107 protein-coding genes, 2 pseudogenes and 2 riboswitches (1 of these 111 cut by a window edge) are annotated in these 113,314 nt (G+C 73.6%); of the genes and pseudogenes, 35 read left to right on the forward strand and 74 right to left on the reverse strand.

The features are described from left to right. Positions 1 to 61: 61 nt before the first annotated feature. Together AC4H2H_RS07115 and argG are read right to left on the reverse strand one after the other, a co-directional pair. A complete protein-coding gene (locus tag AC4H2H_RS07115; protein WP_494370103.1) occupies positions 62 to 718 on the reverse strand; it encodes a YigZ family protein in 657 nt (218 codons plus the stop codon). 134 nt (positions 719 to 852) lie between these two features. Beyond that, positions 853 to 2,271, reverse strand: coding sequence for an argininosuccinate synthase (argG, locus tag AC4H2H_RS07120; protein WP_494370104.1), 1,419 nt, complete (start codon positions 2,269 to 2,271; stop codon positions 853 to 855). 118 nt (positions 2,272 to 2,389) lie between these two features. On the opposite strand from argG, the gene AC4H2H_RS07125 reads away from it, so the two are divergent. Beyond that, positions 2,390 to 3,121 carry a tyrosine-type recombinase/integrase gene (locus tag AC4H2H_RS07125; RefSeq protein WP_494370105.1) on the forward strand — a complete coding sequence of 244 codons (732 nt, stop codon included), beginning with the start codon at positions 2,390 to 2,392 and terminating at the stop codon, positions 3,119 to 3,121. 158 nt (positions 3,122 to 3,279) lie between these two features. Here AC4H2H_RS07125 and AC4H2H_RS07130 read toward each other — a convergent pair whose 3' ends face one another. From AC4H2H_RS07130 to AC4H2H_RS07140, 3 genes and pseudogenes are all read right to left on the reverse strand, one after another. Then, positions 3,280 to 3,858 carry a Dps family protein gene (locus AC4H2H_RS07130; protein ID WP_494370106.1) on the reverse strand — a complete coding sequence of 193 codons (579 nt, stop codon included), beginning with the start codon at positions 3,856 to 3,858 and terminating at the stop codon, positions 3,280 to 3,282. A 115-nt stretch (positions 3,859 to 3,973) separates the two neighbouring features. Then, a pseudogene (locus AC4H2H_RS07135) lies at positions 3,974 to 4,096 on the reverse strand (NADP oxidoreductase); the annotation flags it as partial. Between the two features lie 93 nt (positions 4,097 to 4,189). Further along, positions 4,190 to 5,356 carry a DUF3866 family protein gene (locus tag AC4H2H_RS07140; protein ID WP_494370107.1) on the reverse strand — a complete coding sequence of 389 codons (1,167 nt, stop codon included), beginning with the start codon at positions 5,354 to 5,356 and terminating at the stop codon, positions 4,190 to 4,192. A gap of 36 nt (positions 5,357 to 5,392) precedes the next feature. On the opposite strand from AC4H2H_RS07140, the gene AC4H2H_RS07145 reads away from it, so the two are divergent. From AC4H2H_RS07145 to AC4H2H_RS07190, 10 genes are all read left to right on the forward strand, one after another. Continuing rightward, positions 5,393 to 6,466, forward strand: coding sequence for a helix-turn-helix transcriptional regulator (locus AC4H2H_RS07145; RefSeq protein ID WP_494370108.1), 1,074 nt, complete (start codon positions 5,393 to 5,395; stop codon positions 6,464 to 6,466). Next, positions 6,459 to 7,424: a helix-turn-helix transcriptional regulator gene (locus tag AC4H2H_RS07150; protein WP_494370109.1), complete on the forward strand. Its 966-nt coding sequence runs from the start codon at positions 6,459 to 6,461 to the stop codon at positions 7,422 to 7,424. The genes AC4H2H_RS07145 and AC4H2H_RS07150 overlap by 8 nt, the downstream gene beginning before the upstream one ends. Positions 7,425 to 7,437: 13 nt before the next feature. Then, positions 7,438 to 7,764, forward strand: a complete 327-nt coding sequence (locus AC4H2H_RS07155) for a hypothetical protein (RefSeq protein WP_494370110.1) — start codon at positions 7,438 to 7,440, stop codon at positions 7,762 to 7,764. 42 nt (positions 7,765 to 7,806) lie between these two features. Then, entirely contained in the window at positions 7,807 to 8,076 is a 270-nt protein-coding gene (gene tatA / locus AC4H2H_RS07160; protein ID WP_494370111.1) for a Sec-independent protein translocase subunit TatA, read from the forward strand. A 36-nt stretch (positions 8,077 to 8,112) separates the two neighbouring features. After that, positions 8,113 to 8,856, forward strand: coding sequence for a twin-arginine translocase subunit TatC (gene tatC / locus AC4H2H_RS07165; protein ID WP_494370239.1), 744 nt, complete (start codon positions 8,113 to 8,115; stop codon positions 8,854 to 8,856). Positions 8,857 to 8,899: 43 nt separating this feature from the next. Beyond that, complete coding sequence (locus AC4H2H_RS07170; protein WP_494370112.1) at positions 8,900 to 9,946, forward strand: diacylglycerol/lipid kinase family protein; 1,047 nt, start codon at positions 8,900 to 8,902, stop codon at positions 9,944 to 9,946. Positions 9,947 to 10,047: 101 nt separating this feature from the next. Next, positions 10,048 to 13,062, forward strand: coding sequence for a DEAD/DEAH box helicase (locus tag AC4H2H_RS07175; protein ID WP_494370113.1), 3,015 nt, complete (start codon positions 10,048 to 10,050; stop codon positions 13,060 to 13,062). A gap of 84 nt (positions 13,063 to 13,146) precedes the next feature. Next, positions 13,147 to 14,787 (forward strand): amidohydrolase, encoded by a 1,641-nt coding sequence (locus tag AC4H2H_RS07180; protein ID WP_494370114.1) that lies wholly within the window; start codon positions 13,147 to 13,149, stop codon positions 14,785 to 14,787. Positions 14,788 to 15,038: 251 nt separating this feature from the next. After that, entirely contained in the window at positions 15,039 to 16,715 is a 1,677-nt protein-coding gene (lnt, locus tag AC4H2H_RS07185; protein WP_494370115.1) for an apolipoprotein N-acyltransferase, read from the forward strand. Continuing rightward, positions 16,712 to 17,518: a polyprenol monophosphomannose synthase gene (locus AC4H2H_RS07190; protein WP_494370116.1), complete on the forward strand. Its 807-nt coding sequence runs from the start codon at positions 16,712 to 16,714 to the stop codon at positions 17,516 to 17,518. The genes lnt and AC4H2H_RS07190 overlap by 4 nt, the downstream gene beginning before the upstream one ends. An 86-nt stretch (positions 17,519 to 17,604) precedes the next feature. Here AC4H2H_RS07190 and AC4H2H_RS07195 read toward each other — a convergent pair whose 3' ends face one another. Beyond that, positions 17,605 to 17,949 carry an RNA polymerase-binding protein RbpA gene (locus AC4H2H_RS07195; RefSeq protein ID WP_021483180.1) on the reverse strand — a complete coding sequence of 115 codons (345 nt, stop codon included), beginning with the start codon at positions 17,947 to 17,949 and terminating at the stop codon, positions 17,605 to 17,607. 363 nt (positions 17,950 to 18,312) lie between these two features. Between AC4H2H_RS07195 and AC4H2H_RS07200 the strand changes: the two genes are divergently transcribed. The 3 genes from AC4H2H_RS07200 (at position 18,313) to AC4H2H_RS07210 (ending at position 21,089) form a co-directional block, all read left to right on the forward strand. Then, positions 18,313 to 19,509, forward strand: a complete 1,197-nt coding sequence (locus tag AC4H2H_RS07200; RefSeq protein WP_494370117.1) for an LLM class flavin-dependent oxidoreductase — start codon at positions 18,313 to 18,315, stop codon at positions 19,507 to 19,509. Positions 19,510 to 19,566: 57 nt separating this feature from the next. Then, entirely contained in the window at positions 19,567 to 20,205 is a 639-nt protein-coding gene (locus AC4H2H_RS07205; RefSeq protein WP_494370118.1) for an FMN reductase, read from the forward strand. Positions 20,206 to 20,360: 155 nt separating this feature from the next. After that, the gene (locus AC4H2H_RS07210) at positions 20,361 to 21,089 is read left to right on the forward strand and encodes a hypothetical protein (RefSeq protein ID WP_494370119.1); all 729 of its coding nucleotides are present in this window, start codon (positions 20,361 to 20,363) and stop codon (positions 21,087 to 21,089) included. Between the two features lie 21 nt (positions 21,090 to 21,110). Here AC4H2H_RS07210 and AC4H2H_RS07215 read toward each other — a convergent pair whose 3' ends face one another. Further along, positions 21,111 to 21,551, reverse strand: a complete 441-nt coding sequence (locus AC4H2H_RS07215) for a pyridoxamine 5'-phosphate oxidase family protein (protein ID WP_494370120.1) — start codon at positions 21,549 to 21,551, stop codon at positions 21,111 to 21,113. Between the two features lie 140 nt (positions 21,552 to 21,691). Here AC4H2H_RS07215 and putP point away from each other — a divergent pair, with 140 nt between their 5' ends. Then, positions 21,692 to 23,191, forward strand: coding sequence for a sodium/proline symporter PutP (gene putP, locus AC4H2H_RS07220; RefSeq protein WP_494370121.1), 1,500 nt, complete (start codon positions 21,692 to 21,694; stop codon positions 23,189 to 23,191). 30 nt (positions 23,192 to 23,221) lie between these two features. Here putP and AC4H2H_RS07225 read toward each other — a convergent pair whose 3' ends face one another. Continuing rightward, positions 23,222 to 24,010 carry a DinB family protein gene (locus AC4H2H_RS07225; RefSeq protein WP_494370122.1) on the reverse strand — a complete coding sequence of 263 codons (789 nt, stop codon included), beginning with the start codon at positions 24,008 to 24,010 and terminating at the stop codon, positions 23,222 to 23,224. A 217-nt stretch (positions 24,011 to 24,227) separates the two neighbouring features. Here AC4H2H_RS07225 and AC4H2H_RS07230 point away from each other — a divergent pair, with 217 nt between their 5' ends. Next, positions 24,228 to 24,752: a putative immunity protein gene (locus tag AC4H2H_RS07230; protein WP_494370123.1), complete on the forward strand. Its 525-nt coding sequence runs from the start codon at positions 24,228 to 24,230 to the stop codon at positions 24,750 to 24,752. An 11-nt stretch (positions 24,753 to 24,763) separates the two neighbouring features. On the opposite strand, the gene AC4H2H_RS07235 is transcribed toward AC4H2H_RS07230, so the two are convergent. From AC4H2H_RS07235 to AC4H2H_RS07245, 3 genes are all read right to left on the reverse strand, one after another. Beyond that, positions 24,764 to 25,186 carry a hypothetical protein gene (locus tag AC4H2H_RS07235; protein ID WP_494370124.1) on the reverse strand — a complete coding sequence of 141 codons (423 nt, stop codon included), beginning with the start codon at positions 25,184 to 25,186 and terminating at the stop codon, positions 24,764 to 24,766. An 87-nt stretch (positions 25,187 to 25,273) separates the two neighbouring features. Further along, positions 25,274 to 25,831, reverse strand: coding sequence for a dihydrofolate reductase family protein (locus tag AC4H2H_RS07240; RefSeq protein ID WP_494370125.1), 558 nt, complete (start codon positions 25,829 to 25,831; stop codon positions 25,274 to 25,276). A gap of 143 nt (positions 25,832 to 25,974) precedes the next feature. Further along, positions 25,975 to 26,874 carry an alpha/beta fold hydrolase gene (locus tag AC4H2H_RS07245; protein ID WP_494370126.1) on the reverse strand — a complete coding sequence of 300 codons (900 nt, stop codon included), beginning with the start codon at positions 26,872 to 26,874 and terminating at the stop codon, positions 25,975 to 25,977. A 148-nt stretch (positions 26,875 to 27,022) separates the two neighbouring features. Between AC4H2H_RS07245 and AC4H2H_RS07250 the strand changes: the two genes are divergently transcribed. Continuing rightward, positions 27,023 to 27,547 (forward strand): CGNR zinc finger domain-containing protein, encoded by a 525-nt coding sequence (locus AC4H2H_RS07250; protein WP_494370127.1) that lies wholly within the window; start codon positions 27,023 to 27,025, stop codon positions 27,545 to 27,547. 141 nt (positions 27,548 to 27,688) lie between these two features. Here AC4H2H_RS07250 and AC4H2H_RS07255 read toward each other — a convergent pair whose 3' ends face one another. Beyond that, positions 27,689 to 28,558 (reverse strand): NAD(P)H-binding protein, encoded by an 870-nt coding sequence (locus tag AC4H2H_RS07255; RefSeq protein ID WP_494370128.1) that lies wholly within the window; start codon positions 28,556 to 28,558, stop codon positions 27,689 to 27,691. 64 nt (positions 28,559 to 28,622) lie between these two features. Beyond that, on the reverse strand, positions 28,623 to 29,642 hold the full coding sequence (locus AC4H2H_RS07260; protein WP_494370129.1) for an AraC family transcriptional regulator: 1,020 nt from the start codon (positions 29,640 to 29,642) through the stop codon (positions 28,623 to 28,625). Positions 29,643 to 29,731: 89 nt separating this feature from the next. Here AC4H2H_RS07260 and AC4H2H_RS07265 point away from each other — a divergent pair, with 89 nt between their 5' ends. Next, entirely contained in the window at positions 29,732 to 30,658 is a 927-nt protein-coding gene (locus AC4H2H_RS07265; protein ID WP_494370130.1) for an NADP-dependent oxidoreductase, read from the forward strand. Positions 30,659 to 31,112: 454 nt separating this feature from the next. Here AC4H2H_RS07265 and AC4H2H_RS07270 read toward each other — a convergent pair whose 3' ends face one another. After that, positions 31,113 to 32,099 carry a helix-turn-helix domain-containing protein gene (locus AC4H2H_RS07270; RefSeq protein ID WP_494370131.1) on the reverse strand — a complete coding sequence of 329 codons (987 nt, stop codon included), beginning with the start codon at positions 32,097 to 32,099 and terminating at the stop codon, positions 31,113 to 31,115. Between the two features lie 107 nt (positions 32,100 to 32,206). Between AC4H2H_RS07270 and AC4H2H_RS07275 the strand changes: the two genes are divergently transcribed. Beyond that, positions 32,207 to 32,686: a DUF1579 family protein gene (locus AC4H2H_RS07275; protein WP_494370132.1), complete on the forward strand. Its 480-nt coding sequence runs from the start codon at positions 32,207 to 32,209 to the stop codon at positions 32,684 to 32,686. A gap of 406 nt (positions 32,687 to 33,092) precedes the next feature. Here AC4H2H_RS07275 and AC4H2H_RS07280 read toward each other — a convergent pair whose 3' ends face one another. The 4 genes from AC4H2H_RS07280 to wrbA form a co-directional block, all read right to left on the reverse strand. Then, positions 33,093 to 33,299, reverse strand: coding sequence for an integrase core domain-containing protein (locus AC4H2H_RS07280; RefSeq protein WP_494370240.1), 207 nt, complete (start codon positions 33,297 to 33,299; stop codon positions 33,093 to 33,095). Positions 33,300 to 34,059: 760 nt separating this feature from the next. Then, the gene (locus tag AC4H2H_RS07285; protein WP_494370133.1) at positions 34,060 to 34,434 is read right to left on the reverse strand and encodes a VOC family protein; all 375 of its coding nucleotides are present in this window, start codon (positions 34,432 to 34,434) and stop codon (positions 34,060 to 34,062) included. A 14-nt stretch (positions 34,435 to 34,448) separates the two neighbouring features. Then, complete coding sequence (locus AC4H2H_RS07290; RefSeq protein WP_494370134.1) at positions 34,449 to 35,885, reverse strand: MFS transporter; 1,437 nt, start codon at positions 35,883 to 35,885, stop codon at positions 34,449 to 34,451. 30 nt (positions 35,886 to 35,915) lie between these two features. Beyond that, a complete protein-coding gene (wrbA, locus tag AC4H2H_RS07295; protein WP_494370135.1) occupies positions 35,916 to 36,548 on the reverse strand; it encodes an NAD(P)H:quinone oxidoreductase in 633 nt (210 codons plus the stop codon). A gap of 83 nt (positions 36,549 to 36,631) precedes the next feature. Here wrbA and AC4H2H_RS07300 point away from each other — a divergent pair, with 83 nt between their 5' ends. The 3 genes and pseudogenes from AC4H2H_RS07300 to AC4H2H_RS07310 all read left to right on the forward strand — a co-directional run. Next, on the forward strand, positions 36,632 to 37,075 hold the full coding sequence (locus AC4H2H_RS07300) for a MarR family winged helix-turn-helix transcriptional regulator (protein ID WP_494370136.1): 444 nt from the start codon (positions 36,632 to 36,634) through the stop codon (positions 37,073 to 37,075). 136 nt (positions 37,076 to 37,211) lie between these two features. Then, entirely contained in the window at positions 37,212 to 37,481 is a 270-nt protein-coding gene (locus AC4H2H_RS07305) for a hypothetical protein (RefSeq protein ID WP_494370137.1), read from the forward strand. A gap of 6 nt (positions 37,482 to 37,487) precedes the next feature. Further along, positions 37,488 to 38,059, forward strand: a pseudogene (locus AC4H2H_RS07310) (transposase family protein); the annotation flags it as partial. A 132-nt stretch (positions 38,060 to 38,191) separates the two neighbouring features. Here AC4H2H_RS07310 and AC4H2H_RS07315 read toward each other — a convergent pair. After that, entirely contained in the window at positions 38,192 to 39,532 is a 1,341-nt protein-coding gene (locus AC4H2H_RS07315) for a TnsA-like heteromeric transposase endonuclease subunit (RefSeq protein ID WP_494370241.1), read from the reverse strand. A gap of 330 nt (positions 39,533 to 39,862) precedes the next feature. Here AC4H2H_RS07315 and AC4H2H_RS07320 point away from each other — a divergent pair, with 330 nt between their 5' ends. The 4 genes from AC4H2H_RS07320 (at position 39,863) to AC4H2H_RS07335 (ending at position 43,725) form a co-directional block, all read left to right on the forward strand. After that, on the forward strand, positions 39,863 to 40,297 hold the full coding sequence (locus AC4H2H_RS07320) for a hypothetical protein (RefSeq protein ID WP_494370138.1): 435 nt from the start codon (positions 39,863 to 39,865) through the stop codon (positions 40,295 to 40,297). An 83-nt stretch (positions 40,298 to 40,380) separates the two neighbouring features. Then, positions 40,381 to 41,085, forward strand: a complete 705-nt coding sequence (locus AC4H2H_RS07325; protein WP_494370139.1) for a histidine phosphatase family protein — start codon at positions 40,381 to 40,383, stop codon at positions 41,083 to 41,085. Positions 41,086 to 41,208: 123 nt separating this feature from the next. Beyond that, a complete protein-coding gene (locus AC4H2H_RS07330) occupies positions 41,209 to 42,264 on the forward strand; it encodes a tyrosine-type recombinase/integrase (protein ID WP_494370140.1) in 1,056 nt (351 codons plus the stop codon). A 207-nt stretch (positions 42,265 to 42,471) separates the two neighbouring features. Then, positions 42,472 to 43,725: a phospholipase D-like domain-containing protein gene (locus tag AC4H2H_RS07335; protein WP_494370141.1), complete on the forward strand. Its 1,254-nt coding sequence runs from the start codon at positions 42,472 to 42,474 to the stop codon at positions 43,723 to 43,725. Between the two features lie 21 nt (positions 43,726 to 43,746). On the opposite strand, the gene AC4H2H_RS07340 is transcribed toward AC4H2H_RS07335, so the two are convergent. The 10 genes from AC4H2H_RS07340 to clsA all read right to left on the reverse strand — a co-directional run bounded on the left by AC4H2H_RS07340 (position 43,747) and on the right by clsA (position 53,843). After that, a complete protein-coding gene (locus AC4H2H_RS07340; protein ID WP_494370142.1) occupies positions 43,747 to 44,595 on the reverse strand; it encodes an MBL fold metallo-hydrolase in 849 nt (282 codons plus the stop codon). Between the two features lie 37 nt (positions 44,596 to 44,632). Next, complete coding sequence (locus AC4H2H_RS07345; protein ID WP_494370143.1) at positions 44,633 to 48,031, reverse strand: pyruvate carboxylase; 3,399 nt, start codon at positions 48,029 to 48,031, stop codon at positions 44,633 to 44,635. A 138-nt stretch (positions 48,032 to 48,169) separates the two neighbouring features. Next, positions 48,170 to 48,760, reverse strand: coding sequence for a MerR family transcriptional regulator (locus tag AC4H2H_RS07350; RefSeq protein WP_494370144.1), 591 nt, complete (start codon positions 48,758 to 48,760; stop codon positions 48,170 to 48,172). 206 nt (positions 48,761 to 48,966) lie between these two features. Continuing rightward, positions 48,967 to 49,440, reverse strand: coding sequence for a bifunctional nuclease family protein (locus tag AC4H2H_RS07355; protein WP_494370242.1), 474 nt, complete (start codon positions 49,438 to 49,440; stop codon positions 48,967 to 48,969). Positions 49,441 to 49,540: 100 nt separating this feature from the next. After that, positions 49,541 to 50,308, reverse strand: a complete 768-nt coding sequence (ftsR, locus tag AC4H2H_RS07360; protein WP_494370145.1) for a transcriptional regulator FtsR — start codon at positions 50,306 to 50,308, stop codon at positions 49,541 to 49,543. Beyond that, a complete protein-coding gene (locus AC4H2H_RS07365; RefSeq protein ID WP_483772957.1) occupies positions 50,305 to 50,787 on the reverse strand; it encodes an FHA domain-containing protein in 483 nt (160 codons plus the stop codon). Before AC4H2H_RS07365 ends, ftsR begins: the two co-directional genes overlap by 4 nt. Positions 50,788 to 50,963: 176 nt before the next feature. After that, positions 50,964 to 51,935 (reverse strand): DUF881 domain-containing protein, encoded by a 972-nt coding sequence (locus AC4H2H_RS07370; protein ID WP_494370146.1) that lies wholly within the window; start codon positions 51,933 to 51,935, stop codon positions 50,964 to 50,966. 2 nt (positions 51,936 to 51,937) lie between these two features. Further along, entirely contained in the window at positions 51,938 to 52,270 is a 333-nt protein-coding gene (locus tag AC4H2H_RS07375) for a small basic family protein (RefSeq protein ID WP_494370147.1), read from the reverse strand. Then, on the reverse strand, positions 52,267 to 53,199 hold the full coding sequence (locus AC4H2H_RS07380; protein WP_494370148.1) for a DUF881 domain-containing protein: 933 nt from the start codon (positions 53,197 to 53,199) through the stop codon (positions 52,267 to 52,269). The genes AC4H2H_RS07375 and AC4H2H_RS07380 overlap by 4 nt, the downstream gene beginning before the upstream one ends. A 44-nt stretch (positions 53,200 to 53,243) precedes the next feature. After that, the gene (clsA, locus tag AC4H2H_RS07385) at positions 53,244 to 53,843 is read right to left on the reverse strand and encodes a cardiolipin synthase ClsA (RefSeq protein ID WP_494370149.1); all 600 of its coding nucleotides are present in this window, start codon (positions 53,841 to 53,843) and stop codon (positions 53,244 to 53,246) included. 400 nt (positions 53,844 to 54,243) lie between these two features. Here clsA and AC4H2H_RS07390 point away from each other — a divergent pair, with 400 nt between their 5' ends. Then, positions 54,244 to 56,145, forward strand: coding sequence for a DEAD/DEAH box helicase (locus tag AC4H2H_RS07390; RefSeq protein WP_494370150.1), 1,902 nt, complete (start codon positions 54,244 to 54,246; stop codon positions 56,143 to 56,145). A 97-nt stretch (positions 56,146 to 56,242) separates the two neighbouring features. Here the strand turns inward: AC4H2H_RS07390 and AC4H2H_RS07395 are convergent, their stop codons facing one another. The 8 genes from AC4H2H_RS07395 to rpe all read right to left on the reverse strand — a co-directional run bounded on the left by AC4H2H_RS07395 (position 56,243) and on the right by rpe (position 62,959). Then, positions 56,243 to 56,737, reverse strand: a complete 495-nt coding sequence (locus AC4H2H_RS07395; RefSeq protein ID WP_494370151.1) for a PH domain-containing protein — start codon at positions 56,735 to 56,737, stop codon at positions 56,243 to 56,245. A gap of 58 nt (positions 56,738 to 56,795) precedes the next feature. Further along, positions 56,796 to 57,650, reverse strand: coding sequence for an ATP phosphoribosyltransferase (gene hisG, locus AC4H2H_RS07400; protein ID WP_494370152.1), 855 nt, complete (start codon positions 57,648 to 57,650; stop codon positions 56,796 to 56,798). A gap of 109 nt (positions 57,651 to 57,759) precedes the next feature. Continuing rightward, positions 57,760 to 58,023 carry a phosphoribosyl-ATP diphosphatase gene (locus tag AC4H2H_RS07405; RefSeq protein WP_024839663.1) on the reverse strand — a complete coding sequence of 88 codons (264 nt, stop codon included), beginning with the start codon at positions 58,021 to 58,023 and terminating at the stop codon, positions 57,760 to 57,762. Positions 58,024 to 58,114: 91 nt separating this feature from the next. Next, entirely contained in the window at positions 58,115 to 58,582 is a 468-nt protein-coding gene (ribH, locus tag AC4H2H_RS07410) for a 6,7-dimethyl-8-ribityllumazine synthase (protein ID WP_494370153.1), read from the reverse strand. Continuing rightward, a complete protein-coding gene (gene ribB / locus AC4H2H_RS07415) occupies positions 58,579 to 59,946 on the reverse strand; it encodes a 3,4-dihydroxy-2-butanone-4-phosphate synthase (protein ID WP_494370243.1) in 1,368 nt (455 codons plus the stop codon). Before ribB ends, ribH begins: the two co-directional genes overlap by 4 nt. Positions 59,947 to 59,996: 50 nt before the next feature. After that, positions 59,997 to 60,611 carry a riboflavin synthase gene (locus AC4H2H_RS07420; RefSeq protein ID WP_494370154.1) on the reverse strand — a complete coding sequence of 205 codons (615 nt, stop codon included), beginning with the start codon at positions 60,609 to 60,611 and terminating at the stop codon, positions 59,997 to 59,999. Next, a complete protein-coding gene (ribD, locus tag AC4H2H_RS07425; protein ID WP_494370155.1) occupies positions 60,611 to 61,756 on the reverse strand; it encodes a bifunctional diaminohydroxyphosphoribosylaminopyrimidine deaminase/5-amino-6-(5-phosphoribosylamino)uracil reductase RibD in 1,146 nt (381 codons plus the stop codon). The genes AC4H2H_RS07420 and ribD overlap by 1 nt, the downstream gene beginning before the upstream one ends. A gap of 159 nt (positions 61,757 to 61,915) precedes the next feature. After that, positions 61,916 to 62,042, reverse strand: a riboswitch (FMN riboswitch). A gap of 248 nt (positions 62,043 to 62,290) precedes the next feature. Beyond that, a complete protein-coding gene (rpe, locus tag AC4H2H_RS07430) occupies positions 62,291 to 62,959 on the reverse strand; it encodes a ribulose-phosphate 3-epimerase (protein ID WP_494370156.1) in 669 nt (222 codons plus the stop codon). Between the two features lie 52 nt (positions 62,960 to 63,011). Here rpe and AC4H2H_RS07435 point away from each other — a divergent pair, with 52 nt between their 5' ends. Further along, positions 63,012 to 63,641: a GNAT family N-acetyltransferase gene (locus tag AC4H2H_RS07435; protein ID WP_494370157.1), complete on the forward strand. Its 630-nt coding sequence runs from the start codon at positions 63,012 to 63,014 to the stop codon at positions 63,639 to 63,641. Between the two features lie 851 nt (positions 63,642 to 64,492). Here AC4H2H_RS07435 and AC4H2H_RS07440 read toward each other — a convergent pair. The 27 genes from AC4H2H_RS07440 to aroC all read right to left on the reverse strand — a co-directional run bounded on the left by AC4H2H_RS07440 (position 64,493) and on the right by aroC (position 92,140). Next, positions 64,493 to 65,764, reverse strand: coding sequence for a type II toxin-antitoxin system HipA family toxin (locus tag AC4H2H_RS07440; protein WP_494370158.1), 1,272 nt, complete (start codon positions 65,762 to 65,764; stop codon positions 64,493 to 64,495). Then, entirely contained in the window at positions 65,761 to 65,988 is a 228-nt protein-coding gene (locus tag AC4H2H_RS07445; protein WP_494370159.1) for a helix-turn-helix transcriptional regulator, read from the reverse strand. Before AC4H2H_RS07445 ends, AC4H2H_RS07440 begins: the two co-directional genes overlap by 4 nt. A gap of 87 nt (positions 65,989 to 66,075) precedes the next feature. Then, positions 66,076 to 67,656, reverse strand: coding sequence for an RsmB/NOP family class I SAM-dependent RNA methyltransferase (locus tag AC4H2H_RS07450; RefSeq protein ID WP_494370160.1), 1,581 nt, complete (start codon positions 67,654 to 67,656; stop codon positions 66,076 to 66,078). After that, entirely contained in the window at positions 67,653 to 68,603 is a 951-nt protein-coding gene (gene fmt / locus AC4H2H_RS07455; RefSeq protein ID WP_494370161.1) for a methionyl-tRNA formyltransferase, read from the reverse strand. Before fmt ends, AC4H2H_RS07450 begins: the two co-directional genes overlap by 4 nt. Before the next feature lie 10 nt (positions 68,604 to 68,613). Then, a complete protein-coding gene (locus tag AC4H2H_RS07460) occupies positions 68,614 to 69,306 on the reverse strand; it encodes an HAD family hydrolase (RefSeq protein ID WP_494370162.1) in 693 nt (230 codons plus the stop codon). Further along, positions 69,303 to 71,645, reverse strand: a complete 2,343-nt coding sequence (locus AC4H2H_RS07465; protein WP_494370163.1) for a primosomal protein N' family DNA-binding protein — start codon at positions 71,643 to 71,645, stop codon at positions 69,303 to 69,305. The genes AC4H2H_RS07460 and AC4H2H_RS07465 overlap by 4 nt, the downstream gene beginning before the upstream one ends. A gap of 87 nt (positions 71,646 to 71,732) precedes the next feature. Continuing rightward, positions 71,733 to 72,941: a methionine adenosyltransferase gene (metK, locus tag AC4H2H_RS07470; protein ID WP_494370164.1), complete on the reverse strand. Its 1,209-nt coding sequence runs from the start codon at positions 72,939 to 72,941 to the stop codon at positions 71,733 to 71,735. 72 nt (positions 72,942 to 73,013) lie between these two features. Then, positions 73,014 to 74,267 carry a bifunctional phosphopantothenoylcysteine decarboxylase/phosphopantothenate--cysteine ligase CoaBC gene (gene coaBC / locus AC4H2H_RS07475; RefSeq protein WP_494370165.1) on the reverse strand — a complete coding sequence of 418 codons (1,254 nt, stop codon included), beginning with the start codon at positions 74,265 to 74,267 and terminating at the stop codon, positions 73,014 to 73,016. Between the two features lie 92 nt (positions 74,268 to 74,359). Then, positions 74,360 to 74,641 carry a DNA-directed RNA polymerase subunit omega gene (rpoZ, locus tag AC4H2H_RS07480; protein WP_494370166.1) on the reverse strand — a complete coding sequence of 94 codons (282 nt, stop codon included), beginning with the start codon at positions 74,639 to 74,641 and terminating at the stop codon, positions 74,360 to 74,362. A gap of 153 nt (positions 74,642 to 74,794) precedes the next feature. After that, positions 74,795 to 75,445: a guanylate kinase gene (gene gmk / locus AC4H2H_RS07485; protein ID WP_494370167.1), complete on the reverse strand. Its 651-nt coding sequence runs from the start codon at positions 75,443 to 75,445 to the stop codon at positions 74,795 to 74,797. Continuing rightward, positions 75,438 to 75,749: an integration host factor, actinobacterial type gene (gene mihF, locus AC4H2H_RS07490; protein WP_494370168.1), complete on the reverse strand. Its 312-nt coding sequence runs from the start codon at positions 75,747 to 75,749 to the stop codon at positions 75,438 to 75,440. Before mihF ends, gmk begins: the two co-directional genes overlap by 8 nt. A 246-nt stretch (positions 75,750 to 75,995) precedes the next feature. Further along, complete coding sequence (locus AC4H2H_RS07495) at positions 75,996 to 76,847, reverse strand: tyrosine-protein phosphatase (protein WP_494370169.1); 852 nt, start codon at positions 76,845 to 76,847, stop codon at positions 75,996 to 75,998. A gap of 103 nt (positions 76,848 to 76,950) precedes the next feature. Further along, positions 76,951 to 77,817 (reverse strand): orotidine-5'-phosphate decarboxylase, encoded by an 867-nt coding sequence (gene pyrF, locus AC4H2H_RS07500; RefSeq protein ID WP_494370170.1) that lies wholly within the window; start codon positions 77,815 to 77,817, stop codon positions 76,951 to 76,953. Beyond that, entirely contained in the window at positions 77,814 to 81,200 is a 3,387-nt protein-coding gene (gene carB, locus AC4H2H_RS07505) for a carbamoyl-phosphate synthase large subunit (protein WP_494370171.1), read from the reverse strand. The genes pyrF and carB overlap by 4 nt, the downstream gene beginning before the upstream one ends. Positions 81,201 to 81,202: 2 nt before the next feature. Next, on the reverse strand, positions 81,203 to 82,438 hold the full coding sequence (gene carA, locus AC4H2H_RS07510; RefSeq protein ID WP_494370172.1) for a glutamine-hydrolyzing carbamoyl-phosphate synthase small subunit: 1,236 nt from the start codon (positions 82,436 to 82,438) through the stop codon (positions 81,203 to 81,205). Beyond that, positions 82,435 to 83,037, reverse strand: a complete 603-nt coding sequence (locus AC4H2H_RS07515) for a PH-like domain-containing protein (protein ID WP_494370173.1) — start codon at positions 83,035 to 83,037, stop codon at positions 82,435 to 82,437. The genes carA and AC4H2H_RS07515 overlap by 4 nt, the downstream gene beginning before the upstream one ends. Next, entirely contained in the window at positions 83,034 to 84,401 is a 1,368-nt protein-coding gene (locus AC4H2H_RS07520; RefSeq protein WP_494370174.1) for a dihydroorotase, read from the reverse strand. The genes AC4H2H_RS07515 and AC4H2H_RS07520 overlap by 4 nt, the downstream gene beginning before the upstream one ends. Further along, a complete protein-coding gene (locus AC4H2H_RS07525; RefSeq protein WP_494370175.1) occupies positions 84,398 to 85,486 on the reverse strand; it encodes an aspartate carbamoyltransferase catalytic subunit in 1,089 nt (362 codons plus the stop codon). The genes AC4H2H_RS07520 and AC4H2H_RS07525 overlap by 4 nt, the downstream gene beginning before the upstream one ends. Beyond that, on the reverse strand, positions 85,483 to 86,160 hold the full coding sequence (gene pyrR / locus AC4H2H_RS07530; protein ID WP_494370176.1) for a bifunctional pyr operon transcriptional regulator/uracil phosphoribosyltransferase PyrR: 678 nt from the start codon (positions 86,158 to 86,160) through the stop codon (positions 85,483 to 85,485). Before pyrR ends, AC4H2H_RS07525 begins: the two co-directional genes overlap by 4 nt. Positions 86,161 to 86,338: 178 nt before the next feature. Further along, the gene (gene nusB, locus AC4H2H_RS07535) at positions 86,339 to 86,758 is read right to left on the reverse strand and encodes a transcription antitermination factor NusB (RefSeq protein WP_494370177.1); all 420 of its coding nucleotides are present in this window, start codon (positions 86,756 to 86,758) and stop codon (positions 86,339 to 86,341) included. 18 nt (positions 86,759 to 86,776) lie between these two features. Next, on the reverse strand, positions 86,777 to 87,340 hold the full coding sequence (gene efp / locus AC4H2H_RS07540; RefSeq protein ID WP_494370178.1) for an elongation factor P: 564 nt from the start codon (positions 87,338 to 87,340) through the stop codon (positions 86,777 to 86,779). A 111-nt stretch (positions 87,341 to 87,451) separates the two neighbouring features. Beyond that, the gene (locus tag AC4H2H_RS07545; RefSeq protein WP_494370179.1) at positions 87,452 to 87,946 is read right to left on the reverse strand and encodes a hypothetical protein; all 495 of its coding nucleotides are present in this window, start codon (positions 87,944 to 87,946) and stop codon (positions 87,452 to 87,454) included. Next, positions 87,943 to 88,560: a hypothetical protein gene (locus tag AC4H2H_RS07550; RefSeq protein WP_494370180.1), complete on the reverse strand. Its 618-nt coding sequence runs from the start codon at positions 88,558 to 88,560 to the stop codon at positions 87,943 to 87,945. The genes AC4H2H_RS07545 and AC4H2H_RS07550 overlap by 4 nt, the downstream gene beginning before the upstream one ends. A gap of 83 nt (positions 88,561 to 88,643) precedes the next feature. Beyond that, positions 88,644 to 89,090, reverse strand: coding sequence for a type II 3-dehydroquinate dehydratase (locus AC4H2H_RS07555; protein WP_494370181.1), 447 nt, complete (start codon positions 89,088 to 89,090; stop codon positions 88,644 to 88,646). A 73-nt stretch (positions 89,091 to 89,163) separates the two neighbouring features. After that, a complete protein-coding gene (gene aroB / locus AC4H2H_RS07560) occupies positions 89,164 to 90,330 on the reverse strand; it encodes a 3-dehydroquinate synthase (protein WP_494370182.1) in 1,167 nt (388 codons plus the stop codon). Then, the gene (locus tag AC4H2H_RS07565) at positions 90,327 to 90,923 is read right to left on the reverse strand and encodes a shikimate kinase (RefSeq protein WP_494370183.1); all 597 of its coding nucleotides are present in this window, start codon (positions 90,921 to 90,923) and stop codon (positions 90,327 to 90,329) included. The genes aroB and AC4H2H_RS07565 overlap by 4 nt, the downstream gene beginning before the upstream one ends. After that, positions 90,923 to 92,140, reverse strand: coding sequence for a chorismate synthase (gene aroC / locus AC4H2H_RS07570; protein WP_494370184.1), 1,218 nt, complete (start codon positions 92,138 to 92,140; stop codon positions 90,923 to 90,925). The genes AC4H2H_RS07565 and aroC overlap by 1 nt, the downstream gene beginning before the upstream one ends. 191 nt (positions 92,141 to 92,331) lie before the next feature. On the opposite strand from aroC, the gene AC4H2H_RS07575 reads away from it, so the two are divergent. Further along, positions 92,332 to 93,015, forward strand: coding sequence for a prepilin peptidase (locus AC4H2H_RS07575; protein ID WP_494370185.1), 684 nt, complete (start codon positions 92,332 to 92,334; stop codon positions 93,013 to 93,015). 56 nt (positions 93,016 to 93,071) lie between these two features. Here AC4H2H_RS07575 and AC4H2H_RS07580 read toward each other — a convergent pair whose 3' ends face one another. The 8 genes from AC4H2H_RS07580 to AC4H2H_RS07615 form a co-directional block, all read right to left on the reverse strand. Continuing rightward, positions 93,072 to 93,947 (reverse strand): shikimate dehydrogenase, encoded by an 876-nt coding sequence (locus AC4H2H_RS07580; protein WP_494370186.1) that lies wholly within the window; start codon positions 93,945 to 93,947, stop codon positions 93,072 to 93,074. Beyond that, positions 93,944 to 95,101: an endolytic transglycosylase MltG gene (gene mltG, locus AC4H2H_RS07585; protein WP_494370187.1), complete on the reverse strand. Its 1,158-nt coding sequence runs from the start codon at positions 95,099 to 95,101 to the stop codon at positions 93,944 to 93,946. Before mltG ends, AC4H2H_RS07580 begins: the two co-directional genes overlap by 4 nt. After that, positions 95,098 to 95,634 carry a Holliday junction resolvase RuvX gene (ruvX, locus tag AC4H2H_RS07590; RefSeq protein WP_494370188.1) on the reverse strand — a complete coding sequence of 179 codons (537 nt, stop codon included), beginning with the start codon at positions 95,632 to 95,634 and terminating at the stop codon, positions 95,098 to 95,100. The genes mltG and ruvX overlap by 4 nt, the downstream gene beginning before the upstream one ends. Continuing rightward, positions 95,631 to 98,318: an alanine--tRNA ligase gene (gene alaS, locus AC4H2H_RS07595; protein ID WP_494370189.1), complete on the reverse strand. Its 2,688-nt coding sequence runs from the start codon at positions 98,316 to 98,318 to the stop codon at positions 95,631 to 95,633. The genes ruvX and alaS overlap by 4 nt, the downstream gene beginning before the upstream one ends. 84 nt (positions 98,319 to 98,402) lie before the next feature. Further along, a complete protein-coding gene (locus AC4H2H_RS07600; RefSeq protein ID WP_494370190.1) occupies positions 98,403 to 98,756 on the reverse strand; it encodes a hypothetical protein in 354 nt (117 codons plus the stop codon). Continuing rightward, positions 98,756 to 99,151 carry a DUF948 domain-containing protein gene (locus tag AC4H2H_RS07605; protein ID WP_494370191.1) on the reverse strand — a complete coding sequence of 132 codons (396 nt, stop codon included), beginning with the start codon at positions 99,149 to 99,151 and terminating at the stop codon, positions 98,756 to 98,758. The genes AC4H2H_RS07600 and AC4H2H_RS07605 overlap by 1 nt, the downstream gene beginning before the upstream one ends. A 198-nt stretch (positions 99,152 to 99,349) precedes the next feature. Next, complete coding sequence (gene rpsD, locus AC4H2H_RS07610) at positions 99,350 to 99,976, reverse strand: 30S ribosomal protein S4 (RefSeq protein ID WP_494370192.1); 627 nt, start codon at positions 99,974 to 99,976, stop codon at positions 99,350 to 99,352. Between the two features lie 184 nt (positions 99,977 to 100,160). Continuing rightward, positions 100,161 to 101,573 carry a replication-associated recombination protein A gene (locus tag AC4H2H_RS07615; protein WP_494370193.1) on the reverse strand — a complete coding sequence of 471 codons (1,413 nt, stop codon included), beginning with the start codon at positions 101,571 to 101,573 and terminating at the stop codon, positions 100,161 to 100,163. A gap of 121 nt (positions 101,574 to 101,694) precedes the next feature. Here AC4H2H_RS07615 and AC4H2H_RS07620 point away from each other — a divergent pair, with 121 nt between their 5' ends. After that, positions 101,695 to 103,944 carry an MMPL family transporter gene (locus AC4H2H_RS07620; RefSeq protein WP_494370194.1) on the forward strand — a complete coding sequence of 750 codons (2,250 nt, stop codon included), beginning with the start codon at positions 101,695 to 101,697 and terminating at the stop codon, positions 103,942 to 103,944. A gap of 113 nt (positions 103,945 to 104,057) precedes the next feature. Here AC4H2H_RS07620 and aspS read toward each other — a convergent pair whose 3' ends face one another. Then, positions 104,058 to 105,872, reverse strand: coding sequence for an aspartate--tRNA ligase (aspS, locus tag AC4H2H_RS07625; RefSeq protein ID WP_494370195.1), 1,815 nt, complete (start codon positions 105,870 to 105,872; stop codon positions 104,058 to 104,060). Between the two features lie 213 nt (positions 105,873 to 106,085). Here aspS and AC4H2H_RS07630 point away from each other — a divergent pair, with 213 nt between their 5' ends. Together AC4H2H_RS07630 and AC4H2H_RS07635 are read left to right on the forward strand one after the other, a co-directional pair. Further along, positions 106,086 to 108,032, forward strand: a complete 1,947-nt coding sequence (locus AC4H2H_RS07630) for a sigma-70 family RNA polymerase sigma factor (protein ID WP_494370196.1) — start codon at positions 106,086 to 106,088, stop codon at positions 108,030 to 108,032. 82 nt (positions 108,033 to 108,114) lie between these two features. Then, positions 108,115 to 108,582 carry a PPOX class F420-dependent oxidoreductase gene (locus AC4H2H_RS07635; protein ID WP_494370197.1) on the forward strand — a complete coding sequence of 156 codons (468 nt, stop codon included), beginning with the start codon at positions 108,115 to 108,117 and terminating at the stop codon, positions 108,580 to 108,582. A gap of 91 nt (positions 108,583 to 108,673) precedes the next feature. Here the strand turns inward: AC4H2H_RS07635 and AC4H2H_RS07640 are convergent, their stop codons facing one another. Beyond that, positions 108,674 to 110,311, reverse strand: a complete 1,638-nt coding sequence (locus AC4H2H_RS07640) for an Rv2578c family radical SAM protein (RefSeq protein WP_494370198.1) — start codon at positions 110,309 to 110,311, stop codon at positions 108,674 to 108,676. A 119-nt stretch (positions 110,312 to 110,430) separates the two neighbouring features. Continuing rightward, positions 110,431 to 110,550, forward strand: a riboswitch (TPP riboswitch). 110 nt (positions 110,551 to 110,660) lie between these two features. Here AC4H2H_RS07640 and AC4H2H_RS07645 point away from each other — a divergent pair. The 3 genes in view from AC4H2H_RS07645 to AC4H2H_RS07655 are tightly spaced (each overlapping or abutting the next) and all read left to right on the forward strand, a layout consistent with a single transcriptional unit that may run on beyond the window. Continuing rightward, positions 110,661 to 111,323, forward strand: a complete 663-nt coding sequence (locus AC4H2H_RS07645; RefSeq protein WP_494370199.1) for an ECF transporter S component — start codon at positions 110,661 to 110,663, stop codon at positions 111,321 to 111,323. Further along, entirely contained in the window at positions 111,316 to 113,127 is a 1,812-nt protein-coding gene (locus AC4H2H_RS07650) for an ABC transporter ATP-binding protein (protein ID WP_494370200.1), read from the forward strand. The genes AC4H2H_RS07645 and AC4H2H_RS07650 overlap by 8 nt, the downstream gene beginning before the upstream one ends. Then, a protein-coding gene (locus tag AC4H2H_RS07655) for an energy-coupling factor transporter transmembrane component T family protein (RefSeq protein WP_494370201.1) crosses the window boundary here: on the forward strand, positions 113,124 to 113,314 show its 5' end (the start). It continues 595 nt past the right edge of the window; 191 of the gene's 786 nt are visible here — the first part of the coding sequence; the start codon lies at positions 113,124 to 113,126; its stop codon lies off the right edge, out of view. Before AC4H2H_RS07650 ends, AC4H2H_RS07655 begins: the two co-directional genes overlap by 4 nt.

The following is a 113,314-nucleotide window of genomic DNA, read 5'->3' on the forward strand; positions in this document are numbered from 1 at the left end:
ACATGACCAGGGCTCTACCTCGGCCGACCACGGTTCTACCTCGCGGAGGAGAGGGGCCGGGTTAGGTGGGAAGGTCGACGATGCGGTTGTCGCCGCGTTGTGCGATCAAGGCGCCTGAGGTCGCGGCGGCGAGGTCGGCGTCGAGCCGGTCGAGCTCGGCCGGCGGTACGAGGACGGTGAACGTCGCCTCGGCTCCGTAGGCGACGTCATCGAGGGTGCCGTCGTGCCGGGCGCACCAGTCGGCCAGCACGCCGTGCAGCCGACCGGCGTCGGCGTGCGGGGCGTCGACCGTGACGGCGGTCCGCACGGCGCGGCGCACGAGGCGGGCGACGTCGAGCGCCTCGCTCACCGCGGAGGAGTACGCGCGCACGAGACCGCCGGCGCCGAGGAGCACGCCACCGAAGTAGCGGGTGACGACGGCGACGACGTCCGTGACCTGCCGGTGGCGGAGCACCTCGAGCATGGGGATGCCTGCGGTGCCGGAGGGCTCGCCGTCGTCGGTCGAGCGCTGTTGGTCGGCGTGCGTCCCGACGACGAGGGCGACGCAGTGGTGCCTCGCGTCCCAGTGCTCCTTGCGCACCCGCGCGACGACGGCGTCCGCGTCGGCCACGGACGTGACGGGGGAGAGGTGCGTGAGGAACCGAGACCTCTTGACGACGAGCTCGTGGTCGACCGGCCCGGCGATCGTGCCCCACAGCTCACCGGTCCCCGTGCTCATCCGTCGAGCCTAGTTGTGAGCGGGTCGGACCTTGCTCGTCGCGAGATGGCGATCACCCGCCGAGAGAGCGCCGGGCGACCGTACAGAACCGGGGTTCCGTGCGGTCTGTCGCTCTCTCGGCGGGCGTGTCCCCGTCAGTCCGTGCCGGACTCCATCGCCGCACGGTCGAGCAGCTCTTCGTCGTCGCCCTCCGCCTTGCCGCGTGAGGCGATGATCTCGGCCCCGCCGGCGGGCATCGCACCGATGAGGGCCGCATGGTTCGTCCCGACGATCCCGATGCCGGCGTACTGCTCGAGCTTCGCGCGCGAGTCGGCGATGTCGAGGTTGCGCATCGTGAGCTGGCCGATCCGGTCCATCGGCCCGAACGCGGAGTCCTCGGTGCGCTCCATCGAGAGCTTGTCCGGGTGGTAGCTGAACGCCGGGCCGGTCGTGTCGAGGATCGAGTAGTCCTCGCCCCGCCGCAGGCGCAGCGTCACCTCGCCGGTGACGGCGGTGCTCACCCAGCGCTGGAGCGCCTCGCGGATCATGAGCGCCTGTGGGTCGAGCCAGCGGCCCTCGTACATGAGGCGGCCGAGGCGACGACCCTCCGCGTGGTACTGCGCGATGGTGTCCTCGTTGTGGATCGCGTTGACCAGACGCTCGTACGCCGCGTGCAGCAGCGCCATGCCGGGGGCCTCGTAGATGCCGCGGCTCTTCGCCTCGATGATGCGGTTCTCGATCTGGTCGGACATGCCGAGGCCGTGCCGGCCGCCGATCGCGTTGGCCTCCTGGACCAGGGCGACCGCCGACTCGAACTCCTGCCCGTCGATCGTGACCGGACGGCCCTGGACGAACCCGATCGTCACGTCCTCCGTCGCGATCTCGACTGCGGGGTCCCAGAACCGCACACCCATGATCGGCTCGACGGTCTCGATGCCCGTGTCGAGGTGCTCGAGCGTCTTGGCCTCGTGCGTCGCGCCCCAGATGTTCGCGTCGGTCGAGTAGGCCTTCTCCGTGCTGTCGCGGTAGGGGAGGTCGTGCGCGAGCAGCCACTCCGACATCTCCTTGCGTCCGCCGAGCTCGGCGACGAAGTCGGCGTCGAGCCAGGGCTTGTAGATGCGCAGGTGCGGGTTGGCGAGCAGGCCGTAGCGGTAGAACCGCTCGATGTCGTTGCCCTTGAAGGTCGAGCCGTCGCCCCAGATCTGCACGTCGTCCTCGTGCATGGCGCGGACCAGCAGGGTGCCGGTGACAGCACGGCCCAGGGGAGTGGTGTTGAAGTACGCGCGACCGCCGGAGCGGATGTGGAAGGCGCCGCACGCGAGGGCGGCGAGACCCTCCTCGACCAGGGCGGCACGGCAGTCGACGAGGCGCGCGATCTCGGCGCCGTACGCCGTCGCACGGCCGGGGACCGAGGCGATGTCGGGCTCGTCGTACTGACCGATGTCGGCGGTGTAGGTGCACGGCACGGCACCCTTGTCGCGCATCCAGGCGACGGCGACGGAGGTGTCGAGGCCGCCGGAGAACGCGATGCCGACGCGCTCGCCGACGGGGAGAGAGGTGAGGACCTTGGACATGGAAGAAGTATGCGTCATCGCGCATAGGTATTCAATCCGGCTCGACGATGCCGGGCCAGGTCGGCGCCCGACGGCGTGTCGGGCGCACTAAAAGTGTGCCAAGCGTCAGGATTCCCGCATGAGCACCGCAGCTGCCGCCTCCCTCCCCGACCCGGACGCCGCGCCGTCGGCGCGCTACCCGCGCCCCGCGGTGTCGCTCGGCGAGGCCGAGTGGGTGTGGCGCCTGCTGGCGACGGAGGCGATGGCGGCTGCGGCGAAGCCGGAGACCGTACGGCTCGCCGTCATCGCGGGTCTCACGCGGGCGACCGGGGCCCGCTACGGCGACCTGCTGCGGTGCACGGTCGACGCGATCGACCTCGGCCCGGCGACGGCCAGGGCGGGGGAGGGGAGGGTCGTGCTCACGCACGGCAAGCACCGCACGGTGCGCGAGCACGTGCTGAGCGCGAGCGTCGTCGTCGTGCTGCGGCGCTGGATGGCGGAGCGTGAGGAGCTCGCTGCCGGCCTCGAGGGATCGGTGCCGCGCGCACTCCTGCTCACGGTGCACCATACGCACGACAACGGCGTCACGGTCTCCAGCGGGCTGCCCATCACCCGGCAGGGCCTGGTCCTGTCGTGGCGGCGGTTCGTGCACCGCACCAACGCGCGCTACGGGGGAGTCCGGTCTCCGTTGCCCACGAGGTTCGAGCAGGTGCGGCGGGCCTGGGTCGAGGCCTCGGTACCAGCCGGGCCGGAGGGGCGCGCTGCCGGCGGGGGAGCCGTCGGTCCTGGGCTCGGGGACGACGCCGCACGGGACGCGGTCCTTGCCGCTGAGCTCCTCCGACAAGGCCCGACGGACGCCGCCGAGGCATGAGCTGAAGCGGCTGGTTGTCGATCCTTTCGAAATTAAATAGTGTGCCAAGCGCACCGCCGCCCCATCACCACCGCGACACCCTCACCATCAGCCCGGACGCACGGGAGGCCCGACGCGGTGATCGCGTCGGGCCTCCCGGGTGCAGGGGATCGGGCGGGCTACGGCTGCTTGGCGGCCGCGTCCTCGGCCTTCTTCGCCGCGCCGGCCTCGGTGCGGGCGCCGGCGGTGGAGAGGTCCCCGCCGGTCGACTCGAGGTGGGCGCGGACGAACCAGTGGAAGAGCTCGAGCTCGTGCAGGTGCCCGATGAGGAGGTCGTTCGTGACGTCGTCGAGTCCCTCGGTCGCGGTCGCCGCCTCGCGGTGGGCCGTGATGACCCCGACGTAGACCTCGTCGAGCGCGCCGAGGTGCGCGATCGTCGACGCGCGGCCGAGCGAGTAGTCCTCCCAGGTGCGTCCGGCGACCAGCGCGCCCGGTGTGCCCTGGGGCGAGACGCCGAGGGTCGCGATGCGCTCGGCGACCGCGTCGACCATGGCGCGCACGGCGTCGACCTGGGGGTCGATCATCTCGTGGACGGCGATGAAGTGCGGGCCGACGACGTTCCAGTGGATGTGCTTGAGCGTGAGCTGGAGGTCGTTCAGCGCGTGGAGACGCTCCTGGAGGATCCCGGCGATCTTCGCCCCCTCCTCGGGGGTGAGCGACGGGACGGTGTACTTCGGCAGGTTCGGGCGAGCAGCCATGTGGGGCCTCCTCGGGTGAGTGCGCACGCCGCGACGGCGGCGGACGGGGCCGTCGGCCCCGTCCCCGCCATCGTCGTCCGCTCCCGGGGTGTTCGCAGGGCGAGAAGCCCGCCCGTCAGATGGTGCGGGGCGCCCGTGCGAGGTTGGCGCGCAGCTCGTCGGCGTCCTGCGGGACGACGTACGCGGGTCGGTCGCGCTCGACGCGCCAGGACTCGTCGAGCGGGCTGGTGTCGACCGTGCACCGGTGATTCCGAGGGTCGTCAAGGCGGCATCAACGCAGGTGAGAGCGCAGCATTCCCGCTGCCGGCTCCTCGGCGGCGCCAGAGCGGCGTCAGGCGGCGCGCAGACTCTCGGCGTGGACCCCGGCGACCGCGGCCGCGACGAACGCCGCCGGGTCCTGGTCGAGCCCGCGGCCCATCGTGGACAGGCGCACGGGCACGTCGCGCAGCGCTGCGACGAGGTCGGCTCCGGCGGGGACGTCGACGAGGCGGTGGCGGCCGGCGGGAGCGGCGAGCGTCGCGGCCTGCTCGACGACGCGCCGCGTGAGGTCGGCTCCCCACCCCTCCAGGCCCTCGACGTCGGGCGCCGGCACGGGGACGGGGACGTCGCTCGCCGCGAGCGCCACGCGGCCGTAGGCGGTGAGGGAGTGGTGGGAGACGCCGAGGTGGCGGTCGCGGGCGTCGGCGCCGGAGACGCGCAGGGAGGCGATGGGCGTTCCGCCGAGGACGGCGACGGCGTTGAGCGCGTCGCCCGCGGCGACTCCCGAGAACCCCCAGCGGGTGCCGGTACCGAGGTTCCCCGGTCCCTGGGCGACGACGACGAGGTCCGCGCCCGCGACGTGGCGGGCGGCGAGGAGGCCGGTGTGGACGGTGACGGCCTCGAGGTCGCCGCCGAAGGCCTGCCCGACGGTGAGGCAGGTGTCGATCCACCCGGTCTCGCGCAGGGTGGCGACGGTGCGGGAGAAGGTGGCGGGCAGGGCGCCGCCGTCGGTCATGACGTACGCGACGCGCGGGGCGGGGCGGCCCGCGAGCGCCGCGGCGTGCCGGGCGCCGGCGACGACGGCGGGCAGGGCGGAGTGCAGGTCGGCGACGACGACGGGGGTGGCGGCGAGGTCGTCGGCGTCACGCAGGGTGTCGTGGTGGGGGGACTCCTGCTCGTCGACGCCGAGGACGAGGGCCTGGAGGGGGGTGTAGCGGGCCTTGACGAGGTGGCCGGGTCCGGGCGCGGGGTCGGGCGGGAGCGGCGTGCCCGGCAGGGCGGGCCCGACGACGAGGGCGTAGCCGCCGGTGCCGAGGCCGCGGGCGAGCGCGGAGACGTTGAGGAGGAGGGAGTCGTCGGGGGCCGGAGTGCCGACGAGGTCGGTGTACGCGAGGGCGCGCACGGTGTCGTCGGTTGCCGCTCTGCCGGGGAGCGGTTCGTGGAGGCGGACGCGCAGCTCTTGCGCTCCGGGCCAGGCCGCTGCGTGCGACACCACGGTCGCCGTTCGCCAGGTGATCACGCCGCACACCCTATCGACCGTCTAGCGTGGTGCCCGATGTCCGAGTCCCCGCCCCCGCCGTCGTCGTCGTCCGCGACGAACCCTGCGACCCGACTGCTGAACCTCGTGATCGCGCTCGTGAACACGAACGCGTCGATGACGAAGCAGCAGATCCGTACGAGTGTCGCGGGGTACGCCGACGCGCCTTCTCCCGACGCGTTCGAACGGATGTTCGAGCGGGACAAGGACACGTTGCGCGAGCTGGGCATCCCGATCGTCACGGTCGACGCGGGGGGTCACGCGGACGAGGTGGGGTACCGCATCGACCAGGACGCGTACGCGCTGCCGGCGGTGGACCTCACTCCCGCGGAGCTCGGGGTCCTGGCCCTGGCGGCACAGTTCTGGCAGGACAAGACGCTGCGCACTGACATCTCGCGCGCCCTGACGAAGCTGCGGGCCGCGGGCGCGGGGGAGACGGCGATGGACGCGGTGGCGGGGCTGGCACCGCGGGTGCGACCGGTGGGGGACGCGTACGCGACGCTCATCGACGCGATCTCGGCGCGGCGTGCGGTGTCGTTCACGTACCGGGCGGCGAGCACGGGCGAGGTGCGCGCGCGGCGGGTGCAGCCGTGGCGCATCGCGGCGCGGCGGGGTGGCTGGTACCTGGTGGGCTTCGACCTGGATCGCGAGGCGCCGCGGTCGTACCGGCTGAGCCGGGTCGAGGGCAGGGTGCGGGCGTCGGGGCCGCGCGACGCGTTCGCGGTCCCGGAGGACGTCGACGTGGACGCGTTGCTGGGCGCGCGGGGTGCCGGTGGTGTCGCACGCCTGGCGGTGGTGCCCGAGCGTGCGGGGGCGCTGCGGGCCCGTGGCACGGTCGTGGGCTCGGTCCCCGACCGGCGTGCGGGCGACGGCGCGGGTCGGGACGTGCTCGAGGTGCCGTACGACGTGCGGTACGCCCTCGCGGACGAGGTCGTCGGGTACGGCGACGCGGTGCTGGTGCTGGGTCCGCCCGACCTGCGCGACGCCGTCGTGCGGCGGCTGCAGGACGCGGCGGGGCTGCGCTTGACCAGGCAGGGTCCGGCGGGTGCCGCGAGCGCCGGCGGGTCGACGGAGGTGGGGGAGCGTGGCTGAGCGTGCGGACGACCGGCTGGTGCGCCTGCTGGGCATCGTCGCGTATCTCGACGGGGCGGGGCCGGTGCCGGTGGGCGAGCTCGCCCGGCACTTCCGCGTGAGCGAGCGGCAGGTGCTCGACGACGTCGACGCGCTGTGGGTGTCGGGGACGCCGGGGTACTGGCCGGACGACCTCATCGACTTCGACGCGGACTCCATCGAGCGGGGGGTGGTGCGGCTCACCGAGGCACGGGGGATGACGCGTCCCCTGCGGCTGGGCACGCGCGAGGCGGTGGCGCTCGTCGCGGCGCTGCGGGCCATGCGGGAGACGGCGGCGGTGCAGGCGGACCCGGAGCGCGCGAGCGTCGTGGAGTCCGTCCTGCGCAAGCTCACGGACGCGACGGGGGAGGCGGCGGCCGCGCTCGACGTGCGGCTCGCGCCCGAGGGCGACCCGCGCGTGGTCGGGGCGATCACGAGCGCGCTCGTCGCCGGACACCGCCTGCGCATCCGGTACGTGACGGCCGCAGACGAGGAGTCGGAGCGCGAGATCGACCCGGTCACCCTGCACACGCAGGACGAGCACGCGTACCTCCTCGCCTGGTGCCACCGGTCGCGCGGGCGCCGCACGTTCCGCGTCGACCGTATCCTCGCCGCCACGGAGCTAGAGGTGCCGGTCGAGGGGCACGACGTCGACCCGGACGTCGACTTCACGCCCACGGGCGACGCGCCGCTCGCGACCATCACGTTCGCGAGCCCGGCGCGCGCCGTCGCGGAGCAGGTCCCGGTCGAGTCGGTGCGCAACCTGCCCGACGGCGCGTTCGAGGTGCGTCTGCGGGTCACCAACCCGGTGTGGTTGCGTCAACTTCTCACCGAGCGTGCCCGGCACGTGCTGGCCGTGGAGCCGGCGTCGGTCGGCCAGGACGTGCGCGAGGCCGCATCCGCCGCCCTCGCCGCGTACGACGCCCTGCCTCCTGCCTGACTAGGGTGGGCGCATGTGGTTCTGGGTCTGGACGACGCTCGTCGTGGGCACGCTCGTAGGGGCGTTCTTCCTGGCGCGTCACCTGTGGCGGTCGGCGAAGGCGCTGGGGCGTGAGCTCTCGCGCGCGTCCCGGGCGGCGGCGGAGATGAGCGCGCGCGCGGACGAGCTGTCGCGGCAGCTCGCCCAGGCGCAGCCGTCCACCGCGCCGACGCTGTTCGACGACCCCGTGGTGCTGCAGGAGCGGGTCGACGCCCTCCGGGCGGCGAGGGTCGAGCGCCGGGGGGAACGTCGTCGTCGGGACGAGCAGGTGTGGTCCCGCTGGCGCCGCTTCAACGCGTAGACTCGGCCGCGTAGCGCCGTCGCCTCGAGGAGGAGTTAGCCCATGGGCATGCTGAAGCCCTGGCACATCATCGTGCTGGTCGTCGTCATCCTGCTCCTGTTCGGTGCGCGCCGGCTCCCGGACCTCGCGCGCAGCGTCGGGCAGTCGCTGAAGATCTTCAAGAGCGAGGTCAAGGACCTGCGCGACGACGACGACTCGAAGACCACGACGACCGGGGACGCTCCCACCGGGTCCACCACGCCGACCGTGACCGGTTCGTCCGCGACCGGAGGGTCGACGTCGCCCGAACAGGGCGATACCTCGAAGGGATAGTCGGTGTCACGTTCTTCCCGTGACGCCGAGGGGCGGATGCCGCTCCGAGAGCACCTCCTCGAGCTGCGCAAGCGTCTCTTCCTCGCCGCGTGCGGTCTCGTCGTCGGCGCGGCCGTCGGATGGTTCCTCTACGAGCCGCTCCTGGCGGCGCTGCAGGAGCCGCTGAAGACCGCGGCCGAGGAGCAGGGCAAGGTCATCAGCCTGAACTTCTCGGGCCTGGCCACGGCGCTCGACATGAAGGTCAAGGTCTCCCTCTTCCTCGGCGTGATCGTCACGTGCCCGTGGTGGCTCTACCAGCTCTGGGCGTTCATCACTCCCGGCCTGACCCGCCGCGAGCGCCGGTACGCGTTCGCCTTCCTCGGGGCGTCGGTCCCGCTGTTCGTCGGCGGTGCGCTGCTCGCGTGGTGGGTCCTGCCGCACGCCGTCGACATCCTCGCCGGGTTCGTCCCGGACGACGCGACCAACCTCGCCGACGCCCAGGGGTACCTGAGCTTCGTCATGCGACTCGTCCTGGCCTTCGGCATCGCGTTCGTCCTGCCCGTCGTGCTCGTCGCGCTCAACTTCACCGGGATGCTGCGCGCGTCGGCGATGGCGAAGGGGTGGCGCTGGGCGGTGCTCATCGCGTTCGTGTTCGCCGCGGTCATGACCCCGACGCCGGACGCCCTGACGATGATCTTCGTCGCGCTGCCCATCTGCGGCCTGTACTTCGCGGCGCTCGGCATCAGCGTTCTCCACGACCGCCGCGTCGACAAGCGCGACGCTGCCCGGCTCGCCCTGTGACGGACCCGTCCCGTACACGCCCTTCGGGGCGTGGGGGTCGCCCGTGAGCACGGTCGCGCTCGTCGTCAACCCGACCGCCGGTCGGGGGCGGGGACGCCCGGCGGGGGTGCGCACGGCCGACGCGCTCCGTGCCGCCGGGCACGACGTCCTCGACCTGAGCGCGCCCAGCCTGCCGCTCGCGCAGGAGTCTGCCGACGCCGCCGTGCGCGGCACCGGCGGTGCCACGACCCCCGGGGTGGACGCGCTCGTCGTCGTCGGCGGGGACGGCATGGTCCACCTCGGCGTCAACGCCGTCGCGGGGACCGGGGTGCCGCTGGGGATCGTCGCCGTCGGCACGGGCAACGACTTCGCCCACGCGCTCGAGCTCCCCACCGGTCGTGCGGACCGGTGCGTCGCCGCGCTGCTCGCCGCGCTCGACCGGCCCACGGGGGCCGGGTGGACGACGCGCGCGCTGGACGCCGCGCGCGTCACCGGAGACCACCTGCCGGCGCCGCGCTGGTACGCGGGCGTCCTGTCGGCGGGCGTCGACGCGGCCGTCAACGCGCACGCCAACGCCGCGACCTGGCCGCGCGGCCGGTCCCGGTACGCGCGCTCCGCCCTCACCGAGATCACGCGGTACCGCCCCTACGGCTTCCGCGTCACCCTGCGCGGCGTCCCTGACCGCGACGCCCTGCCCGACGTGCTCGCCGGCGCGCCGCTGGTGCACGAGACCACCGCCGACGACGGCGCGGTCGTCTGGGAGTCGCCCGGCGCGCTCGTCTCGGTCGCGAACGGCCCACGCATCGGCGGCGGCATCCGCATCGCCCCCGACGCCGCGCTCGACGACGGCCTGCTCGACGTCATCCTCGCCGGTCCCTTCGGCCGGTGGGGAGCCGCACGCATCTTCCCCGGCATGTACGCGGGCCGGCACCTCGCGAACCCCCGAGTCGGCACCCTGCGTGCCCGGTCGGTGACGATCGCGCCCACCGAGGCCGGCGCGCCACCACCCCACGCGTTCGCCGACGGTGAGCACCTCGGACCCCTCCCGGTCCGCGTCGACGTCGAACCCGGAGCGCTGCGGCTCCTCACCCCACCGCCCGCGAGCGCCTGACCGACACGGGCCACCTCGAGAGCCACGACGCGCCCGCGTCACGGCCGCCGCCCGCCCGTGTCAGACGCCGGGACGCACACCGCGGACCGTAGGCTGGCGGCATGACGGCCGCCGAATCTCCCGCCGCCCGCTACGCCGCGGCACAATCCCGCCAGGCCGCGTCCCGGACCCGCCTCGCGGAGTTCCGCCAGATCCTCGACTTCCCGCTCGACGACTTCCAGGTGCGCTCGTGCGAGGCGCTCGAGGAAGGACGCGGCGTCCTCGTGGCCGCACCCACGGGGGCGGGCAAGACCGTCGTGGGGGAGTTCGCCGTGCACCTCGCGCTCACGGGTGGGCGCAAGGCGTTCTACACGACGCCCATCAAGGCGCTGTCGAACCAGAAGTACGCCGACCTGGTGCGCCGGTACGGTGCGGACCAGGTGGGCCTCCTCACGGGGGACACGACGATCAACGGCGAGGCGCCCGTCGTCGTCATGACCACCGAGGTGCTGCGCAACATGCTCTACGCGGGCTCGCGCACCCTGGAGGGTCTCGCCTTCGTCGTCATGGACGAGGTGCACTACCTCGCGGACCGGTTCCGCGGACCGGTGTGGGAGGAGGTCATCATCCACCTGCCCGACGACGTGCAGCTCGTCTCCCTGTCCGCGACCGTGTCGAACGCGGAGGAGTTCGGGGACTGGCTCGAGATGGTGCGCGGCGACACCACGGTGGTCGTCAGCGAGCGCCGACCGGTGCCGCTGTGGCAGCACGTCCTGGTGGCGTCGGCGAACCCGACCGCGAACCCGACCGCGAACCCGGTCGCGGGCGTGGCGCACGCGGGGGGCGGCCGGGCGTTCGGCGCGGACCTGCTCGACCTGTATGCGGGGCACGTGGACCCGACCGACCCGGGCGTGAACCCGCCCATCAACCCGGACCTGCTCGCCGCGTTCCGCGCGGCGCCCCGCACGGGTGGGTCCGGGCCGGGCGGGCGACGCACCGGCGACCGCGGGTACCGCGGGCGGGGCGGGCGACGCCCGGGTGGTGACCGCGCGGACCGGGCGTTCGGGGTGCGGCGCACCCCCGCCCGGTTCGCGGTGGTCGACGCGCTCGACGCGGACGGCCTGCTGCCCGCGATCTACTTCGTGTTCTCGCGCGCCGGGTGCGAGGGGGCGGTGCAGCAGTGCCTCACGGCGGGGCTGCGGCTGACGTCGCCCGCGGAGGAGGCGGAGATCCGGCGGGTCGCGGAGGAACGCACCGCGACCATCCCCGCCGAGGACCTCGAGGTCCTCGGCTACTGGACGTGGACCGAGTCCCTCGCGCGCGGCATCGCGGCGCACCACGCGGGCATGCTGCCGGTCTTCAAGGAGACGGTCGAGGAGCTGTTCAGCCGCGGGCTCATCAAGGTCGTGTTCGCCACCGAGACGCTCGCGCTCGGCATCAACATGCCGGCCCGCTCCGTCGCCCTGGAGAAGCTCGTCAAGTGGGACGGGACGGCGCACGTCGACGTCACCCCCGGCGAGTACACCCAGCTCACCGGCCGCGCGGGGCGGCGCGGCATCGACGTGGAGGGGCACGCCGTCGTCGTCGACCACGCCGGCCTCGACCCGGTGCACCTCGCGGGCTTGGCGTCCAAGCGCCTGTACCCGCTGCGCTCGAGCTTCCGACCGACGTACAACATGGCGGTGAACCTCGTCGCGCAGGTCGGGCGCGACCGCGCGCGCGAGGTGCTGGAGACGTCGTTCGCGCAGTTCCAGGCCGACCGCGGCGTCGTCGGCCTGGCGAAGCAGGCGCAGGCGCACGCCGAGGCGCTCGACGGGTACGCCCGCGCGATGACGTGCGACCGCGGCGACTTCGCGCAGTACGCCGCCCTGCGGCGCCGCATCGCGGCACGCGAGACGGACCTGTCGCGCGCCGCGAGCCGGTCGCGGCGCGCCGAGGTCGTCGCCGCGTTCGAGCGGCTGCGCCCCGGGGACGTGGTCGAGGTGCCGTCCGGGCGCCGGGCCGGGTACGTCGTCGTGCTGGACCCGGGGGAGGGGGCCGGGTTCGACGGGCCGCGGCCCACGGTCCTCACGCAGGACCGGCAGGTGAAGAAGCTCACGGTGGCGGACGCCCCCGGCGGGATCACCACCGTGGCGAGGGTCAAGATCCCCCAGGCGTTCAACGCCCGCGTGCCCGCCCAGCGGCGCGACCTCGTCGCCAGCCTGCGCAACGCCCTCGGCGCGCTCGACGAGCCGGGGTCGCGCCCGGGCCGCCGCGAGCGCGCACGGTCCGCGGCCGCGGACGACCAGGACCTGTCGCGCCTGCGCGCCCAGCTGCGCGCCCACCCGTGCCACGACTGCCCCGACCGTGAGGACCACGCGCGCTGGGCGGAACGCTGGGCACGGCTGAAGAAGGAGCACGACCAGCTCGTGCGCCGCGTCGAGGGCCGCACGGGCTCCATCGCGCGCGTGTTCGACCGGATCTGCGACGTGCTCGTGACGCTGGGCTACCTCGCGCCCGGCACGCCCGACGACGACCCCACCGCACCCCTCGACGACGCCCTCGACGCGGAGGAACCCCGCGAGGGGCCGGGTGAGGAGACCGCTCCGCCGGCCGCCGGGGCACGGTCCGCCCGCGCGGGCCTGCAGGTCACGCGTGACGGGCAGTGGCTGCGGCGCCTGTACGCGGAGAACGACCTGCTCCTCGCCGAGTGCCTGCGCCGCGGCGTGTGGGACGACCTGGACGCGCCCGCGCTGGCCGCCGTCGTGTCCACGTGCGTGTACGCGGGTCGCCGCGAGGAGCACGGCGAGCCCGACGTCCCCGGCGGCCCGCACGGCAGGCTCGCGAAGGCGATCGAGGCGACCGTGCGCGTGTGGTCCGAGGTGGACGACCTCGAGGACACCCACGACGTCCACGCGACCGCCCAGCTCGACGAGGGCCTCGTCGGCGCCGTGCACCGGTGGGCCGTCGGGCGCAACCTCGACGCCGTCCTGCGCGGTTCCGAGATCGCCGCGGGCGACTTCGTGCGCTGGTGCAAGCAGGTCATCGACGTCCTCGACCAGATCGCCGGCGCCGCGCCCACCCCGGAGCTGCGGCGGACCGCGATCCAGGCGATCGACCGGCTGCGCCGCGGCGTGGTGGCGTACTCCAGCGTCTGAGCGCCCGCCCCGTGACGACCGACACGGGCGTCACCTGCGCCGACGCGTGAACGACCCGCGGTTGTGGCGGTATCGTGAAGGATTGTGGCCTCAACCTTGTACCGCGGCGGCGTGATCCACTCCCAGTCCGACCCGTTCGCCGAAGCGCTCCTCGTCGACGACGGCGTCATCGCGTGGATCGGCGCCGACGACACGGCCGACGGTCTCGCCGCCCGCGCCGACCGCGTCGTCGAGCTCGACGGCGCGCTCGTCGCGCCCGGGTTCGTCGACGCCCACGTCCACCTGTTCGAGGTCGGGCTCGCCCTCGCCGGCGTCGACCTGTCCGCGAGCGCCGGGGTGACGACCCTCGCGGCCGCGCTCGAGGCCGTCGCGAAGGCCGCCGCGGGCGTCGGGGAGGACGACGTCGTGCTGGCCTTCGGGTGGGACGAGCGGGCGTGGCCCGAGGGCCGCCCTCCGACGCGCGACGAGCTCGACGCGGCGACCGGCGGGCGCGCGGTGTACGCGGCGCGCGTCGACGTGCACTCGGCGGTCGTGTCGACGACGCTCGCGCGGCGCTGCGCGCTGCAGGGACGGCCGGGCTGGGACGAGTCCGGGTGGGTGACGGGGGAGGCGCACCACGTGGCGCGCGACGTCGCCCGCGACGTCACGCCCGGGCGGCGCACCGAGCTGTACCGGACGGCGCTGCGCGCGGCGGCGGAGCAGGGCATCGTGTCGGTCCACGAGATGAGCGCCCCGCACATCGACACGCGCGCCGGCCTGCGCGAGCTGCTCGAGCTCACCGGGGACGCGGCGTCAGGGCTGGCGCACGTCGTCGGGTACCGGGGCGAGCTGTGCACCACGGTCGACGACGCGCGCGAGCTGCTCGCAGACGTGCCGGGACTCACGGGCATCGCCGGTGACCTCAACGTCGACGGGTCCATCGGGTCGCGCACCGCGGCGATGCGCCTGCCGTACCAGGACGGTCCCGACCGCACCGACCGCGGCAACCTCTACCTCACCGCGGAGCAGATCGCGAACCACCTGTCGGCGGTCGCCGCGGCGGGCACGCAGGGCGGCTTCCACGTCATCGGGGACCGGGCGATGGACGAGCTCGTCCTCGGGCTCGAGGTCGCGGCGCAGGTGCACGGCACGAGCTCCGTGCGTGCCGCGCGGCACCGCGTCGAGCACGCTCTGCTCGTCGACGCGAACGCGCTCGCGACGCTCCTGCTGTTCGGCGTGAGCCTGAGCATCCAGCCCGGCTTCGACGCCGCGTGGGGCGGGCCGGGCGGCATGTACGCGGCACGCGTCGGCGCGACGCGCGCGCAGGGGCTGAGCCCGTTCGCGGACCTCGCGGGGGCGGGTGTGCCGCTCGCGTTCGGGTCGGACGCCCCGGTGACGCGGCTCGACCCGTGGGCGGCGGTGCTCGCCGCCATGTCGCACGTGGACCCCGACCAGCAGATCTCCGCCCGGGCCGCGTTCCGGGCGCACACGCGCGGCGGGTGGCGCATCGCCGGCCTGGACCACACGGGGGCCGGTCAGCTGCGCGTCGGGGCGCCCGCGCACCTGGCGGTGTGGCAGAGCGAGCACCTGGTGGTGCAGGGCGCGCTGGGGCGCACGACGTCGTCGTGGAGCACCGACGCCCGCGCAGGTCAGCCGCTGCTTCCCGAGCTCGGCCCGGACGCGCCGCGCCCGCGCTGCCTGCAGACGGTGCGGGACGGCGTCGTGCTGTTCGACACGTTCGTGTGAGCGCTACCGCTTGACACCGCGAGGAGCCGGAGTAGGTTCGACAGGGTGTTCCGGCCCCCGCGGCCGCCGGGGGGATCAGCCACCGACGACGATCCTCCGGCATGCTGTGACGGGTACCTGGCCGGGCTCGCGCGCTCAGTAGAAAACGTGCGTCGCTGGTGGCAGCGCGGCACGGGCCGAAGGGCGCGCGAGCCCGCACACCCACTGCTCGGGCCAGCGACGGTCCAGCCCGGTGGCGTAGTCTGCACCCCGTGCACGCGCCAGAGCCCCGGTCCGGTCCAGCACCGCAGCCGGACCCCGGACCCGCGGCCACCGGCGGCCCCCGCCCACCGCGCGTGCTCACACTTCTCCTGGCCGCCGGCGGCGGGCTGCTCACCGACGCTGCCTTCCCCGACCGCGGGTGGTGGCCCGCCGCGTTCGTCGGCGTGGCGGCCCTGTTCTGGGCGCTGCGCCGCGACTCCGCCCGCTGGGGCTTCCTCGTCGGCCTCGTGTGGGGTCTGGCGTTCTTCCTCCCGCACCTCTGGTGGGCGAACTACGCCACCGAGACCGTGCCGTGGGTCGCGCTGTCCGTCATGGAGGCGTGCTTCGTCGCCGTCCTGGGCGCCGCGTGGGTGTGGGCGCGGCGCTGGTCGTGGCTGCGCGAGCGCCCGGCGCGCCAGGCGGTCGCGTTCGCGGTGCTGTTCGTCGGGGTCGAGCAGACGCGCACCGAGGTGCCGTTCGGGGGCTTCCCCTGGGGGCGGCTCGCGTTCTCCCAGGTCGACTCCCCGCTCGGACGCTCCGCGTGGCTCGGGGGCGAGGTGCTCGTGTCCCTGCTGGTGGCGCTGGCCGGGGCACTCCTCGCCGTCGCGGTGCTCGCGCTCGTGCGCCGGCGCGCCGTCGTGCGCGGAGCCGTCGTGCCGCTCGCGGTCGCCGCAGGACTCGTCGCCGCACCTCTCCTCGTGCCGCTCGACGCGGCCGCCCAGTCCGGCACGCTCGCGGTCGGCGCGGTGCAGGGCAACGTCGGCGAACCGGGCCTCGGGTCGTTCGCGAACCGGGCCGAGGTGCTCAACAACCACCTGGAGGGGACCGTCGCGCTCCTCGACCAGGTCGAGCCGGGCGAGCTCGACGTCGTGCTGTGGCCGGAGAACGGCTCCGACCTCGACCCGCAGACGGCGCCCGACGTCGCCCGCGCGATCGACCGCGCGGCGCGCGAGGTGGGCGCCCCGATCCTCGTCGGGGCCCAGGAGTACCCGGACACCGGCGGCCGGTACAACGTGTCGTTGCTGTGGGAGCCGGGGGAGGGCGTCGTCGACCGGTACGCCAAGCAGCACCCCGCGCCGTTCGGCGAGTACATCCCGCTGCGCTCGCTCCTGCGGGTGTTCTCCGACCAGGTCGACCGCGTGAGCATCGACATGATCGCCGGCACGGAGACCGGCGTGATGGACCTCGACGCGGCCCGACTGGGACGTACCGTCCCGCTCGGCGTCGTCATCTGCTTCGAGATCGCCTACGACTCGCTCGTGCGCGACGCCGTCACCGCCGGCGCCGAGGTGCTCGTCGTGCAGACGAACAACGCCTCGTTCGGGTACACCGCCGAGTCGACCCAGCAGCTCGCGATGTCGCGACTGCGCGCGATCTCCGCCGGGCGCGCGACGGTGCAGGTCTCCACGGTCGGGGTGAGCGGCGTGATCGCCCCCGACGGGACGCTCCTGCAGAGCACGGAGCTGTTCACGGCCGACCAGATGATCGCCGACCTGCCGCTGCGCACGAGCCTCACCCCGGCCGTGCGGGCCGGCGTGGTCCCCGGGATCGTCCTCGAGGCCCTGGCGCTCGGTCTCCTCGCCGCCGGGGTCGTGACCGCGGTCCGCGAGCGCCGCGGGTCGCGTGCCGCGCGGCCCGCGTCCGACGTGCAGGTCGCCGCCGGGCCGGCGAGGACCGACGCGCGATGAGCGCAGGCGCCCGGAGGGTGCTGGTCGTCGTGCCCACCTACGACGAGGCGCAGACCCTGCCCGGCACGCTCGCGCGCCTGCGCTCGGCCGTCCCGGACGCGGACGTGCTCGTGGTCGACGACGCGAGCCCCGACGGGACGGGCGACCTCGCGGACGCCGCGGCCGCGACCGACCCGGCCGTGCACGTCCTGCACCGGGCGGGCAAGCAGGGGCTCGGCGCCGCGTACGTCGCGGGGTTCGGCTGGGCGCTCGACGCCGGGTACGACGTCGTCGTGGAGATGGACGCCGACGGGTCCCACCAGCCGGAGCAGCTCCCGCTCCTGCTCGGCGCGCTCGCGGGCACCGCCACACCCGGGGACGGCGGCCCGCAGGGGGCGCCGGACCTCGTCATCGGGTCGCGGTGGGTCCCCGGTGGCGAGGTGGAGAACTGGCCGTGGCACCGCGAGGTGCTCTCGCGCGCCGGGAACGCGTACGTGCGCCTCGCCCTCGGGCTGCGGCTCGGGGACGCGACGGCGGGCTTCCGCGCCTACCGGGCCGGTGCGCTGCGGCGCATCGACCTCGCCAGCGTCGAGTCCCACGGGTACTGCTTCCAGGTCGACATGGCGTGGCGGGTCCAGCGCACGGGCGGGCGCGTCGTCGAGGTGCCGATCACGTTCGTCGAGCGGACCGCGGGCCGGTCGAAGATGAGCCGCGCGATCGTCGTCGAGGCGCTGTGGAAGGTCACGCTCTGGGGTGCCCGACGCCGTGCGGACCAGCTCGCGGGAGCGTTCCGGTCGGTGCTGGGCCGGCGGCGCGCGCCCTGACCTCGCGAGAAGGCCCGGACCCCCTGAGGGGTCCGGGCCTTCTCGGCAGGTCGTGGCGCCGTCGGGCACCCGCGCGAGCGGTCGGCTCAGGCGCTGCGGCGCAGCTTGCCGGCGCGCAGCAGCCCGAGGCGCTCGTCGAGGAGCTCCTCGAGCTCGGAGATCGTGCGGCGCTCGAGCAGCATGTCCCAGTGGGTGCGGGCAGGCTTGCCGGCCTTCGGCTCGGGGCGCTCCGCGTCGCGCAGGAGCGCCTCGGCGCCGCAGCGGCACTCCCACACCGGGGGGACCTCGGCGTCAGTCGAGAACGGCAGGATGATGGTGTGCCCGTTGGGGCAGTCGTAGTGCGCCTGGAAGCGGGGGGCGAAGTCGACGCCCTCGTCCGACTCCATGCTCTTCGCACCGATGCTCATCCCGCGCAGCGAACGGTCGGCCATGGTGTCCTCCTGAGGGGTTCTTCGGGGGTGTGGGCGCGCCCGGTGGGGTGCGGACGGCGGCCCGGTCTACGAGAGGCAACGCCTCGTCGTCGGTCGGTGTTCCGAGGCAGCGTGAAGGTCCGGTGAACGTCGCGGGGCGTGCGACCGATCGGTCCCCCACGGCGTCGAGCCGGTCCGCCACGGCGCGTCGCGGTCCCAGGCTCCCCGGTTTCGGTGCCTCGCGCAACTCGTCACCCACCCCGGGAGGCGTGCGTGCGCACGCTCACACCGTCGTCGAAGGACGGTGGGAACAACAGGGGAGCGTCGCCGGTTGAGGCCCATGTACATGCAAACGCATCTACCTAGAACTCACGGGAGCACACCATGCAGTTCGGCATCTTCACCGTCGGCGACGTCACGACCGACCCTACGACGGGCCGGACCCCCGACGACACGGCGCGCGTGCGCGCGATGCTGACCATCGCCAAGCACGCCGACGAGGCGGGCCTGGACGTCTTCGCCACGGGCGAGCACCACAACCCGCCGTTCGTCCCGTCGTCACCGACCACCATGCTCGGCTACCTCGCCGGTGTGACGAAGAACATCGTCCTGTCGACGTCCACGACGCTCATCACGACGAACGACCCGGTGCGCCTCGCCGAGGAGTACGCGATGCTCCAGGTCATCTCGGACGGGCGCATGGACCTCATGATGGGCCGCGGGAACACCGGCCCGGTGTACCCGTGGTTCGGGCAGGACATCCGCAACGGCATCCCGCTGGCGGTCGAGAACTACGCGCTCCTGCGCCGCCTGTGGACCGAGGACGTCGTGGACTGGGAGGGCAAGTTCCGCACCCCGCTGCAGGGCTTCACCTCCACCCCGCGCCCGCTCGACGGGGTGCCGCCGTTCGTGTGGCACGGGTCGATCCGCAGCCCCGAGATCGCCGAGCAGGCCGCCTACTACGGCGACGGGTTCTTCCACAACAACATCTTCTGGCCCATCAGCCACACGCAGCAGATGGTGCAGTTCTACCGCCAGCGCTGGGAGCACCACGGCCACGGCCCCGCGGACACCGCGATCGTCGGCCTCGGCGGGCAGGTGTTCCTGCGCAAGGACTCCCAGAAGGCGTGGGACGAGTTCCGGCCCTACTTCGACAACGCGCCCGTGTACGGGCACGGTCCGTCGATGGAGGACTTCACCCGCGAGACCCCGCTGACCGTCGGCTCGCCGCAGCAGGTCATCGACCGGTACGCCGCGATGCGCGAGCACGTGGGGGACTACCAGCGTCAGCTCTTCCTCATGGACCACGCCGGCCTGCCCCTCAAGACCGTGCTCGAGCAGATCGACCTCCTCGCGGGCGAGGTCGTGCCCGTGCTGCGCCGCGAGATGGAAGCCGCGCGCCCCGCGCACGTGCCGGCGAACCCGCCGAGCCACGCCGAGCGCGTCGCCGCCGCGAAGGCCGCCGGGACCGAGGGCGCCGCGCACGTCGGCGGCGCCGAGGACCGCTGGACCGGTCGCACCGCCGAGGACGACACGGCTGACCAGCTGCCTGCCCGCAGCGGCGCCGCGTTCGGTCTCTGACCCGACCACACAACGACCACACACCGAGCAGCATCCCGAGCATCGCAGGAGCACCGCATGACCCAGAACACCCCCGCCGCGGACCGTCGCCTCGTCGTGGTCTCCGCGGGCCTGTCCAAGCCGTCGTCGACCCGCCTGCTCGCAGACCGGCTCGCCGAGGCGAGCGTGCGCGAGCTGCAGGGTCTCGGCGTGACCGTCGAGGTCGAGACGGTCGAGCTGCGCGACCACGCGCACGCGGTCGTGGACGCGATGCTCACCGGCTTCCCCACCGGCGAGCTCGCCGGCGTGCTCGAGCGGCTCACCGCCGCCGACGGGATCGTGGTCACGACCCCCCTGTTCACCACCACGTACTCCGGGCTGCTCAAGTCGTTCGTCGACGTCCTCGACAAGGACTCCCTCACGGGCACACCGGTGCTGCTCGGCGCGACCGGCGGCACGGCGCGGCACTCGCTCGCGCTCGAGTACTCGCTGCGGCCCCTGTTCACCTACCTGCGGGCCGACGTCGCCACGACCTCCGTGTTCGCGGCCACCGACGACTGGGCGGCCGGCGAGGCGGACTCGGGCGGTGGGCTGCCCGCCCGCATCGCCCGGGCCGGCCGCGAGCTTGCGGAGAAGGTCGCGCTGCGCAAGAACGCCGGTCCGGCCGACCCGTTCGCCGGCACGCCGGACTTCACGGCGCTCCTCGGCGGGCACTGACAGGCTGCGCGACCGTCCCACCCTGCGCGCCCTGGCCCTGGTGCTCCCGGCCGGGGCGCGCTCCCGCGCCTGACCTGCGTCGTCGTCCCCCACGGGCCTTGCCCGCGAGCGCCGCACCCGGCAGGATCGGGGGACCGACGACGACGGGGAGCAGCATGAGCAGCAGCGCGACCGAGGACCTGACCGCACCGCCTCCCGGTTCCGCCCCCGACACCGTCGCGGTACCCGTCGTGGAGGCCCTCGCGGAGCACGTTCCCGACCCGGACACCCGGACCGCGGCCCCGCCCGCGCGGCGGCCCGTCGGCGTCGTGCGGGCCCCGGAGCCCGCGCCCGACGCCGCACGCTTCGCCGCCGCGCCCCGCTACCCGTCCATGTTCCACGTCGCCGGCGGCCGGCTCGTCTGGGACGGTGCACGACTGCGCCTCGTGCGGGCCGACGGGACGGTCCACGAACCCGTCGGGCGACCCGAGGTGACCGTCACCGGGGACGGGTCCACCGTCGTCGTGACCTGGCGCGACGAGCACCACCCGACCTCCCGTGCGACGCGCGCCGTCCTCCTCGACGGCTCCTCCGCGCGCTTCGCGCGCTTCGCGCGCTCGCTCGCGGCCACCCGCCCCGCCAGCATCGTCGTCGACGACCGGACCGCGCCCTCCCCGCGCGTGCCCCGGCTGCGCCCCGACCGCGCAGGCACCGCCCGGCGCCCGGGAGTGTTCGCCCGCGCGGTGTGGCGCGTCGTCGCCCGCGGCGCCCCCGCCGCGAGCGCCGCGCGCGCCGACGGGGGAGCGGCGCTCGTCGCCCGGCTCGAACGGCTCGCCGTCCTGCACCGCGCCGGAGACCTCACCGACACCGAGTACGCGCGCGCGAAGCAGGCGCTCCTCGGCTGAGGCACGCGATCGCCGCGTGCGTCAGGCCCTGGCGTCGCCCGAGACGTCGCCGACGAGCTCGCGCACCACGGGAGGGTCCGTGCGGAAGTCCCCGTACCTTGCCCAGGCGAGCACGACCCGGACGAGCACGATCTGCTCGCTCGCGAGCGAGGCGGCGAACTCGGGGAACGACGCGAGGTAGGCGGAGGCACACCGTTCGCGGTCCTCGCCCACGGGCAGGTCGGCCACGCCCTCGCACTGCAGCGTCGTGCCGTCGGTCCCGCCGACCACCACCGCCGCGCGGGCGTCACGGCGCACGTTCGCGACCTTGCGCGAGGTCGCACGCGCGTCGAAGACCAGCTCGCCCGCGTCCGTCGCCGTGATCGCGAGGTAGGCCGCCTGCGGGCTCCCGCCCGGGCCCAGGGTCGAGACGACCCCCCACCGCTGCGAACGGACATGGTTGACGAGTACTGCGCGGTCCACACGCCGCACCCTAGCCGGGAGCGCCCGTGGTGCGGGCCCGCGCTCGTCCGTCGGCGCGCTCGTGCTGTCCCTGCGCGGCCCGTCGTCGTCCCGTACGGTGCAAGGACGACTGCAGCCGACGACGCCCGCAGGAGGACATCGTGTCGGACCGGGGATTCCAGCTCGCCGCCATCGCCATCTACCTCCTCGCGATGCTCGCCATCGGGTACTACGCGTACCGCCGCACGCAGAACCTCGATGGCTACATGCTCGCGAACCGGGGCCTGCGCCCCAGCGTGGCCGCCCTGTCCGCCAACGCGTCCGACATGTCCGGCTGGTTGCTGCTCGGCCTGCCCGGCGCGATCTACGCCGCAGGGCTCGTCGAGGCGTGGATCGCGATCGGGCTCATCGTCGGCGCGTGGTTGAACTGGCGGTTCGTCGCCCCGCGCCTGCGCGCCTACTCCGAGATCTCCGAGAACGCCATCACCATCCCGAGCTTCTTCGCCAAGCGGCTCAAGGGCAACGCCCGCCCGCTGCGCATCGCGGCCGCCGTCGTGATCCTCGGGTTCTTCACCTTCTACGTCTCCAGCGGCATGGTCGCCGCCGGCAAGTTCTTCGAGTCCTCCTTCGGGTGGCCCTACCTCACCGGGCTGCTCCTCGTCGCGGCCATCACCCTCGGGTACACCCTCTTCGGCGGGTTCCTCGGCGCCACCCTCACCGACGTCGCGCAGGGCCTGCTCATGCTCGCCGCGCTCGTCGCCGTGCCGATCGTCGCCGTGACCTCGATGGGCGGCATCGGCACCGTCGCCGACCAGGCCCGCGCCGTGAACCCCGACGCGTTCGACCTGTTCTCCGGCATCTCCGACCAGGGCGTCTTCCTCGGCGTCGTGGCCCTCGTCTCGACCGCCGCCTGGGGGCTCGGGTACTTCGGCCAGCCGCACATCATCGTGCGGTTCATGGCCCTGCGCTCACCGGGCGAGGCGACTGTCGCGCGCCGCATCAGCCTCGGCTGGATGATCCTCACCGCCGGCGGCGCGATCGCGACCGCGCTCATCGGGATCGCCTACTTCGCCGGCGACCCCGAGCGCCCGCTCGACGACCCCGAGACCGTCTTCCTGATCCTCAGCCAGATCTTCTTCCACCCGTTCGTCGCCGGCCTCGTCCTCGCCGCCGTCCTCGCCGCGATCATGTCGACCATGTCGAGCCAGCTCGTCGTCTGCTCGTCCGCACTCGTCGAGGACCTCTACAACATCGCCGGACGCCGCTCCACGGAGAAGGTCGAGCTCGTCCTCGGCCGGGTCGGCGTCCTCGTCGTCGCCGTGGTCGCCGTGCTCCTCGCCCTCGACGACGACTCCGCCATCCTCGACCTCGTGGCCTTCGCCTGGGCCGGGTTCGGCGCCGCCTTCGGCCCCATCGTGCTGCTGTCCCTGTACTGGCGCCGGCTCACCGCGACCGGCGCGCTCGCCGGCCTCGCCACCGGGGCCCTCACGGTCGCCGTGTGGGGCAACATCGACGCGCTCAGCGGCGCCATGTACGAGATCGTGCCCGGGTTCCTCCTCAACCTGCTCGTCACCGTCCTCGTCAGCCGCGCCACCGCCCGCCCCGACCCGGAGGTCGACGCCGAGTTCGACGAGATGGAGCGCGAGCTCGCCAAGCCCTGACCCGGCGACGCACGACGGGGAGCGACGCCGCTAGCCCTCCGGGACCGGCCCCGGCCTGCCGTCGACGCCATGACCCGCCTCGATCGCCTCCAGGTCACGCACCGCGAACCGGTGGTGCTCCCACTCCTCCTCGAGGATCACGTGCAGGCACGACAGTGTCGTCTCCGGGTACTCCGGGGACCACGGGTTCCGACGCACGGCCGACAGCTCCTGCGGCGCGACCGACGCCAGGAAGTCACGCACCATCGCGACCCGACCCGCACGGACCTCGAGCACCTCGGCGAACGACGGCGTCCCCGTCACGAACAGCGACAGGTCCAGCCCGTCCTCCGCCGCCTGCGGACCCGCCAGACCGATCGGGTGGAACGGCTGCTCGACCTCGAGCACTGCGCGCCGGAGCCACGTGTCCGTCGCCAGGACCAGGTGCCGCACCGTCTGCGCGAACGACCACTCGCCGTCGACCGAGACGTCCACCGTGCCGGCCGGCATCGCGGCGGCCCGCTCCACCGTCGCAGCCCAGGTCGACTCCAGTGCCGCCCACGCCGCGCGCAACCCCTCCGGATTCGTGGCCCGCCGCAGGGAGCGGCCAGGGAAGCGACGGTCCAGCTCTGCCTCGACGAACCCGGTCACGTCGACACCGTTGACGCGGAAGAACGTGTCGCCGTCCGACAGCCACGGCGCGTCGACGTCCACCGCCTCCACCTGGACCCCGCGCATCACCACCCCGGACAGGTCCGACTCCACGAACCGGGCACCCCGCAGGTCCGCACCGTCGAACGTCGCACCCCGCAGGTCGTCGGAACGCGTGAACCGTGCCATGAGCGACTCCTCTCGTCTGAAGGACCCCGCCGTCCCGACCCGACCCAGGGGAGGGGAGCGGCCGACGACGCGCATACGCCACCGACAGCACGGGCACCGGAGCGCACGGACGACGACGGCACGCTACTCCGCCCCACCGCTACCCCGCCAGGGGTCCGCCGACAACGCACCGCAGTCCGACTTGTCGGCCCGCCGTCGCCCGGGGGAGCATCGGCCCATGCCGATCCTGCCCACCGAACGCGACCCCCGCCTGATCACCGTGCGCCGCGGCGGCACACTCACCGACGAGCGCCACCGCCAGCTCGCCCAGTGGGCCGTCGACTGCACCGAACACGTCCTGCCCCTCTTCGAGCAGGCCCGCCCCGACGACACCCGGCCACGCCACGCCCTCGACGTCGCACGCGCCTGGATTCGCGGGGAGGTCCCCATGAAGACCGCCCACACCACGGCCTTCACCGCGAACGCCGCCGGCCGCGACCAGCCCGCACCCGTCAAGTACGCGGCGCTCGCAGCCGGGCAGGCCGTGGCGGTGGCACCCGTGGCAGCGCACGACCTGGGAGCCGCGGCGTACGCGATCCGGGCCGTGGCGGCCGACGCCGCCGCGCGTGGCGAGGATCCGGAGGCAGCGCGCGTCGCGGAGCGCGACTGGCAGCGCGGACGCATCCCCGCCGAGCTGCGCGAGCTCGTGCTCGACGACCAGCGACTCCGCAGCGCGATCTGCTGGAACGTCTTCGACGACTGAGGTCGGAGCGGTCAGCGCAGGAGGTCGTCGTACGCGACGAGGGGGACCAGGCTGTCAGCGGCCGCGGCCACCCGCTCGTCACCGGCGACCAGGACGTCCGCCTGGAGCGTGGCGACGGCCAGGTACTCCGCGACCTGTGTGTCGTCGTGGTCCAGGTCCCGCGCGATCCGCCACGCCACGGACCGCGAGACCCGGTCCGACAGGAGCCGGACCTTCAGCGTCGCGAGGCCCTCGAGGTGTGCTCGCGCGGTCGTCTCGTCCAGCGCGCCACGGCGCACGTCGCGGTAGAGGATCGACAGCGCGTGGCTGCGCAGGACCGACGGGCCGACGAGCGGCCGTCGCGCGCCGAGGCCCACGTCGTCGGTCACGAGGCGCAGCGCCGTGACCGCGTCGATCGCGCACCGGGTCGTAGGTTCGAGGACGGACGAGGCCATGGGAACAGTAGACACCTCGAGGGACCACGGTCGCAGGACCCGCCGGGCCGGGGGAGTGGCTCGACCCCGGCGGACGACCGGTGCCCCTCAGCCGGCCCGGTACCGCGCGTAGATCAGACCGCTGTCGAAGGCACGCTGCTCGACCAGCTCGAGGTCGAGGCGCACACCGTCCGGGAAGAACCGCGTGCCGCCGCCGACGACGCTCGTCGTGACGAACAGGTGGTACTCGTCCACCAGGCCGGCCGCGATCGCCTGGGCGGCGAGGGTCGGGCCGTCGACGGAGAGGTCGTAGTCGGACTCGTCCTTGAGCCTGCGCACCGCGTCCGGGTCGAACGTTCGCTCGATCCGGGTCCGCTCGCTGGACACCGACTCGAGCGTCGTGGAGTACACGACCTTCTCCGCGCCCTGCCAGTCACGCGCATAGTCGACGATGTGCGGCGGCGCGTCCGGATCCGTGTGCGCGGTCTCCCAGAAGACCATCGTCTCGTACATCCGCCGGCCGTAGAGGAACGTGCGGACGTCCCGGAAGACGTCGCCGATGAAGGTGTGCACCTCCGGCACCTCGGCGCCGGTCCCGAGGTCACCCTCCGCCGCGACCGCGTAGCCGTCGAGCGAGGTGATCATCGAGTAGATCAGGCGTCCCATGGTGTCCCTTTCGCCAAGCATGTCCCTCTGCCGCACGTAGAGACGCCCGCACCGTCCGGAACTCATCGCCCAGGGGACGACGTGCCTCCGACGGACCGATCGCGGACGGCCGGACGAGACCCGCCCGGCCGCCCGCGATCACGTCAGACCAGGGCGCGGCCGAGGAAGTCGCGGACGAGCGCGGCGATCTCCTCGCCGTGGCTCTCGAGCGCGAAGTGGCCCGCGTCGAGCAGGTGCAGCTCGGCGTCGGGCAGGTCACGGGTGAAGGCGCGCGCGCCGTCGGCGCCGAAGATCTCGTCGTGCTCGCCCCAGGTGATCAAGGTCGGGGGACGGTGGGTGCGCAGGTAGTCCTGGAACGCGGGGTAGAGGTCGAGGTTGAACTGGTAGTCCCAGAACAGCTGCAGCTGGACGGCGTCGTTCCCGGGTCGGTCGAGAAGGGCCTGGTCGAGGTTCCAGGTGTCGGGGGAGAGGCGGTCGACCCGGCCGGCAGGCACGCCGTGCGTGTACTGCCACCGCGTCGACTCCGGCGACAGGAGCGTACGGACCTCCGCCTCGTGAGCCGCACGGTCCTTGGCGTGCGCGAACAGCACGTCCCAGAACGGGGTGAAGCCCTCCGTGTAGGCGTTTCCCGACTGGACGACCAGGGCGGTGACCCGGTGCGGGTCACGGAGCGCGATCCGCTGGCCGATCGGCGCACCGTAGTCCTGGAGGTAGAGCGCGAACCGGTCCAGCCCGAGGTGGTCGAGCAGACCCTGCGTGACGCCCGCGAGGTTGTCGAAGGAGTACTCGAAGCTGGTGGCCGGCGGGGCGTCGGAGTACCCGAAGCCCAGGTGGTCGGGCGCGACCAGGTGGAAGGAGTCCGCGAGGTCGACGATCAGCCGGCGGAACATGTGCGACGAGGTCGGGAAGCCGTGCAGCAGCACCAGCGTGGGTGCGGTCGGGTCACCCGCCTCCCGGTAGAACACGGTGTGCCCGTCGATCGTGGCGGTGCGGTGGTGCACCGTACGCACACCCTGCCCGTCGGCGCTCGCGGTCTCGTTCATGGGTATTCCTCCGAGGAGTAGACGGGACGACCATGCGTCACGAACGGCAGGCCGTCGATCTCACCCCCATGACGCACTTGAACGGTGAGAACCTAAGCCGTCTCGATCTCACCTGTCAATCGCTTGACAGGGGTAAGATCGTCGAGTGATGTCACGACCGCTCGTCGGCGAACCGCTGGCCCTGGACCTCGTCAACACCCAGTGGGTGGACCACGGACGTTCGTACGACCTGTTCGACGAACCTGCCCAGATCCAGGCCTGGCTCCACGAGCACGACCTGACCGAGGAGCAGGCCGAGGTCTCCGAGTCGTCGCTGCGCCACACCCGAGCGGTGCTGCGCCGCGCGCTCGAGGACCCCGGCACCCCGGCCGAGAAGGACCTCAACGCCGTCCTGGCGCGCGGCGAGCACCAGCACCGACTACGAGACGGGTTCGTCCACGACGAGGCCCGCACCGACGCCGGCTGGGCCGCCGCCTGGCACGCCGCCCACAACTACCTCGAGCTGCTGCGCCAGGCCCCGACCCGCATCCGGCGCTGCGCGCACCCTGCCTGCGTCCTGTACTTCTTCGACACCTCGCGCAACGGGACCCGCCGGTGGTGCTCGATGGAGGGGTGCGGCAGCCGCGCCAAGGCCGCGCGACACTACCGTCGCAACCGGCCGACCTCGGCCTGATCGAGTAGGGCACAGCCCGGCCCACCGGGGTTCACGTGCGAGTCCCATGCAACGTGCACTACCGACTGGTAGACGTTCGTACGCTTGAGGTGCAAGCTCCTGGGCACTGAGTCGCCCCGACTCCTCGGACCACCCCGGAGCTCAGCGGAAGTCGGCGACGTGATCGGCGGCCCAGGTGCTGAACGACCTGGCCGGCCGGCCCGTGAGGTCCTCCACGGTGGACGTGACGCCGTTCCGGTTGCCGACCATCGCCGCCCAGCCGTCCAGGACGCTGTCCGCCGACTCGGGCGGCCATCCCCACTCGCCGATGATCCGGGCGCGCATCTCGTCCCGGGGAATCTCCTCGTAGCTGACGGGGCGGCCGACTGCATCGCCGATGGCGGCGGCCTGCTCGACGTGCGTGAGGATCTCCGGCCCGGTCAGGACGGGCCTGGCGCCGACCAGCGCGGTTCCCGTCAGCGCGATCACGGCGACCGCAGCGAGGTCGGCCTCGTGCACGAGCGACCGGCTCAGGCCGGCGTACGGCCCGTGCACCACCCCGGAGGCGCGGATCTCCGCCGCCCAGCCGAGCGTGTTGGTCGCCATCCCCCCGGAGCGCAGGAACGTCCACTCCGCACCCGAGTCCTCGACCAGGTGCTCGATCTGGGCGTGCGAGCCGATGATGCCCTCGACCGGTACGTCGCGGTCGTCGGGAACCCCGTCGGCGGACAGGTAGACGATCCTCCGCGCGTGCATCGCCATCCGCGCGACCAGCTCGGGCGCCTGCGCGTCGGCCTGCAGCGTGGGGAAGACGAGGAAGACGGCGTCGACGCCGTTCAGGGCGTCGTCGAGGCTCGTCGGTTCCGACAGGTCACCGGCCACCACCTCGACGTCGTCGGGGAGAACCGCCCTGGCCGGGTCGCGGGTGAGCGCCCGGACGTGGACGCCACCGCGCTCACGCAGCTGGGCGACCACCTGCCTGCCGACGTTCCCGGTCGCGCCGGTCACCAGGATCGTAGGGCTCTCGCGCATGGTCGTCCGCCGTTCTGTCGGGGTGCGCCGCCCCGGTCGGGACGGCAGGCCCCACCCTCGTAGCTCAACCGTGGTTGAGGTCAACGGCTCGCGTCGACGATCCGCCGACGGCGAAAAGCTCCCGTTCGGGCAGCCACGTGCGCGAGGCCCAGGTGCGCTGCCGGTACGCGCCCGGCGCCATCCCCTGGGTGCGTTTGAAAGCGGTCGCGAAGGCGAATTCGGAGGTGTAGCCGACCCGTGTGGCGACGGTCTTCAGCGGCACGTCGGACGAGCGCAGGTGGCGCGCGGCCGTCGTCATCCGCCACCACGTCAGGTAGCGGAGGGGCGGCTGACCGACCAGCGCCGTGAAGCGCCGTGCGAACGACGCCCGGGAGAGCCCCGCCTCGGCGGCGAGCTTCGCCACGGTCCACGGCTCCGCGGGCTCTCGGTGGATGGCGCGCAGGGCGGCGGTGACCGGCCGGTCGTTGAGCGCGGCGGCCCACCCGGTGGTGCCGCCACGTGCCGGTTCTTCCTCGAACCAGATGCGCAGGATGTACAGCAGCAGGGCGTCCAGGAGAGCGGGCACGGCGGCGTCCGTGCCCATCCTCGGGTCGTCGAGCTCGGCGGCGAGAAGCTCCACGGCTGCTCGCAGCTCGCGGTGACCGCCCCGCGGTGCGGACAGGTGGATGCGCTCGGGGAGGTCGAGCAGCAGCGGGTGGGTGCTGCGCGGGTCGAGCTGGTAGGTCCCGCACAGCACCGCCGTGACCGCGCCGTCCTCCCCGGCCCGGTCGACAGCAGAGGAGGTGTAGGGCTCCGACCATCGGGGGTCGTCGGGGCCGCACGCGGGAACGGTCAACGGGGTGCGGGGATCGTCGGCCAGGACGTGCCCGCTGCCGCGGGGAAGGAACACCACGTCTCCCGCGTCCAGCCGGACCGGCTCCGCACCGGGGCGGAGCAACCAGCAGGAGCCTCGCAGGACGGTCTGGAAGCCGGCGGATCCGGGCACGGAGACGAACTCCTGCGCCCACGGCGCGTGCCAGCGCAGGTGCGCCGACCGAGGGCGGCCCGTCCGCGCCACGGCAATCACGTCACTGAGCACGTCCATGCGGCGACCCTACGCGCACCAGACGAACGCGTATGAACCGGGCAGTCAGACACATGGATCGTCTCGTGGCACGCCCGTAGGTTCATGGCATGACGATGAAAGCCGCGAGGGTCCACGAGTTCGGCGACCCGTCCGTGATCCGTGTCGAGGACGTCCCGCAACCCCAGCCCGCCCCGGGCGAAGTCCTGATCGCCGTCGCGGCGACGTCGTTCAATCCCACCGAGGCGGCACTGCGCGCCGGCCTGCTCCAGGGGTTCCTGCCCGTGGAGCTGCCCTACACGCTCGGATGGGACGTCGCGGGCACGGTCGCGCAGCTCGGCGCGGGCGTCCACGGCTTCGCCGTCGGCGACCGCGTGGTCGGGCGCCTCGACCGCGGTGGAGCGGCGGCCGAGTACGTGCGAGCGCCCGTCGCTGAGCTCGCACCGGCACCCGCCACGATCCCTCTCGCGCATGCCGCTGCCCTTCCGCTGGCCGGCCTGACGGCCTGGCAGGCTGTCGCGCACGCGGAGGTGACCGCCGGCCAGCGAGTGCTGGTCGTCGGCGCGGGCGGTGGCGTCGGCGGCTTCGTCACGCAGCTGGCCCACCACGCCGGGGCCCGGGTGATCGTCACCGCCAGCGCCCGCAGCGCGGCGGCGGTACGGCGACACGGCGCCGCCCAGGTGATCGACTACACGTCCGTGCCGGTGGCTGCCGCCCTCAGCGCCCCGGTGGACGTCCTCCTGAACCTCGTTCCCCTGAGCGCGCAGGATGCCGCCGCGCTGGCGTCGTCGGTACGTCCGGGGGGCACGATCGTCTCCGTCACGACGCCGATCGAGCCGCCGGTCGCCGCCGGGGTGACCGCCCGACATGTGGTTGCCCGCAACGACATGGGCGACCTGAGCGCCCTCGTGCAGATGGTCGACGCCGGCAAGGTGCGCGTCGACATCAGCGGGTCACGGCCGCTGGCCGAACTCGCCGAGGTCCATCGCCTCAGCGATGCAGGCCAGATCCGGGGCAAGGTCCTCATCGTTCCCTGAGGCCGGGGGTTGAGCCTGCAGGCAGACGCCGTCACCGCCGCACGCGCGCAACAGGACCCGGATCGTTCGCCAGCCGAACGCTCGCCACGAGGAGAGCGGCGGTGTTCATCTGGTCAGAGGAACGGTGGCTGCTGCCGGCGCGAACGCGGCGCGGGTGGCGGCGTGCGGCGAGCCATTGCACGTTCTCGGTGAGCAGGGGAGTAGGGTTCCGGAGGCTCTGGCATGTCCATCCCACCAGTCGCAGGCCGCCGCCATTGCCTCGAGAACTACCGCGTCGTCACCGACGAGCTCGCCTGGACGGACGTCGATCACGATTGCGGAACCGTCCACGGTGCGCAAGAAGTAGTCGGGCACGTGCCGCCGACGCCAGGCCGATATCTCCAACTCGACGACGAACGGCTGCGAACCGACTCCCAGGACCTCCGGTGCGAACAGCCCCGCACGGCGGCACAGGTCATGTGTCACCTGCAGCAGACCCCTCACCGCAGCTTCGGTCGAGAAGGTGCTGGCCCAGCGGCGTCAGTCGATGCAGGACGGCACCACCGTCGCGGACAGTAGTGATCAGACCAGCGGCCCGCAACGCCGCCGAATGCTCGGACGCCGACGAGACGCTGATTCCGGCGGCACGGCCGAGCGCCGTTGTGGTGTGCCGGCCCGGCTCCGCGAGGTGGCGTAGCACCACGGCCCGGGTACCGCCGAGGAGGCGGTCCAGCGCGGCTGGGCCGGGCTCTGCGAACTGGGGCATCTGGACGGGGTAGACGACGAGGACAGGTCGGCCCGGCTCGACCAGTACGCGCGGGCGGGTACCGGCCAGAGGTGTGGCCAACAGGGCCACTCCTTCACCGGTGCCGGCCAGGTCGGCATCCCACCACGTTTGCACCTCGAGCACGGGCGCCCTCCACTGGATCGCCGGATGCAGCCCGTTCAAGAGCCCGTCCAACCCCGTCATCGTCCACCGCTGCGCCGCGGTGGCTACTTGGCGTCGGTGAGCGGTCACCAGGTCGGGCCAATGCGGCGCGACGACGGCGACGAACCAACTGGTCAGTGCCCGGCCGAGCAAGTCCAGAACCTCCGGTTCCGCGCTGGCGAACCGACGCCGCATCGGTGTTGGGGGCAGGTTGGCGTACGCGGCGGTCACATCGGCACGGATCCGCCGGGCCGGGGTGGCACGGATCGCCTCGATGCCGGCCGCCACCGACTCCAGCCCGTCGAGCGGAGTGAGGAAGTCCGGCAGGCGCCCTTGGACGGGTAGCAGGTGCCGCAACACTGTGGACGTCCCGGTCTGACAGGTCCTCGCGGTCGCGGTGAGCGCTGGTGCCAGTACGGCGGCGGCGGGGCCGTTCAAGGCCTGATACGCCAGCATGGCGATCCCGACCGGGTGCAGCGTGCTGAGGAACCGCACGCGGCAAAGGTCGGCTGGCTCGAGATGAAGGCGGAGCATGGGTCCAGGGTGCCGCTGTTCGGCGTACACCGAAAGGGTTGCGGCCCCACGACCCTACGAACATCGTCATCACCAAGAAGCAGCAATCGAGCGTGAGGACTCAGACGATGACGGAGAACGAAGAGTTCGCAATGCCTACCCCCGACCCGGCCCTGCAGCGGCTCGACTTCCTGGTGGGGAAGTGGAACGCGATCGGCACGATCGCGGAGGGCCCGCTCGGGCCGGGTGGGCACACCCAGGGCATCGAGACCTACGAATGGCTGGAGGGAGGTTTCTTTCTGGTGCACCGTTGGGAGGGGACGATGACCATGGGCGACACGGAGATGACCGACAGCGGCTACGAGCTCTACGACTACGACCCGATCAAGGGACAGTTCCGCACCCACTTCTTCAACAATCTCGGCCCTTACGACGAAGAGGGCAGCAAGTACCACGGCGACTTCGACGGCGACGCCCTGGTAGTGACCGGTCCCGCCCGGATCACCCGCCGCCTCAACGACGACGCCACGGTGACAGTCGACTCCGAGATCGCCGGCCCCGACGGCCAGTACGTGTCCTTTCTCAGCACCAACCTGACCAGGGCTTGAAGACGAGCTCGCCGTTCCTGCGAGACACCGAAAATGACAAGCGCGCGTGGGGGTGGCCGCCTGCTGCGCTGTAGTGAGCTACTTTCGCAATCTGCGCCGGGATCGACCGCCGGCTGGCAGCGGCCGTGCACTGAAGCCAGGGCCTCGCCTGAGCGCCCTTCCGTTCGCGGCGGGCCCTCAACTGGTAGGCGTGCGTGCTCGAGGGGTGCGAGTCGCGAGCGGGGGAGCGATGGGGGTCAAGCCTGCTCGGCGGCGAAGAGGATGTGCGTGCCCCCGTCGGTTGCGCCTGGTTCGGCACAGGCGGCAACTTCGTGGTCGAGGAATCGGGCCCAACGGTCGGGGTCGTCCTCGAGGTCCGCCAGGACGTCGCTGTGAAGCGTGAAGGGCCCCAGGTTCTCTGCCGCTCTCATGCGGGTTGGAACTGCTCGGTGAGAGCAGCGTAGTGGGCGGACTCGAACTCGACGGGAGGGACGTTGCCCAGCGACGAGTGGAGCCTGCGGTTGTTGTACCACTCGACCCAGGCGGCGGTCGCGTACTCGACGTCCGCGATCGTCTTGTAGGGGCCGTCGTGGAACGCTGTCCCCGACTGGGCTGACCTTCGCCGTGCTGTCAGCCGTGTCCATGGGTGCGTATCTACTCCTCAGCCAGCGAACCGGAGCCCGCACAGCGGGCGGCGGACCGCTGGCCCTGGCGGTCCTGTGGGCCGCCCTCCTGACATTGCCCTTCGGCCTGGTGCAGAGCGGCGAACAGTAGCTGCAGCCCCACGCTCTGGCCCTGGGGCTCGTGGTGGCCCTGCTGTCCGCGGCGCTGCCCTACTCCCTCGAGCTGACCGCGCTTCGCCGGCTACCGGCGCGGGTCGTCGGCGTCCTGCAGAGCCTGGAGCCGGTGGCCGCCGGCTGGAGGGCTTCATGCTCCTCAACGAGCAGCTCTCAACGCCGCAGTGGCTGGCCACCGGTCTCATCACGGCGGCATCGGCCGGAGCTGTCACCGTCCACACGAGAGGGCGACACCCAGCACCGCAAGCTCACCTTGGCCAGGGAAGCCCTGAGTAGCGTCCGTTCCGTTGCGATGTTCCTCAGTCCCTACGTCGTGCACCGAACCGGGCCGTAGCACCGCCCGGGGGCATCGGTGGACGAGATGGGTGTAGTCGGTGGCCGCCTCGGTGAGCGACTCCTCGTCGGTGACGAGCTCGCCGTCGAGGTGGGGACCTGGATCGCCGCCCTGTCCTCGGGAAAGCTGGTGAACCAACGTGCGGTCGCAGGATCGAAGGCGACCACGAGTATCGGTCGCGCAGATGCGGAGGCATCTTACGTGGTCGCTGGTGGACAAGCGCTCTGGTGTGCTGGGACCGGTGACCGGCGCGCGGTCGCGCGTCAGAGGTAGGGCCGTGTGATGAGCTCCAGCAAGTGGCCGGAGGGGTCGAGCAGGTAGACGCCGCGGCCGCCGTGCTCTTCGTTGATTTCCGAGGGCTGGGCTAGCTGGGGGTCGGCCCAGTAGCCCTGGCCGTCGCCGACGAGCTTCGCGTGAGCACGGTCGAAGTGCGCGTCGTCGAGCAAGTACGCGTAGTGCTGCGACGCAAACTCGGTCGGCGGAGCCGCGAACTGCAGTAGGACGCCGTCCGCGATCCGTACGTTGACGAACGGACCCCACGACGGGGCCTCGTCGGCGTCGAGCAGGTCGCGATAGAACGCGGCCATCTCGACCGCGTCCGTCGACGCGATGATCGTGTGGTCGAAGCGCGCTGCCATGTTTCTCCTCTGGATCAGTCACTGTCTTGGCCGGGGGTGAGCAGGCTGACCACGGCGATGGCCAGACCGATCCCGGCGGCGATGAGGAAGACCAGGCTGTAGCCGGACGCCAGTGCCTCCGGTGCGGAGCTCGCGCTGAGCTCTGCACCGGTGCGTGAGCTGGCGACGGTCACCAGGGCGGCGAGGGCGATCGCCGACCCCACCTGGTTCGTGGTCGTGGCCAGGCCGCCGACGACGCCGGCGTCGCGCTCAGGAGCGTCCGCGGTCGCGGTGTCCATCAGCGTGGGGAAGACCAGGCCGATGCCCACGGCGATGATCACCGTCGGGCCGAGCACCCCGGCCAGGTAGCCGGTGTGGGCGTCGGCGAGCGAGAACCAGCCGAACCCGCCCACGAAGCAGGCGCTGCCGGCCAGCAGTAGCCGGCGTGCTCCAGCTCGCGGCAGCCATGCCGACGCCCAGCGCGCCATCAGCATGAACATCGCCGCCGCCGGCGTCTGCCCCAGCCCTGCCTCGAGCGCGGAAAACCCGAGCGCGTTCTGCAGGTAGAGCGAGCTGAAATACCACATCGAGATGGCGATGCCGCCGAACATGGCCAGCATGACGTTGCCGATCACGACGGCGCGGATCCGGAACAGCCGGAGCGGCACCATCGGCTGCTCGGCGACCCGTGCTTCCACTGCCACGAACACGACGAGCAGGACCGCGCCGGCAACGATCGGTAGCAGGACGTGGCCTGACGACCAGCCATGATTGGAGATCTGCATGACGCCGTAGATGAGTCCTGCCAGTCCTGCGGTCACGGTGAGGGCCCCGAGGACATCGATCGATTCCCGCCGCCCGGCTCGGTGCGCGGCCAGCTGGGTGAGAGCAAGAGCGACGAGGACAGCACCGATGGGGACGTTGATGAGAAAGATCCATCGCCACGACAGGCCGGTGGTGATCGCGCCCCCGGCCAGAGCACCTGCCATGCCGCCGACGCCTCCGGCGGCCGCCCAGGCGCCGAACGCCTTGGCACGCGCAGTCGGCTCGGTGAAGTTTGTGTTGATCACCGCGAGCGTGGCTGGGGCCATCATGGCGGCTCCGACGCCCTGCGCAACACGCGCGGCCACCAGGATCCCGGCGGTGGCCGCCAGGCCGGCGACCAGGCTGGCGACGGAGAAGACCAGGAGCCCCAGGACGAGGATCCGGCGCGGGCCGAAGAGGTCGGCCGCGCGACCGCTGACCAGCATGAACCCGGCGAAGGTGAGCAGGTAGCCGTTCACGACCCACGCCAGGCTCGTCGGCGTGAAGCCGAGGTCTGCCTGGAGCGCGGGCAGAGCCACGTTGACGATGGACGTATCCAGGATCACCATGAACTGGCAGGCGCACACCAGCGCCACGACCAGCCAGCCGCGCGGCGCAGGGCCTACGACCGCGTCGCCTGAGACGGTGTTTGTCTGCTTGAGTGACATCGTTCCTCCTTGACGATCCGCTCGTGCTGGTCAGTGGGCAGCCGCGGCAGCGGGTTCGCGGGACGCGAGCCGGGTCGCGACCTGGACCAGCCGCCGGCCCTGGTAACGGGCCGCCTCCAGCACCTCTGCGGTGGGCGGACCGCCGTCGGGCCCGAGGGTGTGCGACGTACCGTAGGGGTTGCCGCCGGCAGCGTAGAGCGACGGGTCGGTGTAGCCAGGCGGGACGAGGATCGAGCCCCAGTGGTAGAAGACGTTGTTGAGCGCGAGCAGGGTCGACTCGTGGCCGCCGTGGCGGTTGAACGCCGAGGTGAACGCTGTCACCGGCTTGTCGGTGAAGACACCTCTGCGCCACAGCGACACCGTTGAGTCGATGAACTGCTTGAGCTCGGCGGCCGGTGTCCCGTACCGGGTCGGCGTGCCGAAGGCGTAGGCGTCGGCCCACTCGAGATCGTCATGGGTGGCCACCTGGACCGTGCGGACGGCTTCGTCCAGGTGCGCCCGCCACGCGGGATCGGCGTCGATGGCCTCGTCCGACGCCAGCTCGGCGACCCGGCGCAGTCGGACCTCAGCCTGCGCGTCAGCGGCACCCTCTGCGACTGCTCGGGCCAGCCGGTCGACCGTCCCGGTGGAGCTGTAGTAGATCACGGCGATGTTGACTGACATGCTTCCTCCTGATTTAGTTATTCGCATAACGGTCGGAACGTTATGCGGATAACGATCCGCATGTCAAGGGAGGTCACGTGCCCGTGAAATTCACCGAGGCGCTCCAGCTCAACTCGGCGATCCGTAGCCTGACGCTGCGCCACCGGGCTCGGGCAACGACGTTGCTGGCCGAGTTCGGGCTGTATCCCGGACAGGAGTTCCTGCTCCTCGAGCTGGCGGCGAACGGCCCGCGGATCCAGGCCGCACTCGCCGAGGCGATCGACTGCGAACCACCGAGCGTCACGTCCATGGTTCGCAAGCTCGAAGCCGCCGGCCACGTCGAGCGGCGCCCCTCCGAGCACGACCGGCGCTCCAGCGTGGTCGCGCTCACTGCCGCCGGTGAACGGCTCCTGAGCCGGCTTGAGCCGGTCTGGACCCAGCTGGCCGAGGACACGATCGCCGGGCTGGACATGCCCCTCGACGACATCGTCGGCCTGATCACAGGGCTGGCCGACAACTCCCGGAGGAAGCGCGATCGGTCGTCCTGAAGCCAGCCTCTTCCCGAGGCGGGCGGATGCACCGGCGGACGCCTTGCCAGTACCCTGCAGGCAGTGCCCGGGGCGCATGTGGTTGCACTCGGGGCGGGTGTGTCGAATTGCGGCCGGCGTTCCCTCGGCTTGGGGAGTGCAGGAGGAACTGATCCGGCGGATCGCCGCTGCACGAGACGACGAGCTTCCGGTTTCGCCGCACGACTGGTACCGCGAAACATATAGCGCAGACGCGACGTACGAGGGACTGTTGGACGAGCTGGCTCCAACCCAGCACGAGCGACAGGCGATCTTGCGGAACTTTTTCGAGCCCGATCCTCAGGACGATGATGCAGAGCCTCACGAGCCCGGCCAGGCCCATGCTGCACTTGCACGGCTGGCGAAGTCTGGCCACCTGAGCGTGTGAAGCGCGCAGGCCGAGGTCGATGCCGGGGACCGGCCGGGGGTCAGTAGCGAGGAGCTGGAAGAGATCAGGAAGCTCAAGGCGGAGAACCGGCGCCTGCGTGAGGACGTCGCGATCTTGAAGGCTGCGACGTCTTTCTTCGTGGGGGAGCTCGACCCCCGCAACCGATGATCATGGGCTTCATCGACGCGATGAGGGCCGAGGGCTATGCGGTCGAGTCGACGTGTCGGGTTCTGCGTGAGCAGGGCTGCCAGGTCGCCGCACGGAGCTACCGGGCTTGGCGTGGCGCGCGTGGCCGTGTCGCGCCGCGCACGGTGAGCGACGCACAGGTCGAGGACGCGGTGCGCCAGGCCGCGTGGACGACACGGGTCGGTCCCGACGGGATCGAGCGTCGTGTGCTGGCACCGGAAGGCCTGTACGGGCGCAGGAAGATGACCGCGTGCGTGCGCCGCGGGACCGCGCCGGACGCCTCGCGGGGCGCGGTCGACCGGGCGATGCGGACCCTGGGCCTGGTCGGGGTGCGCCGCGACAAGGGCGTGCGCACGACGATCCCCGCGAAGGACGGGGTGCGGGCCGGTGACCCGACCGACTGCAATGTCCGCTCGATGTGAGGTTTGTCCGTTGGTGTGTCCGGGTGCGCGGGCTGGAGGCTGATGCCGAGCGTTCGGCAGGCATGGCGGAACGCGGTGGAGAGGAACACTTTGCCGTGGTCGTTAGACCACGGTCTCGGGCACGATTACGGGCCGGGCCGCGGCGTTCTCCAGTCGTTCATCAACGCTGCGCATCGCCTGGAACGGCAGCACCGAGTAGGCCATGGAGATCGCCTTCGGCCGGCCGGGCCGCATTGGTTCGGGGGTCATCGCTCTGGCGAGCAGCAGCGCGGCGTCGACAGCCTTGGTCGTCGGCCGCAGGACGGCGGCAGCGATGGTCCTCGTCGCGACGTCGACCATCGCCGTAAGTTCCACACGTCCCACGACACCGTCGGCCAGGACGACGGCGACGTCCAGGGGAGTGGAGTCGATCTCGACGATCTCGCCCGGTCTAGCGGGGTGGATCGCACCGAACTGGCGGTCGGGCTGCTGCGCAAGAGTGCGACGAGTCCGGGCCGATCCGGTGGCGTGACGCCCTTCGGCCATCTTGGTCAGCAGGCGTCGGAAGGTCGCGATGGAGGGCATTGGAACGTTCCCCGGACCGTGTTCGCGGTCGAGCGCGGTGCGAACCTCACGGGCCAACCGGGTCGCGGTCCCGGACGACTGGTGCGTGGTGCGGGCGAGGACGTCCCGCAGTATGTCGACGACCCGCGGATCGACCCGCCCGGTCGTTGAACGCGTCGGGGTGTGACGCCTATCCACCAGCCCGACGAGCCCGTCACGCTCGTAGTCCCGCCGCATTCGCTGCAACGTGCGCAGCGAGATGTCCTCACCGGCGGCCAGGACCTCCTCGTCCTTGGCCTGTTCACGCTGACGCAGCGTCCGCGCCGTGGGGTCGAACTCCGGCCTCGACCGCGAGCCAGCCTCCGCGTCGCACGGGACGCCGTCTTGCTGCAATCTCGGCCGAGCGCAGCGCGGGTGGCGATAACCCGCGAGCCACCGAACGTTCTCGGCTAGCAGGGGAGAGGGACGGCCGAGGCGGCGATACGACCAGCCCACCAGGCTGCACGCTTCCGCCGTGGCCTCGAAGACGAGTTCGTCGTCCCCGACGAGTTCGTCTGGACGGACATCGATCACGATGGCCGATCCGTCGGCCGTGCGCACGAAGTAGTCGGGGACGTGTCGTCGTGGACCAGCCGACGTCTCCAGCTCGATGACGAACGGCTGCGAGCCAACTCCGACAGCCTCCGGTGCGTAGTCGAGGAGCATCAGACGATCGCGCTCGACCCAGGATTCGTACCCAACGTGGGTGCCAGTGGTCGCGCACCACCAGGCGCCCGTGAAGTTGCGCTGCCCCTTGTACTGCACGAGCGTGCGCACCGGCGGCCGCTGCTCGAACGGCCGCGTCCACGCCGTGGCCAGATCTTCAGAAACCTCAGATCCGTCGTCCGCGCGGAACGTCAGGGCGACGCCGAGCCCACACGGAGCGAGCGCCGAGGAGCCGGTGGTGAGCGTGACAGGACGCTACAGGGCAAAGTGGACAAGACCAGCGACGTAACGCGGAGAGCTGCGACAGATGCAGTGATCGGAAACCGCGGATGTAACACCTCGGATGATCGGAAAACCGCAGATGCGTCAGATCGGATGATCGACGTGCCAACTGGAGTGACGCGGGACACTTGCAACTGATGCAGCTTGCACTCTTCGCGCGCCGATAATGCACATTATGTCAGTTTGCGGTCGACGAGGCAGCCGTCGTGCATCACGAGGCGCACGCCGACGCTCCCCTTCGTCATGAGCACGACGACGTACGCGCCGAGTCTCAACACCGCTCACGGGCTCGGCGCCCTCGACCACCGGGGCGCTCACAGAGCCGTCGCGACCGTGAGCGCGTCGGCGCGCGGCGCGCTTTCCACGGCGTCGCCGTTCGAGAGCTTCGTCCCGGACGATCGTCGGCGGCCCCGACGCCTCGTCGCGACGACGCTGGCGACGCTCGGCTGGGTCCCGGTGCTCGCGCTCACGGTCGTCGCGTTCGTCCTGGTGGCCGCCGTGGCCGTCGTCGTGACGGCGTCGGTGTGGGCCTGGCGCTCGGTGTCCCCCACGCAGCCGTGTCCTGCCGGATCGTGCGACGAGGCCGACGGGACGGCCTCGGACGCCGTCCCTGCCCAAGACGCTCCGGCGAGATCCCGGCGGGTGGTGCGCGATCGCACCCTCGGCTACGATTCCTAGAATCGGACATACAGAACAAATCATTGTGTTTAGGTCAACAGCATGGTGAGCAGCATGGAGCGGAACTCGTGCGACCCTTGCTCGTGCCTCAGGACGCCTCCGACCTCCCGCCGCCTCTCCCCGACCGCGTGGGCGCCGCCGAGCGCACCGTGCACGTCGTCACCCATCCCGAGGCGACCCACCACGTGGACCACCTCGTCGGGGGCGACTTCGACTCCGACCTGACGCCGCTCGGCTTTCGGCAGGCGGATCTCCTCGCGGCTGCGCTCCGCGCCCGCCTCCCCCACGACGCCCTGGTCGATGTCGTCACGTCCGACCTGCTGCGCACGCGTCGCACGGCCGACGCGATCGGCCGCGCGCTGGACGTCCTCCCCCGGCTCGAGCCCCGGTTGCGGGAGGCGTCCTACGGTGAGGCGGGCGGACGACCGCAGGCGTGGCTCGACGCGAGGTTCGTCCCGCCGCCCGCCGTCGGCGACCGCCTGCGCCACGACATGGGCGTCGCCGGCGCCGAGACGAGGCTCGACGTCGCGCGGCGCGTGTACGCCGCCATGACGGACCTGCTCGCCCGCCCGGTCGACCACCAGGTGATCGTCACGCACGGGTTCGCCGCGACGTTCGTCGTCGCCGCCTGGATCGGGATGCCGCTCGAAGCGGTAGGGCACGTGGCGTTCGTCGTGCCGTCCGGCAGCATCACGACGCTGCGCGAGGACGGCTACTTCCACAACCGGGGCGTGCTGCGGGTCGGCGACGTCGACCACCTGACCGCGGCGAACGTTCCGCGGACGTGACCCGGCGCCGGCGTCCGCGCAGGTCACGGGATCGGACGGCGCGCGTCCGTGTCGGTGGCGCCCCCTACGCTGGCGACACCCCGGCGCCAAGAGAGCGCACGCCGACCGAGAGGAGCCCCGCGCATGGTCGCCCCGCCCCGCCTCGAGCGGATCACCGTCGCAGAGGCGGCGGACCGCTACCTCGGGTCCGTCGCGGCGCAGACCCTGCGCGGCGTGCTGTCGACGACGACCCGGCGCAGCTACGAGCGCGACGTCCGAGAGTTCGCGCGCCTGGCCGGTCCGGCGCGCGTCCTGGACGACGTGACGGGCGAAGACGTCGACGACGTCCTCCTGCGGTACCAGACGACGCCAGACAGGCGGTACGCGGACGCGACCCGCAAGGTGGGCGGCAAGGGGCGGTCGACGGCGACCGTGAACCGCTTCCGCCAGTCCGTCACACGCTTCTTCTCGCACGCAGCGCGCGAAGGGTGGGTGCAGGCAGACCCGATGCAGTGGGCCGCTCCCCCGGCCCGCCTGCGCGACGGCCTGCGCGTGGCGCGCACGGCGCTGTCGGCGGGTTCGGCGGCGTCGCTGCTCGAGGTGTCCGCCACGACGGCGCCCGACGCGGGTCCCCGCCGCGACCAGGACCTGAAGGTGCGCGACCGGCTCGTCGTCGCGCTCCTGCTCGTCCTCGGTCCGCGCGTGTCCGAGCTCGAGCGCGCCGACCTCGACGACTTCTCCCGCGAGCCCGGACAGACCCGTTGGCGGATCCAGGGCAAGGGCGGGCACGTGCGCACGGTCGCGCTGTCGCCACCGCTCGCCGACGCGCTGGAGAACTATCTGACGCGCCTGCGGCCCGTGCTGCTCGCGCGCCGGCCCGACGACCCGGACGCGCAGCGCGCGCTCCTGCTCTCGTGGCGGGGGCGCCGCATCGACGCGCAGGCCATCCGCGGCCTGCTGCGCCGCTGCGTGGACCGCATGCCGGCCCAGTACCGGCGTGAGGCGACTCCCCACGCGCTGCGGCACACGACCGCGACACTGCTCGCCGCCGACGGGTGGGACGTGAAGGTCGTCGCCGAGCTCCTCGGCCACGCCTCGATCGCCACGACGGGCGTGTACCTCGACCGGATCGAGGGCGAGCTCGCGGCGGCGATCCGGGCGCACCCGCTCAGCGCCGCGCTGCAGCCGGCCGACGGCTGAAGCGGCCCGGCCCCGAGGTGCAGCAGCACGGGCGGAGCACCTCGGTTCGGAGGCAGAGCTGATCGATGCCCAGAGGTCGCGCTGAGGTAGCCCTGAGGGCGCAGCGAGTCCGGCAGGTGCACGGCGCTCCCGCGCTGGTGACTGCCGTCGCCGGGCGCCGCTGACAATTCCGGTAGCGCCGCGCGCCCCGACGGCTACGGTGAGGGCGTGCACCTGCTCTCCCCTGATTCCCTGCGCACGGCACGACGCGTCATCGCGCGCGCCCTCGTGCTCGCCGTCGCGGCCCCCGTGACGGTCGCCGGCGTGCTCGTCACGGCTGACGCGATCCGCAAGCGCCGCAACACCGTCGAGGCGTCGTTCCCCCGCTCCGCCCCGGCACAGGTCGAGGTTGCGGGCACCACGACCACGGTCTTCACGTACGGCGAGGACGTCTTCCGCGAGATGCTCGGCGCGATCCGTGGCGCGCGGCGTCGGATCCTGCTCGAGACGTACATCTGGAAGGGCGACGCGCTGGGCGAGGAGTTCAAGGCGGCGCTGATCGAGGCGAGCGAGCGCGGCGTCGAGGTGCTGGTCGTCTACGACGGGTTCGCGAACCTCGTGGTGCCGCGGGCGTTCTTCGACCTGCCGGCGCCCGTCCAGGTGATCCGGTATCCCGTGTTCCGCCCGGGCATCCTCATGCTCAACGTCCGCAAGTCGGGACGCGACCACCGCAAGATCCTCGTCGTCGACGACGAGACCGCGTTCGTCGGCGGCTACAACATCGGCAGCCTGTACGCGACGCAGTGGCGCGACACGCACGTCCGGCTCGAGGGCCCGAGCGCGTGGGAGCTGCGCAACGCGTTCGTCGATTTCTGGAACGCCAACCGCGCACCCCACCAGACGCTGCTGGCCGACCCCGGCTCCCAGCACTGGGAGCCCCGGCTGCGCGCGGCACGCAACGCGCCCGCGCACCTCGTCTTCCCCATCCGCGGCATCTACCTCGACGCGATCGACCGCGCGAGCTCGCACGTCTACATCACGCAGGCGTACTTCATCCCCGACCGGGAGATCCTCGCCGCGCTCCTCGCGGCAGCCGCTCGCGGTGTCGACGTGCGCGTCCTCGTCCCCGAGCGCTCGAACCACGTCCTCGCCGACTGGCTCTCGCGCGGCCTGTACACGGCGCTGCTCAAGGGCGGCGTGCGCATCCACCTGTACCGGAACGCGATGGTGCACGCCAAGACGGCCACGATCGACGGCGCGTGGACGACGATCGGCACGGCGAACATCGACCGGCTCTCCCTGACCGGCAACTACGAGGTGAACCTGGAGATCACCGACCCGGGGGTCGCCGAGCAGATGGAGAAGGTGTTTGCCGTCGACCTGTCGAACACCCGCGAGCTCACGCTCGCCGAGTGGGAGACGCGTTCCCTCGCGGCCAAGCTCAGCGAGATCGTCCTCACCCCGCTGCGCCCGCTGCTGTAGGGCACGTACGGCCCGACGACGTCACTCGCGGGCCGCATCGGCCACGTCCTCCTCCGGTCGCGGCGCGACGGTCTCGTCGTCCTCGAGCCGGTGCACCTCCGCGAACTCGGGGTGCTCGCACAGGATCTCGGCCGCGACGGCGCTCGCGGCACCGCCCTCGCGGCCGGTGACGTCGATCGACTCACCTACGGCAAGGGGTCGGTACACGTACGTGCCGCCCGTGCGGCGCTCGCCGAGCAGACGGTCGACCGCGCCGTGCCCGACGGCGGACAGCAGGGCGTCGTGGATCGGGACGACGATCGCCGGGTCGACGGCACGGACGAAGTCGATCGTCTCCGCGAGCTTGAGCCACGGCGCCGACACGGGCGCGAGGAGCACGTCGAGGCGGTGCCGCCCGCCCGGCTCGGCGTCTGGGGTGCCGGCGTCGGTGCCGGGCGGCAGGTCGAACGAGTCGCCAGGGTGAAAGACGCTCGCCGACCCGGCCCGCAGGAGGTACGTCACGTTCGCGAGGCGCGGCACGTCCGGATGGATCACGGCGTGCCGGCCCCCGCCGACCACGACCTGCAGCCCGCCCAGGTCGAGCCCGTCCCCCGGTGCGACGACGTGCACGCGCGCACCGCCGTCGGGCAGCGCCGAGCGCAACGACTCCGCGACCGCCTCCGGTGCCCACACGGCGAGCTCCGGGCGAGCCGCCAGGGCGGCACCGAGCGCCCCGGCGTCGACGTGATCGGGGTGCTCGTGCGTGAGCAGCACCGCGTCGGCATCGGCCAGCGCACCGGCCGCGTCGCTGTACGACCCGGGGTCCAGCACGACGACCGTGTCGTCGTGGTGCACCGCCACACACGCGTGACCGTGGAACGTGACCCGCATGGTTCCTCCTTCCGGGAGCTGCGACGGCGCGCCGGCCTCAGCCGACGACCAGGACGAGGTCCCCGCCCTCGAGCTGCTGCACCGCGCCGATCGCGACGCGCTGGACCGTGCCGGCGACCGGCGTCGTGATCGCGGCCTCCATCTTCATCGCCTCGACCGTCGCGACCGTCTGCCCCGCCTCGACGACGTCGCCCGCGACGACCACCGGCGTCACCGCCCCGGCGAAGGGCACGGCGACCTGGCCCGGCTGCGTCGGGTCAGCCTTCTCCGCGGAACGCACGTCCACGTCCACCGACCGGTCGCGCACCTGGATGGGGCGCAGCTGACCGTTGAGGGAGAACATGACCGTCCGCATCCCGCGCTCGTCCGGCGTCCCGATCGCCTCGAGGCCCACGAGCAGCCGCACGCCCTTGCCCAGACCGACCGCGATCTCCTCACCCGGCTCGAGCCCGTAGAGGTAGGTCGGGGTGTCCAGCACCGACACGTCGCCGAACGTCGACCGGACGTGCTCGAAGTCCTTGGTGGGACCCGCGAACAACAGCCGGTTGAGCCGCGCCCGACGCACCAGGCCCGGCTGGGCGAGCTCTGCCTCGTCGTCCGCCGTCAGGGGCGTGACCCCGGCCCGCGCCGCACGACCCTCGAGCGCGCGCGAGCGGAACGGCTCCGGCCAGCCCCCGGGCGGGTCACCCAGCTCGCCGCCCAGGAACCCGACGACCGAGTCCGGGATGTCGAACGCCTGCGGGTTCGCCGCGAACTGGGCCGGGTCCGCGCCCGCGGCCACGAGGTGCAGCGCCAGGTCGCCCACCACCTTCGACGACGGCGTCACCTTCACCAGGCGCCCCAGGATGCGGTCGGCGGCGGCGTACATCGCCTCGATCTGCTCGAACTTCTCCCCCAGGCCCAGCGCGATCGCCTGCTGGCGCAGGTTCGACAGCTGCCCGCCCGGGATCTCGTGCTCGTACACCCGACCCGTCGGCCCCGGCAGCCCGGACTCGAACGGCGCGTACGTGCGGCGCACCGCCTCCCAGTACGGCTCGAGGTCGGCGACCGCGGCGAGCGAGAGCCCGGTGTCCCGCTCCGTGTGCTCGAGCCCGGCGACGAGCGCCGACAGCGACGGCTGGCTCGTCGTCCCGGCCATCGCGGCGCTCGCGGCGTCGACGGCGTCGACGCCCGCGGCGGCGGCGGCGAGCAGCGTCGCCGTCTGCCCGCCCGACGTGTCGTGCGTGTGGAGGTGCACGGGGAGGTCGAACCTCTCCCGCAGCGCCGAGACGAGCCGTGACGCGGCGGCGGGCCGCAGGAGCCCCGCCATGTCCTTGATCGCGAGCACGTGCGCGCCGGCGTCGACGATGCGGTCCGCGAGGCGCAGGTAGTAGTCGAGCGTGTACAGGTCCTCGGCCGGGTCGAGCAGGTTGCCCGTGTAGCACAGGGCGACCTCGGCGACGGTCGTCCCGGTGGCGCGCACGGCCTCGATCGCCGGGCGCATCTGGTCGACGTCGTTGAGGGCGTCGAAGATGCGGAACACGTCGATGCCGGTGGCCGCGGCCTCCTCGACGAACGCCTCGGTGACCCGGGTCGGGTACGGCGTGTACCCGACGGTGTTGCGCCCGCGCAGGAGCATCTGGATCGCGAGGTTCGGCATCGCGTCGCGCAGGGTGGCCAGGCGCTCCCAGGGGTCCTCGCCGAGGAAGCGCAGCGCGACGTCGTACGTCGCCCCGCCCCACGCCTCGACCGACCAGAGCTGCGGCGTGGCCCGTGCGACGTACGGCGCGACGGCGGTCAGGTCGTGCGTGCGCACGCGCGTCGCGAGCAGCGACTGGTGCGCGTCGCGGAACGTCGTGTCGGTGACCCGCAGGCGCTGCTCGCCGCGCAGCGCGCGCGCGAAGCCCTCCGGGCCGAGCTCGAGGAGCTGCTGCCGGGTCCCGGGCGGCGGCGCGACGGTCAGGTCGAGCGCCGGCAGCTTGGCCGCCGGGTCGGTGGTGCGCACCGGGTCGCCGTACGGCCGGTTGACCGTGACGTCGCCGACGTAGGCGAGCAGGCGCGTGCCACGGTCGGCGCTCTCGCGCGCGGAGAGCAGCTCGGGCCGTTCGTCGATGAACGACGTCGCGACGTTCCCCGCGACGAACTCCGGGTCGGCGAGCACGGCCTGCAGGAACGGGATGTTCGTCCGGACGCCGCGGATGCGGAACTCGGCGAGCGCGCGCCGGGCGCGGCGCACCGCCGTCGGGAAGTCGCGGCCGCGGCACGTGAGCTTGACGAGCATCGAGTCGAAGTGGCCGGACACGACGGACCCGGCGGTCGCCGTCGCGCCGTCGAGCCGCACGCCGGCTCCGCCCGGGGAGCGGTAGGCGATGATGCGGCCGGTGTCGGGGCGGAAGCCGTTCGCGGGGTCCTCCGTCGTGATGCGGGTCTGCAGGGCCGCGCCGTTGACGCGCACGTCCTCCTGGCGGATCCCGAGGTCCTCCAGCGTCTCGCCCGAGGCGATGCGCATCTGCGCGGAGACGAGGTCGACGTCGGTCACCTCCTCGGTGACGGTGTGCTCGACCTGGATGCGCGGGTTCATCTCGATGAACACGTGCTGCCCGGCCCGCTCCCCCACGGTGTCGACGAGGAACTCGACCGTGCCGGCGTTCTGGTAGCCGATGTGCCGGGCGAACCGCACGGCGTCCGCGCACAGCGCGTCGCGGATCGCGGGGTCGAGGTTCGGCGCCGGTGCGATCTCGACGACCTTCTGGTGGCGGCGCTGCAGGGAGCAGTCGCGCTCGTACAGGTGCACGACGTTCCCCGCGCCGTCGGCGAGGATCTGCACCTCGATGTGGCGCGGGCGCAGCACGGCCCGCTCGAGGAACACCGTCGGGTCGCCGAACGCGCCGTCGGCCTCGCGCATCGCGGCCGCCAGGGCCTCGGGCAGCTCCTCGCGCGTGTCGACGCGGCGCATGCCACGACCGCCGCCGCCGGCGACGGCCTTGACGAACACGGGGAAGCCGACGACGTCCGCCGCCGCGACGAGCTCGTCGACGTCGGACGACGGCTCGCTCGACGCGAGGACCGGCAGCCCGGCCTCGCGTGCGGCCTTGAGCGCCCGCACCTTGTTGCCCGCGAGCTCGAGCACCTCGGGCGGCGGCCCGACGAACGTCAGGCCCGCGTCCGCGCAGGCCCGCGCGAGGTCGGGGTTCTCGGACAGGAACCCGTAGCCCGGGTAGACCGCGTCGGCGCCGGCGTCGCGGGCGACCCGCACGATCTCGTCGATGTCGAGGTAGGCGCGGACCGGGTGGCCGGGCTCGCCGATGAGGTACGCCTCGTCGGCCTTGAGCCGGTGCTCGGAGCCGCGGTCCTCGTGCGGGAACACCGCGACGGTGCGGGCCCCGAGCTCGTAGGCGGCGCGGAACGCCCGGACGGCGATCTCTGCGCGGTTGGCGACCAGGACCTTCGAGAACACCGACACTCCATCCGTCGACCGTCGGCGACGTCGAGCCGGCGGCGCGGCGTGCCACGTACCGGGCGATCCTCCCACGCCCTCGTGGGGCGGACCGCCGCGGGCCCTGTGACGTGCTCCACAGCCTCCCGCGGTGGGGCGTCAGCCGGCGGTGCGTGCCCGACGGCGCTGGGCGAGCTCGTCCTGCGGGTCGCCCGCTGCGCCGTCCTCGTCGTCCAGGGACTCGGTCGGCAGCTCGGCCAGCGTGCCCTCGACCTCGCGCCACACACGGCCGACCGCGATGCCGAAGACGCCTTGTCCGCCCTGGACGAGGTCGACGACCTCGTCCGGCGACGTGCACTCGTAGACGCTCGCACCGTCGCTCATGAGGGTGATCTGGGCGAGGTCCTCGACGCCGCGCTCGCGCAGGTGCTCGACGGCCGTACGGATCTGCTGGAGCGACACCCCGGTGTCGAGGAGGCGCTTGACGACCTTGAGCACGAGGATGTCGCGGAAGCTGTACAGGCGGTGGGAGCCGGACCCGGACGCCGGGCGGACCGTCGGCTCGACGAGCCCGGTCCGCGCCCAGTAGTCGAGCTGGCGGTACGTGATGCCCGCGGCGCGGCAGGCCGTGGGGCCCCGGTATCCGGTCGTCGTGTCCTGCTCGGTGATGTCCTCCCCGAAGAGGAGGCCCTGCGCGCCGTGCGGAACCGTCGCGCCGGAACCGACGCTCGCCTCACCGCTGCTGTTCACTGTTGCCTCCTGGGGTGTGTCCTCGTCCACGCTAGGTGCGTGGTCGGGGGTCGTCAACGACCGACGGCCCGAGCACGCTGGCGTGTCGCGCCTGCCTGGCGCCCGCTGCGCCCGCCGTGACCTTCGACCTGAGGTTGAAGGTCCGGTACGTCCGTTCGGTCTCTTCGTCTCGACCATCGCTCGATGCTGTGGCGGTCCCGCTCGCCCTACTCGTCCACGGAGAAGTCCTCCGGCTGGACGTGGTCGAGGAAGTCGCGGAACTTCTCGACCTCCTCCCGCTGCGCGACGTCGACCACCTCGACACCGGCCGTGGCGACGACCTCTGCCGAGCACAGGACCGGGCTGCCCGTGCGCACCGCGACGGCGATCGCGTCCGACGCGCGCGAGTCGAGCCGGACCCCGTTGCTCAGGACCAGCTCGGCGAAGAAGATCCCACCGTCGAGCGCCACGATCTCCGCGCGCTCGAGGCGCACGTCGACCGCGTCGAGCAGGTCGCGCAGCAGGTCGTGCGTCATGGGGCGCGGGGTCGGCAGGCCGGCCTGTGCCATCGCGATCGCGCTGGCCTCGCGCGGGCCGATGACGATCGGGACGACGAGCTCCGACGCGTCGTCCAGCAGCAGCACCACGATCTCCTGGTCGCGCTGCTGCTGCCGCACACCGAGGACCTCGACGGGGACCATCGGCACGTCGTCGCTCACCTGTCCACGGTACGTCGCGCCAAGGCATCCGGCAGGGGGTGGGCAGGCGGATCCTGCGGCGCCCGGGCCGCGCTTCAGGGGGTCAGCGCGTGAGGTCGTCGACGCCCTGGCGGACGAAGACCGTGTGCAGCTGCGCGCACATCTCCCCGACCTCGGAGGCGACCGTGCCGGCGTGCGCGCGCGCCGAGGCGTTCTGCTGCCCGCGCCACGGGGAGACGACCTGCTGGACGAGGCTCACGTGCCGGTCCGCCGCGGTGCGCAGCGTCCGCAGGTGCCGAGGCTCGATGCCGTACTCGGCGAGCCCGGCGGCGAGCACGACGACGTCCAGCGAGCGGGCGTCGAGCTGCCCGCCCGGTGCCTGGCGCAGGACGCCGGCCTCGATGAGCCCCTCCACGAGCTCCCGGTCGACGCCCGCCGCGGAGACGAGCGCGTCGACGGTGTAGCGCTGACGCACGGACGCGGAGCCGGGGTCGCCGTCGGCCGTCGCGAGGCGGGGAGCGAGCGGCTCGACGGCGGTGCCCGCGTCGAGGGCGGCGAGGTTCTCCTTGATGACCTTGAGCGGCAGGTACCGGTCACGCTGCTCGACGAGCACGAACCGGAGCCGTTCCACGTCGGCCGGGCTGTACTGCCGGTAGCCGGACGCCGTGCGCACGGGCTCGATGAGGCCCTGCTCCTCCAGGAAGCGCAGCTTCGAGTGGCTGACGTTCGGGAACTCCGCCCGCAGCGCGCGCAGCACGTCGGAGATCCGCATCGTCGCGCGCCGCGAGATGCCCTGCGGCCAGGGCTCGGGACCCTCCTCGGAGCCCGGTTCCGGGGCGGTGGCGCGGACGGCGCCCGTGAACCCGCTCACGGGCGCGGGGCCGGGCCGTCCGACGGGGCGCCGGCGTGACGGCTGGCGTGGAAGGTGAGCCGGTACTTGCCGATCTGCACCTCGTCGCCCGTCGCGAGGGCGACGGCGTCGATCCGGCTGCGGTTCACGTACGTCCCGTTGAGCGAGCCCACGTCGCGTACGACGAACCGGTCGCCCTCACGGACGAACTCGGCGTGCTTGCGGGAGACGGTGACGTCGTCGAGGAAGATGTCGGCGTGCTCGGAGCGGCCGGCGACGGTGCGCTCGGCGTCGAGCAGGAACCGTGACCCCTGACCGGGGCCGCGCTGCATGATGAGCAGCGCCGAGTGCCGGGGCAGGGCCGCGACGGCGGCGTGCTCCTCGGGGCTCAGGCCACCAGGCTGGACGCCTTCCTCGACGGGGGCCTCGATCCGGCCGAAGCTGATCGTCGTGTCGCTACCCGCCCGGTTCGGCACCTGGGGACCGCCTGGGACACTCATCTCGCCTCCTCGGGGCTCACGGCACGTCGTGCTCGACCTCGGATCCCACCCGACGGGGCGTGTGCCCGCCGTGCTGGAAAACTACTACATCCGCAGGTCACGCGTTGCACGCCACGGGACGCGCGTCACCTCGCTCGTCCAACCTACCCCGGCCCGACTCCCCTGGGGAAGCCACCTCAGCCGTCGGCGGGGACGGGCGTGGCGTACTGCGGAGCGCCCGGCTCGACCGTGGCGGTCACCTCCACGAGATCCTCCTGCCGGATCGTCGTGCGAGCGCCTTCGGAACGCAACGACGCCATCGCGCCGCCCGGGATCTCGAGCGCCGTCTCGAGCGTGGAGGGGTCGCCGATGACGACCCAGCGGTAGGGCGACGTGATGACCTGGCCGTCCACGACGACGCCGTCGGACGTGTCCTCGAAGTAGCTGTTCGCCACGAGCCGGACGCCGTTGACCTCCATCGCCTCCGCGCCGGCGTTGCGCAGCTCCTCCAGGACGTTGAAGAGCGCGAACGCCTTCAGCGGCTTCTCGCCCTCGACCACCTCGATCACGACGCCGGGTCCCTGCGCCGGGAGCCGGCCGGACAGGATGCCGAGCGTCTCGGCCTGCTGCTCCGCGACCTCCAGGGCCGCGCGCTCGCGGCCCGTACCCGACTGGAGCTCGTCGCGCGTCGCCTCGAGCGAGGACACCTGGTCCTCGAGCTCGCTCGACCGCTGCGTGACGTCGTCGAGGAGGCGCACGAGGTCGCTTTGGCGCAGCGACGAGAGCTGGTCCTCCTGGGTCTGGCTGACCTGGGCGACGAGGGCGAACCCGAGCAGCGCGCACAGGATGCCGACGACCACCTGGGACCGGTTCGCGCGCGGACGGAGCGCGTTGCCGAGCGCTTGCAGACCTCCGGGCGGCGGGGGGGCGGGGGCACCGTGGCGCCCCCCGGCAGGTGGCACACGGCGGATCGCCGTGGTGATCACGTCGGGTTCGGGCCCTGAGTCGTCGGCGGGCGACTCGTCGTGCGCGGTCAGGTCGTCGGTGGCCGGGTCCTGCGGCGCCGGGTCGACGACGCCGTCGTGCGCGCCCTCGGGCGCGTCAGCGGTGCCCGGCACGTCGTCCGGGGCGGTCTCGGGCCGGTGCTCCTCGCCGGGTGCGGTCGCCATCGTCACGCCTTGAAGATGTGGCGCCGGATGGAGGCGGCGTTGGAGAAGATGCGGATGCCGAGGACGACGACGACGGCGGTCGACAGCTGGCTCCCGACGCCGAGCTGGTCGCCGAGGAACACGATCAGCCCGGCCACGACGACGTTCGACAGGAACGAGACGAGGAAGACCTTGTCGTCGAACAGCCCGTCGAGCATGGCGCGCAACCCGCCGAAGAGGGCGTCGAGCGCCGCGACGACGGCGATGGGCAGGTACGGCTGCAGCGACACGGGCACCGTGGGCTGCAGGACCAGGCCCGCGACGATGCCCACCACCAGTCCGACGACTGCGATCATTCGACGCTCTCCTGCCCTGTGTCGTACGTGGTCTCGTTGTCCGTGTCGCTGCCGGTTTCGTCGGTCGGGTCCGAGGTGCCCTGCTCGTCCCCGCCGGAGCCGGTCGTCGTCGGTGCGTCGGAGTCTACGGCGGGGCCCGCCGCCTGTGCGAAGAACAACGTCGGGGTCGAGCGGCCGGGAAGGTCGAGGCGGCTCTGCGCGGTCACGCTCGACCGGATCCCGTACTGCGTGCTGAGCAGCTGCAGGAAGTCGGACGTGCCCGACCGCAGGAGCGAGGTGCGCAGGTCGTCCGCGTCGCCGATCGCCTCCACCTGGTACGGGCCGACGAGGGGCTGCAGGTCGACGAGGACCGCGTCCCCCGCGCTGCGGATCGCCGACAGGCCGGTGAGTCGCTGGTCGTTGATCGCGACGGCCTCGGCGCCGCCGGCCCACAGGGCGTTGACGACGCGCTGGAGGTCGGAGTCGTGCACGAGCGAGCTCGGGTCGACGTCGTCGGACGCGAGCCCGCCGTTCGTGTCGTCGAGCGTGACGATGACGCCCGCACCCTCCACGGCCTGGGCCCCGGTCCAGGCGCCCTCCTGCTGCAGGCGGTCCAGGACGTCTGCGCTCGCGGCCCCGAGGGCGGCGCCCTGGAGCTCCTCGATCTCGGCGGAGAGCTCGCCGCTGCGGGCCGTGAGCTCCTCGGCGTCGCCCTGGCGGCCGAGGATCTCCTGCTCGAGGGTCTCGCGGGCGGCGATGACGTCCGGCTGCGGTGCGCGCAGGTCGACCGCGGCGGCCGTCGTGACGATGCCGAGCGCGACCGCGAGGGCGACGAGCACGACGGTCCCGGCTCGACCGCGCCGGGGCGCCTCCCCTGCCGCCCGGCGTGCCGCGGCGTCGGCGTACCCGGGGTCCAGGGGCCGGTGCATGACCTCGTTGAGCAGCGTCATGGAGGCGTCGACGGGGCCTCGCCGCTGGGCCGGTCCGCTGCCGGTCACTGCTGTTCTCCCGTCGTGGTCGTGCCGTCGGCGGAGACGAGCGCCCGCGTCTGGGCCACGTACTGCGCCCCGGCGAGCCAGTAGAGCCCGACCCCCCACCAGGTGAACGCCCAGCCGGTGACGGCCGCGACGTCGCCGAACCACCCGGGCATCTCGGCGAGGAGGAGCAGCGGGAACGCGTACAGCAGTGCGAACGTGCCCGCCTTGCCGGCGAAGCTCACGGGCAGCGTCCCGTAGCCGTGCCGCGCCAGCACGGGCAGGAGGCACGCGAGGAGCACGTCGCGCCCGACGATGACGACGACGAGCCACAGCGGCACGACGTCGCGCCACGCGAGCCCGAGGAGCGTGACGAAGATGAAGAGACGGTCGGCCGCGGGGTCGAGCATCTGCCCGAGGCGGCTCACCTGGTCGAGGCGCCGCGCGAGCACGCCGTCGAGCCAGTCCGACGCGCCGGACACGGCGAGCACGACGAGCGCCCACACGTCGTCGCCCTGGACGATGAGGACGGCGAAGACGGGGACCAGCAGCAACCGGAGGAGGCTGATGACGTTCGGGACGGTCAGGACGCGCGAGCTGACCTGCTGTCCTGCTGCCACACCCACCGCCCCGTGCTCACGTCGCGCCGACTCCCGCGGCAACACACCGCGCCCGATCATCCTACGTACGCGGCCCTGCGTCGGGCGCTGCCCCGCGGGGCGTGGCGCCTCGACCGGCCGGAAATCACCCGGTTCGTCCGCGCGGCACGCGGTACCGCGACCCACGGGTGAGGGACGTCACCGGTCCCGCCCACCCGCCCCACGCCGTGCTCCGGTAGGATGGGAGGACCTTTGGAGTTCGTCGCTCGTCCCGCGTGTGTCCGTGAGAGCGGCCGGTCCCCCGGTGAGTCCCCGTGATTCTCGGTGGTCGGCCAGGTGTGTTCGGGAGTGCGACCTGCGAGAGCCCACCTGGCGACCGCACGCCACTCCACACCCCGAACGAAACGGTCCTCACCCCTTCATGACTGCTGACGTCGTCGCGCCCTCGCACGCCTCCGACCACTCCACCGACTCCCTCCCCGAGCCGGCTGCCCCCACGGGCCCCGTGTTCGCCGACCTCGGCCTGCCCGCGCCGCTCGAGCGCGCCGTCGCCGACCTCGGGTTCGTCACCCCGTCCGCGATCCAGGCCGAGGCCATCCCGGCGCTCCTCGCCGGCCGCGACATCACGGGCGTCGCGCAGACCGGCACCGGCAAGACCGCCGCGTTCGGCCTTCCGCTGCTCGCCGCGATCGACCCCACCCACCGCCACGTGCAGGCCGTCGTCCTGACGCCGACGCGCGAGCTCGCGATGCAGGTCGCCGACGCGATCGTGTCGTTCGCGTCGCACCTTCCCCGCCTCGACGTCGTCGCCGTGTACGGCGGCTCGCCCTACCAGCCCCAGCAGCGGGCGCTCGCGGCCGGCGCGCAGGTCGTCGTCGGCACGCCGGGACGCGTCATCGACCACATCGAGCGCGGCACCCTCGTGCTCGACGACGTGCGGTTCCTCGTGCTGGACGAGGCGGACGAGATGCTGCGCATGGGTTTCGCGGAGGACGTCGACACGATCTTCTCCCGCGCGCCCCGTGAGCGTCAGGTCGCGCTCTTCTCCGCGACGATGCCCGCGCCGATCCGCCGGGTCGCGAACGAGCACCTGGTCGACCCCGTCGAGATCGCGGTCGCGCGCCAGTCGTCCACGGTGACGGGTGTGAACCAGACGTACGCCGTCGTGCCGTTCCGCCACAAGACGGGCGCGCTCGCCCGCGTGCTCGCCGTCTCCGACGCGGACGCGGCGATCGTGTTCACCCGCACGCGTGGCGCGGCCGAGGAGGTCGGGTCGGCGCTCATCGAGCGGGGCATCTCCGCCGCGACCATCTCGGGCGACGTCGCGCAGAAGGACCGCGAGAAGATCGTCGAGCGCCTGCGCTCCGGCGCGCTGGACGTGCTCGTCGCGACCGACGTCGCCGCGCGCGGCCTCGACGTCGAACGCATCGGCCTCGTCGTGAACTTCGACCTCCCGGGCGAGCCCGAGGCGTACGTGCACCGCATCGGCCGCACCGGCCGTGCGGGGCGCACCGGTGAGGCCCTGAGCTTCGTCACCCCGCACGAGCGCGGCCGGCTGCGCGCCATCGAGCGCACGACCCGCACCCCGCTCCAGGAGATCGAGATCCCCTCCCCCGCGGACGTGTCCGCGCACAAGGCACGTCGGCTCCTCGGCCAGGTCCCCGCACGCCGCGAGGCCGGGCGCCTGTCCCTGTACACGGAGCTGGTGCGTGCGTTCGTGGCCGAGAACGACGTCGACCCCGTCGACCTCGCGGCCGCGATGGTGGCGCTCGCCGTCGGTGACGACGGCCCGCAGGCCCGCGAGGAGCAGGAGCGGTTCGAGGCCGAGCGCGCCCAGGCGCGTGAGCAGGCCCGTCGTCCCGAGCGCGCGGGCGACCGCGGCCCGCGCGGCGACCGGCCGGGCCGGGAGACCGGTGGGCGCGGCATCCGCCGCGACGCCACCGGGACGCGCTACCGCCTCGCCGTCGGTCACAAGGACGGCGTGCTGCCCGGCGGGATCGTCGGCGCGCTGACGAACGAGGCCGGTCTCACCGGCTCGGACGTCGGCAAGATCGACATCTTCCCGTCGTTCTCGCTGGTCGACATCAGCGCACCGCTCGACGAGGCGACGATGGACCGCATCTCGCGCGCGCGGGTCGCGGGCAAGGCGCTGCGCATCCGCCTCGACGAGGGCGCACCGGCGGCGGCCCGCGGGCCGCGCCCGGCCGGCGACCGTCCGCGCGCCGCGCACGGCCCGTCCGGTCGTCGCGACGAGCGTCGTGACCGCGTCGACCGCTCCGACGACCGGGGCGACCGCAAGCCGCGCCAGCGCACGGCTTACTGACCGGCTCCTGGCGGACCTCGTCCGCCGAGACGTGAGAAGCGGCTCCTGGATCCTTCGATCCAGGAGCCGCTTCTCGCTTTCAGACGTCGTGCCGGACTCAGGCCGGCGGCGCCTCCCGGGCCTCGCCGTGCGCCTGGACGAGTGCGGCGAGGCGGCGTGCCTCGAGGTCGCCGCGTGCGCCGTCGGCCCGCTGGATGCCCATCACCGCGAGCGTGGACCCGTCCGCGAGGTCGAGACGCACCCACGCGTCGCCGCTGCCGAAGCGCACGGACACGACCTGCGCCCACTCGAGCTCGCGCGTGTAGATGACGTTCCGCACGCGCAGACCTGTTCGTGACGGCACCGCGTGCACCCCGCCGAGGCGCCACAGCAGCCACGCCGCGAAGAGCGCGAACGCCGCGAGGGAGAGCCGGTTCACCCACGCCGTGCCCAGCGGCCCCGTCGCGAGCAGGCCCACGACGACGCACCCGCCGACGACCACGATCCCCGTCGCCCACGCCGACACCAGGCCGAAGCGCGGCCGGAACGGCCGGTACGGGTCGTCCTCGCGCTCGCCCGGCAGCCCCGGGTCGGGGAACGTCTCACCGCTCATGCCGCCACCGTCTCACGACCGCTCCACCCTCACAGGCGCTCACGGCGACACGCGAGCGTCAGAGGCGCGACGCGTGGATCCTCGTGACGAGGATGGCGCGCGCCCCGACGTCGTACAGGGCGTCCATGACCTGGTTGGTCTGGTCGCGGCGCACCATCGCGCGCACGGCCGCCCAGTCGCGGTCGTGCAGCGGTGACACGGTGGGCGACTCCAGCCCCGGCGTGATCGCGACCGCCTGCTCGACGAGGGACACGGGGACGTCGTAGTCCATGAGGACGTACTGGCGTGCGGTCAGCACGCCCTGCAGGCGCCGGCTCAGCACCTCCACGCCCGCCGGGACGTCCGCCTCCGCGACCGCGCGCGGGCGGATGAGCACGGCCTCCGACACGAGGATCGGGTCACCGAACACCTCGAGGCCCGCACCGCGCAGCGTGGTGCCCGTCGACACGACGTCCGCGACGACGTCCGCCACCCCGAGCTGCACCGCCGACTCGACCGCACCGTCCAGGTGCACGACCGTCGCGTCCACCCCGTGCGAGCGCAGGTGCGCCTCGACGAGCACCTCGTACGACGTCGCCACCCGCAGCCCCTGCACCTGCTCGAGCGACGTGATCGCCCCTGCGGGGGCCGCGTACCGGAACGTCGACCCGCCGAACCCGAGCTGCATGTGCTCCACCGCGTCCGCGCCCGAGTCCAGGAGCAGGTCACGGCCCGTGATCCCGACGTCGACCGTGCCCGACCCCACGTACACCGCGATGTCGCGCGGGCGCAGGAAGAAGAACTCGACGTCGTTGTCCGGGTCCGCGAGCACGAGCTCGCGCGAGTCACGCCGCTGGCGGTACCCCGCCTCGCGCAGCATCTCGACGGCGGGCTCGGACAGGGACCCCTTGTTGGGGACGGCGATACGCAGCATGGCAGGACCTTCGTTTCACAGGAGACGGCAGGGGAGGAACCGGGACGGGACGAGCACGGGGCGAGCGGCGCTCGCGGCCGGTGAGCGGGACGCTCACCGGCACGGCCGCTCACAGATGCTCGTACACGTCCTGCAGGCTCAGGCCCTTCGCCAGCATGAGGACCTGCAGGTGGTAGAGGAGCTGGGAGATCTCCTCCGCCGTCTTCACGTCGCCCTCGTACTCGGCGGCCATCCAGACCTCGGCGGCCTCCTCGACCACCTTCTTCCCGATCGCATGCACCCCGGCGTCCAGCTCCGCGACCGTGCCGGAACCGGCGGGTCGGGTCGTGGCCTTCTCGGAGAGCTCCGCGAACAGGGACTCGAACGTCTTCACGCGCCCCAGGGTATCGGGCCACCGCCGGCGACCGGGGACGGGTCCGCCCAGCGGGCACCCGCCCGCCGGCACCGCCCCCGGTCCAGCGCCGCTACAGGTTCCGCAGCGCTACCACGGTCGCGACCGCCGCCTCGGCCGCCTCCGCACCCTTGTCCTCGCGTGACCCCTCCAGGCCCGCACGGTCCAGCGCCTGCTGCTCGTCGTCGCACGTGAGCAGCCCGAACCCCACCGGCACGCCCGTGCGCACGCTCACGTCCGTCAGGCCCGACGTCGCCGCCTGGCACACGTACTCGAAGTGCGGCGTCCCCCCACGGATCACCACCCCGAGCGCCACCACCGCGTCCGCGCCGTGCTCCACCGCACGCGCCGCCGCGACCGGCAGCTCGAACGAGCCCGGCACACGGACCTCCGTCACGTGCGACACGTTCGCCGCCGCCAACGCGCGCCGCGCCCCCGCCACCAACCCGTCCATCACCTGCGTGTGCCAGCTCGCCGCGACCACCACCACCCGCAGTCCCGTTCCGTCCACGCTGATCGTCGGCGCTCCTGCTCCGCTCATCCCTCGTCCTCCTTCGTCGTCGTACCCGCCTCGACCCCGTCCGGGGCCTCCACCGTGTCCAGCAGGTGACCCATCGCCACCTTCTTCGTCACCAGGTACGCCCGGTTGTGCTCACCGTGACCCACCTCGATCCGCTCCGTCCCCGCGACGTCGATGCCCGAGGCCACCAGACCCGTCACCTTCGCCGGGTTGTTCGTCAGCAGCCGCACCCGCGACAACCCCAGGTCCGCCAGGATCGCCGCCGCCGCCCCGTACTCCCGACGGTCCACCGGCCACCCCAGCTCCAGGTTCGCCTGCACCGTGTCCAGACCCGCGTCCTGCAGCTCGTACGCTCCGATCTTCGCGAGCAACCCGATACCCCGCCCCTCGTGGCCCCGCAGGTACACCACAGCACCCCCCTCGAGCGCGACCCGCTCCATCGCCGCCTGCAGCTGCGGCCCGCAGTCACACCGCAGCGACCCGAACGCGTCACCCGTCAGGCACTCCGAGTGCACCCGCACCACGGGGACACCGTCCACCGGCCCGACGGCGCTCGCGGCCGCCGCGTCGGCGTCACCCGGGCCCACGGCACCGGTGGGCGAGACCGCGGGCACGAGCGCCACGTGCTCCGCGCCCGTACGCAGGTCCCGGTACCCGATGACGCGGAACCGGCCGTGCGCCGTCGGGAGGTCCGCCTCCGCCGTGCGGTGCACCCGCCGTGCCAGCTGCTCCCGGTCCGGCACGTCGGCAGCCGACACGGTGGGCGCGGGGTCGTGCTCCAGCCGCCACGCCACGAGGTCCGCGATCGTCAGGAGCACCAGCCCGTCCCGCTCCGCGAGAGCCGCCGCGTCCTCCAGCCGCATCATCGTCCCGTCGTCGTGCACGAGCTCCGCGATCCCCCCGACCTCCCCCGCCCCGGCCAGGCGCACCAGGTCCACCGCCGCCTCCGTGTGCCCCGCACGGTGCAGCACGCCACCCGGCACCGCCCGCAGCGGCAGGACGTGCCCCGGCCGGATCAGGTCCACCGGCCCCGACGCCGGGTCCGCCAGCACCCGCAACGTCCGCGCCCGGTCCTCCGCCGAGATCCCCGTCGTCACCCCCGTCGCCGCGTCCACCGTCACCGTGTACGCCGTGCGCCGCGGATCCTGGCTGTGCGGCACCATCAACGGCAGCTCCAGAGCATCCGCCCGCGCCGCCGGCATCGGCGCGCACAGGTACCCCGACGAATGCCGGATCGTCCACGCCACCCACTCCGCCGACACCCCCTGCGCCGCGAACACCACGTCCGCCTCGTTCTCCCGGTCCGGCGAGTCCGCCACCAGCACCGGCCGACCCGCCCGGATCTCCGCCAGCGCCTCCTCGACCGACCCCAGCCGCACCCCCACCCCCGGGCCGACCGCGGCGCTCGCGGCCCGTCCGACGACGTCGTCGCGCGTCACGACGCGCTCCCGGCGGCAAGGAGGCGCTCGACGTACTTCGCGAGCACGTCCACCTCGAGGTTCACGCGGTCGCCCGGCACCAGCCCGCCGAGGATCGTCGCCTCGAGCGTCGTCGGGATGAGCGAGACGCCGAACGACTCGTCGTCCACGTGCGTCACGGTGAGCGACACACCGCTCACCGCGATCGAGCCCTTCTCAGCGACGTACCGGGTCAGCCCCGTCGGCGCCGAGAACACCAGGTCGTCCCAGCGCTCCCCCGGCGCCCGGCTCACCAGCGTGCCGACGCCGTCCACGTGGCCCTGGACGACATGCCCGCCCAGCCGCGCGTCGGCGCGGACCGCCCGCTCCAGGTTCACCGGGGAACCCGTGGCGAGATCCCCCAGCGCCGTGCGCCGCAGCGACTCCGGCATGACGTCCGCCGTGAACGACCCGTCCTCACCCACGCTCGTCACGGTGAGGCACACGCCGTTCACCGCGATCGAGTCCCCCAGCCCCGCGTCCGACGTCACCAGCGGACCCACGATCGTGAGGACCGCGTCCCCGCCACCCTCACCGCCCGGGTACGCGACCTCCCGGACCTTCCCCATCTCCTCGACGATCCCCGTGAACATCAGACTGCTCCATCCTCTCGACCACTGTTCCTGGACACCACGAGCGCGTCGTCCCCGACACGCCTCACCTCGACCGTGCGGAACCGGAGCGCGTCCGCGATCGACGACACCCCCAGGCCGCCGACCATCCGACGCCCGTCGCCCAGCAGCACCGGCGCGACGTACGAGTGCAGCTCATCGACCGCCCCGGCCGCGAGGAACGCTGTCGCGAGCGTCGGGCCACCCTCCACGAGCACGTGGCGGACCTCCCGCTCCGCGAGCCGTCCGAGCGCCTCCCCCACGTCGCGAGTCAGGAGATGGACCAGCTCACCGCCCGGGCCCCGGACTCGCGCCGCGGACGGGACCCCGCGCAGCCCCACCACGACCCGCAGCGGCTGGTGCGCCGCGAGACCCTCGGTGCGGCCCTCGGCGCTCGCGGCACCGCTCGCGTCGGCGTGCACGCGCGCCGTGAGCTCCGGGTCGTCGCTGAGAAGCGTGCCGGAGCCGACGACGATCGCGTCCACCTGGGCACGCACCCGGTGCGCGTGCGCACGTGCCGACGGCCCCGTGATCCAGCGGCTGGTGCCGTCCTGGGCCGCGACGAACCCGTCGAGCGTCGTCGCTGTCTTGAGCGTGACGTACGGCGTACCGCGACGTACCGACGTGAGCCAGACGCGGAGCAGCTCCTCGCCCTCCGCTGCACGGAGCCCACGCGTCACGCGCACTCCGGCAGCGCTCAGGCGGCGTGCACCACCGGTCGCCGTCGGGTTCGGGTCGTCGACGGCGTGGACGACCTCGGCGATGCCCGCCCCGACGAGGGCGTCGGCGCACGGTCCGGTACGCCCGGTGTGGGCACACGGCTCGAGCGTGACGACGGCGGTCGCGCCCCTCACGTCGGCGCCCCTCTCCCGGGCGTCGGCGAGAGCCGCGACTTCCGCGTGCGGCGTCCCTGCGCCCCGGTGGTAGCCCTCGGCGAGGACCGACCGCGGGCGCGGGTCGACGGACTCCGGCGCTGCGCCGGGGCGCGCCGGGCCGTCGGCGGGCGCCGAGGCGAGGAGGACGCAGCCGACGCGGGGGTTCGGACCGTGCGCCGGACCGCGTGCGGCGAGCTCGAGCGCGCGCGCCATCGCCGCGTCGATCGTCAGGGTTCGTGGATGCTCGCCCATCGTCCTCCTCCCGAGCACGGGTGCTCCGGGGTGAGGGCGGGCGGCGGGTCGGGGCGCTCAGCGTCCGACGTCGTCGCTCACCACGGCAAGGCCGTCACCGTCGCTGACGGGTGCCCCGGCGGGTCGCCGAGGCACCACGCGCTCTGGCGTGGCCCTGCCGCACGTGCTTCCTCCCATCCGGACTTTCACCGTCGGTCCTGGAGTTCCACCAGGTCAACCGCGCGTAGGGCGCGGGTCGCGGACTGTCACCGCCGGCTCGGAATTACACCGACCCCGGAGCACGTTCGTGCGTACTGCTGCTTCAACGGAGCATGCTACTCGCCCATTCCCCCGGCCTCTCCGCCCGGCACCTGGCCGGCCGGCGTGCGCCCGCCGGCCAGACCCCCGTGCTCGAGGCTGGATGGCGAGGCGGGTTGTCAGGTGGTCTACTTCGAGATGCGCGCTTGGCACACTATTTTTTCGAGAAGATGATGGCTGCTCGCACGCCGAGGTCTTCTCCGCCCGGCGACGAGGGTCAGCGCACGTCAGTGCGTCTCAGTGGACGTGGGCAGCCGACGTCGCGAGGTCACGCAGCGCCTCGATCTCCCCCGGCACGTTCTCCGCCCCGTACACCGCGGACCCGGCGACGAACACGTTCGCGCCCGCGTCGGCGGCCCGCTCGATCGTCGAGCGCGACACTCCCCCGTCGACCTGGATCCACACGTCGAGACCCGACTCGCCGACGGCCTCACGCGCCCGGCGGATCTTGGGCAGCGTCCCCTCGATGAAGGACTGGCCGCCGAAGCCGGGCTCCACGGTCATGACGAGGATCATGTCGACCTCGGCCAGGAGGTCCAGGAAGGGCTCCACGGGTGTCGCTGGGCGCAGCGCGACCCCGGCGCGCGCCCCGAGCCGGCGCAGCTCCCTCGCGAGCCGCACAGGGGCTCCTGCGGCCTCGACGTGGAACGTGACCGACGCCGCCCCGGCCTCCGCGTAGGCAGGGGCCCAGCGGTCGGGGTCCTCGATCATGAGGTGCGCGTCGATGGGGACGGGCGACACCTGCGCGAGCCGCTCGAACACCGGCAGCCCGAGCGTGAGGTTCGGGACGAAGTGGTTGTCCATGACGTCGACGTGCGCATAGTCCGCCATCGCGATGGCGTTCAGGTCGCGCTCGAGGTTCGCGAAGTCGGCGGACAGGATGCTCGGGGCGATGAGGGCTGCCATGGGTCCCAGCCTAGGGCGCACGCGGCGGGGGAAGCGCTCGTAGGCTCCTCCCGTGAGCACCGTCCCCTCCCCCGGCGCACCTCGACCGACGTCCGCCGGCGCACCTCGACCGACGTCCCCCGGCACCGCCCGCCCCGACGTACGGGTCCGGCCCGCGACACCCCGAGACCTCGGTCGCGTGGCCGAGATCGCCGCCTACTTCGTCCGGGAGACCTGCGTGACGTTCGAGGAGGACGTCTGGGACGGTCCCGCCTGGGAGCGCAAGCTCGACGACGTGACAGCGCGCGGGCTCCCGTTCCTCGTCGCAGAGGTCGCCGGGGTCGGGGAGAACAGTAGCGCCGACGGGCAGGACGGAGCCGGACGCCGCATCGTCGCCGGCTACGCGTACGCGTCCCCGTGGCGACCGAAGCCCGCCTACCGGCACACCGCCGAGGACACGGTCTACCTCGACCCCGCGTTCGCCGGCCTCGGGATCGGCACGGTACTCCTCGGCGCACTCCTGGACACCTGCGCGACGGCGGGCGTCCGGCAGCTGGTCTCCGTCGTCGCCGATGTTCCGGAGGCCGCCGGCTCGGTTCCCCTGCACCGGCGCTTCGGCTTCGTGGAAGTCGGCCGCTTGACCGCCGTCGGCTTCAAGCACGGCCGCTGGGTCGACACCATCCTCCTCCAACGCTCCCTCTGAACCGTCCGAGATTCCGTGCTCAGGCCCGCGGTGCGGGGTCGCGCCTCAGGCCCGCGTGGTCGGGTCCGCGGGTGGGGCGGCGTCGGTGCTCGGGCTGTCCGCGCCGTCGCCCTGGTCCGTCGGGCGTGGGTTTGAGGAGCGCGGCCTTGACGCCCTTCGCATCCGACGCCGCCCCACCCGCTCCGCCAGCACCTCACCCCGGGCAGACGCCCGGGCCCCGGGCCGGCCGAAGGAGAACCCTGGTCCGCCGAGATAGAACCCTGGTCCGCCGAGACCTCGGTCAACGAGGTAGAGGCCTGGTCGGCCAGGTCGGACCGTGGTCACGCGCCGAACACGACATCAGTGTCGCTAACTGGGGCCTGGCGACCTTCAGGTCGTGTTCGACCGCGCGCCATGTCGTGCTCGACGACGGCACGGGCGGCGGGCGTCGACCGCAGCGCGCAGCCGCCCGGAGGCTACGAGGACCAGCGACCCAGCCGCGAGCGGCCCAGCGGCGAGGCGGCGGGAGACCGGCCCCGCGGGCAGGTTCGCCCGGGTGAGCGAAGACCAGGGCGAGAAGACACCGGTCGGGGTGGGTGGGGGCGCCGCGTCGTGGTCGGGCCTGGCGGGAGCCGCGAGGAACGAGCGGCGGATGGTCGACGCGGCGCCCCCACCCACCCCGACCACCCAACCCCGCCACGCGCCGTCCGACACGACCACGGTTCTGGCTCGGAAAAAGAACACCGCACCGCTCCCACCTGCGGAGATATGACGGCGGGCGCGGTGTTCGTCTTCCGCCCCGCCATGGTGGGGCCATCGGCCACCCGGAGAGCTACCTCGCGCGATCAGGGTTCTACCTCGCGGCGCTGGGATCAGAGCACGAGGCCGCGGCGCAGGTCCGTCGTGCGCTGCTCGACCGTGCGCCAGGCGTGGCGGCTGACACCGGGGTGGACGTCGCGGTCGACGTCCGCGAGCGCCGTGAGGAGGTCGTCGAGGGTCTGGGCGACGGCGCGCTGCGCGCGCTGTCGCGGGAGGCCCCAAGTGGTCCCTTCGGTGACGAGGTGCTCGGCGGTGAGGCGGTCCATGTCGCGTTCGCCGGCGACGTCCATGGCGAAGACGCGGGAGGCGTGGTCGTGGTGGAGGTGCATGGAGACGTCGTAGGCGGGGGCGAGGCGGACGGTGCCGTCGGCGTAGCGCAGGAGGGAGATGTTCTTGGCGTGGGCGTCGGTGTTGCCGATGGCGAGGTTGAAGGTGGTGAGGGCGAGGAGGGGGTCGGGGCGGGTGCCGTCGTCGCGCAGGGTGCGGGCGATGGCGGTGAGGGAGGGGAAGCGGCGTCCGTGCTGGAACTTGCGTTCGGGGTCGCGGGTGTTGAGGCCGAGGGCTTGTGCGGTGTCCTCCTGGTGGAGGCGTGCGGTGCGGCCGGGATGGGCAGGGTCGGGGACGCGGTCGTAGCGGGTGACGACGATGGCGCGTTCCCCGTCGAACTCGGTGACGTGCGCGTCGATGGTGGTGAGGGCGATGCGGCGGGCGAGGTCGAGTGCGGCGGCCTCGGTGTTGACGAGGTCGGCGGTGGGTGAGTCGGCGGGGCGGGCGACCTTGAGGATGTGGGTCGTGGGTGCGGAGCCGTGGGGGCGGGCCCAGCCGTGCTCGTCGTGGAGCAGGGTGATCTTGGGTTCCATGCCGGGCAGGGAGCTGGTGAGGTGCTTGCTGCGTCCGACTCCGCCGAAGCGTGCGATGCCTTCCCGGAGGAGCTTGGCGACGCCTGCGTCGTCGAGGCGTTCGGCCGGGACGGGGCGCGGGGCGGTTGGGCCCGGGGGGCGCAGCTCGACGGCGCCGATGGTGTCGCCCGCGTAGGCGGTGAAGAAGGAGAGGTGGTCCTCGGGATCGACGGCAGCCTCCATGGCCATCTGGTCGCGGGCGCGTCCCTCGGGCATGAGTCCGTCGAGCCATGCGGTGGCACGGGCTGGGTGCGGTGGTTCGTCGGGTTCCATCGGGAGGAGGTGGGACAGCGTGCGCGCGCCGATCCCCCATCGTTCATAGGCCTCGTCGGTCCACGTGAGGTCGACGCGGTCGTCTCGTCGTCGTGTGAAGCGCCCGGTGTGCGTCCCGTAGAGCCAGAGGTGGAGCTCCTCGGCACGTCTCACGACCGGCCCTCGAGGCGGAGGGTGATGTCGAGATGGTCGAGCACTTCGAAGAGCCGGGTGATGTAGAGGTTGTCGACGCCGTTCTCGAGCTCGGAGAGGTACTGGCGGGTGATGCCGAGATCGTCGGCGAGGTCGGCCTGGGTGATTCCTTGCGCTCGTCGTGCCCTGCGGACCGCTGCGCCGATGTCGCGGGCGCTCCGAGCACTCGTCCAGCGTCCTGTCATGGCGTCTCCCCTGCCGTCAGCGAGCGATGTCCGACTATCATGACACGGATCGTCGCCGAATATTCTGACAAAGGTGCAGTGGCCTGGTCAGATGCGGCGCAGGAGGGTCAGGTGCATGGCGTCCGTGCCGTGGACGTGCGGCCAGAGCTGGACGTCCTGGCGGTCGCCGAGCTCGATCGCCTCACGCGCCTCGGGACGGACGACGTCGCGCACGACGGCCGGGGCGTCGAGCACCTCGACGTCGTCGCGGCGGCGCAGCACGTCGGAGACGACGACCTGGGTCTCCGCGAGGTGCGGCGAGCACGTGACGTAGCCGACCACTCCCCCGGGCCGCACGGCATCGAGCGCGGAGTCGAGGAGCTCGCGCTGCAGGCGGCTGAGCGTGGCGAGGTCCGCGGGCGTGCGCCGCCACCGGGACTCCGGCCGACGGCGCAGCGCACCCAGCCCGGTGCACGGTGCGTCGAGCAGCACCCGGTCGTACGCGCCGGGCTCGTCCTGCCCGACGGCGCGCCCGTCCCCGGTGCGGACGGCCTCGACGGCGTCGGCCGGGACGGCGGCGAGGGCCTTCTCGACGAGGCGCGTGCGGTGCGGCTGCACCTCGTTCGCGACGAGGCGCGCGCCGCGCTCGGCGGCCAGCGCCCCGAGGAGTGCGGCCTTGCCCCCGGGACCCGCGCACAGGTCGAGCCAGCGTGCGTCCGGGACGTCCCGTGCGTCGTCGGACGACGGCGCGAGGGGTGCGGCGGCGAGGGCGAGGGCGACGAGCTGGCTGCCCTCGTCCTGGACGCCGGCGCGGCCGTCGCGGACGGCGCCGAACGCGGCCGGGTCGCCACCCTCGAGGCGCAGTGCAGTGGGTGCCCACCGTGCGGGCTCGAGCCGGTCGTCCCCGGCGGACAGCTCGCGCGGGTCCGCGAGCCCCGGGCGCGCGACGAGCGTGACGCGGGGGGCGTCGTTGTCGGCGGCGAGGACGGCGTCGAGCTCGGCGACGGGGCGCCCGTTCCCGGCGAGCGCGTCACGCAGGGCGCGCGCGATCCACACGGGGTGGCTCTGGGTGGCCGCGAGCGCTGCGAGCGCGTCGGGGGCGCCGTCGGCGAGGGTGGTGAGCCAGTCGTCGAGGGGGGTGCGGGCGACGCGGCGCAGGACGGCGTTGACGAGCTGGGCGCTGCCGGCGCCGGTGCGCTCGCGGGCGAGGCCGACGGTCTCGGACACGGCGGCGTGCTGCGGGACGCGCATGCCGAGGACCTGGTGCGCGCCGAGGCGCAGGAGGTCGAGCACGGGCGCGTCGAGGCGGTCGAGGGGCCGGTCGAGGCAGAGCGCGAGGATCGCGTCGTAGCGTCCGCGCAGGCGCAGGGTGCCGTAGGCGAGCTCGGTGGCGAACCCGGCGTCGCGGCCGCGGATGCCGCGTTCGCGCAGGAGGGGCGGCAGGACGAGGTTCGCGTAGGCGTCGGACCCGTCGACCTGGCGCAGGACGTCGAACGCCGCGGTACGGGCGGGGTCGCTGCCCTTGCGGCGCTGGGAGGGGGCGACGGTGCCGCGCGACGCCTCTCCCCGAGAGCGGGCGGCGCTGCGCTGGCGCCCGCGGGCGTCGCGCCGATCGTCGTTCGAACGTGCGTTCGAATCACGGTTCGAGCGCCCTCCCGAGCGGTCCCCCGAAGGACGGTCGCCGCTCATGCCGCCTCCGTGCCGAGGACGAGATGCCCGGAGAGCCTGGCGCCGCGCGCCCAGTCCGCCGCGGGCATCTGCTTCTTGCCGACGGGCGCGACGTCGCCGAGCTGCACGGCGTGCGAGGCGGTGCCGACGAGGACCTCCTTCTTCCCGGCCCGCACGTGGCCGGGCGCGAGGTCGACGACGTCGGGGCGCGGCGTGACGGGCCCGAGCCCGAGGCGCGCAGGGCGCCCGTCGGGGTCGGTCACCGTGGTCCAGGCCCCGGGGGCCGGCGTGCAGCCGCGCACGAGCCGGTCGACCGCGAGCGCCGGGTGGTCCCAGCGCACCTGCGCGTCGGCGGGGGTGAGCTTCGCGGCGTGCGAGACGCCGTCGGAGGGCTGGGACTGCGGGCGCAGCGTGCCGTCCTCGAGGGCGTCGAGCGTCGCGACCAGGAGGTCGGCCCCGGAGACGGCGAGCCGGCCGAGGAGGTCGCCGGCGGTGTCACGCGGGCGGATCGTCTCCGTCGTCGTCCCCAGGGTGGGGCCGGAGTCCAGGCCCTGCTCGATGAGGAAGGTCGTGGCACCCGTGACCTCGTCCCCGGCCATGATCGCGCGCTGCACGGGCGCGGCGCCGCGCCACGCGGGCAGGACGGAGAAGTGCAGGTTGACCCAGCCATGACGGGGCACCGCGAGCACGTCCGGGCGCAGGATCTCGCCGTACGCGACGACGGGCGCGGCGTCCACGGCGAGCTCGGCCAGGCGCGAGAGGAACTCCTCGCCGCGAGGACGGTCCGTCAGCACGGGGATCCCCGCCTCCTCGGCGCGCACGCGCACCGGGCTGGGGGTCAGGCGCCGACCCCGGCCCGACGGCGCGTCGGCGCGCGTGAGGACGGCGACGACGTCGTGACGGGAGGCGAGGAGGGCGTCGAGGGACGGGACCGCGGTATCCGGGGTCCCGGCGAACAGCAGGCGCATGGGCCCGAGTCTAGGTGTCGAGGACGCCCTCCCCGGTCGTGGACACCGGCACTCCCAGGTCCCGCAGCGCGGTGCGCAGGCCGGGAGTGCCGTCGAACAGGTGCGTGCGCAGGCCGAGCCGCGCGGCGGCGTCGACGTTCGCCGGGCTGTCGTCGGTGAACAGCGTGCGGGCCGGGTCGAGGCAGAACCGGTCGATCGCGAGCGTGAAGATCGCGGGGTCCGGCTTGGCGAGCCCCTCCCGGCCGGAGACGAGCACGTCGTCCATGAGGGTCGTCGCCGGCGCGGCGAGGGCCGCGTGGGGGTAGAGCTCGGCGGACCAGTTGGTGAGCCCGTACAGGCGCAGCCCGAGGTCGCGGAGCTCGTGCACGAGCTCCGCGGAGCCCTCGACGGGCCCGGTGAGGGTGGCCGGAAAGTGCTCGACGTACCGTTCGAGCAGCTCGACGTGGTGCGGGTGGGACACGGTGACGAGGTCGCGCGCCTGCGCCCACGTCCCGCCGGCGTCGCGCTCGTGGTTGAGGCTGCGGAAGTCCACGTCGACGAAGAACGCGTCGACCACCTCACGGTCGAGCCCCGCGTACGCCCCGTAGGGGTCCCAGCCGACCAGCACGTTGCCGAAGTCGTACAGCACCGCGTCGATCACCCGTTCGACCGCGCCACCGGGCGGGACGTCGCCGGTGAGGTTCGGGGGCCGGTTGCCTGTCACAGGATCTCCTTCGGGTCGAGCTCGACGCGGACGGTGCCCGGCTCGCGGCGCGCCGAGCGGACGGCGACGGACGCGGCGAGCTCTCGGGCGAGGCGACGGCCGTCGCGCACGGGGACGCGCACGACGGCGCGCACCGGCGGCGCGTCGCCCGGAGACGTCGACGGCGGGACCCCCGGGGCTCCACCGCGCCCCCCTCGCGACGCGGGCGCGGCGACCTCCACCGGGCCGAGCACCGTGTCCGGGCCCGCGAGCTCGACCCGGTCGAGGACCGCGGCGACCGCGGACCGGTCCCCCGTCACCGCGGCCACCCGCACCGCCGGCGGGAGCGCGAGCTCGGCCCGCTCGTCGAGCTCGCGGCCCGCGAGCCCCGCGGGATCCCACCGCACGAGCGCGTTCGTCGGTACCGGCGCGGCGTCGCCGACGAGCAGCACCTGCCCGCCGGCGGTCGCCGACCGCACGAGCGCGGCCGCGGCGAGCCAGCGCGCGAGCGCGTCCTGAGCGACGTCGAGCCCCACGTGCGCGGTGCTGGTCGCGGCGTCGAGCAGCAGCGCGGCGACGTACCCCTCCGCGGCGACCGGCTCGGCCCCCGGCGTCGCCACCACGAGCGCCGGCCGTGACGACACCGCGGCGAGCACGCCCCCGGCCGCGGTCGCCCCGGACACCTGCACGGGGACACCGGGGAACGCACGCCCCAGCTCCTCCGCCGTGCGCTGCGACCCGACCCGGACCGAGCGCAGCCCGGTCCAGTGGCACTCGGGGCACGACCAGCCGCCCGCGAGCGCCCCGCACCACGCGCACTGCGGCGTCGCCCCGGCACCGGTGACGGAGAGCGGGCCGTGGCACGCGGTGCAGCGCGCGGGCGTGCGGCAGCGCCCGCACGCCACGACGGGCACGTACCCCGAGCGCGGGACCTGGACCAGGACGGGGCCGTGCTCGAGCGCGGCGCGCGCGGCCCGCCACGCCGCCGTCGGGATGCGCGCCGCCGCGCCGGGACCCTCGGACGCCAGCTCGACCGAGGTCAGGGCGCGCACGCGCGGAGCCCGTGCGCGCACGACGTCGCGGGGCGCGGCGAGCTCGTGCGCCCAGCCCCGCGCGACCAGGGCCTGCGCCGCGACGGTGCGCCCGTGCGACCCCAGCAGGAACGCCGCGCCCTCCAGCTCGCTGCGCAGGGCGAGGACCTCGCGGGCGTGCGGGTACGGCGCACGGGGCTCGGCGAGCGTGCCCTCGCCGTCGTTCCAGCACACGACGAGCCCGAGATCGGCGACGGGGGCGAAGGCCGCCGCACGCGTCCCGACGACGACGCGCGCGCGCCCGTGCAGCACCGCGAGGAACGCGCGGTACCGCGGGGCGGGCCCCTCGTCCGCGGTCAGGCGCACGACGTCGCCCCCGGTGGCCTGGTCCCACGACTCCAGGCCCGCGTCGGTGAGCGCCGCGCACACCTGCTCCACGTCCCGCGCGTCGGGCACGACGACGAGCGCGCCGCGCCCGCCGGAGCGCGCCGCCCGCACCGCCTCGGCGACCGCCGCCGCCCAGTGCGTCACCGGCGCCGGGTCCGAGGCCCGACGCGGCCCTGGGGCGGGCGGGCGACCCGTCGTCCCCGACCGGGTCGACGCCTTCGCCGCGGCTCCGGGGGTCGTGGTGCTCGGGTCCGGTCCGGCGGCGTCGGTGAGGTCGGTGGGGTCGTCCGCGAGACCGGGCAGCGCGGTCCACACGGCGCGGGGCGCGCCGCCGCCCGCGACGTGCGCGAGGAACGCCGCCCCCGCGCGGTACGGCGCCCACGCCGGCACACGACGCTGCGCGGCGGGCACGAGCTCCCCGGTGGCGCCAGGAGCGACGTCGGTCGCCGGGACGCCGGTCTCGGCCGCGTCGGCGACCGCCGCGACGAGGGACTGCTCGACGCGCGCGTGCCGCGGCGGGACAGCGAGGCGCAGCACGTCCGACAGGGTGCCGGCGTAGTGCTCCGCGACGGCACGCGCGAGGCGCGCCACCGCGGGCGACAGCACCGGCTCGGGCGAGACGACGCGGCGCAGCGGCAGGAGGCGCCCGTCGTGGTCGGAGCGCTCGAGCCGCTCCAGCACGTACCCGTCGACGTCGCGCCCGGCGAACCGGACCTTGAGGCGCGCGCCGGGGCACGCGTCGTCGGACATCGGCACGGGGACGAGGTAGTCGAACGCCCGGTCGAGGTGCGGCGGGGACAGGTCGAGCACGAGCCGCGCCACCGGCCTGTCGTCCGTGATCTCGAGCGACGCGGGCGGTGCCGGTCGCCGCTCGCGACGTGCGGGCACGACACCGGGCAGGGCGTCCTGCACCGCCACCGTCGCGTCGTCCCGCTCGCTCACGGCGCTATCGAACCACGCGCCGCCCTCACGACGGCCATCACGCCGTCCCCCCGGTGGGCGCGGTGGACGGTACCGGCAGCGCCCGGGTCACACCTGCGACTGCAGGTCCGCGACGCGGTCGGTGCGCTCCCACGTGAAGCCCTCGTGCTCGCGGCCGAAGTGGCCGTAGGCCGCGGTCGGCGCGTAGATGGGGCGCAGCAGGTCGAGGTCGCGGATGATCGCGGCGGGGCGCAGGTCGAACACCTCGCGGATCGCGGCGGTGATGCGCTCCACCGGGACCGTCTCGGTGCCGAACGTCTCGACGTACAGGCCCACGGGGTGCGCCTTGCCGATCGCGTAGGCGACCTGGACCTCGCACCGGCGCGCGAGGCCGGCCGCGACGACGTTCTTCGCGACCCAGCGCGTCGCGTACGCCGCGGAGCGGTCCACCTTCGACGGGTCCTTGCCGGAGAACGCGCCGCCCCCGTGGCGGGCCATGCCGCCATAGGTGTCGACGATGATCTTGCGTCCCGTCAGGCCGGCGTCGCCGCGCGGGCCGCCGATGACGAACGTGCCCGTCGGGTTGACGAACAGGCGCGTCGTGCTCGTGTCGAGGTCCAGGCCCGCGGTCTCGAGGACCGGGGAGACGACGTCGTCCGCGATCAGCCGCTGCAGCTTCTCCTGCGTCACGTCCGGGTCGTGCTGCGTCGAGAGCACCACCGTGTCGAGGCTCACGGCACGGTCGCCGTCGTACCCGATGGTCACCTGCGTCTTGCCGTCCGGCCGCAGGCCCGGGACCGTGCCGTCGCGGCGGACCAGCGCGAGGCGTTCCGCGAGCCGGTGCGCGAGCCACACGGGCAGCGGCATGAGGCTCGGCGTGTCGTCGCTCGCGTACCCGAACATCAGGCCCTGGTCGCCCGCGCCCTGCGCGTCGAGCGGGTCGTGCGCCGCCCCGGGGGCGTCGGCGTCGTCGCGCTCCTCGAGGCTCTTGTCGACGCCCTGGGCGATGTCCGGAGACTGCTGCCCGATGGACACCGACACCCCGCACGAGTCGGCGTCGAAGCCGATCGCGGACGACGTGTAGCCGATGCGTCGCACGACGTCGCGCACGATCTGCGGGATCTCCACGTACGCGTCGGTCGTCACCTCGCCCGCGACGTGCACGAGGCCCGTGGTGACCATCGTCTCCACGGCGACGCGCGACGTCGGGTCCTGGGCCAGGAGCGCGTCGAGGATGGAGTCGGAGATCTGGTCGCAGACCTTGTCCGGGTGCCCCTCGGTGACGGACTCGGACGTGAACAGTCGCAGCTCGGCCATGGCGGACAGCGTACCGTCCCGACCCGTGGGCGCAAGTATCCGTCTGGCGAGACGACCGGGCCCTACCGGGCCCTAGCGGGCCGTCTCCCCCACGACGTCGCCGAGCCGCTTCACCACGACGTCCCACACCGCGTCGGCGACCTCGCGCTTCGTGCCGCTCGCGCTCGCGACGACGTCACCCGCGCCGTCGACGACCGTCACGTCGTTCACCTCCGCGCCGAACCCCCGGCCCTCGCCGACCGCGTTGACGACGAGCAGGTCGGCACCCTTGCGTCGCGCCTTCGCGCGCCCGTGGTCCAGCACGCCGCCCGTCGCGTCTCCCGTCTCGGCGGCGAACCCGACCACGACCTGGCCGGCGCGCAGTCGGTCGTGCGCGAGCTCGGCGAGCACGTCCGGGTTCTCCACGAGCGCGATCGGCTCGGGCGCACGACCCGGCACCTTCTTGATCTTCGCGTCCGGCGCGTGCACGGGGCGGAAGTCCGCGACCGCCGCCGCCATCACGACGACGTCCGCCGACGTCGCGGCCGCACGCACGGCCTCCCGCAGCTGGGCGGTCGACTCGACGGCGACCACCTCGTCGAGGTCTCCCGGGACGACGTCCGCGGCGAGGTTCGCCGCCACGAGGGTCACGCGCGCGCCGCGCGCCCGCGCGGCCTGGGCGAGGGCTACGCCCTGGCGCCCGCTCGACCGGTTGCCGATGAAGCGGACCGGGTCGATCGGCTCGCGCGTCCCGCCCGCCGACACGACGACCCGGCGCCCCGCGAGGTCCTGCCCGACGTGCCCCGCGGAACCGGCCGCGACCTCGAGCGCGATCTTGAGCGAGATCCGCGCGATGTCTTCCGGCTCGGGCAGGCGGCCCGGACCGGTGTCCGCGCCCGTGAGCCGGCCCGACGCGGGCTCGATGACGTGCACGCCCCGCGCGCGCAGCGTTTCGACGTTCGCGACCGTCGCCGGGTGCTCCCACATCTCCGTGTGCATCGCGGGCGCCATGACGACCGGGCACCGCGCGGTGAGCAGCGTGGAGGTGAGCAAGTCGTCCGCCCGGCCGGTCGCCGCGCGCGACAGCAGGTCCGCCGTCGCCGGCGCGACGACCACGAGGTCCGCGCCCTGACCCAGGGCGACGTGCGGGACGTGCTCGACGTCCTCGAACACCTGGTCCGTCGCGGGCTCGCCCGACAGCGCCTCCCACGTGGGGGCGCCGACGAACCGCAGCGCGGATGCCGTGGGCACGACCCGCACCCGGTGGCCCTGCTCGCGCAGCAGGCGCAGCAGCAGCACCGCCTTGTACGCCGCGACGCCGCCGCTCACCCCGAGCACGATCCTCATGCCCACACCCTGTCCTCTCGACGGACGACCCGCGAACGGTCCGGACGCACGAACGCCGCGCCCTCCGTGGTGGAGGCGCGCGGCGCACGGGCTCAGCTCTCGGCGCCCTCGGGGGGCTCGACCGACTCGATGGTCAGGAGCCCGGCGCTGATCTCGCGCATCGCGATGGACAGCGGCTTCTCCTGGTTGCGCGTCTCGAGCAGCGGGCCCACGTTCTCGAGCAGGCCCTCGCTGAGCTGCGAGTAGTACGCGTTGATCTGGCGCGCACGCTTCGCCGAGTAGATGACGAGCGCGTACTTCGAGTCGACGTGACCGAGCAGCTCGTCGATCGGCGGGTCGGTGATGCCCTCGGGGGCGGCGACGGTTCCGGACACAGTTCGCTCCGTGGGTTCAAGGGTCTGCAGCAGGCCGCTGCAGCTGGTCGGTGTCGGTGGCGGTACGGGCGGTGCTCCGGGCGGTACGGGAACCGCGGGCCGGGTGAGACGACCCGGCGGGAGCGCACCCGCGCGCGGGCACCGCAAGACAGTCTACTCGCTGCGACCGGCGACCGCGGGGTCCGCCGCGAGATCCGGCGTCACGGGTCGCGGCACGAGCCCCATGACACGGACGAGCTCGTCGGTCGCGCGGTGCACGTCGTCGTTGACGATGACGTGGTCGAACTCGGCCTCGGCCGCGAGCTCGACGCGCGCCGTCGTGAGGCGGCGCTCGCGCTCCTCCGCGTCCTCCGTGCCGCGCCCCACGAGACGCCGCACGAGCTCGTCCCAGCTCGGCGGCGCGAGGAACACGAACCGTGCCTCGGGCATCGACGCGCGCACCTGGCGGGCGCCCTGCAGGTCGATCTCCAGCAGCGCCGGCACGCCCGCCGCGAGCTTCTCCTCCACCGCCCGGCGGGGCGTGCCGTAGCTGTTGCGCCCGTGCACGACGGCCCACTCGAGCATCTCGCGGTCCGCGACCATGCGGGCGAACTCGTCCGTCCCGACGAACAGGTAGTGGACACCGTCCTCCTCGCCCGGTCGCGGGTCCCGCGTCGTCGCGGAGACCGAGAGCCAGACCTCCGGGTAGCGGGCCCGGATGTCGGCGGACACGGTGCCCTTCCCGACGGCGGTCGGACCGGCCAGGACGGTCAGGCGGGCAGGGCCGGGCGGGACGACGGACGGGTGCGTGGAAATGTCAGCCAAACCTCTCGATGAGGGCCGCGGACTGGTGGGGACCGAGGCCGCGGACACGACGTGTCTCGGCGATCCCGATCTCCTCCATGATCGCCCGAGCCTTCACCTTACCCACGCCCGGGAGGGACTCGAGCAACTTGACGACCGGGAGCTTGCCGATCATGTCGTCCGTCTTCCCGCGCTCGATGACCTCCTTCAACGAGCCCTGCGAGTACTTCAGCCGGTTCTTCACCTCGGCGCGCACCCGGCGCGCCTCCGCGGCCTTCTCGAGCGCCGCCGCGCGCTGTTCTGGGGTCAGGGGTGGAAGTGCCACGCAAGTCACCTACTCCTCGTCAGGCGGATGGGCCCATGCCGCCGGTCCGAGCAGCGGCGCAGGTGACCCGAACGGGACGAAACCCCCGGGCGACCTGCACCGACGCGTGGAGCCGACCCCTCGAACGTAGCGACCCTCACCCGTTCCGGCAACGACAGGGCAGGGCGCGTCGCGCGCGTGCGCATGCTGCGCCACCCGCACGGGCGACCAGAGGCGACCACGGGCGGGGCGCCGCGACGGTCCAGGTCACGGACCGACGAGGCGCGCGACGAGCGCGTCCCGGACCTCGGCCGTGACCCCGCACGCCGCGAGGTACCCGTCCACGCTCCCGTGCTCGCGCGCCGCCAGCTCCCAGGCGCTCGCGAGGTAGTCGGCCTCGACCGTGAGGAGCGGTGCCAGCGCCTCCGGCGAGAGACCGGGGACCGGCGGGATCACGGCCGCCAGACCGTCCGCGGCCGCCGCGCTCGCGAGGTACTCGGCCATGCGGTCCTCGTCGGAGACGCCCGCGACGTGCTGGACGAGCGCCACGACCCACCCCGTGCGGTCCTTGCCGGCGGAGCAGTGCACCACGGCCGCACCGTCCGACGACGCGACGTCGGCCAGCACCCGGCCGACCGTCGCGCGGATGCCCGGGTCGGTGACGAACGTCGCGTACACCCCGAGCATCATGCGGCGCGCGACGGCGGCCGGGTCGTCCGCGGTGACGAGACCGGCGACCAGGGCAGCGGGGTCCGCCGAGCCACCGCCGTCGCCCAGGCCTCGCGCCGGGTCCATCCCGCGCCGCAGGACGCGCACGGTACCCGGGACGACGTCCGCGCCGTCGCGCTCGAGCTCGTCCTGTCCCCGCAGGTCCAGCACGGTCGTCACGCCCAGGTCGGCGAGCGTCGACTGCCCCTGCGGGGTGAGTCGTGACAGGCTCGCCGTGCGCAGCAGCACGCCCGTGCGCAGGGGGTCAGCGTGCCCGACGGGCACGGCACGACCTCCGACGTCCCGCGCGTTCCACGTGCCGGGCACGTCGAGCGCGCCGGGGACGGCGGTCGCCGCAGCGATCCGGGCGGGCGCGGCCGAGGCCGACGAGGTCGCGTCGTGGGAGCTCATGGACGCAGTCTCGCAGGTCAGCAGCGGCCGCTGCACGGGACGCCGGACCACGCGCAGCCGAACGGGGCCGGTGCGGGAGGACCCGCCGGCCCCGTCCGGGAGGTCAGCCCCGCAGCGCGTGCGCCGCCTCGTCGGTCGCCGCACGGGCGGCGTCACGGAGCGCCGCCACGTCCGGACCCGCGCGCAGCACCCCGCGCGAGGAGGACGCGAGCACCTGGCGGCGTGCCGCCCCGAACACGGCGGCGAGCTCGGCCGCGCCCGCGCCCTGCGCGCCCACGCCGGGCGCGAGGAGCGGGCCCTGCACCGCGGTCAGGTCCGTCCCGGTGCGGGCGGCCGCGTCGCCGATCGTCGCGCCGACGACGAGCCCGACGGACCCGAGCGCGTCGCCGGCCTCGACGGCGGGCGCGTTGAGCAGCGCCGCCTCGCGCGCGACCTGCGCGGCCACCGTCTCGGTGCCCGCGCCGGCGCCGCGGCGCGCGTGCTGGACCTCCTGACCCTCCTTGTTCGAGGTCAGGCACAGGACGAACAGGCCGCGCCCCGCACTCAGCGCCAGGTCGACGGCCGGCCGCAGCGAGCCGAACCCGAGGTACGGGGACACGGTGAGCGCGTCTGCCGCGAGCGGCGAGCCGTCGCGCAGGTACGCGTCCGCGTACGCGGCCATCGTCGAGCCGATGTCGCCGCGCTTGGCGTCCATGACGACGAGCGTGCCCGCGGCGCGCGCGGCGGCCAGGACGTCCTCGAGCGCCGCGACGCCGCGCGACCCGTGCCGCTCGAAGAACGCGGACTGCGGCTTGACGGCCGCGACGCGCCCGCCGACCGCCTCCACGACCCGCAGGCCGAAGTCCCGCAGCCCGCTCGCGTCGTCGGGCAGGCCCCAGTCAGCGAGCAGGCCCGGGTGCGGGTCGATGCCGACGCACAGCGGCCCGTGGTCGTCCATCGCCGCCGCGAGGCGCGCCCCGAACGCGCTCACGCGCCGACCCGCTCGGCCCCGGCCACGACCCGGGCCGCCGCACCCGGGGCGGTGGCGGCACCCATGCCGTCGCCGCTCATGTGCTCCTGCAGGCTCGCGACCTCGAACGGCCCGGCGAGGACCGCCTCGATGCCCTGCACCGCGGCGGCGAGCTGGTCGACGGTCGTCGCGATGGGCTTGTCCGCCGCGGTCGTCGCCGCGCGGATCTCGTAGCCGTCCGCGCGGGCACCCTGGCCCGACGGGGTGTTGATGACCATGTCCACCTCGCCCGCGGTGATGAGGTCGACGATCGTCGGCTCGCCGTCCGCGCCCCGGCCCGAGGAGAACTTGCGCACGACGCGCGACGCGATGCCGTTGCGGCGCAGCACGCTCGAGGTGCCCGCCGTCGCGAGGATCTCGAACCCGAGCTCCGCGAGCCGCTTGACCGGGAACACGATCGAGCGCTTGTCGCGGTCGGCGACCGAGACGAACACCCGCCCCGACGTCGGCAGCCCGCCGAACGCCGCCGCCTGCGACTTGGCGAACGCGTGCGGGAAGTCGCGGTCGAAGCCCATGACCTCGCCCGTCGAGCGCATCTCCGGGCCGAGGACGGTGTCGACGACGGTGCCGTCCGCGGTGCGGAACCGCTTGAACGGCAGGACCGCCTCCTTGACCGCGATCGGCGCGTCGAGGGGCAGCGTGCCGCCGTCGCCCGTGGCCGGCAGGATCCCCGCAGCCCGCAGGTCGGCGATCGAGTCGCCCACCATGACGCGCGCCGCCGCCTTCGCGAGCGACGTGCCCGTCGCCTTGGACACGAACGGCACCGTGCGCGACGCGCGCGGGTTCGCCTCGAGCACGTAGAGCACGTCGGACACGAGCGCGTACTGCACGTTGAGCAGGCCGCGCACCCCCACGCCCTTCGCGATCGCCTCGGTCGAGCGGCGGATGCGCTCGATCTCGGTGTCCGACAGCGACACCGGCGGCAGGACGCACGCCGAGTCGCCCGAGTGGATGCCCGCCTCCTCGATGTGCTCCATGACGCCGCCGAGGAACATCTCGGTGCCGTCGTACAGCGCGTCGACGTCGATCTCCATCGCGTCGTCGAGGAACCGGTCGATGAGCAGCGGCGCGGGCAGCGTCCCGGCCGTGCGGTCCTCCGCCGCGGCAGCCGCGAGCGCGCGCTCCACGTAGCCCGTCAGCTGGTCGGCCGAGTAGACGATCTCCATGCCGCGCCCGCCGAGCACGTACGACGGCCGCACGAGCACCGGGTAGCCGATGCCCGCGGCGACGTCCGTCGCCTCCTCGAGCGAGCGTGCGGTGCCGAACGCCGGCGCCGGGAGCCCGGCCTCGGCGAGCACGCGACCGAACTCGCCACGGTCCTCCGCGGCGTCGATCGCCTCGGGGCTCGTGCCGAGGATCGGCAGGCCCGCGTCCGCGAGGCGCTGCGCGAGGGCGAGCGGCGTCTGGCCGCCGAGCTGGACGATGATGCCCTTGACCGGCCCCGCGGCGAGCTCCGCGTGGTAGACCTCGAGCACGTCCTCGAACGTCAGCGGCTCGAAGTACAGGCGGTCCGAGGTGTCGTAGTCGGTCGAGACCGTCTCCGGGTTGCAGTTCACCATGACCGTCTCGTACCGCTCGCGCAGCGTGAGCGCGGCGTGCACGCACGAGTAGTCGAACTCGATGCCCTGGCCGATGCGGTTGGGGCCGGAGCCGAGGATGATGACGGCCTCGCGCTCGCGCGGCGCGACCTCCGTCTCGAGGTCGTAGGAGGAGTAGTGGTACGGCGTGCGCGCCGCGAACTCGGCGGCGCACGTGTCGACCGTCTTGTAGACCGGGCGCACGCCGAGCGCGTAGCGCACCTCGCGCACGGTCGCCTCGCCGGCCGGGCCCATGCCGCGCAGGCGCGCGACCTGCGCGTCCGACAAGCCGTGCTTCTTCGCCTCGCGCAGCACCGCCTCGGTGAGCGCGGGCGCCTTCGCGACGGCGGCCGCGACCTCGTTGACGAGCTGGATCTGGTCGAGGTACCACGGGTCGATCTTCGTGGCCTCGAACACCTGCTCGACGCTCGCCCCGGCGCGCAGCGCCTGCTGGACGCCGATGATCCGGTTCTCCGTCGGGCGCGCGATCGTCACGAGGAGCTCGTCGAGCTCGGCGCCGGCGACCGGCTCGCCGTCCCAGTGGAACACCGAGCCGCCCTTGTCGATCGAGCGCAGCGCCTTGCCGAGCGCCTCGGTGAAGTTGCGCCCGAGCGCCATCGCCTCGCCGACCGACTTCATGGTCGTCGACAGCGTCGGGTCCGCGGCGGGGAACTTCTCGAACGCGAACCGCGGGACCTTGACCACGACGTAGTCGAGCGTCGGCTCGAACGACGCGGGCGTGACCTGCGTGATGTCGTTGGGGATCTCGTCGAGCGTGTAGCCCACGGCGAGCTTCGCCGCGATCTTCGCGATCGGGAACCCGGTCGCCTTCGACGCCAGCGCCGACGAGCGCGACACGCGCGGGTTCATCTCGATGACGATGACGCGGCCCGTCTCGGGGTGCACGGCGTACTGGATGTTGCAGCCGCCCGTGTCGACGCCGACCTCGCGGATGACGGCGATGCCGATGTCGCGCAGCCGCTGGTACTCGCGGTCGGTGAGGGTGAGCGCGGGGGCGACCGTGATCGAGTCGCCCGTGTGCACGCCGACCGGGTCGACGTTCTCGATCGAGCACACGACGACGACGTTGTCGTGCTTGTCACGCATGAGCTCGAGCTCGTACTCCTTCCAGCCGAGGATCGACTCCTCGAGGAGCACCTCCGTGGTCGGCGAGTAGTGCAGGCCCTGGCCGACGATGCGGCGCAGGTCCGTCTCGTCGTAGGCGATGCCCGAGCCGAGGCCGCCCATCGTGAAGGACGGGCGCACGACCATCGGGTAGCCGAGGTCGTCGGCCGCGACGAGCGCCTCGTCGACCGTGTGGATGATCGCGGAGCGCGCGGACTCGCCGCCGCACTTCTCGACGACGTCCTTGAACTGCTGGCGGTCCTCGCCCTTCTCGATCGCGGCGATGTTCGCCCCGATGAGCTCCACGCCGTACTCCTCGAGCACGCCGGCCGCGTCGAGCGCGATCGCGGCGTTGAGGGCCGTCTGCCCGCCGAGGGTGGGCAGCAGCGCGTCGGGGCGCTCCTTGGCGATGATCGAGGTGAGGACCTCGGTCGTGATGGGCTCGATGTACGTGGCGTCGGCGAACTCCGGGTCGGTCATGATCGTCGCCGGGTTGGAGTTCACGAGGACGACCCGCAGGCCCTCCTCCTTGAGCACGCGGCACGCCTGGGTGCCCGAGTAGTCGAACTCGCAGGCCTGGCCGATGACGATCGGGCCGGACCCGATGACCAGGACGCTGGAGATGTCGGTTCTGCGAGGCACGGTCAGTTCTCCTTGCTGGTCTGCTGGGTCGCCTCGGAGCCGGCGGCGGCCACGGTGCGGCCTGCCGTCATGAGCTCGACGAAGCGGTCGAAGAGGTAGGCGGCGTCGTGGGGCCCGGCCGCGGCCTCGGGGTGGTACTGGACGGAGAAGGCGGGCAGGTCGAGGCACTCGAGGCCCTCGACGACCTGGTCGTTGAGGCCCACGTGGGAGACGACGACGCGCCCGTACCGGCCGCCGTCGTGCGGGGCGACGGACTCGCCGTCGAGCGGGGCGTCGACCGCGAACCCGTGGTTGTGCGCGGTGACCTCGACCTTGCGGGTGCGGCGGTCCATGACGGGCTGGTTGATGCCGCGGTGCCCGTACGCGAGCTTGTAGGTGCCGTAGCCGAGCGCGCGGCCGAGGATCTGGTTGCCGAAGCAGATGCCGAAGAACGGCGTGCGGCGGTCGAGCACGCCGCGCAGGAGCTCGACCTCGTGCGTCGCGGCGCCCGGGTCGCCGGGGCCGTTGGAGAAGAACACGCCGTCGGGCGCGAGCGCCTCGATCTGCTCGATGGTCGTGGCGGCGGGCACGACGTGCACGCGCACGCCGCGCTGCGCGAGGCGCTGCGGCGTCATGGACTTGATGCCGAGGTCGACGGCGACGACGGTCGCGACGGGCTCTCCGTCGGTCGTAGTCCCCTCGTACGGCTCGACGACGTACGCCTCGTCGGTGCTCACCTCGCCCGCGAGGTCGGCGCCGGCCATCGCGGGGGCGGCCTTCACCTCGGCGACGAGGTCCTCGGTCGTGCGCGGGTAGCCGTCGCGCACGAGCGCGTCGCCGGAGAAGATGCCGGCGCGCATGACGCCGAGCTCGCGCAGGTGGCGCGTGAGGGCGCGCGTGTCGACGTCGCTGATGCCGACGATCCCCTGCTCGGCCAGCTCGTCGTCGAGCGAGCGCACCGAGCGCCAGTTCGACGGGCGCCGGGCGGCGTCGCGCACGACGTAGCCGGCGACCCAGATCTTGCGCGACTCGGGGTCCTCGTCGTTGACGCCGGTGTTCCCGATGTGGGGCGCCGTCATGACGACGATCTGCCGGTGGTAGGACGGGTCGGTGAGCGTCTCCTGGTACCCGGTCATGCCGGTGTTGAAGACGATCTCGCCGACGGTCGTGCCGCGCGCGCCGTAGGCACGCCCGGCCTGCACGGTGCCGTCCTCGAGGACGAGCAGGGCCCGGTCGGGGCTGGGGGTGGTGGTGGTCACGAGGCTTCCTTGTCGTTCTGGTCGGAGCCGGGCGCCGCGAGCGCGCGCACGGCGTCGAGGAGGCGCGCGACGTCGTCGTCGAGGCGGGGCATGAGGCCGGTGTCGAGCCGGACCTCGGTGCGGGCTGAGGGATCGGTGCTCTCGTCGGTGGTGGGTACGCCCTCGGGCGGCACGGGGGTCGCGGGCACGGCCCACGTGACGACGACGATGGCCTCCTTGCCCACGAACTTGCCGGCCATCCCGGGAGTGAGGGCGACGCCCTGCACCGCCGCGGCGGGGACCCAGAGGTCGGGTGCGCCGCGGCGCGCGACGTGCACGCCGCCGTCGTGCACGGTGACCTGGCCCTGCGCGCGGTCACCGAGGCCGTGGGCCCCGACGCGCGCGAGCCAGTCGCCCGCCAGCGTGCTGGAGACGTAGAGCACGTCGAGCGGCCCGAGCGTCACGGGCCCGCGCGCGGCCTCGCCCGGCACGGCGGGAGGGGTCGGCACGACGCCGGCGGAGCGGCCGGCGAGGCGGCGGCGCCCGACGAGCACGAGCGTCAGCAGGACGACGCCGAGCACGATCCAGATGCCGACCGCGACGGGCTGGGGCAGGTTCATGCGGAGACCCCCTGCTCGGTGTCGCGCGCGGCGTCGACCGGCGCACCGTCGAGCACGGTGGCGCGTCCCCGCAGGAACGTCGCGACGACGCGCCCGGGGAGCTCGCGGCCGTGGAACGGCGTGTTGGTGCTGCTCGTCGCCTGGGCGGAGCCGTCGACCACGCGGCGCGCGGCCGGGTCGACCAGGGTGACGTTCGCCGGCTCGCCGACCTCGAGCGGGCGGCCCTGCGCACGGTCGCCCGTGTCGATGCGGCCGATGCGCGCGGGGTTCGCGGACAGCACGCGCGCGACGTCGCCCCATGTGAGCCGGCCGGTGTCGACCATGGTCTCCTGCACGACGCTCAGCGCCGTCTCGAGCCCGGTCATGCCGAACGCGGCCGCGGCCCACTCGCAGTCCTTGTCCTCGCGCGTGTGCGGCGCGTGGTCGGTCGCGACGATGTCGATCGTGCCGTCGGCCAGGCCCTCGCGTACCGCCTCGACGTCCGCCGCCGTGCGCAGGGGCGGGTTGACCTTGAACGTCGGGTCGTACCCGCGCGCGAGGTCGTCCGTGAGGATCAGGTGGTGGGGTGTGACCTCGGCGGTGACGTCGATGCCGCGTTCCTTGGCCCAGCGCACGATCTCGACCGAGCCGGCCGTGGACAGGTGGCACACGTGCAGGCGCGAGCCCACGTGCTCGGCGAGCAGGACGTCGCGCGCGATGATCGCCTCCTCGGCGACCGCGGGCCAGCCCGCGAGGCCGAGCTCGGCGGAGACGACGCCCTCGTTCATCTGGGCGCCCTCGGTCAGGCGCGGCTCCTGCGCGTGCTGGGCGACGACGCCGTCGAACGCCTTGACGTACTCGAGCGCCCGGCGCATGAGGATCGGGTCGTCCACGCACCTGCCGTCGTCGGAGAAGACCCGCACGCGGGCCGCGGAGTCCGCCATCGCGCCGAGCTCCGCGAGCTGCGTCCCGCCGAGCCCGACGGAGACCGCGCCGACCGGGTGCACGTCGACCCAGCCGGCGTCGCGACCGATGCGCCACACCTGCTCGACGACGCCCGCCGTGTCCGCGACCGGCGTCGTGTTCGCCATGGCGTGCACGGCGGTGAAGCCGCCCGCCGCGGCGGCGCGCGTGCCGGAGGTGATGGTCTCGGCGTCCTCGCGGCCCGGCTCGCGCAGGTGCGTGTGCAGGTCGACGAGGCCGGGCAGCGCGACGAGGCCGGTCGCGTCCACGACGACGACGTCGGTACCGTCCGAGCCGGCGCGCGCGGCGCCGACCGCGGCGATCTCGGCGACCACGCCGTCCGCGAGGACGAGGTCGACCGGGTCGCCGCCGAGCGGGCGGGCGCCGCGCAGGACGTACGTGGTGGTTGCGGCGCTGCTCACGAGGTGGCGACCCTTTCGGTGGTGGGGACGGTCTGCGGCGCGAGGACCCCGGGCGCGTCCGCGCCGTCGGGTGCGTCGCTGCCGGCAAGGAGGAGGTAGAGCACTGCCATGCGGACCGCGACGCCGTTCGCGACCTGCTCGACGATCACGGCACGCGGTGAGTCCGCGGCCTGCGCCGAGATCTCCAGGCCGCGGTTCATCGGCCCGGGGTGCATCACGACGGCGTGCTCGGCGAGGAGGCCGAGGCGGCGGCCGTCGAGGCCGTACTTGCGCGTGTACTCGAGCGGGTTGGGGAAGAACGCTCCCCCGCCCGTGCCCGAGCCGCTCATGCGCTCGCGCTGCACGCGCAGCATCATGACGGCGTCCGGGCCCTCGTGCGGGCCGTGGCCCGCGAGCGTCGCGTCCAGGTCGTAGGACACGGCGCACGGCCAGGTCTCGACCCCGACCGGCAGGAGCGTGGGCGGTGCGACCAGCGTGACGCGTGCACCGAGGGTGTGCAGCAGGTGCACGTTGGAGCGCGCGACCCGCGAGTGCAGCACGTCCCCGACGATCGCGACGTGCCGGCCGTCGAGACCGGCGCCGCGCGCCGCGGCGTCGTCCGGACCGCTCGCGCCGGGCGCGGTGAGCCCCGTGCCGCTCAGGTGGCGGCGCAGCGTGTACGCGTCGAGCAGCGCCTGCGTCGGGTGCTGGTGGGTGCCGTCCCCCGCGTTGACGACCGCCGCGTCCAGCCAGCCCGCGTGGGCGAGCAGGTGCGGCGCGCCGGACGCCTGGTGCCGCACGACGACCGCGTCCGCGCCCATGGCCTGGAGCGTCAGCGCGGTGTCCTTGAGGGACTCGCCCTTGGACACGCTCGAACCCTTGGCCGAGAAGTTGATGACGTCCGCGGACAGGCGCTTGGCGGCCGTCTCGAACGAGATGCGCGTGCGCGTCGAGTCCTCGTAGAAGAGGTTGACGACCGTGCGCCCGCGCAGCGTCGGGAGCTTCTTGATCTCGCGCGACTGCGTCGCGGCCATCTGCGCCGCGGTGTCGAGGACGCGCACCGTCTCCGCACGCGTCAGCTCCTGGGTGGACAGCAGGTGCCTCATGCGCCCGCCTCCCCTGCGGCAGCGTCCCGCGCGGGGGCCGCGGTCCGGATGACGACGGCGTCGGTCGCGGCCTCGCCGACGGAGTCCTGCGCGCCGTCGATCTCGACGAGCCGCACGCTCACGCGCTCGGACGTGGAGGTCGGCAGGTTCTTGCCCACGAAGTCAGGGCGGATCGGCAGCTCGCGGTGGCCGCGGTCGACGAGCGCGGCGAGCTGCACGGCGCGGGGGCGCCCCAGGTCGCTGATCGCGTCGAGCGCCGCACGGATCGTGCGTCCGGAGTAGAGGACGTCGTCGACGAGGACCACGACCTTGCCGTCGATGCCCGACGCGGGCAGCCGCGTCGCACCGATCGTGCGCGTCGGGTGCCGGTGCAGGTCGTCGCGGTACATCGTCACGTCCAGCTCGCCGACGATGTCGTGCGGGTCGAGCGGTGCCGCGCCGTCGGCGGGCGGTTCCTCGATGGCGACGAGTCGCTCGGCGAGACGCGCCGCGAGCGGGACCCCGCGCGTCGGGATGCCGAGCAGCACGAGGTCGTGGGCACCCTTGTTGCGCTCCACGATCTCGTGGGCGATGCGCGTCAGTGCGCGCGCGATGTCCGCAGCCGTCAGGACGACGGTCCCCGCGGACGACGGTGCGGTCGGGGGTGGTGTGGGCACAGCAGCGCCAGAGCTCATGCTCGGCGACCTCCTTCCCCGCCTCACTGGACGGGCCTTAAAGGATGTCTGACGGTCACCCACCCTACCGCCGCTGGGCGCGGAGCAGGGGTTGCGTCCCGCCCGGTGGGACGCGGCGTCGGTCACACACCGGTGACCGACGCCGCGGCAGTGCTGCCGGTCCGGGCCGGCGACGACCTCAGGCCGTGATCGTCGGCTTCATCTCGACGATGCGTGCCAGGAGCCCGTTGACGAACGACGGCGAGTCGTCGGTCGACAGCGATCGCGCGAGGTCGACGGCCTCGTCGATCGCGACGACGTCGGGCACGTCGTCGTTGAAGAGGATCTCCCAGCCGCCGATGCGCAGCAGGGCCCGGTCCACGGCCGGCATGCGGTCGAGCGTCCAGCCGTGAGAGTAGGTCTCGAGCAGCTCGTCGATGCGATCACGGTGTGCGAGCACGCCCTCGACGATGTCGACCGAGTACTGCGGGAGGGCGGTCTGCGCGGTGCCGGGGTCGGCGACGCGCTCCGCGAGGAGGGTCGTCGGGTCCAGGTGACGCTGCTCCGCCTCGAAGAGGACGTCGAGCGCGCGCTTGCGCGCCTTGGTGCGTGCGGCCATGGTGATCGGCTGCCGGGATCAGTCGTTCACGCGGCCGAGGTACGACCCGTCGCGCGTGTCGACCTTGACCCGGGTGCCCTGCTCGAGGAAGAGCGGGACCTGGATCTGGGCGCCCGTCTCGAGCGTCGCCGGCTTGGTGCCGCCCGTCGAGCGGTCGCCCTGCAGGCCGGGCTCGGTGTAGGTGATCTCGAGCACGACGGACGGCGGCAGCTCGATGTAGAGCGGCTGGCCGTCGTTCGTCGCGACGAGCACGTTCTGGCTCTCGAGCAGGTAGTCCTTCGCGTCGCCGACGACCTCGGGCGCGATGGTGATCTGGTCGTACGTCGACGTGTCCATGAACACGTAGTCGGCGCCGTCCATGTACAGGTACTGGTAGTCGCGACGGTCGACGTTGGCCGTCTCGATCTTGAGTCCGGCGTTGAACGTCTTGTCGATCGTCTTGCCCGACAGCACGTTCTTGATCTTCGTGCGGACGAACGCGCCACCCTTGCCGGGCTTGACGTGCTGGAACTCGATCACGGTCCACAGCTGACCGTCGAGGCGCAGCACGGTGCCGTTCTTGATGTCGTTGGTGGTCGCCACGTTCGTCTTCCTGTCGGAGGGTCTACGTGCTCCGCGGAACCCGACGACCCGCGCCGGAGGAGGCACGACGGGACGCCCGGAGGGCGGAGCGGGAAATGGGCCTTGCCGATCTTACCGGAGCCCCACGAGCACCGCGTCCGCCACCACCCCGACGGTGGCCGCCCAGCACATCGACGCGAGCGTCCCGATGACGAAGCGCTCGGAGGCGACCGGGTGCTCGCGCAGCTCCGGGTAGCGCCCCAGGCCCTTGACCGCCACGACGAACGCGATGCCACCCGGCTGGCCGGCGAGCAGGCAGCCGGTGATCGCGAACCGCTCCAGGATGCCGATCCAGGTCCCCCCGCGCAGCGCCTTGACCGCCTCCGTCCCGATGGGTCCGGTCGTGGGCGGCGGTGGCGGCGGGACGGGCACCGCGGACGGGTCCGCCGACCCACCGCCACGCCCGGGGCGACGAACGCGCCCGGGGACGGGCCGCGCCGTCGGGCCTCCCGAGCGCGCGGCCGCGCGCAGCACCCACTGCGTCACCACGCCGCCCCCCAGCACGCTCGCGACGAGCGCGACGAGCCACACGAGCACGACCAGGACGACCGTCACGGGGTCCGTCATCCGTCCACCTCTTCCTCGAGCTCTCCGAGCAGCCGCACGACGAGCGGCCGCACCGCGGCCTCCTCCGGCCACAGCGCCGACCGCAGCCGCTGGCTCACCGCCTGCTCGGTCACCCCGAGCGCACGGGCCACATCCTTCTGCGTGCCACCCACACGCGCGAGCTCGTCCACGGCCTCCCAGCCGCGGGCGGTCCGGCGGTCGGCGACACGGGCGAGCAGCCGCAGCATCGCCTCGACCTCCGCGGCGCGCCCCGGCGCCCCGCCGCGGACGGCCACGGGGGCCGTGGCGGCACGCGACTTGGCCTGCTCGACGGCGTCACGGGCACGCACGAACGCCTCCCCGGACGCCTCGCGCGAGACCGCGGGCAGCGGCTCGTCGACCGGCCCGACGCCCACCCCCACGCTCCACCCGCCGTCGCGCAGGAGGTCGAGCACAAGGTCGACGACCGTTGCCGGATCGTCGAGCACGCCCTGCACCTCGTCGCCCACCGTCCGGTCGAAGGGCACCACGACGCCGGACCGGTCCGCGAGCAGGGCGCTCAGATGCCGCAGGAGGTCCGGCACGAGGTCGGGGCGACCCGTGCTCGAGCGCTGGTCCACGGTGAGGACGAACATGCATCAAGGCTAGAGCATTGATCCAGTCGCATCAAGGCTCCACACCTGATAGGGCAGGATCAAGGGTCGGCGACGCGTCGGCTTCAGCCGGCGAGGCGCGCGGCGACCGCCTCCAGGGCCAGGCGGTAGGAGTCGAAGCCGAACCCGGCGATCGTCCCCGTCGCCACCGCGCCCACGACCGAGTGGGAGCGGAACGCCTCGCGCGCGGCCGGGTTGCTCAGGTGCACCTCGACGAGCAGGAGACCCGACGTCGTGACCTGCGCCGCGGCGTCGCGCACCGCGTAGGAGTAGTGCGTGAACGCCGCCGGGTTGAGCACCACGTGCGCCCGCGCGTCGACCGCCTCGTGCAGCCAGCCGACGAGCTCGGACTCGTCGTCGGTCTGGCGGACGTCCACCGTCAGGTCGAGCGCGCTCCCCCATGCGAGCGCCGACTCCTGCAGGTCGGCCATCGACGCCGAGCCGTAGATCTCCGGCTCGCGCACGCCGAGCCGGCCGAGGTTGGGTCCGTTGAGGACGAGCACGCGTTCCATGGGCCGAGCCTAGCGACTGCGGCCGGGCACGAGGGCGGGGGCCCGACAGCCGGGCGGGGTGCCGGACCTGACCTCAGAGCGCGATCGGGCCGCGGCCCGTGGGGGCGTCGGCGCTGATCTCGGCGTACGCGGCGGCCAGGAGCGTCGGGTCCGGTCCCTCGAGCCGCGTGGGGCGCGCGACGCCGTCGAGCACGACGAAGCGCAGCAGGTCGCCCCGCGTCTTCTTGTCGCGCCGCATCGCGGACAGCAGCTGCTCCCAGCGGTCGCCGCGGTACGTGAGCGGCAGCCCGAGCGAGCCGAGGATCGCGCGGTGGCGCTCGACCACGTCGTCGTCCAGCCTGCCCGCGAGGCGCGCGAGCTCGGCGGCGAAGATCATGCCGACGGACACCGCCGCGCCGTGGCGCCACTGGTAGCGCTCGGTGAGCTCGACCGCGTGGCCCAGCGTGTGGCCGTAGTTGAGGATCTCGCGCAGGCCGGCCTCCTTGAGGTCCTCCCCCACGACGCGGGCCTTGACCGCCACGGACCGCTCGACGAGCTCGGCGACGACGGCCCACGTCTCGTCCGTCGTCGGCCGCGTCCCCCACGCGCTCAGGGCCTCCGCGTGCTCCTCGACGCGCTCGAGGATCCGCTCGTCGGCGATGAACCCCGTCTTGACGACCTCGGCCATGCCGGCGACGAAGTCCCAGCGGCCCAGCGACTCGAGGGCCGCGAGGTCGCACAGCACGCCCGCCGGCGGGTGGAACGACCCGACGAGGTTCTTGCCCTCGGCCGTGTTGATCCCCGTCTTGCCGCCGACGGCCGCGTCCACCATCGCGAGCAGCGTCGTCGGGACGTGGACGACGCGGATGCCGCGCAGCCACGTCGCCGCGACGAAGCCGCCGAGGTCCGTGGTGGCACCGCCGCCGACCGTGACGATCGCGTCCGAGCGTGTGAAGTCCGCCTGCCCGAGCACGCCCCACAGGAAGGCGGCGACCTGCGCGGTCTTGGCCTCCTCCGCGTCCGGCACCTCGGCGACGTAGGCCTCGTAGCCCGACGCCTTGAGGTCCTCGTGGACGACCTCGGCGGTGGTCGCCAGCGCGGCCGGGTGCACGACGAGCACGCGGCGCACGCGCTCGCCCAGCAGGGCCGGCAGCTCGCCGAGCAGGTGCCGGCCCACGACGACGTCGTACGGCTGGTCCCCGGTGACCCGCACCCGGGTCGGCCCTGCGGTCGTGTCGGGGGCGGGGTTCGTGTCGCTCACGCGTGCTCCTGCTCGGCGGTGTCGGTCGGGTGCGGGTCGGACGCCGCCGCGTCGGGCCGCCCGAGGTGGTCGCGGACCTCGCGTGCCACCTGCGCCGGCGTCCGGGCGTCCGTGAGGACGTGCAGGGTCGCGACCCGCTCGTACACCGGTCGGCGTGCCTGCATGAGGGCGGCCCACCGCGCGCGCGGGTTGCCGAGCAGCAGCGGGCGCGACTGGTTGAAGCCGACGCGGGGGGCGGCGTGCGCGAGACTGACGTCGAGGAAGACGACGGTGCCGCCGGCCGCCACGTAGGCGGCGAGCGCGGTCTGCGTGTGCTCGTCGAGGACGGCGCCACCTCCCAGGGCGAGCACGCCGTCGTGCGTGGCGAGCGCCGTCGTGACGGCCTCCCGCTCGAGCTCGCGGAAGTGGGGCTCGCCGTCCTCGACGAAGATGTCGGCCACGGCCTTGCCCGCGACGGTCTCGACGTCGGTGTCGGTGTCACGCTGTGCACAGCTCAGGAGCTCGGCGAGGTGTCGTGAGACGGTCGACTTGCCGCTGCCGGGGGGCCCGACGAGGACGACGACCGGTCGCGTGCCGGCAGGGACGGGGGTCATCAGCGCTGCAGCTCCGGGATCGCCGCGAGGTAGGCCTCGGCGTTGCGGCGGACCTCCGCCACCGAGTCGCCGCCGAACTTCTCGAGCGCCTGCTCGGCCAGCACGAGCGCGACCATCGCCTCGGCGACGACCGCGGCGGGCGGGACGGCGCACACGTCGGACCGCTGGTGCTGGGCCTTCGCGACGTCGCCCGTCACCACGTCGACCGTGGCGAGCGCACGCGGCACCGTCGAGATGGGCTTCATAGCGGCGCGCACGCGCACGACCTCGCCGTTCGACATGCCGCCCTCGACGCCGCCCGCGCGGTTGCTCAGGCGGAGGATCCGGCCGTCGTCGCCACGCTCGATCTCGTCGTGCGCGGCCGACCCCCGGCGTCGCGCCGTGCGGAACCCGTCGCCGACCTCGACGCCCTTGATCGCCTGGATCCCCATGAGGACCGCGGCGAGGCGCGCGTCGAGCCGTCGGTCGCTCTGCGCGTACGTGCCGAGACCCGACGGCACCCCGTACGCGAGGACCTCGACGACGCCCCCGAGCGTGTCGCCCGCCTTCTGGCACTCGTCGATCTCGGCGACCATGGCAGCGGACGTCGCGGGGTCGAAGCACCGCACCGGGTCGGCGTCGAGGGCCGCGACGTCGTCGGGCCCCGGCACGGGCGCGTCCTCGGGCGCCTCGACCGGGCCGATCGCCACGACGTGCGACACGAGCCGGACCCCGAGCGCCTGCTCGAGGAACTTCGCCGCGGCGGTGCCGAGAGCGACACGCGTCGCGGTCTCGCGCGCGGACGCGCGCTCCAGCACGGGGCGGGCGTCCTCGAAGCCGTACTTGCGCATCCCGACGAGGTCGGCATGACCGGGGCGGGGACGCGTGAGCGGGCGGTTGCGGGCGATCTCGCGCTGGTCCCCCGTGCCGGCGTCGACGAGCAGCGCCTCGGGCGGGACGGGGTCCGACGACATGACGTCGACCCACTTGGGCCACTCCGAGTTGGCGATCTCCATCGCGAGCGGGCCACCCTGGGTGCGCCCGTGGCGCAGACCGCCGAGGATGCGCAGCGCGTCCTGCTCGAACTTCTGGCGCGACCCGCGCCCGTAGCCGAGGCGCCGGCGCGCGAGCGCCGCCTGCACGTCGGCCGTCGTGAGCTCCACCCCCGCCGGCAGCCCGTCGAGGATCCCGACCAGCGCCTCACCGTGCGACTCACCCGATGTCAACCAACGCAGCATGAGCGCCATCCTCCCACGCACGCACGACGCCCCGGACGCGCGCCCGTACTACGGACCGGCAACTGCCGAAACCCTGGGTCGTGCGCCGTTCACGGCCTCGGACGGCGCACAACCCGGGGTTCGGCGCCTGTCCGGACGTGGCTGTGGACGACGGCGGCAAGCCCGGTGCGGTTCGCGCTAGCGTGCCGCGCGTGGCACAGCAGGGGGAAGACGTCGTCGCCGAGCAGGGTCCGCTCGACGCGACCGGGGACGACACCACGACGACGCGGCGACCGACGACGCACCGACCGTGGACGCGGCGGCTGCGGACCGAGGCACGCGTCGGCGGGCGGCTCGGGGCGGCGCTCGCCCTGCTCGCCGCGGCGGGCACCGCCGTGTGGTCCGGCCCGTCGTGGGCGACGCCGGCGCTCGTCCTGGTCGCGGCGGCCGGCGCGCTCCTGGCCGTGATCGACGCCAGGACGCACCGCCTGCCCGACGCGATCGTCCTGCCCTCGTGGCTCGGCGTGGTCGGCCTGCTCGCCCTCACCGCGCTCGGTACGGGCGAGGGCGCGGCCATCGTGCGCGCGCTCGCCGGCGGGGCGGTCGGGTTCTGCGCCTACGCCGCGCTGCGGCTCGCCTACCCGCCGGGGCTCGGGTTCGGGGACGTCAAGCTCGCCGGGCTGCTCGCGACGCCGCTCGCGTGGCTCGGGTGGGGTGAGCTCGCCGCCGGTCTCGTGCTGCCGTTCCTGCTCGGCGGCGTCTGGGCCGTGGCTCTCGTCGTGCTGCGCCGCGCGTCCCGGTCCACGGCCGTGCCGTTCGGCCCGTTCATGGTGCTCGGCGCCGCGCTCACCGCCGTCGGCGGGGGCGGCCTGGGCGCCGCGTTCCTGCTCGGTTGACGAGAGACCCGCACCCGTGAGGTCACGGCCACCGAGCCGTGCCGCGGGCCCCGGGACTACACCGTGGCGGCGAGGGCCGTCCCCAGGGCCTCGTCCATCGCCTCGAGCGGCACCGGGCGGCCGGTCATGAGACGCACCTGCTCGGCGGCCTGGTGCAGCAGCATCCGTTCGCCGCCGACGACCGTCCCGCCCGCGCCCGCCCAGGCCGCCGACAGCGCGGTGGGCCGCGGGTCGTAGACGACGTCGAGCAGGACGCCCGCCGGCGCGGATCCCGCGCTCGCCAGTGCGGCGGCGACCGGGTCGGCGGCGCGCGACGGGAGGGTGGCCACCACGACGTCCGCCGTGGCGAGGCTCCCCACGACCCCCGGCCGCTCGAGGTCCAGCACGGCGAACCGGGGCTCGACGCCCATGCGGTGCGCAGCCCGCTGCAGCTCGCCCGTGCGACCGAGCGAGCGCACGAGCACGGTGGGCGTCGTGCAGCCCAGCTGCGCGAGCGCGGCGAGCGTCGAGGCCGCGGTCGCGCCCGCGCCGAGCACGACGGCGGTCGAGACCCGACGATCGCCCAGACCCTCACGCAGCGCCGCGACGAGGCCGTGCACGTCGGTGTTCGTGCCGACGAACGTCGGCCGCTTGCCGCCCATGGGCTGCACGATGAGCGTGTTCACGGCGCCGACGACGTTCGCGAGCGGGTCGACGTGGTCGAGCAGCGGGATGATGGCGTGCTTGAGCGGCATCGTCAGGCTCAGCCCGGCCCACGACGCGTCGAGCCCGTTGACGAGCGCCGGGAGCTGCTCCTCGGTCGTGTCGATCGCCTCGTACGTCCAGCCGTCGAGCCCGAGCGCCGCATACGCAGCGCGGTGCAGCACCGGGGACAGCGAGTGTGCGACGGGGTGCCCGAGCACAGCGGCGCGGCGCGGAGAGGTCGCGCTCACCCGCCGTTCTCCGCGAGCCACTGCTTGAGGTCCTCGACGTTCTGGTTGTGCTCGGCGAGGGTGACGGCGAACCGCGTCTCCTTGGTGTCGTAGTTCACCGTCGTCCAGAAGACCCAGTCCCCGGGCTCCGGGCTCAGCACCGCCTGCATCGCCGGAACCCCCGGGGACGCGATGGGCCCCGGCGGGAGACCGTTGTGCGCGTAGGTGTTGTAAAGGTTCTCGGAGTTCCGCGTGTCCTCAGGTGTCACCTGGTACCCCGGGGGGTTGCCCGTGCCGTACGCGACGGCTGCGTCGATCTGCAGCGGCATCCCCGTCTCGAGCCGGTTCTCGATCGCGCGCGCCATCTTCGGCCGGTCCTCGTCACGCCCGGCCTCGCGCTCGATGAGCGAGGCCTTGATGAGCACCGTCTGGCGGTCGGCGGGAGCGACGCCGAGCTCGTCGAGCTTCATCACCGTCTGGCCGACCATCCGCTGGATGATCGCCGTCGCGTTCTTGTCCGCGGGCTCGAGGACGTAGGTCGTGGGGAACAGCCACCCCTCGTAGTTGCCGTTCGCCTCGGCCGGCAGACCGGTCGCCGCCGTGTCCGCCATCGCGGCCTGGAACTCCGCCACGGGGATGTCGGTCACGGATGCCGCCTTCTCGAGGATCTGCGCAACCGTGTTGCCCTCGGGGATCGTGATCTTCGTCTCGACGCGCGAGTCGTTCGCCACGAGGCGCGCGACGGCGTCCTTCGCCGGCATGCCGAGGAGCAGCGAGTGCGTGCCCGCCTGGATCGTGCCGGAGCTGGGGTTCTGCTCGAACGCCTTGATGAACGCCGCCGAGCTCGCCACGACGCCCGCCTCGGTCAGCACCGCGCCCATCTCGCTCCCGGACGACCCAGGCTCGATCGTCACGTCCACCGGTTCCGTGCCGGGGCCCTCGAAGTCCTTCGCCTCGAGCGGGTTCTCGAACCCGAGGAGGTCCGGGGCGTTCGTGTAGATCACGTACCCGGCGCCGCCCACGACGAGGAGCGAGACGAGCAGCACGGCCAGGGCACGGCGACGCTTGCGCTGGCGTCGTTTCTTCGCCGCGCGGCGCGCTCGCTGGTCCGCGCGCGAGCTGCGTGCGGGCTCGGCAGCCCCCTGGACGGTGGGCCGATCGAAGAGGTCGGTCACGGTCGGTGGTCTCCTGTCGGGTCTACAGGTTGTCCGGCGCGCGCCCCCGCGCTCCGCTCGGCGTCGAGAGCGGATTGCAGAATGATAACGGCCGCGGCCTGGTCGACGACGCTGCGGTGCTTGCGACCGGCGCGTCCCGACGCGTGCAGCGCCTGGTGGGCGCTGACCGTCGTCATCCGCTCGTCGACGAGGTGCACGGGCACGGGTGCGACGACGCGTGCCATCAGTCCAGCGTACGCCCGCACCCCCTGCGCGGCGGCGCCCTCGTTCCCGGAGAGGTGTCGCGGCAGGCCGACGTACACGACCTGCGCGCCACGCTCCGCGACCTCGGTGGCGATCCGGGCGACGTCGGCGGGCGTGCCGGACCCCGCGCGCGTGTCGCGCGCGAGCGTCTCGACCGGCGTCGCGACGAGGCCGTCGGGGTCGCTCGCGGCGAGGCCGACGCGCACGCTGCCGACGTCGACGCCGAGGCGCGCCCCCCGAGTGAGGGGGGCGCGCCCGGCGTCACCGGACGGTGAGGCGACGCCGGTCACGCGGCCGCCGACGCGCCGTCGCGCACGCCCTGGAGCGCGGCCGGCAGGGCCGCCACGTCCGTGCCGCCGCCCTGGGCCATGTCGTCCTTGCCGCCACCGCCGCCGCCGAGGGTCTGCGCCGCGGCCTTGGCGAGCACGCCCGCACGCAGGCCCGCGGCGCGCGCTGAGGCGTTCGTCACGACGACGACCTGCGGGCGGTCCTTCGCGACGCCGCCGACGGCGACGACCGTCGGCTCGGCCTCGCCGAGGCGACCGCGCACGTCGAGCGCGAGGGCGCGCAGGTCGTCCGCGGAGGCGACGTCGCCGGCGTCGTGCACGACGACGCGCGTGCCACCGACGAGCTCGGCGCCCGCCGCGAGCGTGCCCGCGGCCGCGAGGAGCTGCGCCTGGCGGAGCTGCGCGAGCTCCTTCTCGGCGTCGCGCAGGCGCGACACGAGCGAGCCCACGCGGTCGGGCAGCTCCTCCGTGCGCACGTTGAGCAGTCCGGTGAGCTGGCCGACGAGCGCGTGCTCCTTCGCCTGGAACCCGTACGCGCCGTCGCCGACGAGCGCGTCCACGCGGCGCACGCCCGAGCCGATCGAGGACTCGCCGAGCAGCGTGACGAGACCGAGCTGGCCGGTCTGCTGCACGTGCGTGCCCGCGCACAGCTCGCGCGACCAGTCGCCACCGATCGAGACCACGCGCACGACGTCGCCGTACTTCTCCCCGAACAGCGCCATGGCACCCAGGGCGCGCGCCTCGGTGATCGGCATGAGCTGGTCGGTGACCTCGAGGTTCTCCTGGAGCTGGGTGTTGACCCGCTCCTCGATCTCCGACAGCGCACCGCCCGGCACCGCCGAGGACCGGCGGAAGTCGAAGCGGATGCGGCTCGGCGCGTTCTCCGACCCGGCCTGGGTCGCGTCCTTGCCGAGCGACTCCTGCAGGGCCTTGTGGATCATGTGCGTCGCCGAGTGGGCGCGGCTGATCGCCTTGCGGCGGTCGCGGTCGATCGTCGCGGTGCCGGGGTCGCCGAGCGCCGCGGTTCCCTCGACGAGGCGGCCGCGGTGCACGGACAGACCCTTGATCGGGCGCTGGACGTCGTCGACCTCGATGGTCGCGCCGCCGTCGAGCACGATCGTGCCGTGGTCGGCGAGCTGGCCACCGGCCTCGGCGTAGAACGGGGTGCGGTCGAGCACGACCTCGACGTCGGCGGGAGCCGTCGCGGCGGGCGCGGGCACGCCGTCGACGAGCAGGCCCGCGACGCGCACGGCCGCGGACGACTCGGTGTACCCGAGGAACTCCACGGGAGCGGCGAGCTCACCGGCGAGCGACTCGTAGGCCGCGGTATCCACCCCGCCCGACCGCTTGGCGAGCGCGTCGGCGCGCGCGCGCTGCCGCTGCTCGGTCATGAGGGCGCGGAACGCCTTCTCGTCGACCTGGACGCCCTGCTCGGCGGCCATCTCGAGCGTGAGGTCGATCGGGAAGCCGTAGGTGTCGTGCAGCGCGAACGCCTGGTCGCCGCCGAGCCGCGGGGTCCCGTTCGAGCCGGCGGCGGCCTTGGCCTTCGACACGGCCGTGTCGAGGATCGTCGTCCCCGAGGTCAGCGTGCGGCGGAACGCCTCCTCCTCCGCGTACGCGATGGAGGAGATGCGCTCGAAGTCGCTTCCGACCTCCGGGTACGACGCGGCCATCGCGTCACGGCTCACGGGCAGCAGCGCGGGCATCGCCTGGTCCTCGACCCCGAGCAGGCGCATCGCGCGCACGGAGCGGCGCAACAGGCGGCGCAGCACGTAGCCACGACCCTCGTTCGAGGGCCGCACGCCGTCGCTGATGATCATGAGCGCGGAGCGCACGTGGTCGGCGACGACGCGCATGCGCACGTCGTCGTCGTGGTTCGCGCCGTAGCGCTTGCCCGAGAGCTCCTCCGCCGCGGTGATGACGGGGAACACCTCGTCGATCTCGTAGAGGTTGTCCTTGCCCTGGAGCAGGTAGGCCACGCGCTCGAGGCCCATGCCGGTGTCGATGTTCTTGCGCGCGAGCTCGGAGACGATGCGGAACTCCTCCTTGGAGCGCACGTCGTCGATCGCGTACTGCATGAACACGAGGTTCCAGATCTCGAGGTAGCGGTCCTCGTCGACGACGGGCCCGCCCTCCTTGCCGTACGCGGGGCCGCGGTCGATGTAGATCTCCGAGCACGGGCCGGCCGGACCGGGCTGGCCGGTCGACCAGTAGTTGTCCTTCTTGCCGCGCGCCTGGATGCGCTCGTCCGGCAGGCCGGCGATGCGCTTCCACAGCTGCCGCGCCTCGTCGTCGTCGTGGTAGACGGTCACCCAGACCGTCTCGGGGTCGAAGCCGTACTTCCCCTCGTCGCGGGAGCCTGTGATGAGGTCCCACGCGTAGGTGATCGCGCCTTCCTTGAAGTAGTCCCCGAACGAGAAGTTGCCGTTCATCTGGAAGAACGTGCCGTGGCGCGTCGTCTTGCCGACCTCGTCGATGTCGAGGGTGCGCACGCACTTCTGGACGCTCGTCGCGCGGTCCCACGGCGGCGTCTGCTCGCCCGTCATGTACGGGATGAAGGGGACCATGCCCGCGATGGTGAACAGCGTGGAGGGGTCCGGGGAGACGAGCGACGCCGAGGGCACGACGGTGTGGTCGCGGTCGGCGAAGTAGTCGAGCCAGCGCTTGCGGATCTCGGCGGTGCGCATGATGTCCTTCGGAGGCAGTCGGAGTGTCGTGCTGGGTGTCGTGCTGGAGGTCTCGCGCGGCGGCCACGGCGGGCCGACCGCGTCCTAGAAGGAGTACCCGAGGAGGTCCTCGACGCCGTCGGTGTCGTCGAACGGGTCGGCCCCGGCCGGTCGCGCGTGGCGTCCCGACGCCCGGCGTGCCCGGACGGCGTCCGGGTCCTCCTGGCCCTCGGCGAGCAGCGCGGCCATGAGCTCGCGCTCACGCGCGTCGCGGGCGACCGTGAACTCGGTGCGGAAGTCGCGCGCGAGGTGCACGACCCGCTCGCCGAGGTCGTTGACCTGCGCGGTCGCCTGATCGACGAGCGACGCCGGCGCGTAGCGCGCAAGGATCTTCCGTCCGCGGACGACGACCACGACAGTGATCGCGACCCCGACGCCGACCCAGAACACGCGGCGCATCAGCGCGGCCCCTCGTCACGACCGGCACGGCCGGTCGACCGGCCGCGACCGAACGATCGAGCCGCAGCCTGGCGCACGCCGTACGTGAACGCGGCGACCTTGACGAGCGGCGCACCGAAGGTCGCGGCGTACAGGCCCGTGAGCGCGGAGACGTTCTCGCTCACCTGGGCGGCCGACGTCGTGATGGTGTCGACCTTGACGAGCTGGCTGTTGGTCGTCGCGACGGTGGTCGCCGCCTCGTCGAGGATCGGCACCGAGTGGTCCGTGACCTCCTTGATGCTCGCGCGCGCCTCGTCGAGCACCCGGCCGAGCTTGAGCAGCGGCACCGCGAGCAGACCGACGAGCAGCACGAACGCGATGGCTGCGATGAGCCCGGCCACGTCTCCCAAGGACATTCTTCCTCCTGTGCGTTCAGGTGCCTGTCACCCTGCCACGACTTCGCGAAACACTACCCGCACCAGGGCGAGGACCGCCGTCGAGCACGACGCGACGGGACCGTGCCCCGCGCGGCGTAGCGACCGGACCGATCCCGCCCGGACGCACGAACGCCTCGCTCCCCGACGAGGCGGTGAGCGAGGCGTCCGGAGCGGGACTCAGCGCGCGTAGTACTCGACGACGAGCTGGACCTCGCACTGCACGGGGACCTCGGCGCGCTTCGGGCGACGCGTGAGGATCGCGCTCAGCTTCTCGAGCTGGACGTCCAGGTAGGCCGGGACGGTGGGGAGCACGTCGCGGTGCGCGCCGGCGGCGGCGACCTGGAACGGCGTCGTCGCCTGGCTCTTCGGCTTGACCTGGAGGGTCTGGCCGGGCTTCACGCGGAACGAGGGACGGTCCACGATCTTGCCGTCGACGAGGATGTGGCGGTGCGTGACGGCCTGGCGCGCCTGCAGGATGGTGCGGGCGAAGCCGGCGCGCAGCACGAGCGCGTCGAGGCGGGTCTCGAGGTTCTCGACGAGCGCCTCACCGGTCAGGCCCTTGTCCTTGCGGGCGTCCTCGTACGCGCGGGCGAGCTGCTTCTCGCGGAGCATGTACTGGGCGCGCAGACGCTGCTTCTCGCGCAGACGCACCGCGTAGTCCGACTCGGTACGGCGGCGCGCGCGGCCGTGCTCACCCGGGGGGTACGGGCGCTTCTCGAAGTGCTTGACGGCCTTCGGGGTGAGGGCGATGCCCAGGGCGCGGCTCAGGCGGACCTGGCGGCGCGAACGCTTGACAGACGTCACAGCGGTATCTCATTCCTGTCGTGTGGGTACTGACGTCACACCTGGTTCCCGAGCGATCGGGTCCGGGTGCGGGACCAGCCGATGGACCACGTGCCTCTCCGGTGGAGAGACGACGGATCGGGGCCGAGGTCCCAGGTGGTCGCCGTGAAGGCAACCTGAGAAGTCTACCGCACCAGGAGGGGCGTTATCGCGCCGGTGTCGCGTCCTCGCTACCGAGGATGTCGCGGATCCGCTCGAGCCGCTCGGACACCTGGCGCTCGAAACCGCGGTCGCTCGGCGTGTAGTAGCGCGCGCCCACGAGCGTGTCGGGGAGGTGCTGCTGCGCGGCGACGGCGTGCGGGGCGTCGTGCGCGTACCGGTACCCCGTGCCGTGGCCGAGCTGCTTCGCGCCCGGGTAGTGGGCGTCCCGCAGGTGCGGCGGGACCGACCCGGCACGCCCGGCGCGCACGTCCGCGAGCGCCGCGTCGATGCCGAGGTACGCGGCGTTCGACTTGGGTGCCGTCGCGAGGTGCACCACGGCCTCGGCGAGCACGATCCGCCCCTCGGGCATGCCGATGAGCTGCACGGCCTGGGCCGCGGCGACGGCGGTCTGCAGCGCCGACGGGTCGGCGAGGCCGACGTCCTCCGCGGCGGCGATGACGATGCGGCGAGCGATGAAGCGCGGGTCCTCCCCCGCGGCGATCATGCGCGCGAGGTAGTGCAGGGCGGCGTCGACGTCGGAGCCGCGCATCGACTTGATGAAGGCGGAGACGACGTCGTAGTGCTGGTCGCCGTCGCGGTCGTAGCGGACGGCGGCGACGTCGACGGCGCGCTCGACCGTGTCGAGGTCGACGGGGACCGGCCCGGTGTCGGAGGCCGCGGCGTCGGACAGCGCGGCGCCCGCCGCGGCCTCCAGGACGGTGAGCGCCTTGCGCGCGTCGCCTCCGGCGAGGCGCACGAGGTGGCCCTCGGCCTCGTCGGTGAGCGCGACGACGCCGCCCAGGCCGCGTTCGTCGTCGACGGCGCGGCGCACGAGCGCGCGGACGTCGTCGTCCCCGAGGGGTTGCAGGGTCAGGAGGAGCGAGCGGGAGAGCAGCGGGGAGTTGACCGAGAAGCTGGGGTTCTCCGTGGTCGCCGCGACGAGCGTGACCCAGCGGTTCTCGACGCTGGGCAGGAGCGCGTCCTGCTGGGACTTGGAGAAGCGGTGCACCTCGTCGATGAACAGGACGGTCTCCTCGCCGCCGGTCGCGAGACGTCGGCGCGCGTCCTCGACGACGGTGCGCACGTCCTTGACCCCCGCCGTGACGGCGGACAGCTCGACGAAGCGCCGCCCGGAGGCGGTGGCGATGAGGTAGGCGAGCGTGGTCTTGCCCGTGCCGGGCGGGCCCCAGAGGATCACGGACCCAGGCGCCGCGCGCCCGCCGGACGCGTCGGGCTCGATGAGGCGCCGCAGGGGCGAGCCCGGGACGAGCAGGTGGGCCTGGCCTGCGACCTCGTCGAGGGAGGCGGGGCGTACGCGAACGGCGAGCGGAGCCCCCGGCCCGGGACGCGGCGTGCCCTGCGCGCCGGACGTGGCGGCGCCGAAGAGGTCGCCGCCGAAGAGATCACCGGTGGACATGGGCCCGAGCCTACGCACCGCCGCCCACGCGTCGGCGCCTCGCCGGTCGAGGAGGCGCGGGTCGTCCACGGCCGCGCGGTCGATCTGACACGCGGCGAGGCCGGATGGGATGCTGTCGCTCGTGTTCTCGAGCCTCGGTCGTCGCGTCGCCCGTCATCCGCGCCTCACGGTGGTCGCGTGGGTGGTCATCACCGGGCTGGGCTTCGCGCTCGCGCTGTTCGGGGTGCACGGCGAGAGCGTGTTCGACCGGGTGACGACGGGCGCGCCCACGATCCCCGGCTCCGACAGCGCGCGCGCGAACGAGATCCTCGCCGAGAACGACGAGGGCGGGGCCGAGATCACGCTCCTGGTGAGCGCCGTCGACCCCGCCGACCCGCAGGTCGTCGAGGCGATGGCCGGGGTCAACGCCGACCTCGTCGCGATCGAGGGCGTCGACACCGTAATCGACCCGTACGTGGTGCCCGGCGGCGTCCAGGACCCGGTGGCGCAGTCGCTCGTCGCGACCAGCGGCGACGGGTTCCTCACGGTCGTCACGCTGCGCACGGACCTCACCGCGGAGCGCTCGGAGGCCGTGGCCGCGCACGTCGTCGAGCAGCTCGACGCGGTACCGGGAGTGCTCGCGGAGGCGGCCCCCGAGGCCGCCGCTGACGCGACCGGCCTCGTCGGGTCGAACGAGCTCATCGTCGAGGCGATCACGGGCCAGGTCGAGGAGGACCTGACGACGGGCGAGAAGTTCGCCCTGCCCGTCGCGCTGCTCCTCATGGTGCTGGTGTTCGGCGGGTTCCTCGCCGCGGCGATGCCGATGGCGGGAGCGATCGCCTCCGTCGGGACGGGTCTCGGGGTGCTGCTGGGCCTGACGTACCTCCTCGACGTCGACGCGTCCGTGGTCAACGTGGTCACCCTGCTCGGGCTGGGCCTGTCCATCGACTACGGGCTGCTGGTCGTGTCGCGGTTCCGGGAGGAGCTGCACCGCCTGATCGACGCCGGCGACGACCCGTCGCTGCGGCGACGGCGCGGGGACGGGGTCGTGCACGCCGCGCTCGTGCGCACGATGGAGACGGCGGGCCGCACGGTCGCGTTCTCCGCCCTCACCGTCGCGATCTCGATCGCCGGGCTCATGGTGCTCCGGCCGGACATCCTGCGCTCGGTCGGCGCGGGCGGCCTCGGGGTCGTGCTCGTCGCGGTCGCGACGGCGCTCACCCTCGTCCCCGCGCTGCTCGCGTACTCGGGGCGGCGCTTGGCCAGGCCGGGACTGCTCGGCCGGGTGCCCGGTGTGCGGCGCGTCCTGGCCCGCACCGCGGACGTGCAGTCCGACGAGGGCGCGTTCTCCCGCCTGGCGGCACGCGTGCAGCGTCATCCCGTGTGGGTCCTGCTCACGACCGTGGTGGTGCTCGTCGTCCTCGCCCTGCCGGTCCTCGGGCTCCAGATGCGCAACTCCGGGATCGAGCTGCTTCCGGCGAGCTCGCCGCAGCGCGAGTTCGTCGACGAGCTCGCGGCGCAGTACCCGTCGAGCCGGAGCGCGCAGGTCGTCGCGGTCGTCGACGCGAGCGTCGACGACGCGCAGGCCTGGGCCGACGAGCTCGCCGAGCTCGACGGCGTGGCGAGCGTCGACCCCGCCGCCGTGCTCGGCACCTCGTACGCGCTCGTGGGCGTCCACGTCGACACCGACGACGCGGGCGGCCCGGAGGCGGTCTCCGTCGTGCGCGAGGTGCGCGCCACCGACCCGGGCTTCGACGTGTGGGTCACCGGTCAGGCGGCCGGGCAGGTCGACTTCCTCGAGGCGCTCGGCGAGCGCGTGTGGTGGGCCGTCGGGATCGTCGTGGGAGCGACGCTCGTCCTGCTCTTCCTCATGACGGGCTCCGTCGTGGTGCCGGTCAAGGCGCTGCTCACCAACGCCCTGTCCCTCGCCGCGTCCCTCGGCGTGCTCGTGTGGGTGTTCCAGGAGGGCCATCTCGAGGGCCTGCTAGGTTTCACGTCCGTGGGCGGGATCGAGACCTACGTCGTCGCGCTCGTCGTCGCCTTCGCGTTCGGGCTGGCGATGGACTACGAGGTGTTCCTGCTCGCGCGCGTCAAGGAGGTCTACGACGCCGGGCACCCGAACGACGAGGCCGTGCGGCTGGGGCTGCAGCGCTCCGGGCGCATCATCACCTCGGCCGCGGCGATCATCATCGTCGTGTTCGCCGGGTTCGTCTTCGGTGACCTCCTCGTCATCAAGGAGGTGGGTTTCGCTCTCGCCGTCGCGGTGCTCATCGACGCGACGATCGTGCGCCTCCTGCTCGTCCCCGCGACGATGACGCTGCTCGGCCGCTTCAACTGGTGGGCGCCGAAGCCCCTGCGGTGGGTGCACCGCAAGCTCGCGATCGCCCACTGACGCCAGGCCGCGGCGGCGTCTGCGGCGCGACCGGTCGGCGCGACGACGCGCGCAGGGCGCGCCACCCGAGGAGGTGGCGCGCCCTGCGCGCGTGGTGCGACCGTGCCGAGGCGTCAGGCCCCGACCGGAGCCTCCGGGTCGCCCGGCTCGCCCTTCGGCGTGGCGGGCTTCGCGTCGACGCCCGCCTCCTTGCGCTGCTCCGGGGTGATCGGCGCCGGAGCCTGCGTCAGCGGGTCGTAGCCGCCGCCAGACTTGGGGAAGGCGATGACGTCGCGGATCGAGTCCGACCTCGTCAGCAGCGCGACGATGCGGTCCCACCCGAACGCGATGCCGCCGTGCGGCGGCGCGCCGAACGCGAACGCGTCGAGGAGGAACCCGAACTTCTCCTGCGCCTCCTCGGACCCGATGCCCATGACGTCGAACACGCGCTCCTGGACGTCGCGGCGGTGGATACGGATCGAGCCGCCGCCGATCTCGTTGCCGTTGCACACGATGTCGTACGCGTACGCCAGCGCGTCGCCCGGGTTCTGCTCGAACGTGTCGATCCAGTCCGGGGTCGGCGACGTGAACGCGTGGTGCACGGCGGTCCAGGCGGAGTGGCCAAGGGCTACGTCTCCGTCGTCGGTGGCATCTCCCGTGGGCTTGAACAAGGGCGCGTCGACGATCCACACGAACGCCCACGCGTCCTCGTCGATCTGTCCGGTGCGCTTGGCGATCTCCTGGCGCGCGGCGCCGAGCAGCGCGCGCGAGTCCGACGTCTTGCCCGCGGCGAAGAACACCGCGTCACCGGGCTGCGCGCCGGTCGCCTCGCGCAGACCCTCGCGCTCGGCGTCGGACAGGTTCTTAGCGACCGGTCCGGCGAGCGTCCCGTCCTCCTGGAACGTGACGTAGGCGAGCCCGCGAGCGCCGCGCTGCTTGGCCCACTCCTGCCACGCGTCGAACTGGCGGCGCGGCTGCGAGGCGCCGCCGGTCATGACGACGGCGCCCACGTACTCGGCCTGGAACACGCGGAACGGCGTGTCCTTGAAGTAGTCGGTGAGCTCGACGAGCGGGTTGCCGAAGCGCAGGTCGGGCTTGTCGGAGCCGTACAGGCGCATGGCGTCGTGGAACGTCATGCGCGGGATCGGCGTCGGGACGGTGTACCCGATCAGCTCCCAGAGCGAGACGAGGATCTTCTCGGCGAGCGCGATGACGTCGTCCTGCTCGACGAAGCTCATCTCCACGTCGAGCTGCGTGAACTCGGGCTGGCGGTCGGCGCGGAAGTCCTCGTCGCGGTAGCAGCGCGCGATCTGGTAGTAGCGCTCCATGCCGGCGACCATGAGGAGCTGCTTGAACAGCTGCGGCGACTGCGGCAGCGCGTACCAGGAGCCGGGCGCCAGGCGCGCGGGCACGAGGAAGTCGCGCGCGCCCTCGGGCGTCGAGCGCGTGAGGGTCGGCGTCTCGATCTCGACGAAGTCCTCCGCGTCGAGCACGCGGCGCGCGGCCTGGTTGACCTTGGCACGCAGACGCAGCGCGTGCGCGGGCGCGGGGCGGCGCAGGTCGAGGTAGCGGTGCTTGAGGCGCGCCTCCTCGCCGATCGTCTCGGTGTCCGCGAGCGCCGTCGAGACCTGGAACGGCAGCGGGTCGGACGTGTTGAGCACGACGACGTCGCTCGCCACGACCTCGATCTCGCCGGTGGGCAGGGACGGGTTCTCGTTGCCCTCGGGGCGGCGCGAGACCTCCCCCGTGACCTGGAGGACGAACTCGTTGCGGAGCGGGTGCGCGACGGCCTCGTCGCGGATGACGACCTGGGCGATGCCCGACGCGTCGCGCAGGTCGATGAAGGCGACACCGCCGTGATCGCGCCGACGGTCGACCCAGCCCGTGAGGGTGACGGTCTGACCGGAGTGCTCGGCCCGCAGTGAGCCGGCCGTTCGGGTGCGCAGCACGGAGGGTTCCTTCCGAGAGGTGGGGGGTTCGCGTTCCCGGGGCGGGCTCGCGTCCGGACGAGTCTAGTGGGCGGGCGGTGGACCCTGCGCGAGGTCGTGCGCCGAATACTGTTGTCGCCTTCGCGCGCGCGCGTCTCCTGCTACGGGAGGGCGCGCCGGCGGCATGCCGTCCCGGGGGGATCCCCTGCCAGGCACACGAAGGAGACGAGTTCCATGCGACCCACCCAGGACGTCCCGGTCGAGGTGGTCCTCGCCGCACGGTCCGGTGACCGGGCGGCGCTCGACCGCCTCGTCGCGCAGTCCCTCCCCCTGGTGTACAACGTCGTCGGGCGTGCTCTCGACGGGCACCCTGACACGGACGACGTGGTGCAGGAGTCAGTCCTGCGGGTGGTGCATGGTATCGGCTCGTTGGAGCGCGCGCAGTCGTTCCGGTCATGGATGCTGGCGATCACGGTGCGTCAGGTGCGGGACTGGATGCGGCGGCGGAAGGTCGAGCGTGAGCGGCACGCCGACCTGTCGGCGGTCGAGCTCGCCGTGGACCCGGCGGCCGACTTCGTCGCGACGACGATCGACCGGCTCTTCCTCGACGGCGAGCGGCGCGTGCTCGCCCAGGCGACGCGCTGGCTGGATCCTCGTGACCGCGACGTGCTCGCGCTGTGGTGGCTCGAGTCGAGCGGCGAGCTCACGCGGGCCGAGCTCGCCGAGTCCCTCGGCGTCGACCGGCGGCACGCCGCCGTGCGGGTGCAGCGCCTGCGCGAGCGCCTCGCGACGGGACGTGCGATCGTCGTCGCCCTCGACGCGAGCCCACGGTGCGACGGGCTGGCGGAGGTCGCGCGCCGCTGGGACGGTCGTCCGAGCCCGTTGTGGCGCAAGCGGTTCGCGCGGCACGTGCTCGGGTGCGCGCGCTGCGGCGGTGCCGAGGGGACGTCGTCCGAGCGCCTGCTCGCGGGGTTGCCCCTCCTCGTGCCGCCCGCGGCCCTGTCGGCCGCGCTCCGCTCGCTCCCCCCGGGCCAGGTCGGAGCAGAGCCGGCGACGTCGGGACCGCCCGTGCCGGCGGAGCACGGCGAGCTGCTGCCCGTCGTTCGTGCTGGCGCGCGCCCACGGCTGTTGCGTGGCCCGTGGTCCCGTCCCCGCCTCTCGGGGTCGCTCGTCGCGGTCGCCGTGGGCGCCGCCGTGACGGTCGCGGTCGTCGCGACGCTCTCGCTCGGGGGCGCGACCACCGAGCCCACCGTGGCCGCGTCGCTCCCGACGGCGTCGTCGACGACGGGGACGCCGTCGCAGGCGCCCACCCCGGACGCCCGTCCCTCGACGCCTCCGGAGCCGGTCGTCGAGGTCGAGCCGCCCCCGACCGTGAGCGCGCCGGCCGTCGCGGCGGACGCGCCGGCCGAGGCGACGCCTGACACCGTCGCCGCACCGCCCGCCGCGCCGTCCGGCAAGAAGGGTGCCGCGGTGTGGGAGTTCGGCGACGCCGCCCCGGCTCTCACGGCGTCGGGAGCCGCCTGGTACTACACGTGGGGCACGGACCCGGGGCCGGGTGCCGGTTCCGGGGTGGAGTTCGTGCCGATGATCTGGGGCCGGGACCACGTGACGGACGAGAACCTCGCGCGCGCCGCCGGTCAGGGCCGCTACCTGCTGGGGTTCAACGAGCCCGACCTCGGCGGCCAGGCCGAGATGAGCGTCGAGGAGGCGCTCGAGCTGTGGCCCCGGCTCGAGTCGACCGGTCAGGTGCTCGGCAGCCCGGCGGTCGCGTGGGGCGCGGACGCTCCGGACGGGTGGCTCGACCGGTTCCTGCGCGCCGCGGACGAGCGCGGGTACCGCGTCGACTTCGTCACCCTGCACTGGTACGGCGGCGACTTCGACGCGGCGCGGGCGACCGACCAGCTGCGGCGCTACCTCGAGGCGGTCCACGCGCGGTACGGCAAGCCCGTCTGGCTCACCGAGTTCGCGCTCATCGACTTCTCGCAGGGTGTGCGGCACGCGAGCGACGAGGAGCAGGCGGCGTTCCTCGCCGAGGCGACGCGCATGCTCGCGGGGCTCGAGTACGTCCACCGCTACGCGTGGTTCGGGCTGCCCGCGGAGGACGGCCCGTTGCGGTCGGGGCTCTACGGTTCGGGTCCGGTGGCGACGCCGGCGGGCCGCGCGTTCGAGGCCGCGCCCTGACGGGGCGCGACGGTACCGGTCGCACGGCCGGACGGGGATAGGGTCGGCGGGTACCGTCCCGGCCGCACGAGGAGGCAGCCCGTTGGCCCGCAGCATCGCCACCAACCGCACCGTCGAGCGTGCCGAGCTCGAGGAGTTCCTGCGCTCGCGCCACGACGGGATCCTCGTCACGACCCGCCGCGACGGCACCCCGCAGCTCAGCCCTGTCACCTACGGGGTCGACTCCGAGGGCCGCGTCGTCGTGTCGACGTACCCCGAGCGCGCGAAGGCCGTGAACCTGCGCCGACGCCCGCAGGCGTCCCTGCTCTCGCTCGGTGCCGACTTCGGCGACGCCTGGGTCCAGGTCGACGGCACCGCAGAGGTGATCGACCTGCCCGACTCGATCGAGCCGCTCGTGGAGTACTACCGCTCGATCAGTGGCGAGCACCCTGACTGGGACGAGTACCGCGAGGCGATGGTGGCGCAGGGCAAGTCGCTCGTCCGCCTGACGATCACCCGCTGGGGCCCGGTCGCGACCGGCGGTTTCCCGGCGCGGCTGGCCGACCGCTGACGGTCGTCGCCACGGGTCGGCCGCACGACGGACCCGGCGCGCGTCGCGGTGACGGACGTGCGCTCGCCCGGCTGACGCGGCCCGTCACCGGTCAGAACAGGACCTGCTCCACTCCCCCGCCGACGACGTCAAGTCCGGCGCCGTCGACCGGCATGCCCGCGAGCGCCCCGCCCTCGACGCGCCCGTCGTCCTCGGGGAGGCTGCCTGCCGGGTACGCGCCGTCGACCGGCGGGCCCGTGCCGTCGAGGCCGCCCAGCTCACCGCGCCGGTACCGGCCCTCGACGCCGGCCGGGCCGCGGTGGCCGGAGACGGCGAAGCCGCGCTGCTCGAGCATCGGGCGGACGCGGTCCCACAGCCATGACCGGTACTGCTTCGACGCGTAGGCGCCGCGGGCGTAGACGCGCTCGTAGCCGGGGACGAGCTGCGGGTGCTCGCGCGCGAGCCAGCCCATGTACCACTCGCGCGTGCCGGGCTTGAGGTGCAGGGGCAGGACCGTGACGCCCGTCGCGCCCGCGTCCTTCACGGCGTCGAGAAGATCCGTGAGCGCGCGCGTCGAGTCGGTGAGCCAGGGCAGCACGGGCGCGACCATGACGCCGCACGGCAGACCCGCGTCGCGGACCGCGCGGATCAGGTCGAGCCGCGCGCGCGGCGAGGGCGTGCCGGGCTCGACGCTCGCCTGGAGCGCGGGGTCGAGCAGCGCGAGCGAGACGCCGATGCCGACCTCGACCCGCGACGCCGCGTCGGCGAGCAGCGGCAGGTCCCGGCGCAGGAGCGTGCCCTTGGTGAGGACGGACAACGGCGTGCCGGAGCCCGCGAGCGCGTCGATGATGCCGGGCATGAGCCGGTAGCGACCCTCGGCACGCTGGTACGGGTCGGTGTTCGTCCCGAGCGCGACGGCCTCGCGCCCCCACGAGGCGCGGGCGAGCTCGGCGCGCAGCACCTCGTCGACGTTGACCTTGACGACCACCTCGCGGTCGAAGTCGTCGCCCGCGTCGAGGTCGAGGTACTGGTGCGTGGGCCGCGCGAAGCAGTTGTGGCTCACGACGCCTGCGGCGACGAAGTCGCGCGTCCCGGTGGTGATGTCGACGAGCTCGGTCTCCTCCCCCGGCCCGCCGAGTGCCTCCAGCGACTCGACGCGGAGCGCGTCGTCCCCGGTCACGTCGCGCCCGTCGAGCGCCACGCCCCCGTCCGCGAGCGCCCCGGCACCGGGACCGACGAGGACGTCCCCGAGGGCCAGGTGCGCCCGGTGGCCGGCGCCGCCGACGACGTGCCGCCAGCCCCGCTGGGTGAGGAACCGGTGGTCGCCGCTCGCGACGAGCCGGGTGCCGTCCGCGAGGCCGACGCGGTAGGCGCGCTTGCGGGTGGTCCAGCGGTCGAGCACCCGGGTGCGCACGTACCGGCGGTACGCCCCGTGGGGCGCTGTCCCCACGATCTCGTCGCCGACGCTCAGATCCCCGATCGGGCGCTGGGTGCCGTCGGCCAGGAGCACCGGGGTCTCCGGTGCGAGGCAGTAGGAGCACGCGTGGCTGCATCCCCGGTACGGGTTGACCGTCCAGCGGAACGGCATGCGGGACATCGCGGGCACCTTCGACAGCGCGCTCTTCGCCGTCACCTCGTGGAACGTGATCCCCGCGAACTCGGGCGTGCGCACGCTGCGCACGAGCCCTGCGCGCTCCAGTCCCGGGAGCGCGCCGTCGTCCGCGTCGATCGCTTGTCCGTCCCACCGCACGCGCACAGTCGAACAGGTGTTCGACCCGCCTGTCAAGGCGCCGCCTTGTCGCGCCGCGGTGTCCCGCTCCGTGAGACGCGGTGATTGTCCGCAGGTCGACGAAGGGCCTAGGGTCGGGCCGAACGCCCCCGGGGAGCGCACGAGCGCTGAGAGTGCAGGCAGGACGACCGTCCCACCTGCAGACCCGTGGAACCTGATCTGGTTCGTACCAGCGAAGGGAGCAGGGCCGACGTCACCGTCCCCTGCGCGCTCGTGCCCGCGCGCCCCGTGCGCCGGGCCGGACGCGTGGGCGGGCCGGTGACGCGCCGTCGTGCACCCCTCGACCCGGGGGCCCGACGGAGGGAACCGCATGACCGAGCACACCACCGAGCAGCGCACCGGCGAACCGAGGTCACCGGGTGGCGCCGCACCCGCGACGGCTCCCCGGGTCCGTGCGCGACGACGCGGCCTCAGCCTGCACGAGACCGTCCTCGTCGCAGTCCTGGGCGTCGTGTTCGGGTTCGTCTACTGGGCGTTCGTGCAGCTCTGGGCACCGCTCCAGCTCGTGATGGGACCGCTCGCGGACCTCGCCGCGAACGTGCTCGCCGGGGCCTGGATCGTCGTCGGACCGCTCGCGACGTACATCGTGCGCAAGCCGGGTGTCGGGATCCTCGCGGAGACGCTCGCCGCGCTGGTCGAGGTCGTGTTCCTCGCCTCCCCGGCCGGTCCGCTGCTGCTCCTCGTCGGGCTCGTCCAGGGCGTCGGAGCCGAGCTGCCGTTCGCGCTCACGCGCTACCGGCGGTTCGGCTGGTGGGTCTTCGTCGCCTCGGGCGTGAGCGCCGCGCTCGTCACCTTCGCGTTCAACGCCGTGCGCTTCGGCTGGCTCGGGCAGGACTACGCGATGCTCCGCCTCGGGATCCAGGTCGTCTCGTGCGTCGTGCTGTGCGGGATCGCGGCCCGCCTCCTCGGTGACGCCCTCACCCGCACCGGCGCGCTGGACGCCTTCGCGATCGGGTCGGCGCGGCGTGGCTGAGCACCGGCCGTCCGTGCCGCACGACGTCGTCGGGGCGCGGGGCCTGTCCGTCGCCCTGGGGCACGACGCCGCACCCGTGCTGGACGACGTCGACCTCGCCGTACCCGCGGGCGCCGCGCTGCTCGTCCTCGGCCCGTCGGGGTGCGGCAAGTCGACGCTCCTGCGGGCCCTGGTAGGCATCGTCCCGCACACCCTGCCCGGCACCGTCACCGGCGACCTCGACGTCGCGGGGCACGACCCGCGCGACGTGCCGCCCGCCGTGCTCGCCGCACGCGTCGGACTCGTCCAGCAACGCCCCGGCGACCAGCTCTGCCTCGCGCGCGTCGACGAGGAGCTGCGGTTCGCGCTCGAGAACCGCGGGGCCGACCCCCGGACCATGGACGCCCGCGCGGCGGCGGCGCTCGCGGCCGTCGGCGCGGCCCACCTGCACGACCGGGCGACCCACACGCTCTCCGGCGGCGAGGCGCAGCGCGTCGCGCTCGCCGCGGCGCTCGTCGCCGACCCCGGGCTCGTCGTGCTCGACGAACCCACCGCGCTCCTCGACCCCGCGGCGGCGCACGACGTCGGGGCGCTCGTCGCCGGGCTCACCACGGAGCACCCGGTGCCCGACGGCGTGGTGCCGCCCGACCCTCCGGGGACACCCCGCGACGCGCGCGACCGGGCACGCGCCGTCGTGCTCGTCGAGCACCGCCTCGACGATCTCGGGACGCTGCCCGAGTCGATCCTCGTGCTCGGGCGCGACGGCCGGGTCGTCGCGCACGGCCCGACGGACGTCGTCCTGCACGAGCACGCGGCCGAGCTCACGGCGCTCGGCTGCTGGCTCCCCCTGGCCTCCCGGCTCGTCGCCGCGGGGGCCCCCGCCCCGCTCGGCGTCCCCGAGACCGACGCCTGGCTGGCGGACCTCGCGCGCCCCCACCCCGCCGACGACGCGAGCCGTCGCGCCGTCGCGGACGGCCAGGACCGGCCCGTCGCGCTCCGGGCCCGGGGCCTCGAGGTCCACCGTGGAGGCGCCCTCGGGCGCGGGCGCCGCCGCGGGACCCCGGTGGTGCGCGACGTCGACCTCGACGTCCGCGCGGGCGAGGTGCTCGCCGTCGTCGGCCCGAACGGCGGCGGCAAGTCGACGCTGCTGCGCGGGCTCGCCGGGCTCGAACGGACGCGCGGCGAGCTCACGACCGCGCCCCACGCCCCGGTCGCGATGGTCTTCCAGGACCCCGAGCACCAGTTCCTCGCGCGCACCGTGCGCGAGGAGGTCGCATGGTCGGCGCGGCTCGCGCGCCTCGACGGCCTCGACGGTCGTGTCGCGCGCACGCTCGACGCGCTCGGCCTGACCGCGCTCGCGGACGCCAACCCGTACCGACTCTCCGGCGGGGAGCAGCGCCGGTTGTCGCTCGCGACGGCCGTCGTCCTCGACCCGGCGGTGCTTTTCGCGGACGAGCCCACGTTCGGCCTCGACCGCACCCAGGCCCACGCGACGGCGCAGGCGCTGCGCGGGCGGGCCGACGCCGGAGGTGCGGTCGTCCTCGTCACGCACGACCTGTCCCTGGTGGCCGAGATCGCCGACCGCGTGGCCGTCGTCGTCGACGGGACGATCGCCGCGACCGGCACGCCGACCGCCGTGCTGGGCGACGACGCCCTCGGCGCGCGCGCCCGGCTCCGGCGACCGCCCCTGCTCGAGTGGTGGGCGACGACGGGGCGCCACGTCGGCGTCGACCCCGGCGCCCTCGTGCGGGCGCTCGACGCGGCCGTCGCGCGCTCGGCGCGTACCCCGACGAGTACCGGACCCACGGTCGGAGCGACGTCGTGAGCGCGCCGCCGACGGTCCTCGAGCGGTGGAACCCGACCGTGAAGCTCGCGACCGTGCTCGCACTCTCCACGGCCGCGCTGCTCGTGACCGACCCGGTCACGCCCGCGATCGGCTGGGTGATCACGCTCGTCGCGCTGCTCGCGCTCGGCCGGGTGCCGCTGCGCACGCTCGCGCTCGCGCACGTCCC

The sequence above is a fragment of the Cellulosimicrobium sp. BMG9.22 genome (assembly GCF_059159975.1).

Coding starts and splice junctions, on each gene's coding strand:
- AC4H2H_RS07115 (WP_494370103.1), bottom strand. CDS start 718: ATGAGCACGGGGACCGGTGAGCTGTGGGGCACGATCGCCGGGCCGGTC.
- argG (WP_494370104.1), bottom strand. CDS start 2,271: ATGTCCAAGGTCCTCACCTCTCTCCCCGTCGGCGAGCGCGTCGGCATC.
- AC4H2H_RS07125 (WP_494370105.1), top strand. CDS start 2,390: ATGAGCACCGCAGCTGCCGCCTCCCTCCCCGACCCGGACGCCGCGCCG.
- AC4H2H_RS07130 (WP_494370106.1), bottom strand. CDS start 3,858: ATGGCTGCTCGCCCGAACCTGCCGAAGTACACCGTCCCGTCGCTCACC.
- AC4H2H_RS07145 (WP_494370108.1), top strand. CDS start 5,393: ATGTCCGAGTCCCCGCCCCCGCCGTCGTCGTCGTCCGCGACGAACCCT.
- AC4H2H_RS07155 (WP_494370110.1), top strand. CDS start 7,438: ATGTGGTTCTGGGTCTGGACGACGCTCGTCGTGGGCACGCTCGTAGGG.
- tatA (WP_494370111.1), top strand. CDS start 7,807: ATGGGCATGCTGAAGCCCTGGCACATCATCGTGCTGGTCGTCGTCATC.
- tatC (WP_494370239.1), top strand. CDS start 8,113: ATGCCGCTCCGAGAGCACCTCCTCGAGCTGCGCAAGCGTCTCTTCCTC.
- AC4H2H_RS07175 (WP_494370113.1), top strand. CDS start 10,048: ATGACGGCCGCCGAATCTCCCGCCGCCCGCTACGCCGCGGCACAATCC.
- AC4H2H_RS07190 (WP_494370116.1), top strand. CDS start 16,712: ATGAGCGCAGGCGCCCGGAGGGTGCTGGTCGTCGTGCCCACCTACGAC.
- AC4H2H_RS07195 (WP_021483180.1), bottom strand. CDS start 17,949: ATGGCCGACCGTTCGCTGCGCGGGATGAGCATCGGTGCGAAGAGCATG.
- AC4H2H_RS07200 (WP_494370117.1), top strand. CDS start 18,313: ATGCAGTTCGGCATCTTCACCGTCGGCGACGTCACGACCGACCCTACG.
- AC4H2H_RS07205 (WP_494370118.1), top strand. CDS start 19,567: ATGACCCAGAACACCCCCGCCGCGGACCGTCGCCTCGTCGTGGTCTCC.
- AC4H2H_RS07210 (WP_494370119.1), top strand. CDS start 20,361: ATGAGCAGCAGCGCGACCGAGGACCTGACCGCACCGCCTCCCGGTTCC.
- AC4H2H_RS07225 (WP_494370122.1), bottom strand. CDS start 24,010: ATGGCACGGTTCACGCGTTCCGACGACCTGCGGGGTGCGACGTTCGAC.
- AC4H2H_RS07230 (WP_494370123.1), top strand. CDS start 24,228: ATGCCGATCCTGCCCACCGAACGCGACCCCCGCCTGATCACCGTGCGC.
- AC4H2H_RS07235 (WP_494370124.1), bottom strand. CDS start 25,186: ATGGCCTCGTCCGTCCTCGAACCTACGACCCGGTGCGCGATCGACGCG.
- AC4H2H_RS07240 (WP_494370125.1), bottom strand. CDS start 25,831: ATGGGACGCCTGATCTACTCGATGATCACCTCGCTCGACGGCTACGCG.
- AC4H2H_RS07245 (WP_494370126.1), bottom strand. CDS start 26,874: ATGAACGAGACCGCGAGCGCCGACGGGCAGGGTGTGCGTACGGTGCAC.
- AC4H2H_RS07250 (WP_494370127.1), top strand. CDS start 27,023: ATGTCACGACCGCTCGTCGGCGAACCGCTGGCCCTGGACCTCGTCAAC.
- AC4H2H_RS07255 (WP_494370128.1), bottom strand. CDS start 28,558: ATGCGCGAGAGCCCTACGATCCTGGTGACCGGCGCGACCGGGAACGTC.
- AC4H2H_RS07260 (WP_494370129.1), bottom strand. CDS start 29,642: ATGGACGTGCTCAGTGACGTGATTGCCGTGGCGCGGACGGGCCGCCCT.
- AC4H2H_RS07265 (WP_494370130.1), top strand. CDS start 29,732: ATGACGATGAAAGCCGCGAGGGTCCACGAGTTCGGCGACCCGTCCGTG.
- AC4H2H_RS07270 (WP_494370131.1), bottom strand. CDS start 32,099: ATGCTCCGCCTTCATCTCGAGCCAGCCGACCTTTGCCGCGTGCGGTTC.
- AC4H2H_RS07275 (WP_494370132.1), top strand. CDS start 32,207: ATGACGGAGAACGAAGAGTTCGCAATGCCTACCCCCGACCCGGCCCTG.
- AC4H2H_RS07285 (WP_494370133.1), bottom strand. CDS start 34,434: ATGGCAGCGCGCTTCGACCACACGATCATCGCGTCGACGGACGCGGTC.
- AC4H2H_RS07290 (WP_494370134.1), bottom strand. CDS start 35,885: ATGTCACTCAAGCAGACAAACACCGTCTCAGGCGACGCGGTCGTAGGC.
- wrbA (WP_494370135.1), bottom strand. CDS start 36,548: ATGTCAGTCAACATCGCCGTGATCTACTACAGCTCCACCGGGACGGTC.
- AC4H2H_RS07320 (WP_494370138.1), top strand. CDS start 39,863: ATGAGCACGACGACGTACGCGCCGAGTCTCAACACCGCTCACGGGCTC.
- AC4H2H_RS07330 (WP_494370140.1), top strand. CDS start 41,209: ATGGTCGCCCCGCCCCGCCTCGAGCGGATCACCGTCGCAGAGGCGGCG.
- AC4H2H_RS07340 (WP_494370142.1), bottom strand. CDS start 44,595: ATGCGGGTCACGTTCCACGGTCACGCGTGTGTGGCGGTGCACCACGAC.
- AC4H2H_RS07355 (WP_494370242.1), bottom strand. CDS start 49,440: ATGGTCCCCGTCGAGGTCCTCGGTGTGCGGCAGCAGCAGCGCGACCAG.
- AC4H2H_RS07365 (WP_483772957.1), bottom strand. CDS start 50,787: ATGAGTGTCCCAGGCGGTCCCCAGGTGCCGAACCGGGCGGGTAGCGAC.
- AC4H2H_RS07370 (WP_494370146.1), bottom strand. CDS start 51,935: ATGGCGACCGCACCCGGCGAGGAGCACCGGCCCGAGACCGCCCCGGAC.
- AC4H2H_RS07375 (WP_494370147.1), bottom strand. CDS start 52,270: ATGATCGCAGTCGTCGGACTGGTGGTGGGCATCGTCGCGGGCCTGGTC.
- AC4H2H_RS07380 (WP_494370148.1), bottom strand. CDS start 53,199: ATGACGCTGCTCAACGAGGTCATGCACCGGCCCCTGGACCCCGGGTAC.
- AC4H2H_RS07390 (WP_494370150.1), top strand. CDS start 54,244: ATGACTGCTGACGTCGTCGCGCCCTCGCACGCCTCCGACCACTCCACC.
- AC4H2H_RS07395 (WP_494370151.1), bottom strand. CDS start 56,737: ATGAGCGGTGAGACGTTCCCCGACCCGGGGCTGCCGGGCGAGCGCGAG.
- hisG (WP_494370152.1), bottom strand. CDS start 57,650: ATGCTGCGTATCGCCGTCCCCAACAAGGGGTCCCTGTCCGAGCCCGCC.
- ribH (WP_494370153.1), bottom strand. CDS start 58,582: ATGAGCGGAGCAGGAGCGCCGACGATCAGCGTGGACGGAACGGGACTG.
- AC4H2H_RS07420 (WP_494370154.1), bottom strand. CDS start 60,611: ATGTTCACGGGGATCGTCGAGGAGATGGGGAAGGTCCGGGAGGTCGCG.
- ribD (WP_494370155.1), bottom strand. CDS start 61,756: ATGGGCGAGCATCCACGAACCCTGACGATCGACGCGGCGATGGCGCGC.
- rpe (WP_494370156.1), bottom strand. CDS start 62,959: ATGGCAGCCCTCATCGCCCCGAGCATCCTGTCCGCCGACTTCGCGAAC.
- AC4H2H_RS07445 (WP_494370159.1), bottom strand. CDS start 65,988: ATGACAGGACGCTGGACGAGTGCTCGGAGCGCCCGCGACATCGGCGCA.
- AC4H2H_RS07450 (WP_494370160.1), bottom strand. CDS start 67,656: ATGAGCGGCGACCGTCCTTCGGGGGACCGCTCGGGAGGGCGCTCGAAC.
- fmt (WP_494370161.1), bottom strand. CDS start 68,603: ATGCGCCTGCTGTTCGCCGGGACCCCGGATACCGCGGTCCCGTCCCTC.
- metK (WP_494370164.1), bottom strand. CDS start 72,941: ATGGCCGAGCTGCGACTGTTCACGTCCGAGTCCGTCACCGAGGGGCAC.
- coaBC (WP_494370165.1), bottom strand. CDS start 74,267: ATGAGGATCGTGCTCGGGGTGAGCGGCGGCGTCGCGGCGTACAAGGCG.
- AC4H2H_RS07495 (WP_494370169.1), bottom strand. CDS start 76,847: ATGAGCTCCCACGACGCGACCTCGTCGGCCTCGGCCGCGCCCGCCCGG.
- AC4H2H_RS07515 (WP_494370173.1), bottom strand. CDS start 83,037: ATGAACCTGCCCCAGCCCGTCGCGGTCGGCATCTGGATCGTGCTCGGC.
- AC4H2H_RS07525 (WP_494370175.1), bottom strand. CDS start 85,486: ATGAGGCACCTGCTGTCCACCCAGGAGCTGACGCGTGCGGAGACGGTG.
- pyrR (WP_494370176.1), bottom strand. CDS start 86,160: ATGAGCTCTGGCGCTGCTGTGCCCACACCACCCCCGACCGCACCGTCG.
- nusB (WP_494370177.1), bottom strand. CDS start 86,758: ATGGCCGCACGCACCAAGGCGCGCAAGCGCGCGCTCGACGTCCTCTTC.
- AC4H2H_RS07545 (WP_494370179.1), bottom strand. CDS start 87,946: ATGACGGACCCCGTGACGGTCGTCCTGGTCGTGCTCGTGTGGCTCGTC.
- AC4H2H_RS07550 (WP_494370180.1), bottom strand. CDS start 88,560: ATGTTCGTCCTCACCGTGGACCAGCGCTCGAGCACGGGTCGCCCCGAC.
- AC4H2H_RS07555 (WP_494370181.1), bottom strand. CDS start 89,090: ATGGAACGCGTGCTCGTCCTCAACGGACCCAACCTCGGCCGGCTCGGC.
- AC4H2H_RS07565 (WP_494370183.1), bottom strand. CDS start 90,923: ATGACCCCCGTCCCTGCCGGCACGCGACCGGTCGTCGTCCTCGTCGGG.
- aroC (WP_494370184.1), bottom strand. CDS start 92,140: ATGCTGCGTTGGTTGACATCGGGTGAGTCGCACGGTGAGGCGCTGGTC.
- alaS (WP_494370189.1), bottom strand. CDS start 98,318: ATGCGCACCGCCGAGATCCGCAAGCGCTGGCTCGACTACTTCGCCGAC.
- AC4H2H_RS07600 (WP_494370190.1), bottom strand. CDS start 98,756: ATGCGCCGCGTGTTCTGGGTCGGCGTCGGGGTCGCGATCACTGTCGTG.
- AC4H2H_RS07605 (WP_494370191.1), bottom strand. CDS start 99,151: ATGTCCTTGGGAGACGTGGCCGGGCTCATCGCAGCCATCGCGTTCGTG.
- AC4H2H_RS07615 (WP_494370193.1), bottom strand. CDS start 101,573: ATGTCCACCGGTGATCTCTTCGGCGGCGACCTCTTCGGCGCCGCCACG.
- AC4H2H_RS07630 (WP_494370196.1), top strand. CDS start 106,086: ATGCGACCCACCCAGGACGTCCCGGTCGAGGTGGTCCTCGCCGCACGG.
- AC4H2H_RS07645 (WP_494370199.1), top strand. CDS start 110,661: ATGACCGAGCACACCACCGAGCAGCGCACCGGCGAACCGAGGTCACCG.